Here is a 94,125-nt window from a genome sequence, read left to right as displayed (position 1 = left end):
CTCTTTTTTGTTTTTGGGGGGCTGGGTGGCGTGGCGGGGGGGGGCCCGGGGCCCCGCGGCGGGGCCCCCCCCCCCCCTTCCCGTCCCCGCAGGGGTGTTCAGCTCTTCGGCTTCGTGAGGTCGTAGAAGGTCGCGCCGCCCGCCGTGACCTCGGTGAAGTTCTCCTCCACCCAGGACGAGATCTGGGACGAGGTGCCCTGGCCGCCGCCCGCTCCGCCCCCGCCCATGCCACCGGAGATGAAGTAGTGGATCTCTCCGTCGTCCACGTACTCCTTGAACCGGGCGAGCGTCGGGGAAGGGTCGCTGCCGTTGAATCCGCCGATCGCCATCACGGGGTCACCGGTGGCGAGTTGGTAGCTCGCGGCGTTCTGCGAACCGATGGCCGCCGCGGCCCATGTGTAGGCGTCCGCGTTCTGCGCCAGCAGCGCCTCGGCCTCGGAGTCGACCGTGGCACCGTTGAGCAGGCCGCCCATGCCACCGCCGCCCATGCCGCCCTCACCGGGCATGCCGCCGGGCATCCCGCCGCCCTGCCGCCCGCCCGGAGCCTGGCCCTGTCCCGGCGCCTGGCCCGGCATCCCGCCGCCGGGGAAGCCGCCGCCCTGCTGGGTTCCCTGGCCGCCGCCCGGCTGACCGCCCTGGGTCCGACCGCCCTGCCCTGTCCCCTGGGCCTGACCGCCCTGCCGGGTGCCCTGGCCGGGAGGCTGCATCCCCCCGCCGCCGGGACCGCCGCCACGGCCGCCGCCGGGACCACCTCCCGGACCACCCGTGCTCGCGCCGGACGGGCCGGCGGTGACGATCGAGCCCTGGTGCCCGGTGTTCAGCGTGCTGATCGTGTACGCCGTCGGGCCGGCCAGGGAGGCCGCGAGGCTCAGACCGACCGCGCCCACCGCGAGGGCCCGCCCGAGCCGTGCCGCGAACAGCAGCCCGGCGGCCCCCAGGAGTCCGCCGATCAGGACGGCCCAGCGCAGCCAGGGCAGGTGGTCCGGGGTGCGCCCCAGCAGGACGTACGACCAGACGGCCGTCACGGCGACGGTCACGGCGAGCGTGGCACCCGCCCACCGGTTGCCCCGCTCCTCCCACAGCACCGTGGCGCCCATGCCGACGAGCGCCGCGATGTAGGGGGCCAGGGCCACCGTGTAGTACTGGTGGAAGATGCCGGCCATGAAGCTGAAGACGAGGGCCGTCATCAGCAGTGAGCCGCCCCAGGCGAGGAACGCCGCCCGTGCGGTGTCGGTCCGCTTCGCCCTCCGGGTCAGCCAGAGGCCGGCGGCCAGCAGGATCAGGGCCGTGGGCAGCAGCCAGGAGATCTGGCCGCCGATCTCGGAGTTGAACATCCGGCCGATGCCGGTCTCACCCCAGCCGCCGCCCTGGCCGCCTCCGCCACCGCCACCGACGCTGCCGGTCTCCTCACCGTTGATCCGGCCGAGACCGTTGTAGCCGAAGGTCAGCTCGAGGAAGGAGTTGTTCTGCGAACCGCCGATGTACGGCCGCGAGGACGCGGGCCACAGCTCGACGATCGCCACCCACCATCCGCCCGACACGACCATCGCCAGTGCCGCCAGGCCGAGTTGGCCGAACCGTTTCCGGACTGAGACCGGCGCGCACACCGCGTACAGCACGGCGAGCGGCGGCAGGATGAGGAACGCCTGCAGCGTCTTCGAGAGGAACGCGAGCCCCACCGCGACGCCCGCCCACACCAGCCACTTGGTCCGGCCTGCCTCCAGCGCGCGCAGCAGGCACAGGACGGTGACGGCCATCAGCAGCGCGAGCAGCGCGTCCGGGTTGTTGAAGCGGAACATCAGCGCGGCGACCGGGGTCAGCGCGAGGACGGCCACCGTGATCAGCCCAGCGGCGGCGCTGAAACGGCGACGTACGGCCGCGTACAGCACCCCGGCCGTCGCGACGCCCATCAGCACCTGGGGCACGAGGATCGCCCAGGAGCTCAGACCGAAGATCCGGACCGACAGGGCCATGGGCCAGAGGGTCGCCGGGGGCTTGTCGACGGTGATCGCGTTGACCGCGTCCAGCGAGCCGAAGAAGAACGCCTTCCAGCTCCGGCTGCCTGCCTGCACGGCCGCGGAGTAGAAGGAGTTGGCATAGCCGGAGGCGCTGAGGTTCCACAGGTAGGCCAGCGCGACGGCGAGCAGCAGGCCGAGCAGGGCGGGCCTCGCCCAGCGCGGGTCCTCGGGCCTGCCCCGGAGGATTCGCCGGGGGAGCGCCGCCTTCGCGCCGGCGGCGTGCGCCGCGCCCGGTGGGCGCTGGACAGGAGCGGAGTGGGTGGCCGCGGTCATCGGATGTTCCTCAGTTCGGTCGTGTCATGGGCTTCGAGGGCCGCGGACGCCTCGTGTGCGGCGGCCACGTCGTACGTCGCGCCCCGGCTCACGGGCGCAGGGACGCCCGGCGCGTCCACGCCGTCGGCAGCGCCCTCCCCGGCGCCCTGCCGGCCGGTACGGCGGTCGGGGAAGACCCAGGCGCGAAGGAGCAGGAAACGCAGCACGGTCGCCGCGAGGTTGGCCGCGATCAGCACGGCGACCTCCGTGGTGTGCGACGCCGCTCCGGACGCCGTGCCCAGGGCTGCCAGCGAACCGCTGGTGAGGGCCAGACCGATCGCGAAGACGACGAGCCCCTGCGCCTGGTGGCGCACGGCCCCGCCCCGGCCCCGTACCCCGAAGGTGAGTCTCCGGTTGGCCGCGGTGTTGGCCACGGCGGAGACCAGGAGCGCCGCCGCGTTGGCGAACTGCGGGCCCGCGCCCAGCCGGAAGGCGGAGTACAGGCCGAGGTAGACGAGCGTGGAGAGCGCGCCGACGACGCAGAAGCCGACCAGTTGCCTGGCGAGACCGCGCGGCACCCCGGGTACGGCCCGGTCGCGCGGGTCGTCCCCGAAGGGCCGGCCCAGCCGGTCCAGCGGCAGCGCCCCGGTGGCCAGAGCCCTGCCCACCCGCCACACCCCCTTGAGGTCCTCGGTCGCGGTCCTCACGATGTGGACCGTGGAGTCGGGGTCGTCGATCCAGTCGACGGGCACCTCGTGGATGCGCAGCCCGGCGCGCTCGGCGAGGACCAGCATCTCCGTGTCGAAGAACCAGCCGGTGTCCTCCACCATCGGCAGCAGCCGCTCCGCGACCTCCCGCCGTATGGCCTTGAAGCCGCACTGCGCGTCACTGAACCCGGCGGCCAGCGAGGACCGCAGGATCAGGTTGTACGCCCGCGAGATGAACTCCCGCTTGGACCCCCGCACCACCCGCGAACTACGCGCCAGACGCGACCCGATGGCCAGGTCCGAGTGACCGGAGATCAGCGGGGCGACCAGCGGCAGCAGGGCGTTCAGGTCGGTCGAGAGATCGACGTCCATGTAGGCGAGGACCGGGGCGTCGGAGTGGGACCAGACGGTCCGCAGCGCGCGGCCCCGGCCCTTCTCCTCCAGCCGGTACGACCTGACCTCGGGGATGAGGTCGGCGAGGCGCGCGGCCACCTGGGGCGTGCGGTCGGTGCTCGCGTTGTCCGCCACGGTGATCCGGAAGCCGTAGGGGAACGTCCGCGCCAGATGGTCGTGCAGGCGCAGCACACACGTTTCGAGATCCTTCTCCTCGTTGTACACGGGGACGACCACATCGAGTACGGGTACGGGAGCGCCGGCAGCGCCGACCGCCGCGGCCAGGAGGTGTTCCCGGGCCGGCAGGGTGCTCCAGGGAGTGTCGGTTCGCATGACACAGACACTCGCCAACCGCCCTGTCACGGCCGTGTGCTGAGCCTGTGCTCCGCCTGTGAGTGCGCCCGGGAGCCGTCGGGGACCTGCCCCGCGGCCACACCGGGCCGTTGCGGCGCCGAGCCCGCGCCCTCACCCGCCCGGGGCGACGGCGTGCCCGCGCCCGGCCCGTACGGCGCCGTCCCCGCGCCCGGCCCGTACGGCGCCGTCCCCGCGCCCGGGGAGTGACCGGCGGCGAACGGGTCACCCGCCGGCGGCACGGCGGAGACGCCCCCGGGGCCGTACACCGCACTACCGCGCCCACCCCCGGCGCCGTACGGCACACCGGGCCCGCCCCCCGGCCCGTGGGCCGCGCCGTGCCGCGCCCCGGCTCCCGGGTACACCGCGTCGGCCGGCAGATGGACCGCGAAGACGGTGTTCCCGGGCGTGGACCGCACCTCTGCACGGCCCCCGTGGGCGGCGACGACGGCCTGCACGATGGCCAGACCGAGCCCCGTGGACCCCGCGTGGCGGGAACGCGACGCGTCGCCCCGCGCGAACCGCTCGAAGACCCGCGGTTGCAGCGCGGGCGGGATGCCCGGCCCGTCGTCCTGGACCTCCAGCGTCACCCAGGGCACCGGGCCACGCGCCTCACGCACCCGGACCGTGACGGTCGTCCCCGGCGGTGTGTGCGTACGTGCGTTGGCCAGCAGGTTGACCAGGACCTGCTGGATCCTGGTCGGATCGGCCGACACCGTCGCCGGCAGCTCGGGCAGCTCCAGCCTCCAGTGGTGGGCGGCCCCGGTGCCGCCGCCGGACGGGCGGTCCGCCGCGCGGGCGTCGCTCACCGCGTCGATGACGAGCGGCGAGAGATCGGTGCTCTCCAGGGAGAGCGGCCGTCCGGCGTCGAGGCGGGCCAGCAGCAGCAGGTCCTCGACCATGCCGGTCATCCGCTCCGCCTCGGACTCGATCCGGCCCAGCGCGTGCCGGGTGTCGGGCCCCGCTTGCTCGCGGCCGCGCCGCGTCAGCTCGGCGTAGCCCCGGATCGAGGCCAGCGGGGTGCGCAGTTCGTGGCTGGCGTCCGCGACGAACTGGCGCACCCTCGTCTCGCTCTTCTGGCGGGCGTCGAGAGCCGAACCGACGTGCCCCAGCATCCTGTTGAGGGCGGCGCCGACCTGTCCCACCTCGGTCCTCGGATCCGCCTCGGCCTCCGGGACGCGTTCGAGCAGGGCCACCTCGCCGCTGTGCAGCGGCAGTTCGGACACCCGGGTGGCCGTCGCGGCCACCCGGCGCAGCGGTCGCAGGGCGACCCCCACCATGGCGGCACCGGCGATGCCCGCCGCGATCAGCCCGGCCCCGGTGACACACACCTCGACGAGGATGAGGGTGTTGACCGCCCCGGACACCTCCGCGGTGGGGATCCCCACCAGCACCGTGGTGCCGTCGCGCGCCTCGACCGCCTCGACACGGTACCCGCCGAGCCCGGGCAGATCGACGTCGCGCGCCTCACCGCCCACCGTGACCCCGCTCGCCTCCAGCGCACCCTCCTGCGCGTCGGTGAGCTGCTCCGACGTCGGCCGTACCCCGGGCCCCCCGTCCTTCAGCACCTTCGAAAGGGTGACGGCACCGTCCACGGAGACCGCGCCGACCGTCTTGAAGGGCTCACCGCCCATCCCTATGAAGTCGAGCGGGTCGTCGTTCCCGAAGCCCCCGGGTGAGGGGACTCCCTTGCCGCCGGGCAACGGCCCCGAAACCCTCTTGGAGAGGTCACGCAGCTGACCGTCCAGCTTTCCGTACATGTAGCTCTGGAACGCGATGGCCGTCACCGAACCGATCACGGCCGCGACGACGGCGATGAGCGTCACCGCGTACACGACGAGCCGGGTCCGCAGCGTCCAGGGCCGGCGTGCCCTCCTCCCGGTCATGCGCTACTCACCCGGCTTGATGAGATATCCCGCCCCGCGCCGGGTGTGGATCATCGGGCTGCGCCCCGCGTCGATCTTCTTGCGGAGGTAGGAGATGTAGAGCTCGACGACGTTCGCCTGGCCGCCGAAGTCGTAGTTCCAGACCCGGTCCAGTATCTGCGCCTTGCTCAGCACCCGGCGGGGATTGCGCATCAGGAAACGCAGCAGTTCGAACTCGGTCGCCGTGAGGTGGATCGAATCGCCGCCCCGGCTCACCTCGTGGCTGTCCTCGTCCAGCGCCAGGTCCCCCACGACGAGTGTCGACTCGCTCCGCACCGACGCCGTGCCCGAACGGCGGATCAGCCCGCGCAGCCGGGCCACGACCTCCTCCAGGCTGAACGGCTTGGTGACGTAGTCGTCGCCACCCGCGGTGAGCCCCGCGATCCGGTCCTCGACCGAGTCCTTCGCCGTGAGGAACAGCACGGGTACGTCGGAGAGTTCACGCCGCAGCCGGCCGAGCACGGCGAGCCCGTCCATGTCCGGGAGCATCACGTCCAGGACGACGGCGTCCGGCCGGAAGTCGCGCGCGGTGCGGAGGGCACCCGCGCCGTCGCCCGCGCTGCGCACCTCCCACCCCTCGTACCGCAGGGCCATGGAGAGCAGCTCGGCCAGTGGTGCCTCGTCGTCCACGACGAGCACGCGGACGGGGTTACGGTCCGGCCTGAGCAGTTCGGTACGCCCCTGGGGCGAGGTCGTCATCATGGTTCAAGGCTGTGAGACGGCCGTGAGAGACAGCTTTCGCCTCCCTGTGAATCTCCTGAGAAAACGCCCCGCGCGGGCGCCTCACGCCCACAGGTGACTGCCCGGCGCACGCGGCCGCACCCGCGGGAGGCGGCTCCGCGACGTACCGCGCGAGACCGCCGGGAACGCCGCCCGCGCGCGCCCTCAGGGGAAGAGCTTGTGGGCGTTCCCGTGGCAGACCGCTCGCAGCCAGTCGTCCCCCAGCCCCAGCCGCTCCAGGGCGTGCAGCTGGTGGGCGTACGGGTACGGGATGTTCGGGAAGTCCGTACCCAGCAGGATCCGGTCGCCGAGGTCGGAGAGGCGCCCGCGCTCCGAGGCCGGGAAGGGCATGAAGTCCTCGGTGAAGTCGGTGAACGCCATGGTCGTGTCCAGCCGCACCTCGGGATACCGCAGAGCCAGGTCCAGGAACTCCGCGTACTCCGGCATCCCCATGTGCGCGACGACCAGCCGCAGGCGGGGATGGCGTGAGAGCAGCCGGCCCATCGGCCCCGGCCCCGTGAAGGCCCCGGGTGCCGGACCTGATCCGCAGTGCGTCACGACCGGGACGCCCGCCTCGTCCAGCAGCCCCCACACGCGGTCCAGCAGAGGATCGTTCGGGTCGTAGGCGCCCACCTGGAGGTGCGACTTGAAGACCCGCGCACCCGCTTCCACCGCCTCGCGCACATAGCGCTCCGCGCCCTCCTCCGGGAAGAAGGTCGCGGTGTGCAGGCAGTCCGGCACCCGGTCCGCGAATCCGGCCGCCCAGCCGTTCAGCCAGGCGGCCATGCCGGGCTTGTGCGGGTAGAGCATCGAGGTGAACCGGAGCACCCCGAACGAGCGGAGCAGCGCGAGCCGTTCGTCCTCGTCCCGCCGGTAGGTGATCGGCCACTCCAGCCCGGTCAGCGGCCCCGCCGAGTCGAAGTACGCCCACACCTTGCTGAGCACCCGCTCCGGCATGAAGTGCGTGTGTACGTCGATGAGCCCGGGCAGTCCGAGCCGCTCCTGGAAGCGCAGCACCTCGTCACGGTCGTGGCGGGTGTCCCGGTCGACGCCGGTGTGGCGGGTGTCCCGGTCGACGCCGGTGTGAGGGCCGAGGCCGTCGGCCGGCGCACCCTGCCGACCGCGGCCGCCGGCCTCCCGGTCTCCGCCTGGGCGGCGCCCGCCGGTGCTCCGCACCTCGTCGCCGCCGTAGTGGTCACCGGTGCACATCCGTCCCACCCGTCTCTCACGTCTCGGGAACGATCCCGGTGACGATCTCAGAACAGCTCGTCCTGCACTCCACCGCCCCCCGTCGCCACGAGGGGCACACCGCTGACCGACCGCGCGTCGGCAGCTGTCAGCTCCCATCCGGTCACGAGCCTGGTGTCCAGGACGAACTGCCCCTCACCTGCGGTCTCCAGATGGAGGTCGGGTCCGGCCGCCGCGACGAGCCGTCCGGCCACCACCCCGCCGTCCGCCAGCCCGTCGACCACCCGGGCCGCCGCTCCCACGGCGGCGAGCCCGAACACCTCCGTGTGGTCGACCGCCTCGAACGGAAGACGTTCCAGCGCTTCGGGCCACCCCGCGCCCTCCAGCGCCACCGCCCGCCCGTACAGCTCCTCGACCTCACGGGCACGGTCCGCCTCGCCGGGCAGCCCGCCGCGCACCGCGCGCTTGCGGGCGTACGGGATCCGGTCGGGCACCCCGAAGGCGCTGCGCAGCAGTTCCTCGGTGCGCCGCGCGGCCATCAGAGGCCCGCGACCCAGCCAGCTGAAGACCACGGCCCCCTGCTCCCGGAGCCGGGCCGCGTCCCGGGCCTCCCTCGTGATCCCGACCTTGACCAGCCCCGGCCCGAACCAGGCCAGATAGACGCGGTAGGGGCGCGGATCGTCGGCCATCGTGTCGGCGGCCACCGAGTGCGCCCGGTCCAGCCGCGCGCACTCCACGCAGCGCGCCCCCGCGCTCCGTGCAGGCACCACGGCCGCGAGCGGGCACGGGTTGCCGCGTGCCCCCACGCAGTGCCGCTCGCCCGAGGCCCGGAAGCCGAGCTCCTTGCCGTACGCCAGGACGCTCACCCGGCCGGGCCCCGCCCCGCCGTCCCGCGCCCAGCCGAGCACGGGCGCCCCATGACGCGGCCAGCTCATCCCGGTGCACCTCCAGCCGGTCACGCCGGGACCTCCGCGGTCGTGGCGTGCACGGGCGGGTGCGGGCACATCGCTGGTCTCCTCCTCGGCGGCGGGTCCGGTGCGGGCGGCGTGCCGCGTGCCGCGTGCTGCGTGCTGCGTGCTGCGTGCTGCGTGCACCGACGGTGTACGGCGTCGGCGCGCACCGGTTCGGGCGGCCCGTCGGCCCCGGGACGACCCTAAGGGAGCGAGCGGGAGGGTCCCTCCCAAGGAGGCGCCGGGGCCCCCGCCCCGGGGGCGGCCGGACTGCCTGCGGACGAACTTTCTAGAGCCGTTTTCTAGAAACCGCCTCCAACCACGCCGCTGACGGTTCACACTGCCCTCGTACCCGCCGTACGACGCCTCGGCGGGAGCCGGTGAGCCCAGCTCACGGAACCCGCGCGCGTACTCGTACCGCCGGCCCCTCACCGGGGCGGCGCGGCAGGTACGTGGCCCGCCTGACCGGCCTCGGTCCGCACCACACGCCGAGGCCCCCGGCACGACCCGGCGAGGGAACGGGTCGTGCCGGGAAGCAGGGGGCCCGGGCCGTGCGGACACCCGGCCGAATCCTCCGCGCCCGCGGAACACCCGGGGAACGCCCGTGAGGTGACCGCGACCGCACCCCCGTCCCCGCGCCCGAACACCCACGGGGAGCCGCGCCCGGCGTCGCGCGCCCGCCGGACTCGCGGACAGCCGGCGGGATCCCCGGGTTGCCGGGGGGCCCGGGTTGCCGGGGGGTCCCGTACACATCCGGTCCCCGGACGCCGCTGCGACGTGCGATGCACCGCCTCCGAAGCCGCACGAAGACCCCCCGCGCGAGAGGGGAGCCCCTAGAATCCGGGCCATGGCGCTGACGATGGACGACGTGGACAGATTCGAGGCCGCCAGGCCTCGCCTGCAGGCCATCGCCTACCGCCTCCTCGGCTCCGCGAGCGACGCCGAGGACGCCGTGCAGGACACGTTCCTGCGCTGGCAGGCGGCCGACGTCAGCCGCGTCGAGGTCCCCGAGGCCTGGCTCACCAAGGTGCTCACCAACCTCTGCCTGAACCAGCTGACCTCGGCCCGCGCACGGCGCGAGACCTACGTCGGCCAGTGGCTGCCCGAACCCCTGCTCGCCGGGGACCCGATGCTCGGCCCCGCCGACACGGCCGAGCAGCGCGAATCCGTCTCGTACGCGGTCCTCACCCTGATGGAACGCCTCTCCCCCAAGGAGCGTGTGGCGTACGTGCTGCGGGAGGCCTTCGACTACCCGCACCGCCGGACGGCCGAGGTCCTCGACATCAGCGAGGCCGCCGCCCAGCAGATCTTCCACCGGGCGAAGAAGCGACTCGCCGAGGGCAGGGCCCGGGCGGAGATCGACCACGCGGCCGCGCGCCGGATCGTCGACGAATTCCTGACCGCCGCCACCAGCGGCCGGACCGAACCGCTCGTACGCCTCCTCACCGACGACGCCGTCGCGATCGGCGACGGAGGAGGAAAGGTGCCGGCCCGCGCCAAGGCCTTCGAGGGCGCCCGCGCCGTCGCCACGTTCATGCGCGGCATGTTCAAGCCCAGCAGTGCCAAACGCGCCATCACCGGCGGCTCACCCGAGATCTACGCGTCCACCGCCAACAACACCTCCGCGCTCGTGGTGGTCGTCGAGGGCCGGGTCATCGCCGTCATGTGCCTGGAGATCACCGGGGACGGTATCGCCGCCTTCCGCAGCCAGGTCAACCCCGACAAGCTCGAACGCGCGACCGAGCGCTGGGCGGCAACCGACCACGGAGAACCGCTGCTCCTCATGTTCTGACCACCTTGTGACGCGGATCACCTCCGCGCCTGTCAGCAATCGCCGGGCCGTCCTGTTCAGGAGGTGAACCCCGCGAGACAGGAGCAGGCTCATGAAGCACCGCATCGTCGTCCTGGGCGCCGGATACACCGGAGCCATCGCCGCCGGCCGCCTCGCCAGGCGACTGCGCCGCGAGGACGTCTCCCTCACCCTCGTCGACGCCGAACCCGACTTCGTCGAACGCGTCCGCCTGCACCAGCTGGCGGCCGGGCAGGACCTCACCCCCCGGCCCTTCGCCGCGATGTTCGCGGGGACGGGCGTCCGCCTGAAGCTCGCGCGGGTCACCGGCGTGGACGTCGACCGCAGGACCGTCGCGGTCACCGGAGCCGACGGCTCCGAGGAACTGTCCTACGACACCCTCGTCTACGCCCTCGGCAGCGGCTGGGACACCGGCGGCGTCCCCGGCGCCGCCGAGCACGCGTACGACATCGCCGGACGGCCCGGGGCACTCAGGCTCCGCGACCGACTGGCCGGACTGGAGGCCGGGCAGCGCGTGGTCGTCGTCGGTGGCGGGCTCACCGGGCTGGAGGCCGCGACCGAGATCGCCGAGGCCCGCCCGGAACTCGACGTAGCCCTCGCCGCGCGGGGCGGACTCGGCGACTGGCTCTCGCCCAAGGGCCGGGCCCACGTACGGAAGGTCTGCGGCAGGCTCGGCATCACCACGCACGAACACACCGCCGTCACCGGAGTCGAGGCCGACCGTGTGACCACCGCGGAGGGGGCGGACCTGCCTGCCGAGGTCACCGTCTGGACCACGGGCTTCGCGGTCCACCCGATCGCGAGGGCCACCACCCTGGAGATCGCCGACACCGGCCAGATCGTCGTCGACCCGACCATGCGCTCGGTCTCGCACCCGGAGGTGTACGCCGTCGGCGACGCCGCCCTGGCCATGGGCCCCGGCGACAAGCCGCTGCGGATGTCGTGCGCCTCCGGAGTCCCCACCGCGTGGCAGGCGGCCGACGCCATCGCCGCCCGCCTGACCGGCGGGAAGCTTCCCACCACCGCGGCCCGCTACTTCAACCAGTGCATCTCGCTCGGCCGCAGGGAAGGCCTGATCCAGTACGTCACGGCCGACGACCGGGCGGTGAGCGCCGCCGTGACCGGCCGCGTCGCCGCCCTCTACAAGGAGGTCGTCTGCAAGGGAGCCGCCTGGGGCGTCGCCAACCCGACCCTCGGACGGCTGGCCCGCCGACGCCCCGTCATGGAGCCGCGGCCCGAGGAGACCCAGGCCGCTCCGGCATCGGCCTGACCGGCCGCCGCCCCGTCCCGGGAGCAGCACCCACCCGGGGTGCTGCTCCCGCGCTGCGGCACGGACAGGGGCAGCCCCGCCTCTCGAGTGCCCTGTCCGATCCCGCCCGCCTCGACGGCGCGTTCACAGCGTGTTCCGTGCGTACGGCACCGGCCTGACCTGCCCTGGTCTACCGCTTCCTTGCACTGAACCAGCTGACGGCCACGACGGCGGCACCCGCCGCGGCAACAGCCCCGACGGTTACACCGATGATGTCTCCAGGAGTCAACAATCCGAACATCTGCGTCTCCTTCGCCGCCCAGGGGCAGTAGCCCGCGGCACACGAGCGTGTTCCGCGTGGAGATCACCATGGCAGCCGGACCCCACTCGCGGAACACCGAGCGGCAAGTCTTGAGGACAATCTGAGCTCGGCTCCCCCTGCCGGCGAAGGCCGCGTCGCGTGTTGCTCCCCGACCCACCATCTACGCCCGGCACAGGGGCAGTTCGCCCCTTGCGGCTGAGACGCACGCGAAGATCGCTCAGCGCGTCCTCGGCATCGCAAGCCCCATGTCGGGTGACCACGCCGAAGCGCGCGTGGGAGCAGCACCGTTCCCTGCGGCTCGTCCGGCCGATGAGGTATCGAGGTCTGCGTTCTCCGCCTCCGGCGCGGTGCTCGCCGATGCCGGCCCCTCCGCGCCACCCGAGTCCCTGGCCGCCCGTGGCCCACACCCCGCCACAGCCGCCGGCACCACGGCTGCCTGGCCGGCCACCCCAGACCTGAACCACATGAAGCCCGCTCCAACCGCACACGTCGCCTCGGCAGCACGTGCCGCCGCGACATGAGCGGTCACCCTGTCCACAGACTCGGGGACCAGGCCGCCTCGAGCCGGCTGCTGTACTTCCGTTCGCTGCCTGTTTGGACAACGCCAGAGGCCCCCAGGATTTCCTGGGGGCCTCTGGCCTGCTGTGCACTCGGCAGGATTCGAACCTGCAACCTTCTGATCCGTAGTCAGATGCTCTATCCGTTAAGCTACGAGTGCGTGTCCTCGGCGTGAGCCTCGGTCCCGCTTCCCGGGTTTTTTCTGCCCGGTCGGCGTTGCGAGAACAACATTACATGACCTGCGCCGTGACGCGAAATCCATAAGCCAGACCCGGCCTGACCTGGGCAAAAACCATTTCGGAGCCTGTCCGAGCCGCGGGCGTGACACCCGGCGCGCCCTCAGGAACGACCGAAGCCCCGTGCCTGGGGCACGGGGCTTCGGGTTGCTGCGGAGGCGGAGGGATTTGAACCCTCGATGGGCTTTAAGACCCAAACCGCATTAGCAGTGCGGCGCCATAGACCGGACTAGGCGACGCCTCCAGCACACCTCGCGCGGACGCGAGTGGTGCGTGCAGATGATGACACAGTCGAGCGCGCTGTCACCAATCGCCGCCCACGGTACTAGGCAGGTGGGCGGCGAGGCAAAGGGCTTAGGGGTGTCGGGCCGGGCGATGTCGGGAGGTGCGGGACATCGCGGGCGGGACGGGGCACCGGCGTCGTGCCCGCGCGGCGGTGAACACCCGGCGCCGGCACGACGGAGGCGCGCGGAGGCACGACCGGAAGCACGGGGATGACCCGACCGGAAGCCCGGGAGGGGCACGACCCGGAAGCACGGGAGCGGTCCCGGGAGGCATCCCGACGGACGTGTCGGCGCGGGCCACCCGCGACGCCGTTCCGGTCGGCCCCCCATGAGTTGCGCAACGTGCGGGCGTGACGAGCGTTAGAGAGGACGAGGGCTCCGCCCTCCGACCCCGTCACCCCGTGTGCCGGACGCCGCCCCACTCGGCGCGCACCCGGCAGACCGGCGCGCTCCACGGCGCGCCAGAACGACTGGAGCCCCGCATGCTGCGCCGCCTGACCCTCACCGCCGCCGCGTCCCTCGCCGTGCTGTCCGCCGCCGCTCCCGCCGCCACCGCCGCGGCCCCGTTGGTCCCGCTCCCCCCGCTCCCGGTGCTCCAGGGCGACTGGCCGGCGCCGCAGGACGCGCGGACCGAGCTGACCGTGACGGTCTCGGAGTCCGGTAACCCGTCGGCCAACGGGACGTTCGAGCTGGAGTGCAACCCGGCGGGCGGCACCCACCCCGAGGCCCAGCGGGCGTGCGACCTCCTCGACGAGGCGGCCGAGTCGGGGGAGAACCCCTTCGTCGCCACGGACAGGAACGCCATGTGCACCCAGCAGATGGGCGGACCCGCCTCGGCCAGGGTGCAGGGCACCTGGCAGGGGGAGGCCGTCGACGCCCGGTTCAGCCAGGCCAACGGCTGCGAGATCTCCCGCTGGAACAAGCTGGTGCCCGTCCTCCCCTCCGCGAGGTAGCCCGCGGACGCCCTCCCGGTAACCGGTTCGGCGGGGCGTACGCCGGAGGTTCAGTCCTCTCCGAGGGCGCTCGCGGGGGGCGCGTACGGGCCGGAAGGCCGCCCCGTCCCTGCCTGCTTCCGGGCCGGTCCTGGGGGCCTGAGGGCCCACGCCGGGGCGCATCCGGGCACGTCAGAGGGGGCGCTCGCCATCACGTCATAGGCCGCCGGCGTACACCGTGTGCACAGAACCTTGGTGAGAGCTCCCCCTCATCCGCCGCCCGCCACGCGCTCCCTGCCTTTAGACTCCTCCAGTGACAGCCTGAGGCCCGAGGGGCAGGATGGGGCCCGCTGTCGGCAAGGTGCGGTATTCAGGGAGGAAGCGTCTCGTGAGCAGCAGGCCATCCCGAGGCGCTGCTCGCCTCGCAGCCATACTCGACGCCCTTCCGGACGGGCTTCTGCTCGTCAACTGCAACGGCACGGTCGTCAACGCCAACACCATCGCCCTCGAGATGTTCGAGACCCCGGGCACCGCGCTCGTGGGGCGCGGGCTGCTCGATCTGCTTCCGGAGTTCGACTCCAGGCTGATCCCGGGGTCGATGCGAAGGCCGGATGCTGCGGACGAGCAGGGCAGGACCAAGCCCACCCGGATGGTCGCGCGCCGCACCGACGGCACCGACTACCCCGTCGAGGTCACCAGCGCCTCCCTGGACAGCGGCCAGGCCGGCTACAACGACATCCACTCCAGCTACACCGGCGACGAGCTGCTCATGATCGTCGTGAGGGATCTGTCCGGCACCGTCGACACCGAGGCCGAGCTGGCCCGGTCGCAGCGGCAGACGGAGATGATCCTGCGCGCCGCCTCCGAGGGCGTCGTGGGTACCGACACGGACGGCAGGGTCGTCCTGGTCAACCCCGCGGCCGCCCAGATCCTGGGCTTCCGCGCGAGCGACCTCGGCGGCGAGGAGCTCCACCCGCTGATCCTGCACTCACGGGCGGAGGGTGAGCCCTTCCCGTACGACGAGTCGCCCCTCGCCGACACCCTGCGGTCCGGTCGCAAACACCGGGTACGGGGCCAGGTCCTGTGGTCCAAGAGCGGCGCCCAGGTGCCGGTCGACCTGACGACCGCGCCGGTGCGCGACGGGGACCAGCTGGTCGGCGCGGTCATGACGTTCACCGACCGCAGGCCCTACGAGGAACTGACGCAGCGGCACTCCGACAAGGTGTCCGAGCTGACCGAACGCCACGCCTCGGAGCTCGCCGAGCTCACCGGGAGCCACCGTGCCGAGGTCGCCGAACTCACCGAGAACCACCGTGCCGAGGTCGCCGCGCTCACCGAGAAGCACGCGGCCGAGTCCGCCGACCGGACCGAGCGGTACGCCTCGGAACTCGAGGAGCAGTCGGACCGCCTCACCGGCCTCGACGCGCGTCACACCCAGCTGACCGCCGTACTCGGCGAGGCGCTGCGCGGGCCGCTGGAGGAGCTGCGGGGCGAACTCTCGAACCTCGCCGCGGACCCGGCCGGCCAGCTCTGGCCCGAGGCCAACCAGATCCTGCACCATCTCGCCGCCGGCTACGCGCGTATGACCACGCTGGTCGACAACGTGCTGAGCTACCAGCGTCTGGACGACGGCACCGAGGAACTCGTCAAGCAGCCGGTGCTGCTCGACGGGGTGGTGACGGCGGGCATCGACGGCGCGGTCGAACTGATCGGCCCCGGGCGGGCCCAGTTCGCGGTGCACGCGCCGCCGATCGAGGCCGAGGTGGACGCGGGCAGGCTGGTCACGGCGCTCGCCCATCTCGTCGCCGATGTCGCGGGGGTCGACTCGACCGGCAAGACGCGCCCGGCACCGGGCGGCGGCTATGTGGACTCCACGGTCGTGGTGGCCGCGGCGCAGCGTGGTGACGTCGTACGGATCGAGGTGCGCGGGCCGTTCGCCGGCGGCGACCCGGTGCACGTGCCGATCGTGCGCGGCATCGTGCGCGCCCACGGCGGAGTGCTCCAGACCCACGAGATGCCCGGGATGAGCGGCAGCGCGTACGTCCTCGAACTCCCCCTCGGGAAGGGCACGGGGACGGTCGTGCCCGAACCGCTCGCGACGCCCGGGGAAGTGGCGGAGCCCGCCCCGCAGCCGGCCCCGCAGGGCGGGCGCCGCCGGGCGCGCAGGTCGTCGACCGACGCGTTCCTGGGCAGCTCCGTCGAGGCGGCGGCCACGCCCGATACCGCCGTTCCCGAGGCCGTGGAACCGACCGGGCGCCGCCGGGCGCGCCGCGAGCCCGTGGACGCACAGGAGCAGCAGCGGGAGCAGGAGCTGACCGCGCCTCAGCAGGGCGGGGGATCCGGCCGCAGGCGTGGACGTCCCAGCCCCGCCGAGACGGGCGCGGTGCCGGCGGAGGCGGGTCAGCCGGGGCAGGCCCTGGCGCTGCCCTCGGCGGCCCCGGCCGCCTCTCAGGGCTCCGTCGTGACGGCGGCCGAGGGCGCCCAGGGTGGTGGCCGCCCGCAGCGCGGGCAGACGGTGCCGCCCCAGGGCGTTCCGCAGAACGCCGCCGCCCGCGCCGGACACCAGGGCGACGGCCCGCGCGCGCTGCCGGCCCTCGCCTCCGCCGAGGCCCCGGGCCGGTCCCAGCCGGCCACCCACGAGCAGCCCGCACAGCAGCCCGGAGGGCGCCGGGCCCGACGGGCTCTCGCGGCTGCCCAGGAGCGCGCGGCCGCGGAGGCTCCTCCGCAGGGCCCCCGTACCCCGTTCGCGCTGCCGCCTGCCGCGGCGGACCGGATCCCGCCGGTGGCCCCGGGTCCGCCGGTGGTGGCACCCCCGTCCACGGCGGCGTCGGCGCTCTCCCCCGTCCAGCAGCCTGCCGAGTCACCTGCCCAGGGTTCCGGACCCCATCCGGCCGACGCCGCAGAGCGCCACGACGCCGTCGGACCGGTGACGGACGCCGACCACACCCCGCCGCAGCCGCACCCCGTGCCGTCCGGGCGCCGGAGGGCACGTCCCGCCCAGGAGCCGGCGGAGCAGCAGGCCAGGCCCGGTCACCCCGTGCCCGGGCAGCCCCTGCCCGCCGTCCCGCCGCAGCCCGACTGGGCGCAGGGCGGTACGTCCGAGGCCGCGGAGGCAGCGGAGGCCGATGCGGCCGTGCCTCACTCGGCCGACGAGTGGACTGCTCCCGGCAGCACCACCCACACCACGGGTGCGGCCGCGGTACCCGCCGCCCGGACACCCGAAGCCGTGCCCGCCGCGGAACCGCACCCGGCGGAAACGGAAGCGCGGGCGCCCGTCACGGAGCCGCGTCCGGCGGAGACCGGTCCCGCGCCCGCTCCGGACGTGCGGCGCCAGCCGCTGCCGGCGGAGGCGCCCATGTCCCCGGACTCGACCCAGGGGCGGGCGTTCAGCGTGCGGACCCTGGGCCAGGGCGTGCCCTTCGCGCAGCACCTGGCGCACCAGCAGAACCAGACGCTGGGCGGTGCGGGGCGGCGCCGTAAGCTCGCGGCCCCGCCGGAGGCCGAACCCCCCACGCCGTCGGCGGCCGTGGCACCCGTGCCTCCTCAGCCGGTGCAGGCTCCGGTGCCGCCGCAGCCCGGTGCCACGCAGGGCGGCACGGTGCAGGGGTCCGGCACGGGACGGCTGCTCTCCCCACCGGCGTCCGAGGGACGCTCCTACGCGATAGGGGCCCCTGACGAGGGCGCGGAGGGGCCCGAGCCGCTGGACGGTCCCGGAGGCGCGGTCGAGGTGGCCAACCGGCCCCAGCCTCAGCCCGTCGACGACGAACTGCCGCCGGAGCCGCTGGACAACCCGCGCCGGCTCCTCGTCTGGCCCGCGCCGGACGTCTCCACCCAGCAGGCGCTCAGCGACCGCGGCTACCGGCCGGTGATCGTGCACTCCCGCGAGGAGGTCGACGCACAGATCGCGGCGTTCCCCGCCGCGCTCTTCGTCGATCCGCTGACCGGGCCGATCACCCGTACCGCCCTGCAGTCACTGCGGACCGCCGCCGTGGCCGCGGAGGTTCCGGTGCTGGTGACGGCCGGTCTGGGCCAGGCCACCAGGGAGGCGGCGTACGGCGCCGACCCGGCGGTGCTCCTCAAGGCGCTGGCCCCGCGTGACAGCGAGCAGCACCCGCCGAGGGTCATGGTGATCGAGGAGCACGAGGAGATCGCGCTGGCGCTGACGGAGACCCTGGAGCGCCGCGGCATGCAGGTGGCCCGGGCCTCCGGCGACAGCGACGCGGTCGAACTCGCCACCCGGATGCGCCCGAACCTGGTGGTGATGGACCTCATGCAGGTGCGCCGCCGACGGGCCGGGGTCATCGACTGGCTGCGGGCGAACGGCGCGCTGAACCGCACGCCGCTGGTCGTCTACACCTCGGCCGGTATGGAGGAGGGGGACCTCGAGAGGCTCGCCTCCGGCGAGACGGTGCTCTTCCTCGCCGAACGTTCGACGAGCGACGAGGTGCAGTCCCGGATCGTGGACCTGCTCGCGAAGATAGGGACGAACTGACGGCAGGGACGCCGGAGCGCCCCGGAAGGACCGCACTCGCGGTGCTCCCGGGGCGCACTGCTCAGAGCTGCGTGACGTCCAGCTCGCCCTCGGCGTACTGGCGGCGGATGACCTTCTTGTCGAACTTGCCCACGCTCGTCTTCGGAACCGCCGGGACGATCGTCCAGCGCTCGGGCAGCTGCCACTTGGCGACCGACTGGCCGAGGAAGGTCCGCAGCGCCGCGTAGTCGGCGGTCGCGCCCTCCTTGAGGACGACGGTGGCCAGGGGCCGCTCCCCCCACTTGTCGTCGGGGACGGCGACGACCGCGGCCTCGGCCACGTCCGGGTGCGCCATGAGCGCGTTCTCCAGCTCGACGCTGGAGATCCACTCGCCGCCGGACTTGATGACGTCCTTGGCCCGGTCGGTCAGGGTGAGGTAGCCCTCGTCGCTGATCACACCGACGTCGCCGGTCTTCAGCCAGCCGTCCTCGCTGAACTTGTCCTCGGGGCGCAGGTCCTCGCCGTCCGCGCCTCCGTAGTACGCACCGGAGATCCAGGCTCCCCGGACCTCCAGCTCGCCCGCGGACTCGCCGTCCCAGGGCAGGAACTCGCCTCCGGGGCCGACCAAGCGGGCCTCCACTCCGGCCGGGAAGCGGCCCTGGGTGATGCGGTAGGGCCACTCCTCCTCGGCGGTGAGCCCCGCGGGCGGGTTGGACATGGTGCCCAGCGGAGAGGTCTCGGTCATGCCCCAGGCGTGGCAGAGCCGGACGCCGAGCTTGTCGTACGCCTCCATCAGGGAGGGCGGACACGCGGCGCCGCCGATGGTGACGTGGGACATGGAGCTGAGGTCGCGCGGGTTGGCGGTGACCTCGGCCAGCAGACCCTGCCAGATGGTCGGCACGGCGGCGGCGTGCGTCGGGCGCTCCCGCTCGATCATCTCGGCGAGCGGCGCCGGCTGCAGGAAGCGGTCGGGCATCAGCATGTTGACGCCGGTCATGAACGTCGCGTGGGGCAGCCCCCAGGCGTTCACATGGAACTGCGGGACGACGACGAGGGTGGTGTCCTTGTCGGTGAGCCCCATCGACTCGGCCATGTTGACCTGCATGGAGTGCAGGTAGATCGAGCGGTGGGAGTAGACGACGCCCTTGGGGTCCCCGGTGGTGCCCGAGGTGTAGCACATGGCGGCGGCCTGGCGTTCGTCCAGCTCGGGCCAGTCGTAGGAGGTGGGCCTGCCCACGATCAGCTCCTCGTACTCGTGCACCCGGGCCGCGACGCCCTCCAGCAACGAGCGGTCACCGGGGCCGGACACCACCACGTGCTCGACGGTGGGCAGATGGGGGAGCAGCGGTGCGAGCAGCGGCAGCAGCGAGCCGTTGACCAGGACGACCTTGTCGTCGGCGTGGTTGACGACCCAGATCAGCTGCTCGGCGGGGAGCCGGAGGTTCAGGGTGTGCAGCACGGCGCCCATCGAGGGGATCGCCAGGTACGCCTCCACGTGCTCCGCGTTGTTCCACATCAGTGTGGCGACACGCTGGTCGCCGTCGATGCCGAGCTCGTCGCGCAGGGCGTTCGCCAGCTGTGTGGCGCGTACGCCGATCTCGGCGAAACTGCGCCGGTGCGGCTCCGGCTCGCCGGTCCAGGTCGTCACCTGCGACTTCCCGTGGATGATCATCCCATGGGTCAGGATGCGGGTGGTAGTCAGCGGTACGTCCTGCATGGTGCTCAGCACGGCGTCCTCCCGGTGGGCGCTACGCGGCAGTAAGGGTTCGCTGATTCTGCTCACATACCCAGCGGTATGTCGATACTTCCGGGCTGACGAATCGCAGCCGGTCACACCGTCCGGGCGGCGGCGCGGTCCGTTTCAGGGGCGGGACCGGCGCCCGCCGGGCAGCGTGCCCAGGCGTCGGACAGACCGGACGAAAGCGCGCCCGGAAGACGGGTTCAGCGCACCGGGCCGAGCTCCGGATCCTCACGCAGCTTGCCGAGCGCCCGGGAGACCGCGCTCTTCACCGTGCCGACGGACACCCCGAGGAGCTCGGCGGTCTGCACCTCGCTGAGGTCCTCGTAGTACCTCAGGACCACCATGGCCCGCTGGCGGTCCGGGAGCCTGAGCACCGCACGCCACATCGCGTCGTGCAGGGACTGCTGCTCGGCGGGGTCGGGCGCGGGCGCGGCCTCCCTCTCGGGGAGCTCCTCGCAGGCGAACTCGTCGACCTTGCGCTTGCGCCACTGCGAGGTGCGCGTGTTCACCAGGGCGCGGCGGACGTAACCGTCGAGCGCCCGGTGGTCCTCGATCCGCTCCCAGGCGACGTAGGTCTTGGTGAGGGCGGTCTGCAGCAGATCCTCCGCGTCGCTCGGGTTCGCGGTGAGGGAACGCGCCGTGCGCAGCAGCACGGGGCCCCTCGCCCGCACGTACGACGAGAACGACGGATACCGGCGGTGTCCCGTGGTTGCGGCGGCCGCCGTGGAGGCGTCGGCGCAGACTGGCGTGGTCATGTCTCCACGCTAGGAGCGGGTCCCGCCGAGGGGATCGGCCCCAGGTCCCGAAGCCTCGTCCGCCTCAGGTTGTAGGGCCGGCCCCGGCTCCACCTCCTGAGGGTGGAGGGGGACACCCCCGCCCTCAGGGTCCCCACCCCCGCGGGGCGCGGTCGCACTCCGCGCCCGCATTCCCCCGGGGGCGCGCCCGCTCTCCGCGCCCGCCCGCCCGGGGAACGGCCCGTGCGGCGACGACGCCGCACGGGCCCGCGCTCAGTCCGCCCAGAGCGGCGGGAAGATCACGTAGAAGTTGTAGGTGGCGTTCTCGACGTAGGTGAAGCGCCCTCCGGACACCTGGATCGTGTTGTTGTGGTTGGACGCCCCGGCACCGACCGCCTGCTGCTGTGACGTGGACGCGTTGCCGGAGTTGTCCCCGCCGACACCGGAACCGATGGTCGCGACCCCCGCGTTCGACCCATCGCTCGCGAACGCGCCGTTGTCGGCCGCGGCGACCCCTCCGAACAGGGCCACGGCCAACGGAAGGGCGGCGGCGGCGGCGAGAGCGCGCGCGGTACGGATACGTGCCATGTCAATTTCCTCCAGGAACCGAAACGGGACTTGAAACGGCTGATTCCGGAGCGGTTGGCCGACCGCTCCGGTACAGGTCACGACGTCGCGGAGGCAGAACTGCCCAGCGCCTCACCGGCGAACCACCCATCCCGCCCGATTCCCCCGCACGTATGAGGAAGGCCTCGTAAACCTCCCGTCCGGGTCACGTTCCGCCCGGCCCGCCCCACCCCCTCTTCCCTTTTTCGAACGCACGTACGAACATAGTCCTATGGCCACCATCGACAGGCAGACCGCCACCCTGGCCCTGGCCCACGCGCTCTCCGCCGCCGAGCGCGGGCTCCCCGTCTTCCCGCTGTCCGCCACCAAGCTGCCCGCCCTGCGCTCACCCCACCACGACGAGACGCCTCCCGTTCACTGCCGGGGCGCCTGCGGTCTGCCCGGCCACGGGGTGCACGACGCCACCACCGACCCGGCCGCGATCCGGGCGCTCTTCGCCGCAGCCCCGAGGGCCACCGGATACGGAATCGCCTGCGGGCGGGCGCCGCACCGCCTCATCGGCATCGACCTGGACGTGGACACCACCCACGGCAACGACTCCGTCGCCGCGCTCCAACAGCTGGCCCTCCAGCACCTGTTCACCCTGCCGCCCACCGTCACGGTGCTCACGCCGAGCGGTGGACGGCACCTGTGGCTGACCGGCCCCCGGGACGTCGTGGTCCCGAACTCCGCGAGCCGGCTCGCCCCCGGCATCGACGTACGCGGGACGGGCGGCTACCTCGTCGGCCCGGGTTCGGTCACCACCCACGGCAGGTACCGGCTCGCCCCCGGCACCGCCCATCTGGACCCGGCACCCTGCCCCCGCGCCCTGCTGCGCCTGCTGACACCCCCACCCCGCCCCCACCGGCCGGCCGTGAAGGCATCGCCGGACAGGCAGGGACAGGGCCTGGTCCAGTTCGTACGCGCCGCGCACGAGGGCCAGCGCAACACCCGCCTCTTCTGGGCGGCCTGCCGGGCCTACGAGCACGGCTTCGGCGACGCCCTCACGGACGCCCTCGTCGACGCCGCCCTCAGCACCGGCCTCACCGAACAGGAGGCCCGCGCCGCGATCAGCTCGGCCGCCCGCCTGAGCGCACCCCGGGACAGCGTGTGACCGCTGCGGACCACCACGGCGGCCACCCACCGCCGCCCCGCCCCGCGTTCAGGCCCCACCACGGCGGCTACCGCTTCCTGCGAATCGCCCGCTTCTTCGCCCTGGCCTCCTTCTCCTTGCGCTGCGCGACGCCGTAGGCGGACCACGGCCCCTGATGCCTCGCGCAACGGGACGTGCCCACCACCGCGAGGTTCCGACAGGCCTTGCCGGCCGTCGTACGAGCACCGCACCTGGACTGAGAACCCATTCCCTACCCCCTGACGCAAGCCCCTGGCACTCCGGACCCCGCGCATGCTTCCGCGTGCCGCCCGGCACCGGGGAGGCGTACGTCCGGCCGCACGGAAGCACGCACCTGGCGGTCACCGGACAGGGCCGAGCCCCCCGCGCCCCGCCACGAGCACGCCCTCGAACGCGGAACGGCGGCGACCCTGGAGCCCGGAAACAGCGAAGGTCCCCGGCCACGTGTAGTGGACGGGGACCTTCACGCACTGCGGTGGGTGTGGGATTTGAACCCACGGTGACTCGCGCCACGACGGTTTTCAAGACCGTTCCCTTAGGCCGCTCGGGCAACCCACCCCGCGTCGTGGCCGGACCCGGGGGCCGGGCCGGCTCGATGCGTGGGACAGCCTAGCCGGTCAGCTGTCGCCCTTGCGCTCGCCCAGGGTGAGTTCGGCCGTGGACACCTTGCCGTCGCGCTTGTAGGTGAGCGTGACCTTGTCGCCCGGCTTGTGGGTCCAGATCTCGCCGATCAGCGTCGGGCCGCTCTCGACCACGGTGTCGTTGAACTTGGTGATCACGTCGCCGGCCTTCAGCCCCGCCTTGGCCGCCGGCCCGTCCGGCGTGACGGCGGGGGTACCGCCCGCGCCCGCGTCCGAGATGACGGCGCCGCCGGTCTTCTCCTCCATGGTCACGGTCGCCCCGATCACCGGGTAGACGGGCTGGCCCGTCTTGATCAGCTGCTCGGCGACGTTCTTGGCCTGGTTGACGGGGATGGCGAAGCCGAGGCCGATCGAGCCCGCCTGGGACTGTCCCACGCCGCCGCCGCTGGTGGACTGGATCGCGGAGTTGATGCCGATGACCGCGCCACCCGCGTCCAGGAGCGGACCGCCCGAGTTGCCCGGGTTGATCGAGGCGTCGGTCTGCAGGGCGCTCATGTACGAGTTCTTGTTGCTGGAGCCGTCGCCGGAGGCGACCGGGCGGTCCTTCGCGCTGATGATGCCCGTGGTCACCGTGTTGGAGAGACCGAACGGCGCCCCGATGGCGATGGTGGAGTCGCCGACCGCGACCTTGTCGGAGTCGCCGAGGGCCAGCGGGGTGAGCCCGTCGGGGGCGTTCTTCAGCTTCAGCACCGCCACGTCGTACCCCTGGGCGCGGCCGACCACCTCGGCGTCGTACTTCTTGCCGTTGGAGAACGTCGCGGTCAGCTGACCGCTGTCCGCGGCGGAGGCCACCACGTGGTTGTTCGTGAGGATGTGGCCTTCCTTGTCGTAGACGAACCCGGTGCCCGTGCCGCCCTCGCCGTCGCCGGACTGCGCGTCGATCGTCACCACGCTGGGCAGCGCGCTCGCCGCGACTCCCGCGACCGTGCCCGGGTCGCGCTTGAAGTCCTTGGGGCTGTTGGCCGCGGCGACCGTGGTCGAGCCCCCGGAGGAGTCGTTGCTGTCGGCCGCCCAGTAGCCGAGCGCTCCACCCACACCGCCGGCGACCAGCGCCGCCACGACCACGGCGGCGACCAGCCCGCTCGCGCGGCGCTTGCGCGGCGGCTCGGAGTCGGGGTGCGCCGGGGCTCCATAGGCCGGCGGGCTGCCGCCGTCGGCGTACGAGGGGACGGCGGGGGGCGGCGGCGGCCAGGCCGCGGGGTCCTGCGCCGGCGGCTGCGGATAGGCGTGCTCGTACCCGGCGGAGGTGTGCTGCTGCCCTGCGGGGGGCTGTCCGGCGCCCCCGTGGGGTGTCGCCGCCGGAACCTGGGCGGTCGGCGCGTCCGCGGGGGCGCCGGCCGGGGTGCCGGACGCGGGCGAGCCACCCTGCGGGGCGCCCTCGGGAGCGGCAGCCGGCACGGGAGGTGCGGACGGGACGGGCGGCACGGACGGGACCGCGTTGCCCTCGTTGCCCTCGTTCTCGGTGCTCACAGCTCTTTACTCCTCGGTTCCACTCGGCATTCGGCAAGAGATCCGCTGTGTACGTGTCTGCGGTCAGCTTTTCCCATAACACGTCAGGCCACTGTAAGCAGGACCTGTGCATCCGCACACCAATCTTTACATCAGGCAAAACGGTCGCACGTGACAAGGTGTCGGCGTACGACGCGTGCCGGTGACACGATGTCGCGGTGACCCACGCACGCCTACCCTCCGAACAGCCCGCCATCCAGGTCGTCGCGCACCGAGGAGCGTCCGAGGACGCCCCCGAGCACACCCTGGCCGCGTACCGGAAGGCCGTGGAGGACGGAGCGGATGCCCTGGAGTGCGACGTCCGCCTCACCGCGGACGGGCAGCTGGTCTGTGTGCACGACCGCCGGGTGAACCGTACGTCGAACGGACGGGGCGCCGTCTCCGCGCTGGAGCTGGCCGATCTGGCCGCGCTCGACTTCGGCTCGTGGAAGGACCGCGAGGAGTCCCCGGAGTGGGACCCCCTGCCGGGCGAGCTGACGTCCGTCCTCACCCTCGAACGCCTCCTCGAACTGGTTCACGAGGTCCGGGCCACCGGCCGGCAGCTCCAGCTGGCCGTCGAGACCAAACACCCCACACGCTGGGCCGGACAGGTCGAGGAACGGCTGCTCCAGCTGCTCAGGCGGTTCGGTCTCGACGCACCGCCCGGGGACGGGCCGTCCCCGGTGCGTGTCATGAGTTTCTCCGCCCGCTCCCTCTACCGCATCCGGGCCGCGGCACCCACGCTGCCCACCGTCTTCCTGATGCAGTTCGTCTCACCGCGGATGAGGGACGGCCGGCTGCCCGCCGGTGCCCGGATCGCGGGTCCCGGGATGCGGATCGTACGCAACCACCCCGGGTACATCGAACGGCTGCACAGGGCGGGCCACCAGGTGCACGTCTGGACGGTGAACGAGCCCGAGGACGTCGAGCTCTGCGTGCGCCTGGGGGTGGAGGCGATCATCACGAACCGCCCGAAACAGGTCTTGTCACAACTTGGCCGCTCATGACCGCCATCACCAGGGGTGCACCGGCGCATTCGCTCCGCAACCGATCGTTACGAGTGCATCACCGGCACGGCTTTGGCCGGTTTCCGGCGGAGCCCGGAAGGGCATTCACTCCGTGGCGTGGGGCGAAGGAGGTCTCGGGGGTGGCGTTTGTGGTGGCACAGGAGGTGCCCGCGTCGTCGAGCATGGCCGTACCCCATGGCCCTGCGGGCGTGGGACTGGCGAGACGCCGTATGCGCGAGCAACTGCGCGGCAACGGGGTCCCGGAGACCATGGTCGACGACGCGGTACTGATCCTTTCCGAACTCCTCAGCAACGCCTGCCGGCACGGCAGGCCGCTGGGGCGGCACTCGGAGACGGGCGACGGCGACATCCGCGCCGCGTGGCGGACGGACGGAAGAGGCGGCCTGACCGTCGAGGTCACGGACGGCGGCGGCCCGACCCGGCCGGTCCCGGCCACACCGTCGGTCACCGCCCGCGGAGGCCGCGGGCTCAACATCATCAGCGCCCTGGCCCAGGAGTGGGGCGTACGCGACGGCGCATCCGGTGAGGTCACCGTGTGGGCCCTGGTGTCAGCGGACCACAGGGCAGGTGGCTTCGCCGCCGCGCCTCCGGGCCACATGAGGTCGGCGCGCCGTGCCCGGAGCGGTCCGGGCGGCCGTGAACTGACCTCCCGTGACGGCCACGGCACCCGTGACGGCCACGGCGGCCGTGAGGGCCGGAGCGGGCTCACCGGGCTCGACGGACTGGGGGGCATCAGCGGTTTCGGCTCCCTCGACGGGCTGGAACTCGCCGACGTACTCGACGCCTTCGACGACGCGGGCTGAGCACGGTTCGGGGCGCGGCGCACCGGAGCCGGCCGGGCAGGGCCGCGACAGGTGTGCCCCGGCCGCCGACGGGGGCGGCTAGGCTCGCGCCGAGACCGCACTGTCGCAATCGGGAGAACGCCCACCATGGCCAAGAAGCGCCCTCAGTCCAAGGCCGGGAAGCCGCAGCTCAAGGACGGTGAAATCCCGGTCGTCGGAGCTCGTGAGCCCTGCCCGTGCGGCTCGGGCCGCCGCTACAAGGCCTGTCACGGACGGGCAGCGGCCCACGCCGTGACCGAGCTGGTGCAGCGCCCCTTCGAGGGAATCGCCGGCGAATGCGACTGGATCGCACTGCGCGAGCTGGTCCCCGCCGCGACCGTCGAGCTGACGCTGAAGGGCGGCCTCCCCGAGGGCGTGCCGTCCGTCTCCCTCGCCACGGTCCTGCCGATGGCCTGGCCGGCGCTGCGCCGTGACGACGGTTCCGTGCTGCTCGCCCTGCAGAACGACACCTCCTCAGGTGACCTGAGCCGGGACCTCGCGGACACCCTGCAGCGCGCCCTGGAGGCCGAGCCCGGTACCCCGGTGACCGCGCGCCGGGTGCCCGCCGACGGCCCGCGCCTGCAGGACGTCCTGGACGCCGAGGCCCCGTTCGAGCCGGACGTGCACTCGGGATTCGAGTTCTGGGTCCCGGACGCGGAGAACGCCACCCCGGAGGTGTCCGCCTCCCTGGAGCGTGCCAACGCGGCCGCCATCCCCACCACCCGGCTCTCGGGGGTGGACGCGGCCTACTGGTGCGAGACACCCGAGAAGAACCATCTGCGCTGGGTCATGCCGCACCCCGAGGAGCAGCTCCTGGACGCCCTCGCCCGGCTGCACGCGGCAGGCAGCTCCTCCCTCGGCGAAGGGACCCGTCTGGTGGGCTCGTTCCGCGCCCACGGTCTGATGGTCCCCGTCTGGGACCTGCCGAGCGAGATGGGGGCCGAGGAGTGCGAGAAGCCCGCCGCGCAGTTCGCGGAGCGCCTCGCCGAGGCCCTCGCGTCCGACGCTCCGCTCGGTGCCGACGAGCGCAGGGCGCGCGGCGGGCTCACCAACCGCCAAGTGACCCTCAGCTGAGAGTGACGAGCGCCGGGGCGCGACGGTGACTCCCGTCACAACTCCCGGTACCCGCCGGTAAATCGCTGTCCGAATAGGCCAGATCGAATTTGCTCACGGCAGATCTCTTGTTACGGTTCAGGAAGTCCGGTCGCTGGTGCATCCCCCGTCGCCAGCGGCCGGACGTTCGCGTTTCCGGCTCGGGGCTCCCAGGGCGTACGCCGGAGCACGACCCACCAGGCGGCCTGCGCCGCCCACCGGGGCGAGCACCCCACGTGGGCCGCCCGGCCTCCGCCCCGCACCAGGTCCCGGGGCTCACCGGACTCCTCCGACGGACGCCTGTGGTCTCGCGCCCACGCGGCGCGCGCAGCGGTCCGCCTGACGCGCAGCCACACGCTTTCGGACAGAAATTCGGAGATATCCGTCGGGTCCGGTGAATACCGCAGGGCACGGAGGAAACATTCGCATCGGCGTCACCCTGTGCACCGGCCGGGGCGCGTCGCGAAAGCCCGTCAGAAATCCCGCGAGCAGGTTCGTGCACTCGTCGCCTTCGACGCCGCCGGTACGCGGGCCGCGCCCGCACGGGAGGGTGCGGCCGACGGTGCCCGCGATGTCCCGTTGGGCCGGCGCGGATCGTCGTCCGCCTGACGGGCGCCGTCGCGCACCGCGTCCGATGCGCGCGTCGCCGGTCGCGGCGCGGCCCGGGCACCCCATGTCTGCCGACGAGTTCCGACGCGCCCGGGAGTGGGCTGCCGGGCAACGCTGCGAGTGGGCCGGGCTGTTGCGTGCGTCGGCGGGGATCGCGGAACAGCCGCGAGGCGAACCCGGCCGATGGCCGCCCCTGGGTGCGGGACGGGGGAACTCCGCGACCTCTCCGGTCCCGACGGCACCGCCGCCCGGAGCCCGTGGTCGCACCTGACGGCGTCCGCGGCCGCCGGCGGATCGGGCGCTCCCGCCCGGGTACGGCGGCCTCCCTCGCTTCGCGGGTCCGCTCCGAGCGAGGCGACCCGTACTCCGTTCCACGAGGGTCGGCCGGAGCACCCGTTCGCCACAGCACCCGAGTCCGCTCGGTAGGCGAGCCGACTGCCGCCGTCCGGAGCTCCGTTGCTCGTCTCGTGAGTCCGCTCAGTAGGCGAGCCGACTGCCGCCGTCCGGAGCTCCGTTGCTCGCCTCGACGAGCGCGTCCAGGACCGACTCGACGTCGGGGAGCCAGGTCTCCAGGTCTCCCGCAGCGGGCGGGCGTTCCCAGCGCACCTGGCCCGTACCCGCCTCCGACGGGGGCAGCACGAGGTATCCGCCCTCGCCGTGGAACCTGAGCGAGCTGGGCACCCGGTCCTGGGCGTGCAGCAGTTCGCCGAGCCGCTCAAGGGTGTAGGGCGCGACCAGCAGGGACCACCGGGTGGGCGTCGCCACGACGGGACCGATCCGCAGGCCCATGCCGTCGAGCGCCGTCAGCGCCCGGGCGCCGGCCACGGCCGGCAGGCTCAGGGCACACGGTGCGCGCCCGCCCGTGGCCAGGATGACGGGCGCCGCGGGCCGGTTGGTCCACCACCAGCGCACCATGCGTTCGTCCGTGGTGGCGGCGAGGAGGCCGGGGTCGAAGGGGTGCGCGCCGGGGACGGCGCACTCGGGATCGGGGCAGGCGCAGCCGCGGCCGCGTTCGCCGCGTACGGCCTCCGCCGCCAGGCCGACTCCGGGGAGCACGGGCCACCTCCGGACCGTGGCGAGGATCAGCGCCGCGTCGAGCTGCGCGGAACTTCCCTTGCGGCGGGGCCGGTGCCTGCGTCGCCTTCCGAGGATCTCGCGCATGAGCGCTCGTTCCTTTCCGTTGAACGCCGAGGTCCACATCACAGCACACGTTGGTCACGCCACGTGTGCGTCTCTTCGCTGTGCGTACGTGCTCATCGGGTCCGCGGTACGCCGAGCAGTGGGTACCGAGCATGAGCCGAGCCGAATGGAACCGAGCCGAGTGGAACCGAACAGAAATGGAGCTGAGCCGATTCGAACCGGGTTGTGCCGAGCCGAGTCCAGTCAAACTTCGCGCGGCCGGCCTGCGCACCGCGCGCGCCGCTCCTGGTGCAACCACGCCGCTCGGGCGGTGGGTGGACGGCCGTCACCAGTAGGGACGCCCAGGCCGACTGTCGGGTTCCGGGCGGTCACGAGTGCGGATGACCGTCCACGATTACGTACCCAGCATGCCCGGGATGACGCTCCCTCCGGCATTTCACCCCGAGGGCTCTCCTTGTCGAGCGGTCCCAGTCGACCGCAGAAAGGGCTTCGGGGGTGCATTTTCCGGCCAAGTTATCAATCTGGTCGCACCCTCTCGCGGCGCCATAAATACCGCCAGGACAATGCTGGACATCGCCTTACTTGTGCGTGTACATGTGGGGTCGTGTACATGTGGTTGCACCGATAGCGGCGCGGCACGACATGGGGGTTTGCGATGCTATTCGACAGAACGAACCGGTCGGAGAGCCCACTGACATGAGCGCCCCCCATCTCCCGAAAGTGGCTGGAATCGATCCCATGGTTCCCGTTTCAACGCACACTGCCGCACCCCAGGAAGCCTTGGCCTCCGCCCCGGGAGCATTCACCCAGGACCGGCTGGCCGGGTGGGTCTCCGACCTCACGACACTGCACGAACTGACCGAACGGCTGGCCGGAACCAGCACCCTCGACGAAGCCCTGGACGAGCTCCTGAGCGCGGGCGCCACACTCGTGGGAGCCGGCCGCGGCCTCCTCGTCCTCGAACCCGCCGACGGTCGCGGACCGTCCCGCACGCTCGGCCTGGGCCTCGCCCACTCCGACCTCGGCCACATCGAGACCCTTCCGCGCGGCGCCACCGCCCACGGCAGGTTCCTCGACGGCCTCCCCGGCGCGGAAGAGCCGCTGGCCTGCCCCGACCTTCTCGCCGACGCCGCCCTCGACCCGCTCTGCCGCGAAGCCGCCGTCCGGCTCGGGTACGCCGCCAGCTACACCCAGCCGCTCTCCACCCCGACCGCCGGCCGGCTGGGCGCCGCGGTCTGGTTCTACGACGAACCGGCCGAGCCACCGGAACGCCGGCGCCACCTCGTCGGGGTGTACGCCCGCTACGCCGCCGAACACCTGGCCCGGCTGCTCGAACTGGAACGCACCAGGGCCGACGCCGCCGTCATCGCCGAGGAACTCCTCCCCCGAAGGCTGCCCCGCCCTCCCGGAGTCCGGCTGGCCGCGCGCCACCTGGCCGCCCCGGAGGGCGGGGGCGACTGGTACGACGCGCTGCTGCTGCCGGACAGCGCGCTCGGCCTGGCCGTCGGTTCGGTCGGCGGCTCCGGTCCGGCCGCGATGGCCGCCACCGGCCGGCTGCGCGCCGGCCTGCGCGCCTACGCGGTGATGGAGGGCGAAGACCCGGTGGCCGTCCTCTCCGACCTCGAACTGCTCCTCCGGCTGACCGAGCCGGCCACCGCCGCGACCGCCCTGTACGCCTACTGCGAGCCGGGCCGGCGCACGATCGCGCTGGCCGGTGCCGGACACACCCCGCCCCTGGTGACCGGGGAACAGCGCACCGAGTTCGTCGAGACGACCCTGTCCGCGCCCCTGGGCATGCTCTCCTGCTGGGAGGCGCCGAGCGTGGAGTTCACGCTCCGCCCCGGTGAGACGGTGCTGCTCTACACCGACGGGCTGCTGCGCCGCACCGGCGAGACGACGGACCGGGCGTTCGCCCGGCTGCGCTCCGCCGCCGCCGGGGTGCCGAAGAACATGCGCCGCGACCCGGGCACCGTCGCGGACCACGTGCTGCGTACCGTACTGGGGGAAGGTGCGGCCGGCCCGGGGGCCGCCGGCTGCCCCTCCGACGCCGCGCTGCTGGCCGCGCGCTTCGACTGAGAGCCGGGCCCGGCCCGCCCGGCCGGGGCACGGAGGTCTTCCGGCCCTGGGCCGCCCTCCCGTACGCCCGTACGATGGGTTCGGTCCAGTGTCGTACAAGGAGGACAAAACGTGTCTGAGGAGCTCGCCCCGGAGACCCCGGAAGCAGCGGAGACAGAGCCGATCAAGCAGCGGAAGAACGGCCTGTACCCGGGCATTTCCGATGAGCTCGCCGAGAACATGAAGTCCGGCTGGGCCGACACCGAGCTGCACGGCCTGGAGCCCATCGCCCAGGCCTCGCACACCGCCGACCGCCGGGCCGCGCTGTCCGCCCGCTTCCCCGGTGAGCGGCTCGTCGTCCCCGCGGGGAACCTGAAGACCCGTTCCAACGACACCGAGTACGCCTTCCGCGCCTCCACGGAGTACGCCTACCTCACCGGCGACCTCACCCAGGACAGCGTCCTGGTGCTCGAACCCACCGACGGCGGGCACGAGGCGACGATCTACCTGCTGCCCCGCTCCGACCGCGGGAACGGCGAGTTCTGGCTCGACGGCCAGGGCGAGCTCTGGGTCGGCCGGCGCAACTCCCTCACCGAGGCGGAGCAGCTGCTCGGCATCCCGGCGAAGGACGTCCGCGAGCTCGCCGCCGCGCTGGCCGAGGCCACCGGCCCGGTGCGCGCCGTGCGCGGGCACGACGCCGGCATCGAGGCCGCCCTGACCGACAAGGTCACCGCGGAGCGTGACGAGGAGCTCCGTGTCTTCCTCTCGGAGGCGCGCCTCGTCAAGGACGCCTTCGAGATCGCCGAGCTGCAGAAGGCCTGCGACGCGACGGCGCGCGGCTTCGAGGACGTCGTGAAGGTCCTCGACAAGGCCGAGGCCACGAGCGAGCGCTACATCGAGGGCACCTTCTTCCTGCGCGCCCGCGTCGACGGCAACGACATCGGCTACGGCTCGATCTGCGCGGCCGGCCCGCACGCCACCACGCTGCACTGGGTCCGCAACGACGGCGCGGTCCGCCCCGGGGAGCTGCTGCTGCTCGACGCGGGCGTGGAGACCGACGCGCTCTACACCGCCGACGTCACGCGGACACTGCCGATCAACGGCACCTTCTCGCCCCTCCAGCGCAAGATCTACGACGCGGTGTACGAGGCCCAGGAGGCGGGCATCGCCGCCGTGAAGCCCGGCGCCGCCTTCCGCGACTTCCACGACGCGGCCCAGCGCGTCCTCGCCGAGAAGCTGGTCGAGTGGGGCCTGCTCGGCGACCTGACGGTGGAGAAGGTCCTGGAACTGGGCCTGCAGCGCCGCTGGACCCTGCACGGCACCGGTCACATGCTCGGCATGGACGTCCACGACTGCGCGGTCGCCCGCACCGAGTCGTACGTCAACGGCACCCTGGAGCCCGGGGTCTGCCTCACGGTCGAGCCGGGGCTCTACTTCCAGGCCGACGACCTGACCGTCCCGGAGGAGTACCGGGGGATCGGCGTGCGGATCGAGGACGACATCCTGGTGACCGAGGACGGCAACCGGAACCTGTCGGCCGCGCTGCCCCGCCGGGCCGAGGACGTCGAGGCGTGGATGGCCGGCCTCAAGGGCTGATCCGGCCGCCGCGACCGCGCCGCAGGCGCCGATCCGGCCCGCGCCACCGCGCACACGAGGGTGCGCTGCTCAGGACACCATGAGCAGCGCACCCTCGCGCCACTTGAGGATCTTGTCGAAGCTGACCACCGCGCCGCGCCCCGGCCCGTTGCCGAAGTGGACGTGGTCGGCGAGCTCCTCGATGAGGCAGAGTCCCCGGCCGCTCTCCGCCGTTTCCGGCGGCTGCACCGTGACGCACCCGAGCGGCGCCTCGCCCCCCGGCTGGGCGGCGGAGGGTCGCGCGGCGGTGCGAAGCGTGCCCCGGGAGGGGAATCCCGGCCCTGAGTCGGCGACTTCGATGCGGCACATCTCGCCGTCCAGGTAGGCGGTCACCCGGTACTGTCCGCAGGCCGTCGCCGACACGCCGTCGGCGCGGGCTCCCGGCTCCTCCGCCGGGAGGTCGCCGCCGTGTTCGACGGCGTTGGCGCAGGCTTCGCTGAGCGCGACCGAGAGGTCGTAGGAGATGTCCGGATCCACCCCCGCGGTCTCCATGGTCCCGAGCAGGAAACGACGGGCGAGCGGAACGCTCGCAGCTTCGCGCCGCAAATGGAGTGACCACCACATGCTCATGCTCCAGCCTCCTGGCTGCGGCTCGACATACCGTTACGTATTGCCGATATGAGCGCTCCGTAAGCACGGATCCGCTGTGACAGCCCTCATTCGGCGGATGTGGATACTCCGTTCCCAGGTGTATGCGGGTGCCCGGCGGGTTCCGCGACCGCGTCCGGACGCGGTCGGGAAGTACGCCCGGAACAGGTGCAACACCCCTGATCACTCCCCGATGGGGACGGATGCCGACCTTCCGGACCTGCCGTACGGAGGGTGGGGTCGCAGTGGGATGATGTCCCGGCCATGTCTATGCCTGTCGCACGCGCCGGAGCCGGTATGCGGCTTCTGAGGACCGCGGTGTTCGCCGCGGTCTGCGTCGTGCTGGCCGCCGCCGGCCACGGGCTGGCCTCGGGCATGACCGTCTCCGGGTGGACCCTGCCGGCCGGTTTCGCCGGGCTCTTCGCCCTCGCCGCCGTGTTCGCCGGACGCGAGCGGACACTGCTCGCCATCACCGGCGCCCTCACGGCCGGCCAGGTGGCCCTGCACGTCCTCTTCGGCTTCGGACAGCACACCGCCGCGACCACGGCGGGCTCCGGCGACGCCTCGTTGATCCGCTTCGCCGCCGGCCTGGTGTGCGGCGCCGGACCGGCGCAGCTGAGCGCCGGTGAGGCCCATCGCATCGTGACCACCGCGGGGCTGGACCCGGCGGCCGTGGCCCAGGGGCACACCCACCTGCCCGGCGGGGTGGCCGCCGGCCACGACATCGGGTCCGCCGTCGGCCCGACGTTCCTGTCGACGGTGGTCTCCGGGCTGCCGGACCTGCCCATGTTCCTGGGGCACCTGCTCGCCGCACTGGCCACCGGCTGGATGCTCCGCCGCGGCGAGATCGCCCTCTTCCGGCTGGTCGCGCTCTCGGCGCAGGGCGGCAGGCAGCTCGCGGCGGCGGCCCGGCTGCGCGCGCTGCGGGCGGCCATGGCACTCGTACGCGCCCTGCGTACGGGACTTCCGGGGCAGCCCCCGACCGGGCCGCGCCGTCTCCGCAGGGCGGCGGACGCCGCCGCACCAGCCTCCGGGGACCCTCTGCAGCACATGGTGATCAGGCGCGGGCCGCCGCCCGTATACGTACGCGCAGCCTGACACGACTCCTCGTCCCTTTTCCGGTGCTTCCGGTGCTTCCGGTGCTCCTGGCGACGAGGCCCGTCGTGATGCCGTCGCGCATCCGCGTGCCGGACCACCGTTTGCCCTGTGACCTGTGGAGTGATCCCTGCCATGAAGATGTCCCGTATCGCCCTCGCCGGCGGCGTCGCCGCGTCCACCGTCCTCCTGCTCGCCGGTACCGCCTCGGCGCACGTCAGCGTGCAGCCGCAGGGTGAGGCCGCCAAGGGCGGCTACGCCACCGTCAACTTCAAGGTTCCCAACGAGCGCGACAACGCCTCGACCACCAAGCTCGAGGTGAACTTCCCGACGGACCACCCGCTGGCGTCCGTCAGCCCGCAGCCGGTGGCCGGCTGGAAGATCGACGTCACCAAGAGCAAGCTGGCCGAACCTCTCGAGGTCCACGGCAAGAAGATCGAAGAGGCCGTCTCCAAGGTCACCTGGACCGCCGACGGCAAGGGGATCGAGCCCGGCTTCTTCCAGCAGTTCCCGCTCTCGGTGGGGCAGCTGCCCGAGGACACCGACCAGCTGGTCTTCAAGGCCCTCCAGACGTACAGCAACAAGGAAGTCGTCCGCTGGATCGAGGAGCCCACCGCGGGCGGCGAGGAGCCCGCGAACCCCGCTCCCGTCCTCACCCTGTCGGCCCCGGCCGCCGACGCCCACGGCGCGGCGGCGGACTCCAAGAGCGGCGAGGCGGAGAAGACGGAGAAGACCACCACCGTGGCGGCCGACTCCTCGTCGGACACCGACAGCACCGCCCGCGTCCTCGGCATCGTCGGCATCGTCGTCGGGGTCGCCGGGGTCGCCTTCGGTGTGCTCGCCCGCCGCCGCGCCGCCTGATCCCACCGGCTCCACCACCCGCATTTCACAGATCAGGAATCCAGTTCCCCATGCACAGCAAGAAGAAGGTGCTGGCCGCGGCGTTCGCCGTCGCGGCGGCACTGACCTTGTCAGCCTGCGGTGGCGGAGGGGACTCGGCGGACAACTCCGTCGCCGAGGTCTCCTCCGGTACCGCGTCCAAGCCCGCGACCGTACTCGACCAGCCCTTCACCAAACCCGACCTCGTCCTGACCGACACGCACGGTGAGAAGTACGACCTGCGTGAGCGGACCAAGGGCAAGCCGACCCTCATCTACTTCGGCTACACCAACTGCCCGGACGTGTGCCCGCTGACCATGAGCAACATCGCGCTCGCCAAGCGGGCCCTGCCCAAGGCGGAGCAGGAGAAGCTCCAGGTCGTCTTCGTCACCACGGACCCCGAACGGGACACCCCGGCGTCCCTCGGCAGCTGGCTGAAGGCCCAGGACCCCGATTTCACCGGCCTCACCGGTGACTTCTCCGCCATCCAGGCGGCAGCCCGGTCCATCGGCATCGGCATCGACCCGGCCAAGAAGGAGAAGGACGGCACGGTCGTCTCCATGCACGGCTCCCAGGTCATCGCGTTCTCCCCGAAGACCGACAAGGGTTACGTGCTCTACAGCGAGGACACCACCGCCGAGGACTACACCGAGGACCTTCCCAAGATCGTCAAGGGGGAGACCCCGTGAACCGTCGCACGGCCTTCGCCGGAACCCTGGTCCTCACCGCCGGACTCGCCCTCTCGGCGTGCTCGTCGGACAGCGCCCCGCACCTCGAGGTGACCGGAGCCTTCATGCCGCAGCCCGTCAGCGACATGGCGGCCGGGTTCCTCCTGGTGAAGAACAGCGGCGACTCCACCGACCGGCTCACCTCGGTGACCAGCCCGCTCTCCGACCACGTCTCCATCCACGAGACGAAGGGCCAGAAGATGCGCATGGTGTCGTCCTTCGAGGTGCCCGCGGGCGGCGAGCTCGACCTCGAACGGGGAGGCAACCACATCATGTTCACGGATCTCAAGCAGCGGCCCGAGCGGGGCGACACGGTCTCCGTGGAACTGCACTTCGAGAAGGCCGACCCCATCAAGGTCGACATCCCCGTGAAGGAGACCACCTACAACCCGAAGAAGAGTTGAGGTACTGACACCCATGGCTGCCACCGCCCCGCACTCCGTGCCCGCCCCGATACGACGGCCGCTCACCGCGGCCGCGCTCCTCACCACCCTGATCGGCCTGCTGTTCGGTCTGGTGCTGGCGGGCGCGAGCCCCGCGTCGGCACACGCCGCCCTCACCGGGAGCGACCCGGAGGACGGGTCGGTGGTCGCCACCGCTCCCGCCCAGGTCACGCTCACCTTCTCCGAGCAGATCGCCGTCGGCGACGACTCGATCCGTGTGCTCGACCCGAGCGGCAAGCGCGCCGACGACGGAGCCCCTCGCGAAGTGCCCGGCCAAGGCGCCGTACGGTACGGCGTCAAGCTGCACAGCGGGCTGCCCGACGGGACATACACCGTGGCCTGGCAGGCCGTGTCGGCGGACAGCCACCCGGTCTCGGGGGCCTTCACCTTCTCCGTCGGCGCACCGTCGGAGACCACCGTCGCGCTTCCCTCGGGGGAGGCCGGCGGCGGACTCGTCGGCGTGCTCTACGGGATCGCACGCTACGCCGCCTACGCCGGATTCATCCTGCTCGCCGGCGGATCGGCCTTCGTGCTCGCCTGCTGGCAGCGTGGGGCCGGCGCACGGCCGCTGCAGCGCCTCGTCGTACGCGGCTGGATCACCATCACCGCCGCGACCCTGGTCATGCTCTTCCTCCGCAACCCCTACACGGGTTCCGGAAAGCTCGGGGACGCCTTCGACCTCGCCGGCCTCCAGTCCGTCCTCGACACCAAACCGGGGGCCGCACTGGTCTCCCGGCTGCTGCTGCTGGGAGCCTCGGCGCTCTTCATCGCCGTCCTCTTCGGCGCGTACGCCAAGCGCGAGGACGAGAGGGAGAGGAAGGACCTCACCTTCGGCCTCGCGACGGGCGGGCTGGTCATCGCGATCGGGCTCGCCGGTACCTGGGCCCTGGCCGAGCACGCCTCGACGGGCATCCAGCCGGGAATCGCCATGCCTGCCGACGTGCTGCACCTGCTGGCCGTCGCCGCCTGGCTGGGCGGGCTGGCCGCACTGCTGATCGCCCTCCACCGGACACCCGGCCTCCCGATCGACGCGGTACGGCGCTTCTCCCGCCTGGCGTTCGGCAGCGTCCTGGTCCTCACCGCGACCGGGCTCTACCAGTCGTGGCGCCAGGTCGGCACCTGGTCCGCGCTGACCGGTACACGGTACGGGCAGCTGCTGCTCGTCAAGGTGGGGCTGGTCGCCGTCCTCGTCGGCGTGGCGTGGATCTCCCGGCGGTGGACGGGACGCCTCGTCGGGCGCGGTCACCAGGCCCTCGCCGGTCCGGGGGAGCCGGAGGCAACGGCTGGCTCCGCGGCCCCGGCCGGCCTGGCGGACACGGTGGATCCGGAGCCGGAGACCACGGCGAGCCGGCCCGCGTCCGTGCCCGACGCCCCGCGGGACGAGGAGGTGGCGCCGGAGCGCGCAGCCCAGCTCGCCCGCCAGCGGGCGGCGCTGACGGCGACGAAGGTGAAGCGGGAGCGCGACGCCGACCCCGACCGCTCGGGGCTGCGCCGCTCCGTGATGGTGGAGACGGGCATCGCCGTCGTACTGCTCGTCGTCACGACGATCCTGACGTCCACCGAGCCGGGCCGTACCGAGGAGGAGGCCGCAAGGGGCGGCTCCACGACGGCGGCCGCTCCGGCGGCCGCCGGGCCGGTGAGTCTGAGCCTCCCCTTCGACACCGGTGGCCCGAACGGCAAGGGGACCGTCCGCCTGGACATCACCCCCGGCGGTACCGGCGCCAACAGCGTGCACCTGTGGGTCGACGCACCGGACCGGACACCGATGGACGTACCCGAGGTGAAACTCTCCTTCACCCTGGAGTCCAAGCAGATCGGCCCGCTGCCCGTCGCCCCGGACCGTCTCACCGAGGGGCACTGGACCGCGAGCGGCGTGCAGATCCCGATGGCGGGTGACTGGAAGGTCGCCGTGACGGTGCGCACGTCGGACATCGACCAGACGACCATCGACAAGAACGTGAAGATCGGCTGAGCAGGGTGAGCAAGAAGAAGGACAACCGTACGGACCCCCGCGGCTCCGGAGCCCGCGACGACGCTCCGGCTCCGGAGGTGCCCGGAGGCGTCTCGCGGAGGCGGCTGATCGGCAGCGCGGGCGCCGCAGGGGCGGCGGGGCTCGTCCTGGGCGCGGCAGGCGGCGCGGCAGGCTATGCCGCGAGCCGGGGCGAAGCTCCGACGGCGCTGACCACGGTCGGCTCGACCGAGGCGATGTTTCACGGGAAACATCAGGCGGGGATCACCACTCCGCTCCAGGCCCGCGGGCATCTCGTCGCCTTCGACCTGACACCCGGCGCGGGACGCAGGGAAGCGGCCGCCCTGATGCGGCGCTGGTCAGCCGTGGCCGGGCGTCTGATGGCCGGGGAACCTGCCGTGAGCGGCGGGGAGCACGACACCGGAGTGGCCCTGGACGCCGGGCCGTCGTCCCTCACGGTCACCTTCGGGTTCGGGCGGACCTTCTTCTCACGCACCGGCCTGGCCGCCCACCGCCCACCGTCCCTGGACCCCCTGCCCGCCTTCTCCTCCGACCGGCTCGACGCCAAGCGGTCCGAGGGCGACCTCTGGGTGCAGGTCGGCGCGAACGACTCGCTCGTCGCCTTCCACGCCCTGCGGGCCCTCCAGAAGGAGGCCGGCTCGGCTGCCCGCGTCCGTTGGCAGATGAACGGCTTCAACCGTGCGCCGGGCGCCACCGGCCGGCCGATGACCACCCGCAATCTCATGGGGCAGGTGGACGGCACCAACAACCCGAAGCCCCGGGAGAGCGACTTCGAGGAACGGATCTTCGTACCGTCCGGCGGTGAACCGGCGTACGCCTGGATGGAGGGCGGTTCGTACGCCGTCGTCCGGCGGATCCGGATGCTGCTGGACGACTGGGAGGGCCTGCCGGTCGAGCGCCAGGAACAGGTCATCGGCCGGCGGAAGTCGGACGGCGCCCCGCTCAGCGGCGGGACCGAGGACACCGCCATGGACCTGGAGAGGACGGGGGCGGACGGCAAGCCGCTGATCCCCGCCAACGCGCACGCCAGGATCTCCTCCCCGGAGAAGAACGGCGGGGCCGCGATGCTGAGGCGCCCGTTCTCGTACCACGACGGCATCGCGGAGGACGGGACCCCGGACGCCGGTCTGCTCTTCATCTGCTGGCAGGCCGATCCGTTCAGGGGCTTCATCCCCGTCCAGCGCAAACTCGACCGCGGGGACGCGCTCTCGCCGTTCATCCGGCACGAGGCGAGCGGCCTGTTCGCCGTGCCCGGAGGACCGGCGTCCGGGGAGTACGTGGGGCAGCGGCTGCTGGAGGCGTGAGGCGCACGGGCCCGTCCGCCGGGCCATTAGGGTGACCGTATGTCAGCCACGCGCTACGCCTACCTCGGCCCCGAAGGCACCTTCACCGAGGTGGCCCTCCGTACCCTCCCCGAAGCCGCCACCCGTGAACTCGTCCCGATGGTCTCGGTGCCGGCCGCGCTCGACGCGGTGCGCAACGGTGAGGCCGCGGCAGCACTCGTGCCCATCGAGAACTCCGTCGAGGGCGGGATCAGCGCGACCCTGGACGAGCTGACCACCGGCGCCCCGCTGATGATCTACCGCGAGGTGCTGCTCTCGATCACCTTCGCCCTGCTGGTGCGCCCAGGGACGAAGCTCTCGGACATCAAGACCGTCACGGCCCACCCCGCGGCACAGCCGCAGGTGCGCAACTGGATGGCGGACCACCTGCCGAACGCGGTGTGGGAGTCCGCCGCCTCCAACGCGGACGGTGCGCGGCTGGTCCAGGAGGGGCGCTACGACGCGGCCTTCGCGGGCGAGTTCGCAGCGGCCACCTACGGCCTCGAACCGCTGGTGACGGAGATCCACGACGCCGAGAACGCACAGACCCGCTTCGTTCTGGTGGGGCGCCCCGCCCGTCCCTCCGCACCCACCGGAGCCGACAAGACCTCCGTGGTCATCTGGCTCGGCGACGACCATCCGGGCGCGCTCCTCGAACTGCTCCAGGAATTCGCCGTACGCGGGGTCAACCTGATGCTGATCCAGTCCCGGCCGACGGGGGAGGGCATCGGGAACTACTGCTTCGCCGTGGACGCGGAGGGCCACATCGCCGACCGCCGCGTCGGCGAGGCGCTGATGGGGCTGAAGCGGATCTGCCCGAATGTGCGCTTCCTCGGTTCGTACCCCCGGGCAGGCGTGACGCCCGACGAGGTGAGGCCGCTGCGCGTCGGGACGTCGGACACGGACTTCACCGAGGCCTCGGACTGGCTGGCCCGGAGCCAGGACGGCCGGGTCTGACCCCCACCCCTCCGGGGCCCCTCACGCTGTCGCCGCACGCCGCCCTGCCGTGCCCAGGCGCCGCGCTGCCCTGCCCACGGGCAGCCCTGCCTGCCCACGCGCTGTCCGGATCGGCCCCGCGGGAGACAGCGGGGCGGGGGTCAGGGGACCGTCAGGCCGACCCGAGCCCGGGCCTGCGACCGGAGGGAGGACGACGGCGCGGAGACGACCGGCGGGGGGACGACGGCGCGGAGACGACCGGCGCGGAGACGACCGGCCGTGAAACAGCCGGCGGGGGACGACCGGCCTTGAAACAGCCGGTGGAATCGCGCACGGGCCGACCCCGGTACTGCCTGACCGTTTCCGTTTCGCACAGCGAGGTGAAGTTATCCACAGGCACTCCCTCCCGCCTGGGGACAAGTCGACACCTCGGTACGACATGGTCGACAAATCACCCCAGCACCCCCTCATCCCCCATCGAGGCACAAGCCCCGCCGTCCGCCCGAATTGCATTGATCAACTTATCGAGACGGGCAATCCCACCCGAATGACACTCGAATGAGTGCGCAGATCGAGTTTGATCAGCGAATCCACGCATCGAGATGCCGGATTCGGAACGATCTACTCCAGATCCACAGACTCAACCCCACAGCCTGTGGATAACTAATTGGATCAATGCGACCCTGTGGACAACGTCTCCGAGTCCACCAACTCCCGGCGCCCGCAGAGGTCGTAGCATGCCCGCCGGACAGGCGCACGCTCCCCTTCCGGACGAGATGCCCTGCCCGGCGAACGGCGACCCCCGCCATCCGGGATTCGACTCAGAATTGTCATTTCCGGCAATAAGGGCAAAGCGCCACGCTCATTCATATCGGTTCGAGCGGCGGACCCCCGCACCGGTAGCCTTGTGGGGTGATTGACCTTCGCCTGCTCCGTGAGGACCCCGACCGTGTTCGCGCCTCCCAGCGCGCCCGTGGAGAGGACGTCGCCCTCGTCGACGCCCTGCTCTCCGCCGACGAGCTGCGCAGGTCGTCCGGCGTCCGCTTCGACGATCTCCGCTCCGAGCAGAAGTCGCTCGGAAAGCTGATCCCCAAGGCCACCCCGGAGGAGCGCGCAGAGCTCCTCAAGAAGGCCGACCAGCTGAAGGCCGAGGTGAAGGCGGCCGACGCGGCACAGGACGAGGCCGACGCCGAGGCCAAGCGTCTCCTCCTGCTCCTCGGCAACGTCGTCCACGAGGACGTGCCGGTCGGCGGTGAGGAGGACTTCGTCGTCCTGGAGACCCACGGCACCATCCGCGACTTCGGCGCCGAGGGCTTCGAGCCCAAGGACCACCTGGAGCTCGGCGAGGCGCTGGGCGCCATCGACATGGAGCGCGGCGCGAAGGTTTCCGGCTCGCGCTTCTACTACCTGACCGGTGTCGGCGCGCTGCTGGAACTGGCCCTGGTCAACGCGGCGATCGCCCAGGCCACCGAGGCCGGCTTCACCCCCATGCTGACGCCCGCGCTGGTGCGTCCGCGCGCCATGGAGGGCACGGGATTCCTCGGCCAGGCCGCGGAGAACGTCTACCACCTGGAGAAGGACGACTACTACCTCGTCGGCACCTCCGAGGTCCCCCTCGCCGCGTACCACATGGACGAGATCATCGAGGCCGACAAGCTGCCGCTGCGGTACGCGGGCTTCTCGCCGTGCTTCCGCCGGGAGGCGGGCACGTACGGCAAGGACACCCGGGGCATCTTCCGCGTCCACCAGTTCGACAAGGTCGAGATGTTCTCCTACGTCGACCCCGCCGACGCGGAGGCCGAGCACCGCAGGCTCCTGGAGTGGGAGAAGCAGTGGCTCACCGGCCTGGAGCTGCCGTTCCAGGTGATCGACGTCGCCACCGGCGACCTGGGCGCCTCCGCGTCGCGGAAGTTCGACTGCGAGGCGTGGATCCCGACGCAGGGCAAGTACCGCGAGCTGACGTCCGCGTCGAACTGCGACGGCTTCCAGGCGCGCCGGCTCTCCGTCCGCATGCGTGACGGGAAGAAGGTCCAGCCGCTGGCCACACTGAACGGCACCCTCTGCGCCGTTCCGCGCACCATCGTGGCGATCCTGGAGAACCACCAGCTCCCCGACGGCTCGGTGCGCGTGCCCGAGGTGCTCCGCCCGTACCTGGGCGGTCGCGAGCTTCTGGAGCCGGTCTCCAAGTGAGCTTCCCGTACAAGCTCGTCGCGACCGATCTCGACGGCACCCTGCTGCGCGACGACCACACCGTCTCCCCTCGCACCCGGGAGGCGCTGGCCACGGTGACCGCGGCCGGTGCGGCGCACATCGTCGTCACCGGCCGGGCGGTTCCCTGGACCAGGCACATCCTGGACGACCTGGGCTACGAGGGCCTCGCGGTGTGCGGACAGGGCGCACAGGTCTACCACGCGGGCGAGCACAAGCTGCTGACCTCGCTCACCCTGGACCGGCAGCTCGCCGGGCTGGCACTCTCCAAGATCGAGGCGGAGGTCGGCCCGCTCGCCCTGGCGGCGAGCCGCGACGGCCTCGAGGGAGAGGTGCTGGTCGGCCCGGGGTACCGGGTGCAGGAAGGGCCGCTGCCCGCCGTCTTCATGAACGACCCCGCGGAGATGTGGACCGCTCCGCTCAACAAGGTCTACATCCAGCACCCGGAGCTCGACGACGACGCCCTGGCGCAGGCCGCCCGGCAGGCCGTCGGCAGTCTGGTGGACGTCGTCATGGCCGGACCGGGTGTCGTCGAGATCCTGCCACTGGGTCTCAGCAAGGCGACGGGCCTCTCGCTGGCCGCACGCCGACTGGGTCTCAAGGCCTCGGACACCCTGGCCTTCGGCGACATGCCCAACGACATCCCGATGTTCGGCTGGGCGCAGCACGGGGTGGCCATGGCCAACGCGCACGACGACCTGAAGGCCGTGGCGCACGAGATCACCGCTTCGAACGAGCACGACGGCATCGCGCTGGTGCTGGAAGAGCTCCTGCGCACCTCCTCGCGCCCGTAGCGCCCGGTTCTCCGGGCCCCCAGCGGCGGTTCGCCCCCCGGGGGCCCGGAGCCTGCGGTCCCGGCGGATCAGCCGGCGCGCTGCCCGCCTCCCACCTCCCGCAGCAGACGGGCGAGTTCGCTCAGCCGTGCGTCCAGCCGGACGACGTCCTGGGAGACGTCGGTGAGCCTGACGCCGAGGGCGCCGATGACCTGATGGGTGACGTCCGTCTTCCGGTCGATGACGTCGAGCCGCTGCGACATGCGGCCGAGCACCGGGCCCAGCTCCTGGAGCGCGCTGCCCACACCGGCGAGGCAGCCCTCGATGCGGGTGACCCGCCGTTCGAGCGAGACGTACGAGGCCCTGAGGTCCTCCTCCGCGTCGAGCAGATGGGTCCGGACACTGCGCGCGATGTCGCTGTCGCGAAGAAGCATCGCGATGTTGAGTACGGTCCTGCGGGTGTAGAGCCTCAGCCGCGTGGCAGCCTGTGGATAACTCCCCAGCCCTTCGACCGCCCATAGCGACAGCATGTCGCTATGGAAGGATTGCAGCTCAGAACCGCGTAGCAGCCTCATTCCATTGCTGGACAACTCCTGCTGATGGCGGTCCGTAAGCCTCCGGACCGAGGCTGTGGATACTTCGAAGTAGCACGCGACCTCCTCTGTGCGAAGGTGAATTCCATCAGGGAGCATGACAAGAATCTTGACCTTGTCGAGGGCTTCGACGCGCCCCATCTGCTCGGCACGCAGAGCATGGGATTCGAGCAGGGCGACTTCCGTGGGCATGGGGATGCCTTTCGTGCGCGGGTACGGCGACGGACGCCCTGTCCCCGGGCTGCGAGGGCGGAGGACGCTCACGGTTGCCACTCACTCGATGACCGGCCGGGCGGGCACCCGCCTCACCACGACCGGCATTCCCCGAATTCACGAAAGCTCGACGCCACGGATTCCAGCCGCCTCCACGCACCCGGCCCAACGAACCGATAAGCACATGGTTACGCGAGGCGTCCCACGACATGGACGACCCCCGTCCGGCGGACGGGGGTCGCACGGTGTCCCGCCGGTCACTCCTCGCCGGCGAGCTTCAGCGTCCGCAGCTTCTGGCCCGCGTACCAGGTGGCCGCCACGGTGACTCCGGCCAGCAGGACGGTGGCGAGCGGAAGTCCGACGTCCGATGTCACCAGGCCGTCCCCCGCCACCTTCTCGGCGACCGAGAGGGACCACTGCTGGACGCTGAGCGTCCTGGCTCCCGGCACCAGGCTGCCGAAGAGGGCCTCCCAGACGAGCGCGTAGACCAGCCCGAAGACGACGGCGTGCCGGCTGACGGTGCCGAGCAGCAGGAACAGCGCGCTGTACGCGATGGAGGCGACGAGCGCCGCGATCGTGTACGCCACGGCGATCTGCCCACCGTTGCCGTTGAGGATCAGGCCCGCGACCAGCGTCGGCAGTGCGGAGAAGAGCATCGTCACGGCGACGGCGACGATCAGCTTGGTGAAGATGATCGTGGGCCGCTTCACCGGCTTGGCCAGCAGGTAGACGATGGACCCGTCGTCGATCTCCGGCCCGATGGCACCGGTGCCCGCGATGACGCCGATCAGCGGGACCATCGTCGCGATGGCGAAACCGCCCAGCACCCCCGACGCGACGCCGTCATCGGCTCCGGCGAACGCCCGCACCGCCACGGAGATGGCCACCAGGAGGACCGGCAGGACGAACAGGATGGCGGCCCGGCGCCGCCCGAGCAGTGCCCGGTAGGTGAGCCGAGCGACTGTGGGGTCGTACATGACGCTTCACAGCTCCTTATCGGCCACTACTCAGGCCGTTACGAGGTAGGAAAAGACCGATTCGAGGGACTCGTCGGACGGGGAGACCGTGAGCAGCCGGATGCCGTGCTCGCGTGCGACCGCGGGCAGCAGGGTCGTGAACCGCCCGAAGTCCACGGCCTGGATGAGCAGGGCCCGTTCCGACACGTCGACCTGGATCCCCGCCGTCGAGGGGTCCGCGATGAGCGCGGCCGCGAGGGCCCGGTCGTCGCTGGACCGCACGAGGTAGCGGTGGGGCCGGTCGGTCATCAGCCGGCGGATCTTCCTGAAGTCACCGGACGCGGCGTGCCGGCCCGCCACGATCACCTCGATGTGCGAGGCGAGCTGCTCGACCTCCTCGAGGATGTGTGAGGAGAAGAGCACCGTACGGCCCTCCGCTCCCATCCGGCGCAGGAGGTCCATGAGCTGCATCCGCTGGCGCGGGTCCATGCCGTTGAAGGGCTCGTCGAGCAGCAGCACCGAAGGGTCGTGAACCAGCGCGGACGCCATCTTCACCCGCTGGCGCATGCCCTTGCTGTAGGTCGCGATCTTGCGGTCCTGGGCGTACTCCATCTCGACCGTCGCCAGTGCCTTCCGGGCGGCCGCGTCACCGAGCCCGTGCAGTTCGGCGTTGGCCACGACGAACTCCCGGCCGGTCAGGAAGTCGTACATGCCCTCCCGTTCAGGCACGATCCCGATCGCCCGGTAGACCGTCTCGTTGCGCCAGATCGGCGAGCCGTCCAGCTTCACCGTGCCGGTCGACGGGGCCAGGAACCCGGCCATCATGTTGATCAGGGTGGACTTGCCGGCCCCGTTGGGCCCGAGCAGCCCGGTGACGCCGGGGCCCACGGTCATGCTGACGTCGTTGACCGCGACCACGTTCCCGAACCAGCGGGAGGTGTGGTCGATCTCGATGGTGGTCACAGTCCGACCCTCCGGTAGCGGCGCATCAGCACGGCGTACGAGCCGGCCACGAGCGCGAGGACGACGATCAGATAGACCACTCCGGCGGCCGCGCCGGGCCCCTCACCGCCCGGGAAGGCGGAGTCCGCGCCGAGGAAGGCGGTCTGCACCCCGTCGATCAGGGTGATGGGCGAGAACATCCCCAGCCAGGTCACCGCACCGGGCGATCCCGTCTGCCAGGCGATGGCCTGGACCGTGGAGACCGCTCCGTAGGTGATCGTCAGTACGGCGATCACGGCGGCCACCCCGAAGCCCCTGCGGGGGGTGAGTGCGGCGACCACCAGTCCGAGTCCGGCGAACAGCACGGAGAGCAGCGCCACCGAGACCATCCCCTGTCCGAAGCCCTTTGTCTGGTCGGCGAAGTCGAACTTGGCCAGCAGCGCGCCCACGTACAGGATGATCAGCGGGAGACCCGTGAGGATCAGCAGGGCCGACGCCATGGCCGCGAACTTGGCGGCCACGTAGTCGACGCGTTCGATCGGCCGGGAGAAGTAGAGCGGCACGCTCTTGAACCGGAGGTCCCGGGACACGGACTGGGGTGCCTGGGAGGCGATGAACAGCCCGATCACGGCCTGCAGATAGATCGCGAAGTCCGTGTAGGCGATGGGAAGATCCGTCATGTTGGGCGCGGCCACGGCGACCGCGACGAGGACCAGTGCCACCAGGCACATCACCCCGCACAGCAGCATCGGCAGCACCTTCGACCTCGCGGACCTGCCCAGCCCGAACGAACCGCGCAGGGACTGCGAGTAGAGGGAGCGCCGCGCGTAGGCCCGGCCGAGTCGGACACCGTCGTAGGAGCGGTATCCGATGTTGTGGATCCGGGAGGCGTCTCCTCCGCTCGCGGTCCCTGACCTCGTGGTCTCAGTGCTCATCGCGGCCGCTCCCCTTCTGCTGTACGACTCCCGCGGTCACGGCACCGGCCGGCCGGGACGCGTCGGTGCGGAACACCTCGGAGATGTGGTGGCGCCGCTGTTCCATCCGTACGAGCCCCAGGCCCAGGCGGGCCACGCCGTCGCGGACCAGGTCGTACGTCTCCTCGCCCGTCGCCTCCACCAGGAGGATGTGCCCCGCCCCCGGCAGCCCTTCGGTGTCCAGCCCGTCGTGGCCCACGAACGTGACGCCCGCCGCAACGAGTTCGCGCCGCAGGGCGTCGGTCCCGTCCGGGTGGGTGTCGCTGTCGGTGACCTCGACGGCCAGGGTCGTGGTGCTCCGGGTGAAGTCGCTGGTGGAACTGGAACGCAGCAGCGCTCCGCCGTCGATGACGACGACGTGGTCACAGGTCCGCTCGAGCTCGCCCAGGAGGTGCGATGTGACCAGCACCGAGATGCCGAAGTCGGAGTGGACCCGGCGGATCAGTCCGAGCATCTCGTCGCGGCCGACCGGGTCGAGTCCGTTCGTCGGCTCGTCGAGCAGGACGAGCTTCGGGTCGTGGACCAGGGCCTGGGCCAGCTTCACCCGCTGCTTCATACCGGTCGAGTACCCGCCGATCGGGCGGTAGCGCTCCTCGTACAACCCGACGTGGCGCAGGGTGTCCGCGGTGCGCTCACGGGCGGCTGTGGGAGGCAGTCCGGACATCCGCGCCATGTGGACGACGAATTCGGTCGCCGAGACGTCGGGCGGCAGGCAGTCGTGCTCGGGCATGTACCCGACCCGCTCCCGGATGGCGGATCCCTCCGTGGCGACATCCAGCCCGAGCACCGCCGCCCGGCCTTCGGTGGCGGGGGACAGACCCAGAAGGATCTTGATCAGTGTGGACTTGCCGGCGCCGTTGGAACCCACCAGGCCGGTCACACCGGGGCCGATGTCCAGGGACAGCCGGTCAAGAGCGGTCACCCTCGGGAACCGCTTGCTCAGGCTTTCGGTTGCGATCACAGTCACATGTTCGAAGGTAGTGGCCGGACCTCCGGCAGTCGTCAGACCAGACGGCTGTATCCACGTCCGACTCCAGGCGTACGAGCCCGTAAGGGCCCTCGTCCGCGCCGGCGGTGAGCGGGCTTCGCCCCCCGGAGGCGCGGACGGTGAGCGGAGGCGCGGACGGTGAGCTGGCCCCGCATCCGGCGAGGACCCGGGGAGGCCGTCGCACCGGGTGGCGGTGAGGGGGCGGCCCGCGTCCCGACCCGGGGACCTTGTCCACAGGCTCCCGTCCACAGGTCCGGACCCCCTCTTGACGGGGTGGAAGACCCGTTGCCAGATTGCACCGGTGTCACGTCGCGGACGAGTACCGCGACGACGGCCGCCCCCACCGCGGCGGCGGCATCGGACGAGGAGGCGGCATGGACCTGCGAGGGGCACGCGAGCGCCGGGTGCGCACGGGCGGAATCGACCTGTGCGTGGCCGAGTTGGGGGACCCGGACCGGCCGACGATCGTGCTCGTCCACGGTTACCCGGACAGCAAGGAAGTCTGGTCGGAGGTCGCCGGGCGGCTCCGCGACGACTGGCACGTCGTGCTCTACGACGTCCGCGGCCACGGCGGATCGACCGCTCCCCGTCCGCTGCGCGGCGGCTTCACGCTGGAGAAACTGACCGACGACTTCCTGGCCGTCGCACACGCGGTGAGCCCGGACCGGCCGGTCCACGTCGTGGGCCACGACTGGGGTTCGGTCCAGGCATGGGAGTTCGCGACGGTGGAGCGGACGAGGGGCAGGATCGCCTCGTTCACCTCGATGTCCGGTCCGTCGCTCGATCACTTCGGCCACTGGATCAAGCAGCGCGTCTCCCGTCCTGACCCGCGCCGTCTGGGCCAGTTGCTCGGCCAGGGCGCCAAGTCCTGGTACGTGTACGCGCTGCACACGCCGGTCCTGCCCGAGTTGGCCTGGCGGGGGCCTCTGGGCAGGCGGTGGCCAGGCATTCTGCGTCGTATGGAGAAGGTGTCCACGGAGGGGTACCCGACACCCTCACTCCCCAGGGACGCGGCACACGGCACCTGGCTCTACCGCGACAACATCAAGTCCCGTCTGCGCCACCCGCGCGAGGACGCGTACGCGCACGTCCCGGTGCAGCTGATCACGCCGACCGGGGACGCCTTCCTCTCGCCCTCGCTCCACGACGAACTGGACACCTGGGTACCCCGCCTGGTGCGCCGCTCCCTCCCGGCGAAGCACTGGGTGCCACGCAAGCGGCCCGAGCAACTCACCCGTTGGATCACCGAGTTCGTGACCGCCGTGGAAGACGCGCCCGCGGACGGCCCCGTCGCTCCCCGGCGGTCCGTGGCGACGGCCACCCACGGTCACGCCAGGCGCTTCGGCGGGCAGCTGGTCCTGGTGACGGGTGCGGCTTCGGGCATCGGCCGGGCCACGGCAATGGCGTTCGGGGAGGCCGGAGCCCGCGTGGTGGTCGTCGACCGCGACGCGGAAGCACTCGCGGAGACGGTGGAGGGCGTCGTCGACGCCGGGGCGGCCGGGGCGTGGGGCGAGGTGGCCGACGTCTCGGACGAGTCGGCGATGGAGAAGCTGGCGACCCGGGTCGCCGCCGAACACGGCGTCCTGGACGTCCTGGTGAACAACGCGGGGATCGGGCTGGCCGGATCCTTCCTGGACACCACCGGCGAGGACTGGCGCAGGGTGCTCGACACCAATCTCTGGGGTGTGATCCACGGCTGCCGCTTCTTCGGCCGGCAGATGGCGGATCGTGGAGAGGGCGGCCATATCGTCAACATCGCTTCCGCCGCCGCCTATCAGCCCTCACGGGTGCTGTCCGCCTACAGCACCTCGAAGGCGGCCGTGCTGATGCTCAGCGAGTGTCTGCGAGCCGAACTCGGCGATCGCTCGATCGGCGTCTCCGCCGTGTGCCCGGGATTCGTCGACACTGCCATCACCGGAAGCGCCCACTTCGCCGGGGTGGACGCCGAGGAGGAGGCCCGCCTGCGGAAGCGGACCGCTGGGCTGTACGCGAGGCGCAACTACCCGGCGCGGAAGGTCGCCCGAGCCGTCCTGGAAGCCGTGGTGCACAACCGGGCCGTGGTGCCGGTGACACCGGAGGCCCGCGGGGCTCGGCTGCTGCACCGGGTCAGCCCACGGCTGCTCCGTGGTGTCGCGCGGCTCCGGCCGCCGCTCTAGGGCTGTGAGGAGTTGGGCGGTCGGAGGCGGAAGTCGCCTTTCAGGGAGCGCCTTTGCTGCACGGGCATGCCCTGGAGGAGCAACGCGGTTGTCTGCGGCGGAAGTTCCGCGACTGCGTTGATCTGTGGCCCTATTGAGGAACACAACCCCCGATATCGGTCATATCCCCTGAAACTTTGACCTGTTTCTCAAATGACGCATATAGAAACTGACTTGTCCACAGATTCGCCAAAAAGCCTGTGGATAAGGCAAGTTGGCTGTGGACCAAACATCCGCACATCGGGGAACAGCGAAAACATCGAATGAAATCGGGGTGCGCCGCAGACCGCGGCCGGGGCACTCTGACGGGATGGACGAGCGACGCACCGTCAAGGTGTCCAAGTACCTCTCGAAGCATCTGCGGCATGAACCTGCCCGGATCGGTCTCGAGCTCGATCCTCAGGGCTGGGTGGCCGTGGACGATCTGCTGCGCGCCTGCGCGCGGCACGGGTTCACCATCACCCGGCAGGAGCTCGACCACGTGGTGGCGGTGAACGACAAGCGGCGCTTCACCGTGGCGGGTGAACGGATCAGGGCGAACCAGGGCCATTCCGTCGAGGTCGACCTCGGCCTGCCTCCGGCCGAGCCGCCCCCGTACCTCCACCACGGCACCGTGGCCGGCTCCCTGGCCGCGATCCGCGCCGAAGGGCTGCGCCCCATGAACCGCCACCACGTCCACCTCTCACCCGATCGCGAGACAGCCGTCCGCGTGGGGGCCAGGCGCGGCAAGCCCGTCGTCCTCACGGTGGACGCGGGAGCCATGCACCGGGCCGGACACGTCTTCCACGTCAGCGCCAACGGGGTGTGGCTCACCGATGCCGTGCCGCCCGCCTTCCTGCGCCTGTCCGGGTGACGGAACCGGCCCCTCGGCCATGCGGCCGGCCGGCCGAGTGGCGCCGGCCCCGGCGTCGTCCCGCCACCCTGCCCGCCCCTGGGCACGCCCCCGCGGCCGCCGCCCCGGTCATGGCCTCCCCGCGCACGACGTCCGGGCTCTCGCGTCAGACCCGCGTCCTCGCGCGGACACGGCGGGGGCATGGTTTCCCAAGCATGGTTTCCCGGAGCGGGGAGCACGGCGGGCGGGGCTCGAAGAGACTTTCCGACAGCCGCCTGCCCGAGAAGGCTCATGGTCCGAGCCGTATCCTCGTCACCATGCGTCTGAGCACCGTGATTCTGCCGATCCACCGCTGGCTCGACACGGGGCGGGAGGCGTGGCGACAGGCCGAGGACCTGGGGTTCCACGCCGCTTACACCTACGACCACCTGGCCTGGCGCACCTTCCGCGACGGCCCGTGGTTCGGAGCGGTTCCCACGCTGACCGCGGCCGCCGCGGCCACCACGCGCCTGCGTCTGGGCACCCTCGTGACCTCAGTCAAGGCCTTTTCACCTATCGCATACTGACCTGCGAGGATTGCTCTGGGTCAGCTATCACAGCTGCCCCTCTCAGATGCCGGGTTTGAGCAAGACTGCGCCGACCCGCCATTATGAGCCTGCCTGGTGAGCGGGACGCGACGAGGACCGCCTGGAACACGATGGGGCGAATGGGCGTGGCACGGATCGTCGTACGAGAACCACGCACCAGCACAAGGATCACGCCACCACTCGCCACACCGGAGGCAACCGCTTTCGCGGCCGCCCTGCTCGACGGCGGCTGGGCGGCGGTGTTCCTGCCCGGCGAACCCGCCCGCCTGGGACGACTGCTGCTCTGGAAGCCCACCGGGGCAGCGGGGGCAGACGGCACAGTGCCCGAGGGCATCGAATCCGAGTCGGTGGAACTGGTGCTGCCGCACGGCCGGTCGGTCCGGCGCCGCCGAGTCGAGGGCTATGCGCTGTCCGCCGCCGTCGCTGTCGCCGCCCTGGCCGACGCCCGGCCGGCGCACCCGTCCGCCGCGGCCTGGCAAGCCGCCTCCCGCTTCGCGCTGCGGTTGCTCGCCGACGGCCGTCTCCATCCGGCCCTCACCGACGCCGGCTACGACACGTGGCAGGCGGGTCCCCTCACCGCCGTACAGCGGCAGACGCTGGACGACCTCGGCGCCGCCTTCCCACCCCACGCCCACTGCCTGCCCGAACCCGGCCCGGCTCCACTGCGCATCGCGGAACCGGGCGCGCTGGTACGCCAGTTCTGCGACGCGGTCGCGGACGACCTGGTGCGTACTCCGGCCGCGCCGCTCGCGATGGGGGCGCTGCCGTACGCCTGGCGCGAGGCGCGTGCCGTGCCCGTCCTGCGCGAGTGGGCCGAGGAGACCGCCGCCGCGTTCACCGCCGACGTCGGCGTCTCGCTGCGTGTCGACCTGCCCGAAGGGAGGCGCCGGCAGTTCCGGGCCGTTCTGCAGTTGCACACCGCGGCGGATCCGGCGCTCGTCGTAGAAGCCGCACGGTTGTGGAACGAGCCGTCCGAGACCGAGCGCCTCCTGGGCCCTCGCGCCGAGACCGAGACGCTGCTCGCACTGCGCCGAGGCGCCCGCGTCTGGCCTCCGCTCGACCGGCTGCTGAAGGACGCCGCTCCGGACCAGCTGCGGCTTACCGACGACGAGGCGTTCGACCTGCTGGGCGACGCCACCGACACGCTGCGCGCCGCCGGTATCGACGTGCACTGGCCACGCGAGCTGGTCAAGGCGCTCAGCGCGACTGCCGAGATCGGGCAGCGCACCGCGCCCGGCTCCAGTGCCGGTGGTCTGCTCGACGCCGACGCCCTCCTCGACTTCCGTTGGCAGCTCTCGCTCGGCGGTGAGCCGCTCACCGAGGCCGAGATGGACGCCCTCGCCGAGGCACGCCGTCCGCTCGTCAGGTTGCGCGACCAGTGGGTGGTCGCCGACCCGAAGCTGGTGGCACGCGCCCGACGCCGCCGGATGGAACCGCTCACTCCCATGGAGGCCCTGAGTGCCGCGCTGACCGGCGAGGTGGAGCGGGACGGGGAGAAGATCACCTGTGCTGCGGTCGGGGCGCTCAGCGACCTCGTCGCCCGTATCCGTGAACCCGAATCCCGTACTCCCGCCACCCAGCCCGCCGCCCTGAAGGCCACGCTGCGCGACTACCAGAAGCGTGCTCTTGCCTGGCTGGCGGAGATGTGCGAGCTCGGCCTCGGCGGCTGCCTCGCCGACGACATGGGCCTGGGCAAGACGATCACCCTGCTCGCCCTGCACCTGCACCGCCAGACCGACCCCGCCACCGCGGGCCCCACCCTCGTCGTCTGCCCCACCTCCCTGCTCGGCAACTGGCAGCGCGAGGCCGCCCGGTTCGCGCCCGCCACCCCCGTGCGCCGCTACCACGGCGGCGACCGCCACCTGAAGGACCTGGCCGGGGACGAGATCGTCCTGGTCACCTATGGTGTGCTGCGCCGCGACCGGGACGCCCTCGCCGAGAGCGCCTGGTCGCTGATCGCCGCCGACGAGGCCCAGCACGTCAAGAACCCCTATGCCGTCACCGCCCGCGAACTGCGAGCCCTGCCCGCCCGCGCCCGCGTCGCCCTCACCGGCACACCCGTGGAGAACAACCTCTCCGAGCTGTGGGCGCTCCTCGACTGGACCACCCCCGGGCTCCTCGGCCCGCTCGCCGCCTTCCGTGACCGCCACGCCCGCGCGATCGAGTCGGGCGAGGACCCGCAGGCCGCCGAGCGGCTGTCCCGCCTCGTCCGCCCGTTCCTGCTGCGCCGCCGGAAGTCCGACCCGGGCATCGCACCCGAACTGCCCGCCAAGACCGAGACCGACCGCGTCGTCCCGCTCACCGCCGAGCAGGCGAGCCTCTACGAGGCGGTGGTCCGCGAGACCATGGCGAAGATCGCCGAAGCCGACGGCATCGCCCGTCGCGGACTGATTCTCAAGCTCCTCACCGCGCTGAAGCAGATCTGCAACCACCCCGCCCAGTACCTGCGCCAGTCCACCCCCCTGCACGGCCGCTCGGGCAAACTCGCCCTCCTCTACGAACTCGTCGACACCATCACCGCCGAGGGCGAGTCAGTACTGGTCTTCACCCAGTACAAGCAGATGGCGGCGCTGCTGGAGAGACATCTCGCGGAACGAGGCATCCCCACCCTCTTCCTGCACGGCGGCACGCCCGTCGCCGCACGCGAGGAGATGGTGGAACGCTTCCAGCGAGGCGAAGTGCCGGTCTTCCTCTTGTCGTTGAAGGCGGCCGGCACCGGCCTCAACCTCACCCGCGCCACCCACGTCGTGCACTACGACCGCTGGTGGAACCCTGCCGTCGAGGACCAGGCCACCGACCGCGCCTACCGCATCGGCCAGGACAAGCCCGTACAGGTCCACAAGCTCATCGCCGAAGGCACCGTAGAGGACAGGGTGGCGAAACTGCTGGAATCCAAGCGGGCACTCGCCGACGCCGTCGTCGGCTCCGGCGAAGCCACTCTGACCGAACTGTCCGACGCCGACCTCGCCGAGCTCGTCACCCTGGGGAGGCAGTCATGAGCGCGTCCGTCCCCGGCCCCCGCCGTGCACCTGGCCGCGGCAGACGTGCCTTCGCGGCGACGTGGTGGGGCCGGGCATGGGTGACGGCCCTGGAGAACTCCACCCTGGACTCGGGGCGGCTGTCCCGCGGACGCACCTACGCCCGCAAGGACATGGTCGGCACGGTCACCATCGCCCCCGGCCAGGTCAAGGCCGCCGTCCAGGGCAGCCATCCGCGCCCGTACCGCTCCGCCGTCCACCTGCCCGTGCTCACCGACGCCCAGTGGCACACCCTTCTCGACGCCATCGCGGCCCGAGCAGGGCATCTCGCGGCACTCCTCGACGGTGAGATGCCCGCAGAGCTCATCGACGACGCCCGCCACGCCGGCGTCCCCCTCCTCCCGCAACCCACCGAGTTCGACCCCGAATGCTCCTGCCCCGACTGGGGCCATCCCTGTAAACACGCCGCCGCACTCTGCTACGCCATCACCGCCACCATCGACGACGACCCGTTCGTACTGTTCGCACTGCGGGGCCGCGGACGGGACGACGTCCTGGCAGAACTGCGCGCACGCCGGACAGCGGGCCGCACCACGGACGCCCCGCCCGCTCCGGCCGGTGTCCACGCGGCCGGAGCCTACGCCGCGTGGACCGCCCGGACCGAGCACGCCCCGGGGTGGCCCGGCCTGCCCGAACCGTCCGCCCTCGACGCCGCGCTGCCGGTCCCCCCACCGGCCGGCAGCGGCCTCAACGGCGCCGACCTGGAGCGCCTGATGACCGATGTCTCAGCACGCGCGGCACGGCTGCTGTCGGGCGACGCCAGCACCCTGCACCTGACCCAGCGCCAGGACGCCGTGCGCATAGCGGCGAGCGGCCCCGGGCCCGAGTGGTTCCACCACCTGATCCAGAACACCGGCGCCAACCCCACTTCCTTCGCCCGCCTCACCCGCGCATGGCGCCACGGCGGCCCCACCGGCATCACCGTTGCCGAACAGCCCCACAGCCCGCGACCGTCGGCGATGACGGCAGCCCGTACCGGCCTGACCACGGCCTTCGCCCAGATGACGGACACCCCCGTCCGCCTCAGGGCTTGGCGCAACCGCCTCACCCTCCCCGACCACGGCATCCAGCTGCGCCTGGGGCCCGACGCCCGCTGGTACCCCTACCTCGAGGACGACGACGGCCAATGGTGGCCGGCGGCACCGGCCGACACCGACCCCGTTTCCGCGCTCACCGCGATCTGGCAACGCACCGGGATGTAGTAGAAGTCCCTCAGCATTGCTCGCAGTCACCAGAACATAGGGTCGCAGGCATGCGACTGAGCACCGTAATCCTTCCCATCCACAGGTGGGGCGAGGGACAGAAGGTCTGGCAGCACGCCGAAGACCTCGGGTTTCACACCGCCTACACCTACGACCACCTCTCCTGGCGCACCTTCCGGGACGGCCCGTGGTTCGGGGCGGTACCCACGTTGACCGCAGCGGCGACAGCTACGCAGAGTATGCGACTGGGTACTCTCGTAACCTCGCCGAACTTCCGGCATCCCGTGACACTCGCCAAGGACCTCATCACGCTCGACGACGTCTCCGGCGGGCGGATCACACTGGGAATCGGCGCGGGCGGGAACGGCTTCGACGCCACCACACTGCGGCGTGGCGACGAGGAACCGTGGACCCCGCGTGAGCGGGCCGACCACTTCGACGAGTTCGTCCCGCTCCTCGACCGGTTGCTCCGCGAGCCGTCCGTGACACACGAGGGCAGGTTCTACGACGCGAACGAGGCCCGCAACATCCCCGGCTGCCTGCAGCGACCCCGGATTCCCTTCGCGGTCGCCGCCACCGGACCGCGCGGCATGAGGCTCGCCGCCCGGCACGGCCAGGCGTGGGTGACCACGGGTGACCCGAAGCTGTTCGAGGACGGCACCCCGGAGCAGTCCGTCGCGGCCATCAGCGGTCAGCTCTCGCGGTTCGGCGCGGCCTGCGAGGAGGTGGGCCGGGACGTGGCCGCGCTGGACAAGATCCTCCTCACCGGCTTCACCCCGGGTGACCCGCTGCGTTCGCTCGACGCGTTCGTGGACTTCGCCGGAACCCACTTCGACCTCGGCTTCACCGAGATCGTCGTCCACCGGCCGGAGCCGGACTCCGTCTTCGACGTGGACACCAAGGTGTTCGAGCGGATCGCCACCGAAGCCCTGTCGCAGCTCACCTGACCACCCTGCTCACCCGACCACCTGCTCACCTGCCCCTGCCCCTGCCCCGCCGCCCTCCGGCGGCATCGGCGCCCGGATGCCCCGCAGGCGCCCGGCTCCCTACCCGGCCGCCGGCACCGGGCGCCGCGGCTCCCGCGCCCTGCTCCGGACCGGGTGCCGCACCCACGGAAGGCCGCACCGGAACCGGCGCCCGGACCCCCGAAGCCTTTGGCATATGCCTCTGTCAGTTACCGCAGCTCAGCCGCTCACACTCTCAGATGTGCGCCCCTCTGCACGCCCGTGCGACCTCGTACGGGAGAATGGGCGGGTGACCTCAGCGACCGATTCGCCCCTGCCTGCCGTGACCCGGCTGATCGCCACCGACCTGGACGGCACCCTTCTGCGCGACGACAAGACCTTGTCCGACCGCACGGTCGCCGCCCTGTCGGCCGCCGAGGAGGCGGGGATCGAGGTCTTCTTCGTCACGGGAAGGCCCCTTCGCTGGATGAACGTCGTGAGTCCCGTCGTCCAGGGCCACGGGATGGCGATCTGCGCGAACGGCGCAGCCGTCGCCGACCTGCACGATGCCAGCCTGGTCACGGTCCACCCCCTGGCCCGTGAGACCGCCCTCGACGTCGTCGCCGTCCTCCGCGACGCCGCCCCCGGTGTGTCGTTCGCCGTCGAGCTGACCACCGGTATCCACTACGAGCCCGCCTATCCGCCGTTCCACATGGACCCGGGCGCCACGGTCGCCGTGGCGGAGAAACTGCTCCACGAAGAGGTTCCGGGTACCGGTGCGCCCGTGCTGAAGGTCCTCGCCCATCACCCCGAGATGGCCCCGGACTCCTTCCTCTCGCTCGCCCGTGAGATCGCGGGGGACCGCGCTTCGTTCACCCGGTCGAGCCCGACCGCCCTGCTGGAGATCAGCGGCCTCGGAGTCTCGAAGGCCCGGACCCTGGCCGAGTGCTGCGCGGAACGGGGAATCGGCCCGGCCGAGGTGGTGGCCTTCGGGGACATGCCCAACGACGTGGAGATGCTGACCTGGGCCGGCGCCTCCTTCGCCATGGGCAACGCCCACCCCGCCGCCGTGGCCGCCGCCTCCGGAGTGACGCTGACCAACGACGAGGACGGTGTGGCGGTCGTCATCGAGCGGATCCTCGCCACCCGCTGAAGCCGCCACCGCGGCCCTCGCACCCGGGCGTCCGGCCTGTGCGGCCACCGCTCGCACCGGTACCGCCCGCGCCGCTCCGGCCGGCCTGCCCGGGGCCGGCGCCACGTCACAGGGGCACCTGCCAGGTCACCTTCGTGCCGCCGCCCTCCGGTGTCCCCGGGCCGAACCAGCTCGCACCCCCCAGGGACTCGGCGCGCCGGGCGAGGTTACGCAGCCCGCTGCGCCGCCCGCCCTCCGGGATGCCCACGCCGTCGTCCACGACGGTCAGCCGTACGGCGTCCCGGCCGTCCGGCAGCACGGCGGTCGCGTCCACGCTCACCTCGACACGGGAGGCCTCCGCATGACGGAAGGTGTTGGACAGCGTCTCGCGCAGGGCCGCGATCAGGTTCTTCCCCGCCAGCTCCCCCACCACCGCGTCGACCGCGCCCAGGAACCGGTGGGCCGGCGTGAATCCCAGGGGTACGGCAGCCAGGTTGATCTCCCTCAGCACCCGGGTGCGCAGCCCTGACGGTTCCTCGTCCTGTTCCTGCTGCAGGGCGAAGATGGCGGTACGGATCTCCTGGATCGTCACGTCCAGCTCGTCCACGGCCCGGCCGATCCCCTCCCGTACCGCGGGGACGGACGTACGGCGCTGGGCACCCTCGAGCATGATCCCCGTGGTGAACAGGCGCTGGATGACGAGATCGTGGAGGTCCCTGGCGATGCGGTCCCGGTCCTCGTAGACGACGAGCCTCTCCCGGTCGCGCTGTGTCTCGGCCAGTTTCAGGGCCAGGGCGGCCTGCGCGGCGAAGCGGGTGGCCAGCGTTCGCTCCGCGTGGGTGAACGGCCTGCCGCCCCTTGCCCGTGGGACGGAGAGGGCCCCGAGCACGCGTCCGTCGCTGCGCAGGGGGAGCAGCATGTGCGGTCCGAACCTCTCGGCCAGCCCGGTGATCAGGCGGGGGTCTGTCGCGGAGTCCTCGAGGAACACCTCCTCACCCCTCAGCAGCGCCGCCACGACCGGGCTCTGCGGAGGCACGATCACCCCCAGGGACTCGGAGGCTCCGTCACCCGCGACGGCCACGATCTCCATGCCCCCGGACTCCGCGGGCAGCAGCACGATCCCGGCCACCGCGTCCGCGAGCAGGCGTGCCTGCTCGGCCACGACGGTGAGAGCTTCGTCGGCGTCCCCGCCGGAGAGCAGGGCCGTCGTGACGGCCACCGAACCGTCGATCCACCGCCCGCGCTGCCGGGCGGCCTCGTACGTCCGGGCGTGGCCGATCGCGATGCCGGCCTCGGTGGCCAGGACCCGCAGCATGTGCAGTTCGTCGTCGCCGAACGCGTCGCCGTCGTACTTCCCCATCACGTAGAGGTTGCCGAAGATCCTTCCCTGGACCCGGATGGGGACCCCCAGGAAGGTGCGCATCAGCGGGTGGGCGGCAGGGAACCCGGCGAAACGCGGGTCGGCGGCCAGATCCTCGAGCCGGATCGGCTTTCCCTCCTCGATCAGCGCGCCCAGGAGGCCGGTGTGCCCGTCGGGTGGGTGACCGATCGCCCGGGACACCTCCTCGGGCACCCCGTACGTGATGAAGTCGCTGAGGCTCTCACCCGGGGCCTCCACCACGCCGATGGCGGAGTACCGGGCATGGGCGAGTTCCGCCGCCGTCTCGCAGATGCGCTCCAGCGTGGAGCGGAGCTCCAGGCCGGTGCCGGCGGAACGGGTCGCCTCCAGGAGCTCAGGAACCCGGGCGATCAGTTCCGCGGAAAGCTCTCGCGCGCTGCCGGTGGCGGGATGCGCGGCTCCGGACGGGTCCTTCCGATCCTGCTCGGGCATGGGCCGAGCCTAGTCAACACCCCATGGTCCGGAAAGTCGGAAAAGTCCGTCCCCGGTCTTCAGGTACCGTCGGAAAAGTCCGTCCCCGGTCTTCAGGTACCTGCGGGCAGCACCGCCGCGGGCCCGGCTCCGGCCGGCACCGCCGCAACCGGCAGGATCCCTGCCGTCCCCTCCTCACGTTCGATCATCCGTCGCAGCGGTCCTTCCCCTGCCGCGAGCACCGCGTGGGGACCCCGCTGCACGATCCGTCCGCCGTCGAGCACCAGTACCTCGTCCACCGCGTCGAGACCGGCCAGCCGGTGGGTGATCAGGACGGTCGTACGGCCCTCGGTGGCGGCCAGCAGATCCGCGGTCAGCGCGTCAGCCGTCGCCAGGTCGAGGTGCTCCGCGGGCTCGTCGAGTACGAGCACGGGGAAGTCGGCGAGCAGCGCCCGGGCCAGTGCGAGCCGCTGCCGCTGGCCGCCCGACAGCCGGGCACCGTGCTCACCCACCATCGTGTCGAGGCCGTCGGGCAGGGACAGCACCCAGTCCAGGAGCCTCGCGGAGGCGAGGGCTTCGCGCAGTTCGCCGTCCGTCGCTCCGGTGCGGGCGAGCCGCAGATTCTCCCTGACGGAGCTGTCGAAGACATGTGCGTCCTGGGCGCAGAGCCCGACGAACGACCGGACCGTGTCACCGTCCAGGGCGGCTGCGTCGACACCACCGAGACGGTAGGTCCCCTCCCCGGCGTCCAGGAAGCGGAGCAGGACCTGGGCGAGTGTGGTCTTCCCCGAACCCGACATGCCTACGACCGCGACCCGCTGACCGGGACGCAGCGTCAGATCGACGCGGTGCAGGGCGTCGCGCTCCGCACCCTCGTACCTGGCCGACAGTCCGCGCACCTCCAGCGGGAACGGCGAGACCGGCGCCTCGGCCGGGACGGCCGGTTCGGTGACGGGTACGGGAGCGTCGAGAACCTCGAAGACACGTTCCGCGCTCCGGCTGACGCGCTGCCGGTACTGCACCGCGAGCGGCAGCCCGGTGACCGCTTCGAAGGCCGCCAGTGGTGTGAGGACGACGACGGCGAGTTCCACACCCTCCAGCCGCCCGTTGACCACGGCGGGCAGGGCGACGGCCGCGGCACACACCACCGTGAGTCCGCAGACCAGGGCGGAGAGGCCGCCCCCGAGAGCGGTGGCCCCCGCCGCGCGTGAGGCGATACGGGTGAGGACGGTGTCCGCCGCCCGTACCCGATCCCGACGGCCGGGCAGGGCCCCCGCCACGGCGAGCTCGGCCGCACCGCCGAGGAGGTCAGCGACCCTGACCGCCAGGGCGGACCGGGCGGGAGCCAGCCGGCGCTCCGCGCGGCGGGCGAACGCACCGCTGAGCCACGGCACGCCCGCCCCGGCGACGAGCAGACCCGCCGCCAGGACCGCGCCGGCCTCCGGCAGCAACCAGCCGGTGAAGGCGACGGAAGCGCTCCCGACGAGGAGTGCGGTACCCACGGGCAGCAGCCAGCGCAGCCAGTAGTCCTGCAACGCGTCCACGTCCGAGACCAGCCGCGACAGCAGGTCTCCCCGCCGTGCCACCCGGAGACCGGCGGGCGCGACGCGTTCCAGCCCCCGGTACACGGCGACCCTGAGCTCGGCGAGCATCCTGAGGACCGCGTCGTGGGAGACCAGACGCTCGGCATAGCGGAAGACGGCGCGCCCGATGCCGAAGGCGCGGGTCGCGGTCACGGCGATCATCAGATACAGCACCGGGGGCTGCTCGGAGGCGCGTGAGATCAGCCAACCGGACACCGCCATGAGCCCGACGGAGGACCCCACGGCGAGGCTGCCGAGGAGCAGTGCCAGCCCCAGCTTCCCTCGCTGGGCACCGGCGGCCTCCCGGACCCTGGCCTGCACACGGCCACCGGGCCTGGGGGAGGTGTCGCGGAGCAGCGCCCCGGGTCCACCCGCCGTCGGGTGACCGGCGCCCCCGGAGACATCGGCGGCGGGCAGGCCGCGCTCCGCCGTACCGTCCGGCGCGTCGGCGCCGGAGGCCACGGGCCCGGGCCCGGGACGCAGCTCCACCACCCGGTCCGCGACCGGGAGCAGTGCGGGCCGGTGCACGACCAGGAGGACGGTCCGTCCGGCCGCCAGCCTCCGCACCGCGTCGACGATGCCCGCCTCGGTCTCGCCGTCCAGGCTCGCGGTGGGCTCGTCGAGCAGCAGAACCGGGCGGTCGGCGAGGAAGGCCCGGGCCAGGGCGAGCCGCTGTCGCTGTCCCGCGGAGAGTCCGGCACCGTCCTCACCCAGCGGCGTCCCGGCCCCGTCGGGCAGCGCCGTCACGAAATCGTGGGCCCCGGCCTCCCGCAGGGCGGCCATGACCGCGGCGTCGTCCGCGTCCGGGCGCGCCAGCCGTACGTTCTCCGCGATCGTGCCGGCGAAGAGATGCGGCTTCTGCGGCACCCAGGCGATCTGCTCGCGCCAGAGTTCGGGGGAGAGGGCGGACAGGTCGGTTCCGCCCACCCGCACCCGTCCCTCGCAGACCGGCGTGAATCCGAGCACCACGTCGAGGAGGGTGGACTTGCCGACTCCGCTCGGCCCCACGAGTGCGACGGTCTCCCCCGGTTCGACGGTGAGTGACACCGCGTTCAGGGAGGGCTCGCGCCGCCCCCGGTGCCGGACGGTCACCCCTTCCAGCTCCAGTCGCAGCGATCGCGGGACGTCCTGGGAGCCCGCCTCGGCAGGCTCCGTCTCCAGCACCTGGAAGATCTCCTCGGCGGCCGAGAGCCCCTCCGCCGCCGCGTGGTACTGGGCTCCGACCTGGCGGATCGGCAGATAGGCCTCCGGAGCCAGGATGAGGACGACCAGCCCGGTGTAGAGGTCGAGCTCGCCGTGGACGAGACGCATCCCGATGGTCACCGCGACCAGGGCAACGGAGAGAGTCGCCAGGAGCTCAAGGGCGAACGAGGACAGGAACGCGATCCGGAGGGTCTTCAGAGTGGCCTGGCGGTACTGCGAGGTGATGGACCGGATCGATTCGGCCTGGGCCTTCGCGCGGCCGAAGACCTTCAGCGTGGGCAGGCCGGCGACCACGTCGAGGAAGTGCCCGGAGAGACGGGAGAGCAACTGCCACTGACGGTCCATCCGGGACTGGGTGGCCCAGCCGATGAGGATCATGAAGAGCGGGATCAGCGGCAGCGTCACCACGATGATCGCCGCGGAGACCCAGTCCTCGGTGACGATCCGGGCCAGCACCGCCACCGGTACGACGACCGCGAGGCCGAGCTGGGGGAGATACCGCGAGAAGTAGTCGTCGAGGGCGTCCACCCCTCGGGTGGCCAGCGCGATCAGTGATCCGGTCCGCTGTCCGTCCAGCCAGCCGGGCCCCAGGCCGGAGGCCCGGTCCATGAGGCGGCCGCGCAGTTCGGACTTGACCGCGGAGCTCGCCCGGTGGGCGGCGAGTTCGGTCAGCCAGGCCACGAAGGCCCGGCCGACGGCTACGGCCGCGAGGAGCAGCAAGGGCGTTCGGAGGCCGGCAGCCGTCAGGCCGTCCTCGAACCCTCCCACCACCACCTCGGAGATGAGCATGGCCTGGGCGATGACCAGCGCCGCTCCCACCAGGCCCAGACCGACGACGGCAGCGAGGAAGAGCCGGGTGGCCCGGGCGTACCGGAGAAGACGCGGGTCGATCGGTTTCACGTGAAACAGCTCCCCAGTGAGCTCATATCGGGTACTCGGCCCGTACGCCGCGGAATCCGCCGCTCCAGGCCTTCACCGCGGAGCGGCGGTGGCGTACGGGCGTCCATGTGACCGGAGGGCGGGGCCGCGCCGCGCAGGCCGGCACGGCCGCCGCTCGTCGGTCTTCAGTGCGCATCGGCGATGTGGTGCGTCCCGATGCGCTTGCGGAACACCCAGTACGTCCAGCCCTGGTAGAGCAGCACCACCGGGGTGGCGATCCCGGCGCACCAGGTCATGATCGTGAGGGTGTACGGGGTGGACGAGGCGTTGGTGACCGTCAGGCTCCAGGCATCGTTCAGCGAGGACGGCATGACGTCCGGGAAGAGCGTCAGGAAGAGCATGGCCACCGCGGCAGCGATGGTCACGCCCGAGAAAGCGAAGGACCAGCCCTCACGTCCCGCGGCGACCGTGGTGATGGCGGCGACCAGCGAGGCCACCGCGACGCACATCGCCACCAGGCTCGGCCCGTCGCCGTTCTCCACCTGGGTCCAGACCAGGAAGACCAGAGCGAGCACCGCGCTGCCCAGGCCGAGCTTGAGCGCCGTCCCGCGGGCCCGCTCCCTGATGTCCCCCACGGTCTTCAGTCCGGCGAACACCGCACCGTGGAAGGTGAACAGGGTCAGGGTGACCAGCCCGCCGAGGATCGCGTACGGGTTGAGCAGGTCCCAGACGTTGCCGACGTACTCCATGTCGGCGTCGATCTTCACTCCGCGGACGATGTTGGCGAAGGCCACACCCCAGAGGAAGGCGGGGATCAGCGAGGTCCAGAAGATCGCGTGTTCCCAGTTGGTCTGCCACTTCTCCTCGGCCCGCTTCGACCTGTACTCGAAGGCCACCCCGCGCACGATCAGACAGAGCAGGATGATCAGCAGCGGCAGGTAGAACCCCGAGAACAGGGTCGCGTACCACTCGGGGAAGGCGGCGAAGGTCGCGCCTCCCGCGGTGAGGAGCCACACCTCGTTGCCGTCCCAGACCGGGCCGATCGTGTTGATCAGGACCCGGCGTTCCTTGCGGTCCCGCGCCAGCAGCCTGGTGAGGACCCCGATACCGAAGTCGAATCCCTCCAGGAAGAAGTAGCCGATCCAGAGAACGGCGATGAGCACGAACCAGACGTCGTGGAGTTCCATCTCTCAGCTCCGTTCGATCTCAGTAGGAGAAGGCCATCGGCTTGTCGGCGTCCTCGTCGTGGCCGCCGATCCGGGTGGGAGGGTTCAGGTCGCCCTCGGTGAGCTCCGGCGGGCCGGCCTTGACGTACTTCAGGAGAAGCTTCACCTCGATCACGGCAAGCGCCGCGTAGAGCGCGGTGAAGACGATCATCGAGGTGAGCACCTCGCCCTGCGAGACGCCGGGTGAGACGGCGTCGCGGGTCTGGAAGACCCCGTAGACGACCCACGGCTGACGGCCCGTCTCGGTGAAGATCCAGCCCCAGGAATTTGCGATCAGCGGGAAGAGCATGGTCCACAGGGCGGTGATCCAGTAGAGCTTCGTGAGCTTGGGACTCAGCACGCGGTTCCGCAGGAGCACCAGGTTCGGCACCTCGTTGTCGCCGGTGCGCAGCGACTCCGGGAGCATGAACCGCTTCCGGGTCAGCCAGAGCCCCAGCAGCCCGAGGCCGAAGGAGGCCATCCCGAAGCCGATCATCCAGCGGAAGCTCCAGAACGCCACCGGGATGTTGGGCCGGTAGTCACCGGGCCCGTACTTCTCCTGCTCCGCCTTGTTGATGTCGTTGATGCCGGGCACGTACGAGGTGAAGTTGTCGTCCGCGAGGAAGGACAGTATCCCCGGGATCGAGACCTCGACGGTGTTGTGGCCCTTGGCGACGTCGCCGACCGCGAAGAGCGAGAAGGGAGCCCCGTCCTGGCCCTCCCACAGAGCCTCCGCGGCGGCCATCTTCATGGGCTGCTGCTTGAACATCACCTTGCCGAGGACGTCACCGCTGACCGCGGTCAGGAGCCCCGCGACGACCACCGTGACCAGCCCGAGCCGCAGCGAGGTGCGCATCACCGGGATGTGCCGCTTGCGCGCCAGGTGGAAGGCGGCGATGCCGACCATGAACGCGCCGCCCACGAGGAAGGCCGCCGTGATGGTGTGGAAGAACTGGGCCAGCGCCGTGTTCTGGGTGAGCACGTGCCAGAAGTCGGTCAGTTCGGCACGGCCGCGCTCCTTGTTGAGGCGGTAGCCCACCGGGTGCTGCATCCAGCTGTTCGCGGCCAGGATGAAGAACGCCGAGAGAACGGTGCCGAGGGAGACCATCCAGATGCAGGCGAGGTGGATCTTCTTGGGCAGCCTGTCCCAGCCGAAGATCCACAGCCCGATGAAGGTCGATTCGAAGAAGAACGCGATCAGCGCCTCGAAGGCCAGCGGGGCGCCGAAGACGTCACCGACGAACCGCGAGTAGTCGGACCAGTTCATTCCGAACTGGAACTCCTGCACGATGCCGGTGACCACACCCATGGCGATGTTGATCAGGAAGAGCTTGCCCCAGAACTTCGTCGCCCTGAGGTACTTCTCGTTCTCGGTACGCACCCAGGCGGTCTGCAGGCCGGCGGTGAGCGCCGCGAGAGAGATCGTCAGTGGGACGAACAGGAAGTGGTAGACGGTGGTGATGCCGAACTGCCATCGGGCCAGCGTCTCCGGTGCCAGAGCCAGGTCCACGCCGCTTCTCCTTACGTCGCCGTGATCACAGGCGCAGCTTGCCCCATTAATCCACCGGATCACGGGAGGAACCGGGGCACGCTTGTGAACGCGTTCACATTCACAAGCATTATGGCGCACAAGCCTTCGAGCGTGTTCGGCGGGGGGCACTTTCAGGCCGCACCGGGCCGATCCCCCCGATACGGACACGCGCCGGGCCCATGACTCACCGATACGGACACGCCGACGCACCCATGAGAAGGCCCCGGACCTCGTCGATCGAGGTCCGAGGCCACCGGTCACGGGCCGGCTCAGCCGGTCAGCGCTCCTGACGGAAGGATTCGGCCACCTTCAGGAACACGTCGTTGGCCTCCGCCTCCCCGATCGTGACCCGCACCCCCTCACCCGCGAAGGGCCTCACGACCACGCCCGCCTGCTCGCACACGGCGGCGAAGTCGAGCGTCCGCCCGCCCAGCCGCAGCCAGACGAAGTTGGCCTGGGACTCCGGCACCGTCCAGCCCTGCCGCACGAGACCCTCGTACACCCGGGCCCGTTCACCGACCAGTGAGCCGACCCGGCCCAGCAGCTCGTCCTCGGCCCGCAGCGAGGCGACCGCCGCGTCCTGGGCGACCTGGCTGACCCCGAACGGGACAGCGGTCTTGCGCAGCGCCGCCGCCACGGGCTCGTGCGCCACCGCGAACCCGACCCGCAGCCCGGCGAGGCCGTACGCCTTGGAGAAGGTACGGAGGACGGCGACGTTGGGACGGTCCCGGTAGATCTCGATGCCGTCCGGCACGTCGGCGTCCCGGATGAACTCCTTGTACGCCTCGTCGAGGACCACCAGGACATCGGAAGGCACCCGGTCCAGGAACCGCTCCAGCTCCGCCCGCCGCACCACCGTGCCGGTCGGGTTGTTCGGGTTGCACACGAAGATCATCCGAGTGCGGTCGGTGATCGCGTCCGCCATGGCGTCGAGGTCGTGGACCTCGTCGGCGGTCAGCGGCACCTTGACCGACGTCGCCCCGCTGATCTGCGTGATGATCGGATACGCCTCGAACGAGCGCCACGCGTAGATGACCTCGTCGCCCGGCCCCGAGGTCGCCTGGAGCAGCTGCTGGGCGACACCAACCGACCCGGTACCCGTGGCCAGGTGCGAGACCGGCACACCGAAACGGTCCGCCAGTTCGTTCATCAGGCCGGTGCAGGCCATGTCCGGGTAGCGGTTGAAGCGCTCGGCCGCGGCGAGGACCGACTCCATGACGCCGGGCAGCGGAGGATACGGGTTCTCGTTGGAGGACAGCTTGAAGGCAACCGGTCCCTCCGCGGAGGCCGGCTTGCCCGGTACATACGCAGGGACGCCGTCCAGTTCGGCGCGCAGCTTGGGGCTCGTCTCGCTCACCGCAGGTCCTCCTCGACCAATCCGTACACATCAATACTGCTCACCTTAAGAGGATTGGGCATCCGTGCGAATGCCCGTGTGCCGAATCGGCGTCCGGCGAGGGGAGACTCCGGTCACGTACGGCTCCGAGAGGGGGAGCGCCGGCCTCCCTGGCGTGCGCCGGTCGCTCACGCCGTGGCGCGCATCCCTCGAACAGGTGAGTTGAGACCACTTCGAGACGTGGACCATTCAGCAGGTTCATCCGCGTCGGTGCATGACACATCAACCCTGAGCTGACCAACACCCTTGATTCGCAAGGCATTTACAGCTTTACGATCATGCAGAAACGTGCCTGTCAACGTGCGCATATGCGACCGGCCCAACCCGGGACGGGAGCCCTACTATCGGCTCGCCATGACAGCAGCAGGGAAGCACCAGGTGAGCCGGACAGAAACGCCCCGGCGCAGCGGCCGGCAGGGACGGGCGGGGATCCGGGATGTGGCCGCGGCCGCCGGGGTCTCCATCACGACCGTCTCCGACGCGCTCAACGGCAAGGGACGGCTCCCGGATGCCACCCGTCGCCATGTCCGCGAGGTCGCGGAACGGCTCGGCTACCGCCCGTCCGCGGCGGCCCGGACCCTCCGTACCGGCAAGTCGGGCCTCATCGGCCTGACCGTGACCACGTACGGGGATGAACCTTTCACCTTCACGGAGTTCGCCTACTTCGCGGAGATGGCCAGGGCCGCCACCTCGGCCGCCCTGGCCCGCGGTTACGCCCTGGTGATCCTTCCCGCCACCTCCCGGCACGACGTCTGGTCGAACGTGGCCCTGGACGGGACGGTCGTCGTCGACCCCTCCGACCAGGACCCGGTGGTCACCGAACTCGTGCGCCAGGGGCTTCCCGTCGTCTCCGACGGACGTCCGGCCGGCTCGCTCCCGGTCACCGCCTGGGTCGACAACGACCACCGTGCCGCGGTGCTCGAACTCCTGGACCATCTGGCAGCCGCGGGAGCCCGCCGCATCGGACTCCTGACCGGGACCACCACCGACACGTACACCCGGCTGTCCACATCCGCCTACCTCCACTGGTGCGAGCGGGTCGGGCAGGATCCGGTCTACGAGTCCTACCCGGCCCACGACCCCTGCGCGGGCGCGGTCGCGGCAGACCGCCTCCTGGCCCGCCCCGACCGCCCGGACGCCGTCTACGGGCTCTTCGATCCCAACGGGACCGATCTGCTCGCGGCCGCCCGCCGCTACGGCCTCAGGGTCCCCGAGGACCTCCTGCTGGTCTGCTGCAGCGAGTCCACCGTGTACGCGTCGACGGAGCCACCCATCACGACGCTCTCGCTGAAGCCCCGCAGGATCGGTACAGCCGTCGTCCAGCTCCTCATCGACGCCATCGAGGGCGTCGAGCACGACGGCCCGGTGGAGCGGGTGATACCGACGGAACTCATCGTCCGGGCCTCGTCGCAGCGGCGTCCGCCGCGCACCACGGTCTCGCCGCCGAGATCCCCTGCCGGGGACTGATCGGATTAATCCGGATCAAACGGCCGATGAACCAGGAGCGCGCACGGATTCACCACCCCTGGTGCGTCACACAGCACGATCCGCATTCCTATGATGGGCGCACGACACCGCGGACCACCTCTACCAGGCAGGGCCCGTCAGGTGTACGGAGGCGCGACGGTGGTGGAGGGGTCGATGACTCAGGGGGCCGGTCAGGAACCCGTGGTGCGGACAGCGACGTTGCGCGACTTCCGCGTACCGCCGTACGCCCAGGTGCCGGTGGAGGGCCGCTTGCCGCATCCCGGCAACGCCGCGCTCGGCGACGAGGTCCCGGAGGGGTACACACCCACCGAACGCGACCTGCCCGTGATCAACCGGGGTGACACCGTCCAGGTGCAGGCCGTACCCGAGTCCGGGCCGGCCGCCGGGTCCGGACGAGGTCCGCTGTACGTCGTGGGCGACGTCCACGGCTATCTGGACGAGCTCCTGGCCGCCCTTCACGCCCAGGGCCTCGTGGACACCGAAGGCCGCTGGTCGGCCGGGAACGCGCGGCTGTGGTTCCTCGGCGACTTCACCGACCGCGGTCCGGACGGCATCGGCGTCATCGACCTCGTGATGCGCCTCTCCGCCGAGGCCGCGGCGGCGGGCGGGTACTGCAAGGCCCTCATGGGCAACCACGAACTCCTGCTGCTCGGCGCGAAGCGGTTCGGCGACACCCCCGTGAACTCCGGAGCGGGTACCGCCACCTTCCAGGCCGCCTGGCTGCTCAACGGCGGCCAGAAGTCGGACATGGAACGCCTCCAGGACGTCCATCTCCAGTGGATGTCCCGGCTCGACGCGGTGGTCGAGGAGGACGGGCACCTGCTGATGCACTCCGACACCACGGCCTACCTCGACTACGGGTCCACCATCGAGGACGTCAACGACACCGTGCACGACATCCTCACCCGCAACGACGCCGACGAGTGCTGGGACCTCTTCCGCAAGCTCACCAAGCGGTTCGCCTTCCGTGACGAGGGCGGCGCCCAGGCCGTCCGCGACCTCATGTCGACGTACGGCGGACAGCGTGTCGTCCACGGCCACAGCCCCATCCCGTACCTGCTCGGCGAGGTCGGGTCGGAGGACGGCGAGGAGGCGTCCCGCCCCGTGGTGGACGGTCCGCACGTCTACGCGGAGGGCCTCGCCATCGCCATGGACGGCGGTGTGACCATGGCCGGAAAGCTGCTGGTCGTCCAACTCCCCCTGCATGCCTGACATCCTCCGGGGAAGATGCTCCATGACCTGACCCCGTCGCGGCTGGGCCTATTTTCCGGAAACCCTCTGTCACCCTGCGCCGTGGGCGCTCTACCATCGGCCTATCAGTAGCAGGCTCTCCTCCGTTTCCGCCCGATCGCCCCGGCTCGCCCGGCCGGTCAGGCCCTACGGAGCATCGGGGGATGCACATGAATAGCGCTCCGCACCTGCTGGCCGAGGACCGCCCGGAGTACGAGCGGATCCTTGCCGACGCGCTGCGTCATGCTCATGAACGACCGGATCTGGACGGTGTGGGCCACCGTCTCAACACGGAACAGCTGCGCACGATGGCGCTGAACGCCACGCCGCTGATCACCGCTGCCGCGGCCACCGAGTACGACCACTACGTGAAGGTGCGGGGCGAACTGCGCGGCACCGACGATGCCGGCGTCGCGCAGGGCTCCGTCCTCGAACCCGTCGCGGAAGGCCCCGATCCCACGGGAGCCGGGACACTCGCTGTGATCACCGTGCTGACGCCCCTGCTCGCGGGAACCGCCGCCCTGATATTCCTGCTGATCGGCTATCCGCTGAAGGCCCTCAGCCCCGCCCCGGCCTTCGCCGGGACCATGGTCGCCGCCGGCTGGTTCTTCGCCGCCGTCGCCGCCGCCGCGGTCCTCGCCGCCGCGATCGGCCTCCTTCTCACCGCCCTCCGCAACGGCGCCACCGCGCTGCCGGCCGTGGACGAGGAGGACGAGCTTCCCGAGGACGTCGCCCGCGCCCGCGAGGCCTGGCGCCACGCCCTGTTGGAACGCGGCATCCTGCCCTTCCTGCGGGACGCGCTCGACGACCCGACCGCGGGGCCCGCCTCACGCACCCCGCACCGCTCGGCGAACCGCATCCCCAGGATCGGCTACAGCAAGCCGGACTTCTCCGGGCCGGAGGACGGCCCCGCGGCCGGCCCCCGCCCCACCTTCACCAGCCCTGACTTCACCAGCCCCGACTTCGGCGGTCCCGAGCACCAGCCGGACTGACGGGGACGATGCCCGCGCTGCGGCAGGAGGCCGCGAACCCGCCGGGCCTGCCGGAGGCCGCGCGTCCAGGACGGCCCGGAGGGGCCCCGAACGCCCCGGCCGTTCGCCCCTGTTGGTCCGCGCACACGGCGAACGGGCAGCGGCAGCGGACGACCTGCGGCGGACGACCGCTCGCGACGGTCCGAAGGGGCGAACCCCTCCGCCCGGGACCCGTCCCCCGTGCGGCGGCCCCGGCAGCCGCATCCGTACCCCGGCCGAGGCCGTGGGAACGGATGGGGCCCAGCCGGTACGGCCGCCGCCCGGCACCGAGCGGACGCCCTGGGCGGGCCCGCCGCCGGGCAGCCGCCCGAAGCCGGGGCTGCCCGGCGCCCGGGCGGCCGGGCGGCATACGGCTCCGGCTCGGTCCTGCTCGGCTCTACCCGGCTCTACTCGGCCAGAGGCAGATACACACGGTTTCCCGCGGCCGCGAACTCCTTCGACTTCTCCAACATCCCCGCCTCGATCTCCTCAGCCGTCGAACCCGTGTCACCACCGAACTGCTCCGAGATGCTCCTGCTGATCTTCATCGAGCAGAACTTCGGCCCGCACATGGAGCAGAAGTGCGCCGTCTTGGCCGGCTCGGCGGGCAGGGTCTCGTCGTGGAACTCCCGGGCGGTGTCCGGGTCGAGAGCCAGGTTGAACTGGTCCTCCCAGCGGAACTCGAACCGGGCGTCGGAAAGGGCGTCGTCCCACTCCTGCGCCCCTGGGTGCCCCTTGGCGAGGTCGGCCGCGTGAGCGGCGATCTTGTACGTGATGACACCCGTCTTCACGTCGTCGCGGTTCGGGAGCCCCAGGTGCTCCTTCGGCGTGACGTAACAGAGCATCGCCGTGCCCCACCAGGCGATCATCGCCGCGCCGATCCCGGAGGTGATGTGGTCGTACGCGGGAGCCACATCGGTGGTCAGCGGGCCCAGCGTGTAGAAGGGCGCCTCCTCGCAGATCTCCTGCTGGAGGTCGATGTTCTCCTTGATCTTGTGCATCGGGACGTGTCCCGGACCCTCGATCATCGTCTGGACGCCGAACCGCTTGGCCACGGAGTTGAGTTCGCCGAGCGTGCGGAGTTCGGCGAACTGCGCCTCGTCGTTGGCGTCCGCGATCGAGCCGGGGCGCAGCCCGTCACCGAGCGAGTACGTCACGTCGTAGGCGGCGAGGATCTCGCACAGTTCCTCGAAGTGCTCGTAGAGGAACGACTCCTTGTGATGCGCCAGGCACCAGGCCGCCATGATGGAACCGCCCCGGGAGACGATGCCGGTCTTCCGGCGGGCCGTGAGCGGGACGTACGGCAGCCTCACCCCGGCGTGCACGGTCATGTAGTCGACGCCCTGCTCGGCCTGTTCGACGACCGTGTCCTTGTAGATCTCCCAGGTCAGCTCCTCGGCCCGGCCGTCCACCTTCTCGAGGGCCTGGTAGAGGGGGACGGTCCCGATCGGCACGGGCGAGTTGCGCAGCACCCATTCACGGGTGGTGTGGATGTTCCGCCCGGTGGACAGGTCCATGACCGTGTCCGCGCCCCACTTGGTCGCCCAGGTCATCTTGTCCACCTCCTCCTCGATGGACGAGGTGACCGCGGAGTTCCCGATGTTGGCGTTGACCTTCACCAGGAACCGCTTCCCGATGATCATCGGCTCGATCTCGGGATGGTTGACGTTGGCCGGCAGCACGGCCCGCCCCGCGGCGATCTCCTCGCGCACGACCTCGGGTGCGACGTTCTCCCGGATCGCGACGTATTCCATCTCCGGGGTGATCTCCCCCCGGCGCGCGTAGGCGAGTTGGGTGACCGGGCGGCCGTCGCGGCTCCTGCGCGGCAGCCGGGGACGTCCGGGGAAGACCGCGTCGAGGTTGCGCAGACCGCCGCGGGGCGACGTGTGCCGGACTCCGTCGTCCTCGGGACGCGCCGGCCGGCCGGCGTACTCCTCGGTGTCCCCGCGGGAGATGATCCAGTTCTCCCGGAGCGGGGCGAGCCCGCGGCGTACGTCGGTGTCGATGGTGGGGTCGGTGTACGGGCCGGACGTGTCGTACAGGGTCACGTCCTTCCCGTTGGTGAGATGCACCTGACGGACCGGCACACGGAGGTCCGGGCGCGAGCCCTGGACGTACCCCTTGTGCCAGCCGATGGACTTACCGGCCCCGTCGTTCCCGGTGTCCACGGAGTCGGGCATGCTCTCCGTGGCCCCCTTGAGCGATGCGTTCCGCTTCGAGGCAGGCGTGCGTGCGTCCGCTGTGGTCATGAGACCTACTCCCTACGCCGGCATTACCCGGTAACAGGTTCGGCGGTCGGCGCAGCTTTCCCGTAGACCCCTCAGGGAGATACGAAGGTCAGCGCCCTCTCAGCCCGGTGCTCCGAGCTCCCGCGTGTACAGATGTGGCTCCACGCTAACCCCCGTCGTGGCGTGCTGGCCAGAGGGCCTACCCACTCCTTGGGATGATCGGTGGGTGACCTCCCCCGGAACCACCCCCGAGCCGCACGGCCACGCATCAGGCAGCACACAGAGCCACGCGCACGTCCATTCCCACAGTCACGGCCCGGCCGCGCCCGTGTCCAAACACCTGCGCAAGATCATCGCCGCCGTACTGATCCCCTTCGCCGCGGCGGTCCTGGTCGGGCTGGTGGTGTTCTGGCCGGGAGGCGCACCTCCGCACGAGCGCACGGGCGTCGGCTTCGACCGGCAGACCCAGGACGGCCGGGTGACGAAGGTCGTCCAGGTGGACTGTGCCGACGTCAACGCCTCACAGGTTCCGCCCACCGGTGACACCTCCACCCCGTCCGGGAGGGAGGCGGTCAACGGGCAGAAGGGGCAGTGCAAGAAGGCCACGGTCGAGGTGACGTCCGGCGAGGACAAGGGCCGTACGTTCGTCGAGGTCGTCCAGCCCGATGCCCCACGCCAGCTCCACGAGGGACAGGGCGTGGTGGTCGCCTACGCGCCCGACGCGCCGAGTGACCTGCAGTATTCGGTGACCGACGTGGACCGTACGTTCCCGATGGCGCTGCTCGCCGGGATCTTCGCGGTCTCCGTGGTGGTGGTCGGCAGGATGCGCGGGCTCATGGCGCTGATCGCGCTCGCCGTCTCGTTCGGCGTGCTGACCCTCTTCATCCTGCCGGCGATCCTCCAGGGCTCGAATCCGCTGGTCGTGGCCGTGATCGGATCGAGCGCCATCATGCTCATCGCCCTCTACACCTGCCATGGGCTGACGGCCCGTACCTCCGTGGCCGTGGTCGGGACGCTCATCTCACTGCTGCTGATCGGTCTGCTGGGCTCCCTGTTCATCGGCTGGGCGAGCCTTACCGGCAACACCGACGACAACACCGGCCTGATCCACGGGCTCTACCCGGAGATCGACATGAGCGGCCTTCTCCTGGCCGGCGTGATCATCGGATCGCTCGGTGTCCTGGACGATGTCACCGTCACCCAGACCTCCGCCGTCTGGGAACTCCACCAGGCCGATCCGACGATGGGCGCCCGGCGGCTCTACCGCGCGGCCATCCGGATCGGCCGCGACCACATCGCCTCGGTCGTGAACACACTCGTGCTCGCCTACGCGGGCGCGGCTCTCCCCCTGCTGCTGCTCTTCTCGATCGCGCAGAGCAGCGTGGGCACGGTCGCCAACAGCGAACTCGTCGCCGAGGAGATCGTCCGGACCCTGGTCGGATCGATCGGGCTGGTCGCCTCGGTACCGGTGACGACGGCGCTCGCGGCCCTGGTGGTCTCCGCGGACCGCACGGGGACCGGCGCGGAAGCCGGAGCTCCCGCGCCCGCGCGGACCGGGAGGGGGCGACGGCGCAAGACATGACGCGGGGCAGCACACACATGCCCATGAGCCGGGACACGGAGATCTGGTGCATCGGTCGGCGGTGTTCCGTGCCCGGCCGGTCCCTCGCCGTCAGCCGGCGTTCTGCTCCTTGGCGAGGATGCGGCCCAGCGCCTCCTCCAGACTGCCGTCGAAGTCACCCAGCGTGTGCTCCTGCCCCAGTGGCACCAGCTTGTCCGTCCGGTCGAGGAAGGCCACGAGTGGTGCCGTTCCGGCCCTGAACAGTGCGCGGTCCGCACCGACCTGAAGGCGGATGTGTACATCGGAAAGCCCTTCGGGCTCGGTCGGGCCGATGTGCACATCACCGTCACCACTGGGGCTGTTGAGACCGTCGAGCAGCAGCTCGCGGCCGAATGCCCAGGTGACGGGGGCGTCACCGGGCAGGTGGAAGGTCATCCGGATCGCATACGGATCGCTTACCTCGTACCGGAGCTCCACCGGAATACGGAAGGAGAGCTCCTCGGAGACGAGGAAGCTCATCATGACCTCTGCCTGAACCGACTCGCGCATCGTTCAACCCCGCAGTAGATGAAACTGGCCAGGAATGATCCCCCATGGCCCTATTGACGCCATCGTGGTGCACGCGATAGCAGATCACAAGGAGTGATTTTTCAGATACTGATAGAGAACACGAACGAGCGCAAGAGAGTGGTTACTTCGCAGCGTAGTTGTTCGACTGCGGGGAGCAACCGTTCCTCTTGGTGCAGAGGGAGAGAAACAGCCATGGCCGCGACGGCGCTACCGACAGTGATCGGGATGGCGGCGCAGACCGTTCCGATGGCGTACTCCTGGCGTTCGATGACCGGTTCCGCATGTTTCATCGACCGCAGCCGGTGCAGCAGCGCCTGACGGTCCCTCACCGAGTAACGGGTCAGCGGCCGGACCGGGTGACGATCGAGATGGTCCTCGCGCGCCCGCTCGTCGAGCTGCCCGAGGAGGCATTGCCCCAGGGCATGGGCATGACCGGTCTCTCGGAACGACGCCCACTCGTGCACCGCCGGAACGGCGGGCGTATCGGCGACGGCGACCATCTCGATCTCGCCATCCTTGTACAGCGCGCAGTACACGGGAGCGCCGATGACCTCGGCCCAGTGGGCCAGCGAGTCGACGATCACCCCGGGCCGCGGCGTCGCGGGGCCGCCACGGAGACGTTCGGCCGCGTCACCGAAGAGGAAGACGCCGTTCTCCCTGCGGAGATAGCCCTCATAAGTCAGGGTGCGCAGCAGGTGGTAGGCGGTCGGGAGGGAGAGGCCGGCCTCCCTGGCCAGCTGCTTCGCCGGCGCACCGTCCCGATGGGTGCCCACAGCCTCCATAAGTCTCAGTGCACGCTGAACCGAACCGATCAACGTCGGGACAGCGGTGCTCGATGCCGTGGTCACAGGTCACCCCCAGGCATGGTGACGGGCTGTCAGCCCTCCCGAGGGGGCCGCCCCCACGGGCCCGCCGCGAGCCTGGGGTCCGGAGACCGGACGGTCGCACAAACCACTGGGCAGGATGATGACGGGCCGTCATTTCCCAGCTGGCGGCAGCGGTATGCCACTGTATCGGCACGTACAGTCACGAGTGAGGTTTCAATCCGTACTTAGCTCAGCTGGGCTAATCGCCGCATCCGCGGTTGCCGCGGTGTCCGAGCGGCCGTGCACCTCCCGGCCCGGAGGTGCGGTCCGGGCGGTGCGCACGGGCCGAACCTCCGGTACTCCTCGGACGATCCCGGACGCCCCCCGCGCTACCAGCCGCCGCGCTCGGAGGACGACATGAACTTCCGGACGACGAAGATCAGGCCGCCCACGAGGACGACGAAGACCAGCGCCTTGAAGAGCAGGCCGATGACGAACCCGACCACGCTGGCGATCAGACCGCCGAACACGACGATCGCGATGAGAGGCACCGCGACCCACTTCACCCACCAGGGCATCCCCGCGAAAATCTCCCGCACCGCCATCGCCGTTACCTCGTCTCTGTGAGTTCCTGCCTCGATGCTAGAGGCGCGGAGGTGGTCGGCGGAGCGCCGGGAGCCCTTGAACTCCCCTGAACGATCCCCTAGGGAACATCGCGGCAGCCCGGGGGCGCCCCCGGGGCGTGGCCCTGACGGTGGTCAGCCCTCCGGCGGGGAGAAGACCACCATCACCCTGAGGTCCTCGGTGATGTGGTGGAACTTGTGGGGCACGCCCGCAGCCACGTGCACGACGCTCCCCCGCCCCACGAGCGTGGTCTCCGTACCCACGGTGATCGAGGCACGCCCGCTGACGACGAAGTACACCTCGTCCTGCTTGTGCGGCTGCTGGGGATCCACCGCCCCCGCGTCCAGGGCGTACAGGCCGACGGACATGTTCCGTTCGCGGATGAACTGCAGATACGCACCGTCGTTGGCGGCACGCTCCGCCTCCAGTTCGTCCAGCCTGAAAGCCTTCATCGTCCGTCCGCCCCTCGCGCCCGCACTGCTGAGTACCGTCGGTGCCCACCACCGATCACGTCTGCCACGATCAGACACATGAAGAATTTCGTAGTCAAGACGATCGCCAACGCCGGTGCGCTGGCCGTGGCCATCTGGTTGCTCGACGACATAACGCTGACCGGGGACGACACCGGACGCAAGGTGCTCACCCTGATCGTCGTCGCCTTGTTGTTCGGGCTGGTGAACTTCGTCGTCAAGCCGGTGGTGAAGATCCTCACCCTGCCGCTGTTCATCCTCACACTGGGGCTGATCACCCTCGTCGTCAACGCCCTGATGCTCCTGCTGACCTCCTGGCTCGCCGGCCTCGTCGACCTGAATTTCCACGTGGACGGATTCTGGACGGCGGTCCTGGGCGGCCTGATCATCTCGGTCGTCTCCTGGGCACTCAACGTGGTGCTGCCCGACGAGGACTGAACCTTCCAGATCCGTCCCGATCACACGACCGAGCCGACCGGTGGAATCCGCAGAGACGAGGACCGACGATGAGCACGACGGGCGACGGAACGCGGGCCGTGAGAGCAGGCCTCCCCGAACCGGAGCAGTACGAGCCGACACTGCCGGGGCCGGTCTTCGCCGCGCACTTCCACCTGTCCGGCGAACCCGTCGGCCCCTACACCTACGGCCGGGACGGCAATCCGACCTGGACCCGCCTGGAGCGCGCCATCGGCGAGCTGGAGGCTCCGGGCGAAGCGGTCGGGACCACGGTGTTCGCCTCCGGGATGGCGGCCGTCTCGGCCGTTCTGCTCTCCCAGGCACGCACGGGCGACGTCGTCGTCCTGCCCGACGACGGCTATCAGGCACTGCCCCTGGTACGGGAGCAGCTGGAGGCGTACGGCGTCGAGGTACGGACGGCGCCGACCGGCACGAACGCGCAGCTGGAGCTGCTCGACGGTGCGAAGCTGCTGTGGATCGAGACCCCCTCCAACCCCGGGCTCGACGTCTGTGACGTCCGCGGGCTCGTCGAGGCCGCTCACGCGGCGGGCGCACTGGTAGCGGTGGACAACACGCTCGCGACGCCGCTCGGTCAGCGACCGCTGGAACTGGGGGCCGACTTCTCGGTCGCGAGCGACACCAAGGGCATGACGGGGCACGGGGACATCCTGCTCGGCCACGTGAGCTGCAGGGACCCCCGGCTCCTGGACGGGGTGCGCCGCTGGCGCAAGATCGCGGGGGCGATCCCCGGTCCGATGGAGGCATGGCTCGCGCACCGCTCGCTGGCGACGCTGCACCTGCGGATCGACCGGCAGTGCGCGAACGCGCTGGCCCTCGCCGAGGCCCTGGCCGGACGCGCTGATGTGAAGGGCCTGCGCTACCCCGGGCTGCCGGACGATCCGTCGTACCCGACCGCTGTCCGGCAGATGCGTCGATTCGGCTCCGTGGTCTCGTTCCGGCTGGCCGACAAGGAGACCGCCGAACGCTTCCTCGCCGAGCTGCGTCTCGTCGACGACGCCACCAGCTTCGGAGGCGTACGTTCCACCGCCGAACGCCGGGGACGCTGGGGCGGGGACGCGGTGCCGGAGGGCTTCATCCGCTTCTCGGTCGGCGTGGAGGACATCGAGGACCTACTGGCGGACGTGGAACGCGCGCTGGACGCCTGCGCGCGCTGAGCGCCGCCGGACGGCTGAGCACCGCCGGACGCGTCAGCGGTGCCGGACGCTGAGCACCGCCGGACGCGTCCGCGGTGCCGGACGCTGAGCACCGCCGGACGCGTCCGCGGTGCCGGGCCGTCTGCGCCTCCGGGCGGGGCACCGGAGTTCCTTGGCGTGCCGAGTGGCGAGTGGAGCGCGGGACGCCTCGACGTGCCGCGCGGGGCGCCGGAGGCCTTCGCGTGCCGGACCGCCTGCGTGTGCCGAGCGGGCGCCGGAGACACCTGCGCGCGCTGAGCGCTCCCCGGGAGGTACGGCAGCAGGACCGGCCGGGACGAGCGTCCCCGTCCACCGGGCCGGTCCTGCTCGGTGCGGGTGGCCCGAGCCTCCCCCCTCGTGGCTCGGTCCACCCTGGCTCCGCGTCCAGAGCCTTCTGGTCAAGGCTAGTTGACTGTGCGTCAGTGTCCAATCACGGTAGCGACAGCTGGGTATCGACATATTTATAGTTGGGCGCTCACGCAGCCGGTGACGGGATTGCGCAACCTGCGCGGGGGGAGTGGCGAAGCATGGATCTGGCCCTGTTGCGCACGTTCGTCACGGTGCACCGGGCGGGATCGTTCACCCGGGCGGCCGCCCTGCTCGGCCTGTCCCAGCCCGCGGTCACCTCTCAGATCCGGACACTGGAGCGACAGCTGGGTCGCCCCCTGTTCCTGCGCCGTGCCCGCGGGGTCACACCGACCACCGTGGGGGACGAGCTCGCACACCGCGCGGCACCCCATCTCGACGCGCTGGTCGACATCGTCGAGGCCGGCGCCGACGAAGGATCCGGGGTGCGGACACTGCATCTGGCCGGGCCTCCCGAGTTCACCTCGCTGAGGGCGCTGCCCGCCTTGGCCCCGCTGGTCTCACAGGGGCTCTCCGTGCGCAGCGTCTTCGTCTCCGGCACGGAGGAGGCTCTGGAAGGGCTGGCCGCGGGCCACCATGATCTGGCCATCACGACCGCCCGTCCACGCGGGGGGCTGCTGACGTCGACCACGCTCTGCGACGAGGAACACGTCCTGGTCGCGGCTCCTCGCTGGGCAGGCCGCCTGGGCCCCGGGGCCCTGCGGCACAAGGGGCCGATCGTCCTGGAGCAGTTACCGGTGATCGAGGTCCACGAGAGCCTCCCCCTGGTCTCCCAGTACTGGGCGTCGGTGTTCGACAGCCGCCCTGCGGCGTCCGCCGCCGTGATCGCTCCTGATCTCCGGGCCGTTCTCGAGTGCGCCGCGGCAGGCGCCGGCCTCGCCGTGCTACCCCGCTATCTGTGCCAGTCAGCCCTGGAGCGGGGCGAGGTCGTGGCGCTGCACGATCCTCCGGTGCCACCACTCCGTACGTACTTCCTCGCGGCGAGGACCGGCACACTCGGGCTTCCCCATATCGCCCGGGCGCACGAGTGGCTGGCGCGTGCCGCTGTGGACTGGTGACCGGTCGGCCGATACGAGTTTCAGATCGGAATTCCTGGGCCACTCTCTTGCCATGACCGAACGCCCCGTGGTCAAGCGCACAGCACGCGCCGTGCTGCTCGACGGCGATGACCTCATCCTGATCAAGCGCACCAAGCCCGGTGTCGACCCGTATTGGCTCACCCCCGGCGGGGGCGTGGAGCCGGAGGACGCCACGGTCGTCGACGCGCTGCACCGCGAGGTCGACGAGGAGCTCGGCGCCAAGATCGTCGATGTCGTGCCCTGCTTCGTCGACACCGTGGAGCACATCGCGGGTGGCGGAGTGAAGGGGGTCAAGGTGCAGCACTTCTTCGTCTGCCGACTGGCTTCGATGGATCTGTCACTCCGGCACGGACCTGAGATCGACGAGCCCCGCGGAGAGTACGAGGTCGTCCGGGTGCCCTTCAGCCGCGTGGGGATCGCCGCGGTCCATCTGGTGCCCTTGTCGCTTCGGCACTACCTGGACGGGAACATCGAAGGCGTCCGGGCGATGCACGCGCCCGATCTGGGCTGACACCACCACTCGGGACTCCGGAAGCCGACGCCGCCCGCCCGCGACGCGCCCTTCGTACGGTCGCGAGCGCCTTCGGGCTGTGCAGCGGCGGGCTTGCCCTGGGACGTCCTCCCCTCTTGGCTGGACGCACGTTTCACGTGAAACGTGCGTCGCTTGGTTCCGGCAGGCCTGGGACGATGCGTGTCATCGCCCGGCGGGACGTCATGGAGCGTGTCAGGTAGGGAGGCCCCTGCTTCCGCTGAGCCGTCCGGACGGACAGGGCCGCCGGACGGCTCAGCGGCGGCGGAACGCCCCGCCAGGCCGGTCCGCCGCCGAAAGCACCGGGCAACGGTCATCGAGCCGTAGGCACCGAGACCGCGGGCGCCTGCTCACCGGGAGCGGAGGATCCCGTAGGGGCAGATCCACCCGTAGCGGAGGACCCCGCACGCACGGAGGACGGCGTGGACGGACCTGACTGCACGGCCTGCCGGCGTTCGAGCGCCCCTGAGACGATCGCCAGGAGGAGCGCCGAGGCGGCGAGCGCAGCGCCCACCCAGTTGGGGGCGGTGTATCCGAATCCGGCCGCGATCACCATCCCGCCGAGCCATGCCGCCAGCGCGTTCCCGAGGTTGAAGGCACCGATGTTGACCGCCGAGGCGAGGGTGGGAGCTCCGGCGGCCTGGTCCAGAACTCGCTTCTGCAGCGGGGGCACGGTCGCGAAGCCGAGACCTCCGATGAGGACGATGGTCACCGCTGCGGAGATCCTGTTGTGGGCGGTCACGGTGAACAGGGCCAGCACCAGGGCGAGCGCACCCAGGGAGACGTACAGCATGGGCATCAGCCGACGGTCCGCGAACCGCCCACCGAGCAGATTCCCTCCGACCATGCCGAGGCCGAAGAGCACCAGCAGCCAGGTGACGGATGATGCCGCGTAACCGGCGGTCTCCGTCATCATGGGCGTGATGTAGGTGATGGCCGCGAACACACCGCCGAAGCCCAGGACCGTCATCGCCATGGCCAGCAGCACCTGGACGTTGCCGAACGCGGCGAGTTCGTGGCGGAGCCGTACGCCCTGAGGTTTCGGCTGCTCGGGGACGAGCTTCGCCACCCCGAGGAGCCCGAGGACTCCGAGTCCCGCGACGACGACAAAGGTCACACGCCAGCCGAAGGTCTGCCCGACGAAGGTGCCGAGCGGAACCCCGACGACATTGGCGACGGTGAGCCCGGTGAACATCATCGCGATGGCACCGGCCTTCTTCTCCGGGGCCACCAGCCCCGCTGCCACCACGGATCCGATACCGAAGAAGGCTCCGTGGGCGAGTGACGCGACCACACGGCCCGCGAGCATCACACCGAAGACCGGGGCAAGAGCGGACACCAGGTTGCCGACGATGAACAGCCCCATCAGGAGCATCAGCATCCGCTTCCTGGTCACCCTGGTGCCCAGGACGGTCATGATCGGAGCCCCCAGGACCACACCCAGGGCATAGCCCGTGACGAGGAAGCCGGCGGTCGGGATCGAGACCTGGAAGTCGGCAGCCACCTCCGGCAGCAACCCCATGATCACGAATTCTGTGGTGCCGATCCCGAATGCCCCGATGGCGAGGGCTAGGAGCGCGAGCGGCATGAGCTCACCCCTTCCTGACTAATGCGTGTGCGCTTTACAGGCGTGAACAATACTTGCACGCGCCGCTTAATTGCAAGCGCGGGCTATTGCGTACGTGCCCTACCCTGGAGGCAACCGGCTCCGGTACGGAGGAGAGACCCCATGACAGCGACAGACCCCGCACTGACGGCCCTCGCCCAGAGCTGGTGCGCCCTCTCACTGCTCCACGGGAAGATCGAAGCCCGGATCGAGCGGGCACTGCAGACCCGGCACAACCTCAGCGCGCGTGAGTTCTCGCTGCTCGACGTCCTGAGCCGACAGCACAGCGGTACGGGCGGCCACCTTCAGATGAAGCAGGTCGCGGACGCGGTGGTACTGAGCCAGAGCGCGACCACCCGGCTCGTCACCCGGCTCGAGGACCGCGGCCTGCTCACGCGGTACCTCTGCGACACCGACCGCCGAGGCATCTACACCGATGTCACGGAAGCGGGTCTCACGCTGCTGAACGAGGCCAGGCCCACGAATGACACCGCACTACGGGCCGCTCTCGACGAGGCGGCCGAGAACCCGGAGCTCGCCCCTCTGGTCCGTACCGTCGAGTCCCTGAAGGTCCCCGCCTGACCCCTGTGTCTTGCGTAGTCTGCCGATCATGAGCGACCTCGACATACGCCCCGCGGAGCCGGCCGACATCCCCGCCATCGTGGCCATGCTGGCCGACGATCCGCTGGGGGCGCAGCGCGAGTCCCCGGACGACCTGGAGCCCTATCACTCGGCGTTGCGACGCCTCGCCGGCGACCCTCACCAGCACGTGGTCGTCGCCGTACGCGACGGTCGTGTGGTGGGGACCCTGCAGCTCACGATCGTTCCCGGGTTGTCGAGGCGTGGGGCGACCCGGTCCGTCATCGAGGGCGTCCGGGTCCATGCCGACGAACGCGGGAGTGGTCTCGGGACACAGCTGATCCAGTGGGCGGTCGACGAGTCCCGGCGTCAGGAGTGCCAGTTGGTCCAGTTGACGTCGGATGCGACCCGCACCGACGCGCATCGCTTCTACGAACGGCTCGGCTTCACCGCGAGCCATGTCGGCTTCAAACTCGGTCTGTGAAGACGCCAGTTCCTCACGTCCCACGCGCCCCGGGAGGTATCGCGTGCATCGCATCGACGACGAACAGCGCCGGATCAGACTCGGTCGGCGGCATCTGCTCGCCCCGTCCGCTCGCGCCGACTCCGCTGTCGCGGTAGCCGATGCCGTCGTCGCCCTGCACGCGACAGACGCCGCCACGGTTCACCTGTCGGTCTGCGCGCGCATGGCCGATCCCGCGGTCGGCTCTGTGGAGAAGGCGCTCTATGACGATGTCTCCCTGGTACGGCTGCTGTCCATGCGGAACACCCTGTTCGCTGTCTCCACGGAATGCGCGCCGTCAGTCGACGCGTCGTGCGCACGGCCGGTCGCGACGAAGGAGCGCCGTAAGCTCGTCGCACATCTCCGGGAGGACTCGAACGGGCTGGACGAGCACTGGCTCGCGGATACCGAACGGCAGCTCCTTGCCGAGCTGGCCGCCCGGGGCAACGCCACGGGAAGCGAGCTGTCCGCGGCCGTACCGGCCTTGCGTACGAAGATCACGGTCTTCCCCGGAACCAGGCAGGAGACGGTTCAGGGGGTGGCCTCGCGCGTGATCCGCGTACTCGCGGCGGACGGGCGCATCCGGCGGGACCGGCCTCGCGGCTCCTGGACCTCCAGCCAGTTCCGTTGGACAGCGGCCGAGCCGTGGCCATCCTCGGACCCCGCGGAGGCGCGCGCGGACCTCACCCGGCGCTGGCTCCTGGCCTACGGCCCCGCGACCGAGGCGGACCTGAAGTGGTGGACGGGCTGGGGCATCCGTGAGACGCGCGCCGCCCTGGCCGCTGTGGGCGCCGAGGAAGTCCTGCTCGACAGCGGGGCCGTCGGCTGGGTCTCCCCCGGGGACATCTCCGCCGAGGCGGCTCCGGAACCGTGGGCCGCGCTCCTGCCCGGACTGGACCCGAGCGGGATGGGCTGGGCGGACCGCGGCTTTCACCTACCTGCCGCACACCGTGCCGCGCTGTTCGACCGGGCCGGCAACATCGGTCCCACGGTGTGGTGGAACGGCACGATCGTCGGAGGCTGGGCGCAGCGCGCCGACGGAGAGATCGCCTGGCGGCTCCTCTCCGACGTGGGCCGGGACGCCTCCCGTCTCATCGAGGCGGAGGCGTCCCGGTTGTCGGCGTGGGTGGGCCCGGCCCGGATCACTCCACGTTTCCGCTCGCCCCTGGAGCGCGAGCTGACGGCCTGACCACCCGTCTCCTCCGTGGTTCGCCAGCACGTGCCTACCCGGTCGGTCGATCCATGGCGCCGACCGGAGCGGGGAGCTCGAGACGGGACGTTCGGGGCGGGGCGTCCAGGGCGCAGCACTCATGGCGGGGTGTCCGGAGCGGGGCGTTCAGGGCACGGCGTTCACCCTTCGGCTCCGGTTTCACGTGAAACGCCCCCGCACGCCGCCTCAGAGCGCGAGACCTCGCCATCCGTCCTCGTCCACGCCCCCAGGAATGGACTCACTGGCCCCGTACGGCTCCCGGGTGAAGGCGAACGATCCGAGGTCCAGGTGGTCCACACGGCCGTCTTCCGCGCGTACCACTCGGAGCGTCTCCCCCGCGTAGTAGCCGTTGAGGCCCGTCCAGGTCCCATCAGGACGCGCCCGGAAGCGGGCCGTGCGACCGGCACCGCGCAGAGGATGGAGCTCGAGCCCTCTGTCCGCGAGCAGCCTCAGTCCGTACACATGGGTGCCCCAGTACCAGAGGCCGGTCAGTGCCAGGAGCTCCCTGTCGACGTCGGGCAACGGGCGCCACGGGGCAGGGATCCGGGGCTCCGCCTCGGCCACGATCTGCACCAGATCAGCGGCTACCCCGCCGACCTGCGGGCCCGAGGTGGCGTTCGTGAGTACCACCGCCGCGACATCGTCCTCGACGCTGAACCACAGCGTCGCGAGAAAGCCGGGAAGCGAGCCGGAGTGACCGAGGAGCGTGCGTTCCCCCCGACGTACGCACTGGAGTCCCAGGCCGTAGGTGGAAGCCCAGTCTCCGGCCTCGGCGGGTGCGGCCGGTGTCCGCATCTCCGCGACCGAGGACGCGGACAGCACCCGGTCGTCGCCCTGGACCAGGAACTCGGCGAACCGGAGCAGGTCGGTGGTGGTCGACCAGAGCTGACCCGCCGGAGCCATCAGCCCGAGGTCCTCGACCGGCTCGGGCAGCATGACATCGGCCCACGGATGAACGGCCCAGGCCCCCGCATGCGGAGCATGGGCATGCGGAGTCGTACGGTCCATGCCCAGTGGTTCCAGGATCTCCCTCCGCAGCACGTCGGCCCAGGATGCGCCCCGCACTCGCTCGACGAGTGCCCCGAGGAGCGTGTAGCCGGGGTTGGAGTAGTGGTGCCCGTGTCCGGAGGGATGGATCAGAGGTTGCTCGCCGAGCACGTCCGCCAGACCGGGCCGGGTCTCGCCAGGCGTCCTCTCCCACCAGGGGGCAGGGGTCTCGGCGGCCAACCCGCCGCTGTGACCGAGTAGCTGGAACACGGTCACCTGGCCCACATCCACGCCGGGGAGGTGCTTCTGCAGAGGATCATCCAGGTACAGCAGCCCTTCGTCCCGCAGCCGCATCACGAGTACGGCGGTGAAGGTCTTGGTCAGTGAGCCGATCCTGAACTGCGTATCGCCGTCGGGCTCGTGGCCGTCCACACAACTGCGCGCACCGCTCCAGGCGAGCCGGCCGTCGCGTTGTACCGCAGCGACGAGAGAAGGCGTACGGCCTTCGGCCTGTGCTGTGGCAATGCGGTGCAGCAGAGCTCGGCGCGTGGTCGGAAGCAGCACTTCGGAAGTGGTCATACCCCAGGATGACCATGTCCCTGCTCACCGAGGACCACATCACCGCAGGCCGTCAGGTGCTCAGTGGTCGGGACAGGACACTGCTCAAGTGATTCGGAGCCCTGAGCAGCCGTCATCCGGCCGAAGGGAAGGTACCGTTCCCGGGCGCCATCGGCCCGCCCGAAGGGGTCATCCCCTCACCGCCGTCGCCTCCGCGCTGCCTCCGCGCTGCCGAGAGATCAGCCGGGCCGGGATGCGATTCGACGACGGGCAGAAGCCCACACCTGCTCGAACTCCTCGGAGGTCAGTTCTTCGGGGTCGTAGCCTTCCCATTCCGAGACAGGCAGCTCAGCTGTGATTTCGAACCTGCTGTCGTAGGCGTCGAGGCGGCCTGTGGCGTAGGTCTGCTGCCATTCCGCGAGGGAAGCAGCCGCGACGGGTACCAGCTCAGACCCTTGGAGTTCGACCTGCCGGACCACCCAGCCTTCGGCGTCGACCTCGAAGTGGAACCAGGTGTCCTCCTCGTCCCAGTGGCAGCGCATCCAGGTGGTCATCCGGCCATGGTCCCGGACGCACCGCCCTCCCCCGCTTCGTAGCACGACTGCGAGAAGAATCCCGCGGATCGGTCAAGCCGGAAAGGAGAGCCGTCCCGGGTTGGATCCCAGCCTTCGTCCCGTGCGTCGCGGATGCCGGCAGCAATGTGAACTGGGCGAATGGGTTCCGCTTCGACGCCCACCCAGTTATCAGGATGGGCCTGGCCACTGGTGACGATCAGGACCGTGCCCGGCCGGCTGCCGTCGGCCCGTTCGACCGCGTAGGTCACCGGTGTCCAGCAGAGCCCCTGCATGTAGGAGGGCTTCCTGCGGATTCGCCAGCGGTACTCCGTCCCGTCAACGGTTATGCGCCGGGAGCCCTTCTTGTTCAGCGCCATCTTCCTCCTCCGGCGTCGGACTGTAGCGCCGTGCGACGAGCCCGTCTCCCGGGGTGGCCATCCTCAGCGCGTCGGCAGACTCCGGCGGTGCCCTCGAACTCCCCGCACCCCGCTCAACCCGACCCCATCCCCGCTGACCCTGATCTCCATCCGGATCTCGCGGCTGCCGGCAAGTCAGGCCGCAGCCCTGGCACTGCCTGCTGCTGATCAAGGGCTCGGTCTGGGTGCGGTGCTGAGCAACGATGCGTACCGCTGCGGACAGACGGCGTCCCCAGCACCAACCCTGGCCGGGAACCCTGCTGGATCGCCATCGGATCGGAGAACCGTTGGTTCAGCATCAACGGCTCGTGCCAGGGAATCCGTGCTCTCAGGCTCGACTTCAGATCCGGGGGAGCGAGGGGCTGCCCGCAATTCGCTCACCAGGGACATCGGGACGGTCCTGAGCCCGAACTGCGGCAGGTTGGGAGCTCCGCGAGGTCCACGATCATGCTGCGTTCATCGAGGTGAGCAAGCTGGCCGAAGCGCATGGACTCGGTCCGACGGAAGCAGTCGCCGTGCGGTGGCGACTTCTGTTGGAAGGCCTGCACCAGGACGCCGATCGGCTCGACCCAGCCCGCCAGACACCGGCGCTCGCCGAGGAACCACCGCGGCAGCGCCCCTCGCCATGGCGAGGGGCGCGCTTCCGGCCGACTGCTCCCCTGCTCTCTCAGGCACCGCAAACGATCAGAGTCGGGGCCGATCCACGATCCGACTCTGCATGGCGCTGATGGCCGCGCTCACTTGGGCGCCGAAGGGAGTCGACCTCACGGCCCCGCCGCGCTCCACGCGTTCAGGCAACGCCTGCCCGAGGTCCCTGTCGAGGCGGTTGCTCTGGACCACCAGGGCCGACGGTGCCGCGCGATCCGAGGCCCTACGGGGAGGATCAGGTCTGAGCCATGTCGACGAAGCGGGAGTAGTGGCCCTGGAAGGCCACGGTGATCGTCGCCGTCGGACCGTTTCGGTGCTTGGCCACGATCAGGTCCGCCTCACCGGCTCGCGGGGACTCCTTCTCGTAGGCGTCCTCACGGTGAAGCAGGATCACCATGTCGGCGTCCTGCTCGATGGAGCCCGACTCACGGAGATCGGAGACCATCGGCTTCTTGTCGGTGCGCTGCTCGGGACCACGGTTCAGCTGAGAGAGCGCGATCACGGGCAGTTCGAGCTCCTTGGCCAGGAGCTTGAGGTTACGCGACATGTCCGAGACCTCTTGCTGACGACTCTCAGCCCTCTTCGCCCCACCGGACTGCATCAGCTGCAGGTAGTCGATCACCACGAGCTTGAGGTCGTTGCGCTGCTTGAGCCGACGGCACTTCGCGCGGATCTCCATCATCGAGAGGTTCGGCGAATCGTCGATGTAGAGCGGCGCGGCCGACACATCCGGCATCCGGCGCGCCAGACGTGTCCAGTCCTCGTCGGTCATGGTGCCGGAGCGCATGTGGTGGAGAGCCACCCTGGCCTCGGCCGAGAGCAGACGCATCGCGATCTCGTTGCGACCCATCTCCAGGGAGAAGATGACACTCGGCAGATTGCTCTTGATCGAACAGGCGCGGGCGAAGTCCAGGGCAAGTGTGGACTTACCCATGGCGGGGCGGGCCGCGATGACGATCATCTGACCGGGGTGAAGCCCGTTGGTCAGGGAGTCGAGGTCGGTGAAACCCGTCGGCACGCCGGTCATCTCACCGCTACGGGAGCCGATGGCCTCGATCTCGTCGAGAGCACCCTCCATGATGTCGCCGAGCGGAAGGTAGTCCTCGCTGGTCCGCTGCTCCGTGACGGCGTAGATCTCGGCCTGGGCCGAGTTCACGATCTCGTCGACGTCGCCGTCGGCCGCGTATCCCATCTGAGTGATCTTGGTGCCGGCCTCGACCAGGCGTCGCAGTACCGCCCGCTCATGGACGATCTCCGCGTAGTACGAGGCGTTGGCCGCAGTCGGTACGGACTGGACCAGGGTGTGGAGGTACGGAGCTCCACCGACCTTGGTGATCTCGCCTCGTTTGACGAGTTCCGCGGCCACCGTGATCGGGTCGGCCGGCTCGCCCTTGGCGTAGAGGTCGAGGATCGCCGTGTAGACGGTCTCGTGAGCAGGACGGTAGAAGTCGTGCCCCTTGATGATCTCCACGACGTCGGCGATGGCGTCCTTGGACAGCAACATGCCGCCGAGGACCGACTGCTCGGCGTCCAGATCCTGCGGGGGAACCCTCTCGAAGCCCGATGAGCCGCCGTCCCAGCCACTCTCCCGGCCGCGCTCGTGCTGCTCGTCGCGCCCTTTGCCCTCACCGCGGCGCTGACGGGAAACAGGCAGACGGTCGCTTGGACCGACATCGGCCCAGGGATCGTCCAAAGGCTCGGGAATGCTCACCGGGCCACCTCCTCCCGTCCGCTTCGCGGACCTAGCCATGCCACTCTTTCTTACGGCACGGCACCGACAAACAAGGCGCCCGACTCCGGTTCCGGCGCATCAAGTTCTGCGGGGTTTCCTAGCGGGAACGGAGTGCGGGCGCCGGACCACGGTAGGCCCGTCCGCACCGTCAGCCAATCTGGTTATCCACAGGGCATGTGGACGACAGACCAGATGCTGTGGAGAACTCGGCAGATCCTGTGCACGGACCAGGGGACAGCACTGTGGACAAACTCATAACGGCCCACTCCTAGCCCGTCTGACCTGCAGCTTCCCCATCCACCGGCTGTGGGAGAGAAAAACTTCCACCCGCAGCTCAAGATCACCAGAAACGACCTTCCCGTTGACCTTGGAGCACAGGTCGAGTAAGGACCACTCGAGGCTTGCATCTATTACCTGTGGAAGATTAGATTGACCCTCATGACAAAGGCGCTCACGACTCCGCCGACCCCACGACGCCGGCATGATCGCGAGATCATCGCCCTCGCCGTGCCGGCCTTCGGCGCCCTTGTCGCCGAACCGCTCTTCGTCATGGTGGACAGCGCGATCGTCGGCCACCTGGGCACCCCGCAACTCGCCGGACTCGCGGTCGCAGCGGCCCTGCTGACCACGGCGGTGAGCATCTTCGTCTTCCTCGCCTACGCCACCACCGCCGCGGTCGCCCGCCAGGTGGGGGCGGGACATCTGGCATCCGCGATCCGTCAGGGAATGGACGGCATCTGGCTCGCCCTCCTCATCGGCGCGGCGGTCGTGGCCATCACTCTTCCTCTGGCTCCGTCGCTCATCGAGGTCTTCGGGGCATCCGAGACCGCGACACCGTACGCCGTCACCTATCTGAGGATCTCCACTCTCGGCATCCCGGCGATGCTCGTCGTACTGGCAGCGACAGGAATCCTTCGTGGGCTGCAGGACACCCGGACCCCCCTCTACGTCGCCATCGGAGGGTTCGCGGCCAACGGCGCCCTCAACGCCGGACTGGTCTACGGGGCCGGACTCGGTATCGCCGGTTCCGCGTGGGGCACCGTCATCGCACAGGTCGGCATGGCCTGCGCCTATCTGGTCGTCGTGATTCGCGGTGCGCGTAGGCACGGAGCGTCGCTGCGTCCGGACTCGGCAGGCATCCGGGCGAGCGCGCAGGCCGGCATGCCTCTGCTGGTCCGCACGTTGTCCCTGCGCGCCGTCTTGATGATCGCCACCGCGGTGGCTGCCCGGCTCGGTGATGCGGACATTGCCGCGCACCAGGTCATTCTTTCGCTCTGGAGCCTGACAGCCTTCGCCCTCGACGCGATCGCGATCGCAGGACAAGCCATCATCGGCCGCTATCTGGGAGCCGGCGACGAGGACGGCGCTCGTGAGGCATGCCGACGGATGGTGCAGTGGGGCATCGCGTCCGGAGTGGTCATCGGCGCCTTGATCGTCCTCGCCCGGCCACTCTTCGTCCCTCTCTTCACGAGCGATCCATCCGTGCAGGACACACTGCTCCCCGCTCTGCTGGTGGTCGCTCTCTCCCAGCCCGTGTCCGGCGTGGTCTTCGTCCTCGACGGAGTACTGATGGGAGCCGGGGACGGACGCTACCTGGCCTGGGCAATGATCCTCACCCTGGCTGTCTTCGCGCCGGTCGCGATGGTGGTGCCACATGTCGGGGGAGGCCTCACCGCTCTGTGGGGAGCCATGACACTGATGATGACCGTCCGGCTGGCGACACTCTGGTTCCGCATGCGGTCGGACCGATGGATCGTGACGGGAGCCACGCGCTGAGGCGACCGAGGCTCCGGGCAACGGACCGGCCACCGCTCCCCTCTTCGCCCGCCCTTGTTTCACGTGAAACGGCAAAGGGCCGCACCCTGGGGTGCGGCCCTTCACTTAGCTCTGCTGAGCTGTGCCCTTAGGCAGCAACGACCTCGATACCGAGCTTCGCAGCGACCTCGGGGTGCAGACGGACGGACACCTGGTGTCCGCCGAGCGTCTTGATCGGCGAGCCGAGCTCGACGCGACGCTTGTCGACGTCCGGACCACCGGCGGACTTGATCGCCGAAGCGATGTCAGCCGGGGTGACGGAGCCGAAGAGGCGGCCGGCGTCGCCGGAGCGGACAGCCAGACGAACCTTGACGGCCTCGAGCTTGGCCTTGATCTCGTTGGCCTGCTCGATCGTCGCGATCTCGTGGATCTTACGGGCGCGGCGGATCTGCGCCACGTCCTTCTCGCCACCCTTGGTCCAGCGGATGGCGAAGCCACGCGGAACCAGGTAGTTACGGGCGTACCCGTCCTTGACGTCCACGACGTCGCCGGCGGCACCGAGGCCAGTGACCTCGTGGGTGAGGATGATCTTCATGATTCGGTCACCCTTCCCTTATCGCGCGGTGGACGTGTAGGGCAGCAGCGCCATCTCACGGCTGTTCTTGACTGCCGTGGCGACGTCACGCTGGTGCTGCGTGCAGTTGCCGGTGACGCGGCGGGCACGGATCTTGCCGCGGTCGGAGATGAACTTCCGCAGCATGTTCGTGTCCTTGTAGTCCACGTACTGGGTCTTGTCCTTGCAGAACGCGCAGACCTTCTTCTTAGGCTTGCGCACAGGCGGCTTCGCCATGGTGTTTCTCCTGTGTGATCAAGAAGTGGGGTTACGAGCTGCCCTAGAAGGGCGGCTCGTCCGAGTAGCCGCCGCCGGAACCACCGGAGCCGCCGGAGCTTCCGCCCCAGCCGCCCTGCTGGCCCCCGCCCTGCTGGCCGCCGCCGGAGGGAGCGCCGGTAGCCCACGGGTCGTCGGCGGGAGCACCGCCGCCACCCTGCTGGCCACCACCGGGACCGCCGCCCCAGTTACCGCCACCCTGCTGGCCACCGCCGTATCCACCCTGGCCACCGCCCTGACCACCGCGACCCGTGGTCTTGGTGACCTTGGCCGTGGCGTTCTTCAGGCTGGGGCCGACTTCCTCGACATCCAGCTCGTAGACCGTGCGCTTGACGCCCTCACGGTCCTCGTAGGACCGCTGCTTCAGCCGGCCCTGCACGACGACGCGCATGCCTCGCTGGAGCGACTCCGCGACGTTCTCCGCCGCCTGACGCCAGACCGAGCAGGTGAGGAACAGGCCTTCGCCGTCCTTCCACTCATTGGTCTGACGGTCGAAGATGCGGGGAGTGGACGCGACACGGAACTTCGCGACCGCCGCACCGGACGGGGTGAAGCGCAGCTCGGGGTCGTCGACGAGATTGCCGACGACCGTGATGACGGTCTCGCCTGCCATGGGTGAACCTCTCGGCGGGGATTGCTTCTGGCTGCTTGCTACTCGAACCCGATGACCGCTGAGCTAGAAGCTCAGTGGGTCTCGGGACGGAGGACCTTGGTCCGGAGGACCGACTCGTTCAGGTTCATCTGTCGGTCGAGCTCCTTGACGACCGCAGGCTCGGCCTGCAGGTCGATGACCGAGTAGATGCCCTCGGGCTTCTTCTTGATCTCG

At 71.0% G+C, this 94,125-nt stretch carries 74 protein-coding genes, 3 tRNA genes, 1 pseudogene and 1 riboswitch (1 of these 79 running past the window's edge); of the genes and pseudogenes, 39 read left to right on the top strand and 39 right to left on the bottom strand.

Annotation, left to right across the window (positions count from 1 at the left end; all coding sequences use genetic code 11):
* Positions 1-98: 98 nt before the first annotated feature.
* From ACFXOA_RS01420 to ACFXOA_RS01395, 6 genes are all read right to left on the bottom strand, one after another.
* Complete coding sequence (locus tag ACFXOA_RS01420; protein WP_385020688.1) at positions 99-2,291, bottom strand: glycosyltransferase family 39 protein; 2,193 nt, start codon at positions 2,289-2,291, stop codon at positions 99-101.
* Entirely contained in the window at positions 2,288-3,703 is a 1,416-nt protein-coding gene (locus ACFXOA_RS01415; RefSeq protein ID WP_385020685.1) for a glycosyltransferase, read from the bottom strand. Before ACFXOA_RS01415 ends, ACFXOA_RS01420 begins: the two co-directional genes overlap by 4 nt.
* A gap of 26 nt (positions 3,704-3,729) precedes the next feature.
* Entirely contained in the window at positions 3,730-5,607 is a 1,878-nt protein-coding gene (locus ACFXOA_RS01410; RefSeq protein ID WP_385020682.1) for an ATP-binding protein, read from the bottom strand.
* Between the two features lie 3 nt (positions 5,608-5,610).
* Positions 5,611-6,348, bottom strand: coding sequence for a response regulator transcription factor (locus ACFXOA_RS01405; protein WP_385020679.1), 738 nt, complete (start codon positions 6,346-6,348; stop codon positions 5,611-5,613).
* Positions 6,349-6,531: 183 nt separating this feature from the next.
* The gene (locus ACFXOA_RS01400) at positions 6,532-7,575 is read right to left on the bottom strand and encodes an amidohydrolase family protein (RefSeq protein ID WP_385020675.1); all 1,044 of its coding nucleotides are present in this window, start codon (positions 7,573-7,575) and stop codon (positions 6,532-6,534) included.
* A gap of 47 nt (positions 7,576-7,622) precedes the next feature.
* On the bottom strand, positions 7,623-8,489 hold the full coding sequence (locus tag ACFXOA_RS01395) for a DUF2797 domain-containing protein (RefSeq protein ID WP_385020672.1): 867 nt from the start codon (positions 8,487-8,489) through the stop codon (positions 7,623-7,625).
* Positions 8,490-9,351: 862 nt separating this feature from the next.
* Between ACFXOA_RS01395 and ACFXOA_RS01390 the strand changes: the two genes are divergently transcribed.
* Both ACFXOA_RS01390 and ACFXOA_RS01385 read left to right on the top strand, forming a co-directional pair.
* Positions 9,352-10,296, top strand: coding sequence for an RNA polymerase sigma-70 factor (locus tag ACFXOA_RS01390; protein ID WP_385020669.1), 945 nt, complete (start codon positions 9,352-9,354; stop codon positions 10,294-10,296).
* A gap of 91 nt (positions 10,297-10,387) precedes the next feature.
* Positions 10,388-11,584 carry an NAD(P)/FAD-dependent oxidoreductase gene (locus ACFXOA_RS01385; protein ID WP_385020666.1) on the top strand — a complete coding sequence of 399 codons (1,197 nt, stop codon included), beginning with the start codon at positions 10,388-10,390 and terminating at the stop codon, positions 11,582-11,584.
* A 946-nt stretch (positions 11,585-12,530) separates the two neighbouring features.
* Here the strand turns inward: ACFXOA_RS01385 and ACFXOA_RS01380 are convergent.
* Both ACFXOA_RS01380 and ACFXOA_RS01375 read right to left on the bottom strand, forming a co-directional pair.
* Positions 12,531-12,603, bottom strand: a tRNA-Arg gene (locus tag ACFXOA_RS01380).
* A gap of 229 nt (positions 12,604-12,832) precedes the next feature.
* Positions 12,833-12,923 (bottom strand) — tRNA-Ser (locus ACFXOA_RS01375).
* Positions 12,924-13,445: 522 nt separating this feature from the next.
* Between ACFXOA_RS01375 and ACFXOA_RS01370 the strand changes: the two genes are divergently transcribed.
* Together ACFXOA_RS01370 and ACFXOA_RS01365 are read left to right on the top strand one after the other, a co-directional pair.
* Positions 13,446-13,916, top strand: coding sequence for an SSI family serine proteinase inhibitor (locus ACFXOA_RS01370; protein WP_385020663.1), 471 nt, complete (start codon positions 13,446-13,448; stop codon positions 13,914-13,916).
* Between the two features lie 367 nt (positions 13,917-14,283).
* Positions 14,284-18,387 (top strand): PAS domain-containing protein, encoded by a 4,104-nt coding sequence (locus tag ACFXOA_RS01365; protein ID WP_385020660.1) that lies wholly within the window; start codon positions 14,284-14,286, stop codon positions 18,385-18,387.
* Between the two features lie 61 nt (positions 18,388-18,448).
* On the opposite strand, the gene ACFXOA_RS01360 is transcribed toward ACFXOA_RS01365, so the two are convergent.
* The 3 genes from ACFXOA_RS01360 to ACFXOA_RS01350 all read right to left on the bottom strand — a co-directional run bounded on the left by ACFXOA_RS01360 (position 18,449) and on the right by ACFXOA_RS01350 (position 21,429).
* Positions 18,449-20,095: a long-chain fatty acid--CoA ligase gene (locus ACFXOA_RS01360; protein WP_385020657.1), complete on the bottom strand. Its 1,647-nt coding sequence runs from the start codon at positions 20,093-20,095 to the stop codon at positions 18,449-18,451.
* A gap of 212 nt (positions 20,096-20,307) precedes the next feature.
* Entirely contained in the window at positions 20,308-20,862 is a 555-nt protein-coding gene (locus tag ACFXOA_RS01355; RefSeq protein WP_385020654.1) for a SigE family RNA polymerase sigma factor, read from the bottom strand.
* A 252-nt stretch (positions 20,863-21,114) separates the two neighbouring features.
* Positions 21,115-21,429, bottom strand: coding sequence for a hypothetical protein (locus ACFXOA_RS01350; protein ID WP_385020651.1), 315 nt, complete (start codon positions 21,427-21,429; stop codon positions 21,115-21,117).
* Positions 21,430-21,679: 250 nt separating this feature from the next.
* On the opposite strand from ACFXOA_RS01350, the gene ACFXOA_RS01345 reads away from it, so the two are divergent.
* Positions 21,680-22,561, top strand: a complete 882-nt coding sequence (locus tag ACFXOA_RS01345; RefSeq protein WP_385020648.1) for a bifunctional DNA primase/polymerase — start codon at positions 21,680-21,682, stop codon at positions 22,559-22,561.
* A complete protein-coding gene (locus ACFXOA_RS01340) occupies positions 22,558-22,698 on the top strand; it encodes a hypothetical protein (RefSeq protein WP_385020645.1) in 141 nt (46 codons plus the stop codon). The genes ACFXOA_RS01345 and ACFXOA_RS01340 overlap by 4 nt, the downstream gene beginning before the upstream one ends.
* Positions 22,699-23,052: 354 nt before the next feature.
* On the opposite strand, the gene ACFXOA_RS01335 is transcribed toward ACFXOA_RS01340, so the two are convergent.
* Positions 23,053-23,137: transfer RNA gene (locus ACFXOA_RS01335), tRNA-Ser, on the bottom strand.
* Positions 23,138-23,196: 59 nt separating this feature from the next.
* On the bottom strand, positions 23,197-24,690 hold the full coding sequence (locus ACFXOA_RS01330) for a trypsin-like peptidase domain-containing protein (protein WP_385020643.1): 1,494 nt from the start codon (positions 24,688-24,690) through the stop codon (positions 23,197-23,199).
* A 197-nt stretch (positions 24,691-24,887) separates the two neighbouring features.
* Here ACFXOA_RS01330 and ACFXOA_RS01325 point away from each other — a divergent pair, with 197 nt between their 5' ends.
* From ACFXOA_RS01325 to ACFXOA_RS01315, 3 genes are all read left to right on the top strand, one after another.
* On the top strand, positions 24,888-25,715 hold the full coding sequence (locus ACFXOA_RS01325) for a glycerophosphodiester phosphodiesterase (protein WP_385020640.1): 828 nt from the start codon (positions 24,888-24,890) through the stop codon (positions 25,713-25,715).
* A gap of 230 nt (positions 25,716-25,945) precedes the next feature.
* On the top strand, positions 25,946-26,539 hold the full coding sequence (locus tag ACFXOA_RS01320; protein WP_385020722.1) for an ATP-binding protein: 594 nt from the start codon (positions 25,946-25,948) through the stop codon (positions 26,537-26,539).
* A 126-nt stretch (positions 26,540-26,665) separates the two neighbouring features.
* A complete protein-coding gene (locus tag ACFXOA_RS01315) occupies positions 26,666-27,631 on the top strand; it encodes a DUF5926 family protein (protein WP_385020637.1) in 966 nt (321 codons plus the stop codon).
* A gap of 1,104 nt (positions 27,632-28,735) precedes the next feature.
* On the opposite strand, the gene ACFXOA_RS01310 is transcribed toward ACFXOA_RS01315, so the two are convergent.
* Positions 28,736-29,419, bottom strand: a complete 684-nt coding sequence (locus ACFXOA_RS01310) for a bifunctional DNA primase/polymerase (protein WP_385020634.1) — start codon at positions 29,417-29,419, stop codon at positions 28,736-28,738.
* A 621-nt stretch (positions 29,420-30,040) separates the two neighbouring features.
* Between ACFXOA_RS01310 and ACFXOA_RS01305 the strand changes: the two genes are divergently transcribed.
* Both ACFXOA_RS01305 and ACFXOA_RS01300 read left to right on the top strand, forming a co-directional pair.
* The gene (locus ACFXOA_RS01305) at positions 30,041-31,474 is read left to right on the top strand and encodes a PP2C family protein-serine/threonine phosphatase (RefSeq protein WP_385020719.1); all 1,434 of its coding nucleotides are present in this window, start codon (positions 30,041-30,043) and stop codon (positions 31,472-31,474) included.
* A gap of 111 nt (positions 31,475-31,585) precedes the next feature.
* Entirely contained in the window at positions 31,586-33,049 is a 1,464-nt protein-coding gene (locus ACFXOA_RS01300) for an aminopeptidase P family protein (protein ID WP_385020631.1), read from the top strand.
* A 69-nt stretch (positions 33,050-33,118) separates the two neighbouring features.
* On the opposite strand, the gene ACFXOA_RS01295 is transcribed toward ACFXOA_RS01300, so the two are convergent.
* Complete coding sequence (locus ACFXOA_RS01295) at positions 33,119-33,658, bottom strand: ATP-binding protein (RefSeq protein ID WP_385020628.1); 540 nt, start codon at positions 33,656-33,658, stop codon at positions 33,119-33,121.
* A gap of 282 nt (positions 33,659-33,940) precedes the next feature.
* Between ACFXOA_RS01295 and ACFXOA_RS01290 the strand changes: the two genes are divergently transcribed.
* From ACFXOA_RS01290 to ACFXOA_RS01250, 9 genes are all read left to right on the top strand, one after another.
* Positions 33,941-34,774 carry a hypothetical protein gene (locus ACFXOA_RS01290; RefSeq protein ID WP_385020625.1) on the top strand — a complete coding sequence of 278 codons (834 nt, stop codon included), beginning with the start codon at positions 33,941-33,943 and terminating at the stop codon, positions 34,772-34,774.
* Positions 34,775-34,906: 132 nt separating this feature from the next.
* The gene (locus tag ACFXOA_RS01285; protein ID WP_385020622.1) at positions 34,907-35,632 is read left to right on the top strand and encodes a YcnI family protein; all 726 of its coding nucleotides are present in this window, start codon (positions 34,907-34,909) and stop codon (positions 35,630-35,632) included.
* A gap of 50 nt (positions 35,633-35,682) precedes the next feature.
* Positions 35,683-36,339 (top strand): SCO family protein, encoded by a 657-nt coding sequence (locus ACFXOA_RS01280; protein ID WP_385020619.1) that lies wholly within the window; start codon positions 35,683-35,685, stop codon positions 36,337-36,339.
* On the top strand, positions 36,336-36,782 hold the full coding sequence (locus tag ACFXOA_RS01275; RefSeq protein ID WP_385020616.1) for a copper chaperone PCu(A)C: 447 nt from the start codon (positions 36,336-36,338) through the stop codon (positions 36,780-36,782). The genes ACFXOA_RS01280 and ACFXOA_RS01275 overlap by 4 nt, the downstream gene beginning before the upstream one ends.
* A gap of 13 nt (positions 36,783-36,795) precedes the next feature.
* Positions 36,796-38,793 carry a copper resistance CopC/CopD family protein gene (locus ACFXOA_RS01270; RefSeq protein WP_385020613.1) on the top strand — a complete coding sequence of 666 codons (1,998 nt, stop codon included), beginning with the start codon at positions 36,796-36,798 and terminating at the stop codon, positions 38,791-38,793.
* A 5-nt stretch (positions 38,794-38,798) separates the two neighbouring features.
* Positions 38,799-40,115 carry an iron uptake transporter deferrochelatase/peroxidase subunit gene (efeB, locus tag ACFXOA_RS01265; protein ID WP_385020610.1) on the top strand — a complete coding sequence of 439 codons (1,317 nt, stop codon included), beginning with the start codon at positions 38,799-38,801 and terminating at the stop codon, positions 40,113-40,115.
* Between the two features lie 39 nt (positions 40,116-40,154).
* Entirely contained in the window at positions 40,155-41,090 is a 936-nt protein-coding gene (gene pheA / locus ACFXOA_RS01260; protein ID WP_385020607.1) for a prephenate dehydratase, read from the top strand.
* Between the two features lie 891 nt (positions 41,091-41,981).
* Positions 41,982-43,259 carry a serine--tRNA ligase gene (serS, locus tag ACFXOA_RS01255; RefSeq protein ID WP_362545484.1) on the top strand — a complete coding sequence of 426 codons (1,278 nt, stop codon included), beginning with the start codon at positions 41,982-41,984 and terminating at the stop codon, positions 43,257-43,259.
* Complete coding sequence (locus ACFXOA_RS01250; protein WP_385020604.1) at positions 43,256-44,071, top strand: Cof-type HAD-IIB family hydrolase; 816 nt, start codon at positions 43,256-43,258, stop codon at positions 44,069-44,071. The genes serS and ACFXOA_RS01250 overlap by 4 nt, the downstream gene beginning before the upstream one ends.
* 68 nt (positions 44,072-44,139) lie before the next feature.
* Here ACFXOA_RS01250 and ACFXOA_RS01245 read toward each other — a convergent pair whose 3' ends face one another.
* The 5 genes from ACFXOA_RS01245 to ACFXOA_RS01225 all read right to left on the bottom strand — a co-directional run bounded on the left by ACFXOA_RS01245 (position 44,140) and on the right by ACFXOA_RS01225 (position 48,689).
* Positions 44,140-44,835 (bottom strand): hypothetical protein, encoded by a 696-nt coding sequence (locus ACFXOA_RS01245; RefSeq protein WP_385020601.1) that lies wholly within the window; start codon positions 44,833-44,835, stop codon positions 44,140-44,142.
* A 278-nt stretch (positions 44,836-45,113) separates the two neighbouring features.
* Positions 45,114-45,833: an ABC transporter permease gene (locus ACFXOA_RS01240; protein WP_385020598.1), complete on the bottom strand. Its 720-nt coding sequence runs from the start codon at positions 45,831-45,833 to the stop codon at positions 45,114-45,116.
* 30 nt (positions 45,834-45,863) lie between these two features.
* Positions 45,864-46,775, bottom strand: coding sequence for an ABC transporter ATP-binding protein (locus tag ACFXOA_RS01235; protein ID WP_385020595.1), 912 nt, complete (start codon positions 46,773-46,775; stop codon positions 45,864-45,866).
* Positions 46,772-47,689: an ABC transporter permease gene (locus ACFXOA_RS01230; protein WP_385020592.1), complete on the bottom strand. Its 918-nt coding sequence runs from the start codon at positions 47,687-47,689 to the stop codon at positions 46,772-46,774. The genes ACFXOA_RS01235 and ACFXOA_RS01230 overlap by 4 nt, the downstream gene beginning before the upstream one ends.
* Positions 47,679-48,689 carry an ABC transporter ATP-binding protein gene (locus tag ACFXOA_RS01225; protein WP_385020716.1) on the bottom strand — a complete coding sequence of 337 codons (1,011 nt, stop codon included), beginning with the start codon at positions 48,687-48,689 and terminating at the stop codon, positions 47,679-47,681. The genes ACFXOA_RS01230 and ACFXOA_RS01225 overlap by 11 nt, the downstream gene beginning before the upstream one ends.
* Before the next feature lie 401 nt (positions 48,690-49,090).
* Here ACFXOA_RS01225 and ACFXOA_RS01220 point away from each other — a divergent pair, with 401 nt between their 5' ends.
* From ACFXOA_RS01220 to ACFXOA_RS01190, 7 genes and pseudogenes are all read left to right on the top strand, one after another.
* A complete protein-coding gene (locus ACFXOA_RS01220; RefSeq protein WP_385020589.1) occupies positions 49,091-50,872 on the top strand; it encodes an SDR family oxidoreductase in 1,782 nt (593 codons plus the stop codon).
* Between the two features lie 349 nt (positions 50,873-51,221).
* Complete coding sequence (locus ACFXOA_RS01215) at positions 51,222-51,764, top strand: RNA 2'-phosphotransferase (protein ID WP_385020586.1); 543 nt, start codon at positions 51,222-51,224, stop codon at positions 51,762-51,764.
* Between the two features lie 296 nt (positions 51,765-52,060).
* Positions 52,061-52,300: pseudogene (locus tag ACFXOA_RS01210) on the top strand (LLM class flavin-dependent oxidoreductase); the annotation flags it as partial.
* Between the two features lie 149 nt (positions 52,301-52,449).
* On the top strand, positions 52,450-55,329 hold the full coding sequence (locus tag ACFXOA_RS01205; protein ID WP_385020583.1) for a DEAD/DEAH box helicase: 2,880 nt from the start codon (positions 52,450-52,452) through the stop codon (positions 55,327-55,329).
* Positions 55,326-56,570, top strand: coding sequence for an SWIM zinc finger family protein (locus tag ACFXOA_RS01200; protein ID WP_385020580.1), 1,245 nt, complete (start codon positions 55,326-55,328; stop codon positions 56,568-56,570). Before ACFXOA_RS01205 ends, ACFXOA_RS01200 begins: the two co-directional genes overlap by 4 nt.
* Before the next feature lie 50 nt (positions 56,571-56,620).
* Positions 56,621-57,517 (top strand): LLM class flavin-dependent oxidoreductase, encoded by an 897-nt coding sequence (locus ACFXOA_RS01195; RefSeq protein ID WP_385020577.1) that lies wholly within the window; start codon positions 56,621-56,623, stop codon positions 57,515-57,517.
* Between the two features lie 307 nt (positions 57,518-57,824).
* Positions 57,825-58,667 (top strand): Cof-type HAD-IIB family hydrolase, encoded by an 843-nt coding sequence (locus ACFXOA_RS01190; RefSeq protein WP_385020575.1) that lies wholly within the window; start codon positions 57,825-57,827, stop codon positions 58,665-58,667.
* 106 nt (positions 58,668-58,773) lie between these two features.
* Here the strand turns inward: ACFXOA_RS01190 and ACFXOA_RS01185 are convergent, their stop codons facing one another.
* From ACFXOA_RS01185 to hisC, 5 genes are all read right to left on the bottom strand, one after another.
* Positions 58,774-60,477: a GAF domain-containing sensor histidine kinase gene (locus tag ACFXOA_RS01185; protein WP_385020572.1), complete on the bottom strand. Its 1,704-nt coding sequence runs from the start codon at positions 60,475-60,477 to the stop codon at positions 58,774-58,776.
* Positions 60,478-60,569: 92 nt separating this feature from the next.
* On the bottom strand, positions 60,570-64,142 hold the full coding sequence (gene cydD, locus ACFXOA_RS01180; protein WP_385020569.1) for a thiol reductant ABC exporter subunit CydD: 3,573 nt from the start codon (positions 64,140-64,142) through the stop codon (positions 60,570-60,572).
* 164 nt (positions 64,143-64,306) lie between these two features.
* A complete protein-coding gene (cydB, locus tag ACFXOA_RS01175; RefSeq protein WP_385020566.1) occupies positions 64,307-65,308 on the bottom strand; it encodes a cytochrome d ubiquinol oxidase subunit II in 1,002 nt (333 codons plus the stop codon).
* Between the two features lie 19 nt (positions 65,309-65,327).
* Complete coding sequence (locus ACFXOA_RS01170; protein ID WP_385020563.1) at positions 65,328-66,836, bottom strand: cytochrome ubiquinol oxidase subunit I; 1,509 nt, start codon at positions 66,834-66,836, stop codon at positions 65,328-65,330.
* A 298-nt stretch (positions 66,837-67,134) separates the two neighbouring features.
* A complete protein-coding gene (hisC, locus tag ACFXOA_RS01165) occupies positions 67,135-68,214 on the bottom strand; it encodes a histidinol-phosphate transaminase (protein WP_385020560.1) in 1,080 nt (359 codons plus the stop codon).
* 393 nt (positions 68,215-68,607) lie between these two features.
* Between hisC and ACFXOA_RS01160 the strand changes: the two genes are divergently transcribed.
* The 3 genes from ACFXOA_RS01160 to ACFXOA_RS01150 all read left to right on the top strand — a co-directional run bounded on the left by ACFXOA_RS01160 (position 68,608) and on the right by ACFXOA_RS01150 (position 71,963).
* A complete protein-coding gene (locus tag ACFXOA_RS01160; protein WP_385020557.1) occupies positions 68,608-69,720 on the top strand; it encodes a LacI family DNA-binding transcriptional regulator in 1,113 nt (370 codons plus the stop codon).
* 159 nt (positions 69,721-69,879) lie between these two features.
* A complete protein-coding gene (locus tag ACFXOA_RS01155) occupies positions 69,880-70,953 on the top strand; it encodes a metallophosphoesterase (protein ID WP_385020554.1) in 1,074 nt (357 codons plus the stop codon).
* Between the two features lie 182 nt (positions 70,954-71,135).
* On the top strand, positions 71,136-71,963 hold the full coding sequence (locus ACFXOA_RS01150) for a hypothetical protein (RefSeq protein ID WP_385020551.1): 828 nt from the start codon (positions 71,136-71,138) through the stop codon (positions 71,961-71,963).
* 425 nt (positions 71,964-72,388) lie between these two features.
* Here ACFXOA_RS01150 and thiC read toward each other — a convergent pair whose 3' ends face one another.
* Complete coding sequence (gene thiC / locus ACFXOA_RS01145) at positions 72,389-74,230, bottom strand: phosphomethylpyrimidine synthase ThiC (protein ID WP_385020548.1); 1,842 nt, start codon at positions 74,228-74,230, stop codon at positions 72,389-72,391.
* A riboswitch (TPP riboswitch) is annotated at positions 74,223-74,364 on the bottom strand. It overlaps the preceding gene by 8 nt.
* A gap of 71 nt (positions 74,365-74,435) precedes the next feature.
* Here thiC and ACFXOA_RS01140 point away from each other — a divergent pair.
* On the top strand, positions 74,436-75,791 hold the full coding sequence (locus tag ACFXOA_RS01140) for a YibE/F family protein (RefSeq protein WP_385020545.1): 1,356 nt from the start codon (positions 74,436-74,438) through the stop codon (positions 75,789-75,791).
* Positions 75,792-75,881: 90 nt separating this feature from the next.
* On the opposite strand, the gene ACFXOA_RS01135 is transcribed toward ACFXOA_RS01140, so the two are convergent.
* From ACFXOA_RS01135 to ACFXOA_RS01120, 4 genes are all read right to left on the bottom strand, one after another.
* The gene (locus ACFXOA_RS01135; RefSeq protein WP_033296801.1) at positions 75,882-76,319 is read right to left on the bottom strand and encodes an SsgA family sporulation/cell division regulator; all 438 of its coding nucleotides are present in this window, start codon (positions 76,317-76,319) and stop codon (positions 75,882-75,884) included.
* Between the two features lie 101 nt (positions 76,320-76,420).
* Positions 76,421-77,188, bottom strand: a complete 768-nt coding sequence (locus ACFXOA_RS01130; protein ID WP_385020542.1) for an IclR family transcriptional regulator — start codon at positions 77,186-77,188, stop codon at positions 76,421-76,423.
* A gap of 347 nt (positions 77,189-77,535) precedes the next feature.
* Positions 77,536-77,745: a DUF5326 family protein gene (locus ACFXOA_RS01125; RefSeq protein WP_385020713.1), complete on the bottom strand. Its 210-nt coding sequence runs from the start codon at positions 77,743-77,745 to the stop codon at positions 77,536-77,538.
* 159 nt (positions 77,746-77,904) lie between these two features.
* The gene (locus ACFXOA_RS01120) at positions 77,905-78,222 is read right to left on the bottom strand and encodes a cupin domain-containing protein (protein WP_385020539.1); all 318 of its coding nucleotides are present in this window, start codon (positions 78,220-78,222) and stop codon (positions 77,905-77,907) included.
* Positions 78,223-78,300: 78 nt separating this feature from the next.
* Between ACFXOA_RS01120 and ACFXOA_RS01115 the strand changes: the two genes are divergently transcribed.
* The 4 genes from ACFXOA_RS01115 to ACFXOA_RS01100 all read left to right on the top strand — a co-directional run bounded on the left by ACFXOA_RS01115 (position 78,301) and on the right by ACFXOA_RS01100 (position 81,845).
* Entirely contained in the window at positions 78,301-78,678 is a 378-nt protein-coding gene (locus ACFXOA_RS01115) for a phage holin family protein (RefSeq protein WP_385020536.1), read from the top strand.
* A 68-nt stretch (positions 78,679-78,746) separates the two neighbouring features.
* Positions 78,747-79,871 carry a cystathionine gamma-lyase gene (locus ACFXOA_RS01110; RefSeq protein ID WP_385020533.1) on the top strand — a complete coding sequence of 375 codons (1,125 nt, stop codon included), beginning with the start codon at positions 78,747-78,749 and terminating at the stop codon, positions 79,869-79,871.
* A 545-nt stretch (positions 79,872-80,416) separates the two neighbouring features.
* On the top strand, positions 80,417-81,313 hold the full coding sequence (locus tag ACFXOA_RS01105) for a LysR family transcriptional regulator (protein ID WP_385020530.1): 897 nt from the start codon (positions 80,417-80,419) through the stop codon (positions 81,311-81,313).
* A 52-nt stretch (positions 81,314-81,365) separates the two neighbouring features.
* A complete protein-coding gene (locus ACFXOA_RS01100; RefSeq protein ID WP_385020527.1) occupies positions 81,366-81,845 on the top strand; it encodes an NUDIX domain-containing protein in 480 nt (159 codons plus the stop codon).
* A 331-nt stretch (positions 81,846-82,176) separates the two neighbouring features.
* Here the strand turns inward: ACFXOA_RS01100 and ACFXOA_RS01095 are convergent, their stop codons facing one another.
* Positions 82,177-83,451: an MFS transporter gene (locus ACFXOA_RS01095; RefSeq protein ID WP_385020524.1), complete on the bottom strand. Its 1,275-nt coding sequence runs from the start codon at positions 83,449-83,451 to the stop codon at positions 82,177-82,179.
* Positions 83,452-83,592: 141 nt separating this feature from the next.
* On the opposite strand from ACFXOA_RS01095, the gene ACFXOA_RS01090 reads away from it, so the two are divergent.
* From ACFXOA_RS01090 to ACFXOA_RS01080, 3 genes are read left to right on the top strand one after another with little or no spacing between them, the layout of a single operon-like run.
* Positions 83,593-84,051: a MarR family winged helix-turn-helix transcriptional regulator gene (locus tag ACFXOA_RS01090; protein WP_385020521.1), complete on the top strand. Its 459-nt coding sequence runs from the start codon at positions 83,593-83,595 to the stop codon at positions 84,049-84,051.
* A gap of 28 nt (positions 84,052-84,079) precedes the next feature.
* On the top strand, positions 84,080-84,532 hold the full coding sequence (locus ACFXOA_RS01085; RefSeq protein ID WP_385020518.1) for a GNAT family N-acetyltransferase: 453 nt from the start codon (positions 84,080-84,082) through the stop codon (positions 84,530-84,532).
* Positions 84,533-84,575: 43 nt separating this feature from the next.
* Entirely contained in the window at positions 84,576-85,739 is a 1,164-nt protein-coding gene (locus tag ACFXOA_RS01080; RefSeq protein WP_385020515.1) for a winged helix DNA-binding domain-containing protein, read from the top strand.
* A gap of 207 nt (positions 85,740-85,946) precedes the next feature.
* Here the strand turns inward: ACFXOA_RS01080 and ACFXOA_RS01075 are convergent, their stop codons facing one another.
* The 4 genes from ACFXOA_RS01075 to dnaB all read right to left on the bottom strand — a co-directional run bounded on the left by ACFXOA_RS01075 (position 85,947) and on the right by dnaB (position 90,616).
* A complete protein-coding gene (locus ACFXOA_RS01075; RefSeq protein ID WP_385020512.1) occupies positions 85,947-87,326 on the bottom strand; it encodes a serine hydrolase domain-containing protein in 1,380 nt (459 codons plus the stop codon).
* Positions 87,327-87,544: 218 nt separating this feature from the next.
* Entirely contained in the window at positions 87,545-87,859 is a 315-nt protein-coding gene (locus ACFXOA_RS01070; protein WP_385020509.1) for a hypothetical protein, read from the bottom strand.
* Positions 87,856-88,236 (bottom strand): hypothetical protein, encoded by a 381-nt coding sequence (locus ACFXOA_RS01065; RefSeq protein ID WP_385020506.1) that lies wholly within the window; start codon positions 88,234-88,236, stop codon positions 87,856-87,858. Before ACFXOA_RS01065 ends, ACFXOA_RS01070 begins: the two co-directional genes overlap by 4 nt.
* Before the next feature lie 922 nt (positions 88,237-89,158).
* The gene (gene dnaB / locus ACFXOA_RS01060; RefSeq protein ID WP_181011555.1) at positions 89,159-90,616 is read right to left on the bottom strand and encodes a replicative DNA helicase; all 1,458 of its coding nucleotides are present in this window, start codon (positions 90,614-90,616) and stop codon (positions 89,159-89,161) included.
* 477 nt (positions 90,617-91,093) lie between these two features.
* Between dnaB and ACFXOA_RS01055 the strand changes: the two genes are divergently transcribed.
* Positions 91,094-92,431 (top strand): MATE family efflux transporter, encoded by a 1,338-nt coding sequence (locus ACFXOA_RS01055; RefSeq protein ID WP_385020503.1) that lies wholly within the window; start codon positions 91,094-91,096, stop codon positions 92,429-92,431.
* Positions 92,432-92,558: 127 nt separating this feature from the next.
* On the opposite strand, the gene rplI is transcribed toward ACFXOA_RS01055, so the two are convergent.
* The 4 genes from rplI to rpsF all read right to left on the bottom strand — a co-directional run.
* Positions 92,559-93,005: a 50S ribosomal protein L9 gene (rplI, locus tag ACFXOA_RS01050; RefSeq protein WP_014155197.1), complete on the bottom strand. Its 447-nt coding sequence runs from the start codon at positions 93,003-93,005 to the stop codon at positions 92,559-92,561.
* An 18-nt stretch (positions 93,006-93,023) separates the two neighbouring features.
* Positions 93,024-93,260 carry a 30S ribosomal protein S18 gene (gene rpsR / locus ACFXOA_RS01045; RefSeq protein ID WP_003967857.1) on the bottom strand — a complete coding sequence of 79 codons (237 nt, stop codon included), beginning with the start codon at positions 93,258-93,260 and terminating at the stop codon, positions 93,024-93,026.
* Between the two features lie 43 nt (positions 93,261-93,303).
* Positions 93,304-93,912: a single-stranded DNA-binding protein gene (locus ACFXOA_RS01040; protein WP_385020499.1), complete on the bottom strand. Its 609-nt coding sequence runs from the start codon at positions 93,910-93,912 to the stop codon at positions 93,304-93,306.
* Between the two features lie 71 nt (positions 93,913-93,983).
* Positions 93,984-94,125, bottom strand: the 3' portion of a protein-coding gene (gene rpsF / locus ACFXOA_RS01035) for a 30S ribosomal protein S6 (RefSeq protein WP_006604399.1). It continues 149 nt past the right edge of the window; 142 of the gene's 291 nt are visible here — the last part of the coding sequence; the start codon falls outside the window, past its right edge — the gene reads right to left on this strand; the stop codon is at positions 93,984-93,986.

Source organism: Streptomyces sp. NPDC059166, from assembly GCF_042755185.1.
Taxonomy (GTDB): domain Bacteria; phylum Actinomycetota; class Actinomycetes; order Streptomycetales; family Streptomycetaceae; genus Streptomyces.
Note: the sequence above shows the minus strand (reverse complement) of the source record. Positions and strands in the feature narration are given on the sequence as shown.

What these genes read in the sequence shown, in the direction of transcription:
- cydB (WP_385020566.1), bottom strand. Translation starts at nt 65,308, where the DNA reads ATGGAACTCCACGACGTCTGGTTCGTGCTCATCGCCGTTCTCTGGATC.
- ACFXOA_RS01270 (WP_385020613.1), top strand. Translation starts at nt 36,796, where the DNA reads ATGGCTGCCACCGCCCCGCACTCCGTGCCCGCCCCGATACGACGGCCG.
- ACFXOA_RS01405 (WP_385020679.1), bottom strand. Translation starts at nt 6,348, where the DNA reads ATGATGACGACCTCGCCCCAGGGGCGTACCGAACTGCTCAGGCCGGAC.
- thiC (WP_385020548.1), bottom strand. Translation starts at nt 74,230, where the DNA reads ATGACCACAGCGGACGCACGCACGCCTGCCTCGAAGCGGAACGCATCG.
- ACFXOA_RS01135 (WP_033296801.1), bottom strand. Translation starts at nt 76,319, where the DNA reads ATGCGCGAGTCGGTTCAGGCAGAGGTCATGATGAGCTTCCTCGTCTCC.
- ACFXOA_RS01090 (WP_385020521.1), top strand. Translation starts at nt 83,593, where the DNA reads ATGACAGCGACAGACCCCGCACTGACGGCCCTCGCCCAGAGCTGGTGC.
- ACFXOA_RS01345 (WP_385020648.1), top strand. Translation starts at nt 21,680, where the DNA reads ATGGCCACCATCGACAGGCAGACCGCCACCCTGGCCCTGGCCCACGCG.
- ACFXOA_RS01290 (WP_385020625.1), top strand. Translation starts at nt 33,941, where the DNA reads ATGTCTATGCCTGTCGCACGCGCCGGAGCCGGTATGCGGCTTCTGAGG.
- ACFXOA_RS01105 (WP_385020530.1), top strand. Translation starts at nt 80,417, where the DNA reads ATGGATCTGGCCCTGTTGCGCACGTTCGTCACGGTGCACCGGGCGGGA.
- ACFXOA_RS01415 (WP_385020685.1), bottom strand. Translation starts at nt 3,703, where the DNA reads ATGCGAACCGACACTCCCTGGAGCACCCTGCCGGCCCGGGAACACCTC.
- ACFXOA_RS01245 (WP_385020601.1), bottom strand. Translation starts at nt 44,835, where the DNA reads ATGCCCACGGAAGTCGCCCTGCTCGAATCCCATGCTCTGCGTGCCGAG.
- ACFXOA_RS01280 (WP_385020619.1), top strand. Translation starts at nt 35,683, where the DNA reads ATGCACAGCAAGAAGAAGGTGCTGGCCGCGGCGTTCGCCGTCGCGGCG.
- ACFXOA_RS01295 (WP_385020628.1), bottom strand. Translation starts at nt 33,658, where the DNA reads ATGAGCATGTGGTGGTCACTCCATTTGCGGCGCGAAGCTGCGAGCGTT.
- ACFXOA_RS01310 (WP_385020634.1), bottom strand. Translation starts at nt 29,419, where the DNA reads ATGCGCGAGATCCTCGGAAGGCGACGCAGGCACCGGCCCCGCCGCAAG.
- ACFXOA_RS01220 (WP_385020589.1), top strand. Translation starts at nt 49,091, where the DNA reads ATGGACCTGCGAGGGGCACGCGAGCGCCGGGTGCGCACGGGCGGAATC.
- ACFXOA_RS01095 (WP_385020524.1), bottom strand. Translation starts at nt 83,451, where the DNA reads ATGCCGCTCGCGCTCCTAGCCCTCGCCATCGGGGCATTCGGGATCGGC.
- rpsR (WP_003967857.1), bottom strand. Translation starts at nt 93,260, where the DNA reads ATGGCGAAGCCGCCTGTGCGCAAGCCTAAGAAGAAGGTCTGCGCGTTC.
- ACFXOA_RS01420 (WP_385020688.1), bottom strand. Translation starts at nt 2,291, where the DNA reads ATGACCGCGGCCACCCACTCCGCTCCTGTCCAGCGCCCACCGGGCGCG.
- ACFXOA_RS01200 (WP_385020580.1), top strand. Translation starts at nt 55,326, where the DNA reads ATGAGCGCGTCCGTCCCCGGCCCCCGCCGTGCACCTGGCCGCGGCAGA.
- ACFXOA_RS01085 (WP_385020518.1), top strand. Translation starts at nt 84,080, where the DNA reads ATGAGCGACCTCGACATACGCCCCGCGGAGCCGGCCGACATCCCCGCC.
- ACFXOA_RS01120 (WP_385020539.1), bottom strand. Translation starts at nt 78,222, where the DNA reads ATGAAGGCTTTCAGGCTGGACGAACTGGAGGCGGAGCGTGCCGCCAAC.
- ACFXOA_RS01315 (WP_385020637.1), top strand. Translation starts at nt 26,666, where the DNA reads ATGGCCAAGAAGCGCCCTCAGTCCAAGGCCGGGAAGCCGCAGCTCAAG.
- ACFXOA_RS01070 (WP_385020509.1), bottom strand. Translation starts at nt 87,859, where the DNA reads ATGACCACCTGGATGCGCTGCCACTGGGACGAGGAGGACACCTGGTTC.
- ACFXOA_RS01240 (WP_385020598.1), bottom strand. Translation starts at nt 45,833, where the DNA reads ATGTACGACCCCACAGTCGCTCGGCTCACCTACCGGGCACTGCTCGGG.
- ACFXOA_RS01400 (WP_385020675.1), bottom strand. Translation starts at nt 7,575, where the DNA reads ATGTGCACCGGTGACCACTACGGCGGCGACGAGGTGCGGAGCACCGGC.
- ACFXOA_RS01215 (WP_385020586.1), top strand. Translation starts at nt 51,222, where the DNA reads ATGGACGAGCGACGCACCGTCAAGGTGTCCAAGTACCTCTCGAAGCAT.
- ACFXOA_RS01350 (WP_385020651.1), bottom strand. Translation starts at nt 21,429, where the DNA reads ATGGCACGTATCCGTACCGCGCGCGCTCTCGCCGCCGCCGCCGCCCTT.
- ACFXOA_RS01160 (WP_385020557.1), top strand. Translation starts at nt 68,608, where the DNA reads ATGACAGCAGCAGGGAAGCACCAGGTGAGCCGGACAGAAACGCCCCGG.
- ACFXOA_RS01390 (WP_385020669.1), top strand. Translation starts at nt 9,352, where the DNA reads ATGGCGCTGACGATGGACGACGTGGACAGATTCGAGGCCGCCAGGCCT.
- ACFXOA_RS01355 (WP_385020654.1), bottom strand. Translation starts at nt 20,862, where the DNA reads ATGACCACGCCAGTCTGCGCCGACGCCTCCACGGCGGCCGCCGCAACC.
- ACFXOA_RS01100 (WP_385020527.1), top strand. Translation starts at nt 81,366, where the DNA reads ATGACCGAACGCCCCGTGGTCAAGCGCACAGCACGCGCCGTGCTGCTC.
- ACFXOA_RS01320 (WP_385020722.1), top strand. Translation starts at nt 25,946, where the DNA reads ATGCGCGAGCAACTGCGCGGCAACGGGGTCCCGGAGACCATGGTCGAC.
- ACFXOA_RS01185 (WP_385020572.1), bottom strand. Translation starts at nt 60,477, where the DNA reads ATGCCCGAGCAGGATCGGAAGGACCCGTCCGGAGCCGCGCATCCCGCC.
- ACFXOA_RS01065 (WP_385020506.1), bottom strand. Translation starts at nt 88,236, where the DNA reads ATGGCGCTGAACAAGAAGGGCTCCCGGCGCATAACCGTTGACGGGACG.
- ACFXOA_RS01305 (WP_385020719.1), top strand. Translation starts at nt 30,041, where the DNA reads ATGGGGGTTTGCGATGCTATTCGACAGAACGAACCGGTCGGAGAGCCC.
- ACFXOA_RS01110 (WP_385020533.1), top strand. Translation starts at nt 78,747, where the DNA reads ATGAGCACGACGGGCGACGGAACGCGGGCCGTGAGAGCAGGCCTCCCC.
- ACFXOA_RS01395 (WP_385020672.1), bottom strand. Translation starts at nt 8,489, where the DNA reads ATGAGCTGGCCGCGTCATGGGGCGCCCGTGCTCGGCTGGGCGCGGGAC.
- ACFXOA_RS01150 (WP_385020551.1), top strand. Translation starts at nt 71,136, where the DNA reads ATGCACATGAATAGCGCTCCGCACCTGCTGGCCGAGGACCGCCCGGAG.
- pheA (WP_385020607.1), top strand. Translation starts at nt 40,155, where the DNA reads ATGTCAGCCACGCGCTACGCCTACCTCGGCCCCGAAGGCACCTTCACC.
- ACFXOA_RS01385 (WP_385020666.1), top strand. Translation starts at nt 10,388, where the DNA reads ATGAAGCACCGCATCGTCGTCCTGGGCGCCGGATACACCGGAGCCATC.
- ACFXOA_RS01205 (WP_385020583.1), top strand. Translation starts at nt 52,450, where the DNA reads ATGGGCGTGGCACGGATCGTCGTACGAGAACCACGCACCAGCACAAGG.
- ACFXOA_RS01195 (WP_385020577.1), top strand. Translation starts at nt 56,621, where the DNA reads ATGCGACTGAGCACCGTAATCCTTCCCATCCACAGGTGGGGCGAGGGA.
- ACFXOA_RS01040 (WP_385020499.1), bottom strand. Translation starts at nt 93,912, where the DNA reads ATGGCAGGCGAGACCGTCATCACGGTCGTCGGCAATCTCGTCGACGAC.
- ACFXOA_RS01410 (WP_385020682.1), bottom strand. Translation starts at nt 5,607, where the DNA reads ATGACCGGGAGGAGGGCACGCCGGCCCTGGACGCTGCGGACCCGGCTC.
- ACFXOA_RS01230 (WP_385020592.1), bottom strand. Translation starts at nt 47,689, where the DNA reads ATGAGCACTGAGACCACGAGGTCAGGGACCGCGAGCGGAGGAGACGCC.
- rplI (WP_014155197.1), bottom strand. Translation starts at nt 93,005, where the DNA reads ATGAAGATCATCCTCACCCACGAGGTCACTGGCCTCGGTGCCGCCGGC.
- ACFXOA_RS01115 (WP_385020536.1), top strand. Translation starts at nt 78,301, where the DNA reads ATGAAGAATTTCGTAGTCAAGACGATCGCCAACGCCGGTGCGCTGGCC.
- ACFXOA_RS01075 (WP_385020512.1), bottom strand. Translation starts at nt 87,326, where the DNA reads ATGACCACTTCCGAAGTGCTGCTTCCGACCACGCGCCGAGCTCTGCTG.
- ACFXOA_RS01055 (WP_385020503.1), top strand. Translation starts at nt 91,094, where the DNA reads ATGACAAAGGCGCTCACGACTCCGCCGACCCCACGACGCCGGCATGAT.
- ACFXOA_RS01285 (WP_385020622.1), top strand. Translation starts at nt 34,907, where the DNA reads ATGAAGATGTCCCGTATCGCCCTCGCCGGCGGCGTCGCCGCGTCCACC.
- ACFXOA_RS01370 (WP_385020663.1), top strand. Translation starts at nt 13,446, where the DNA reads ATGCTGCGCCGCCTGACCCTCACCGCCGCCGCGTCCCTCGCCGTGCTG.